The organism is Ruminococcus flavefaciens ATCC 19208 (assembly GCF_000518765.1).
GTDB classification, from domain to species: domain Bacteria; phylum Bacillota; class Clostridia; order Oscillospirales; family Ruminococcaceae; genus Ruminococcus; species Ruminococcus flavefaciens.
Genome location: NZ_KI912489.1, coordinates 177,666 through 293,008, shown reverse-complemented (window position 1 = coordinate 293,008; position 115,343 = coordinate 177,666). Strand labels below are relative to the sequence as shown.

The 115,343-nt window shown below is 42.4% G+C and carries 96 protein-coding genes, 1 tRNA gene and 2 pseudogenes (2 of these 99 cut by a window edge); 45 read left to right on the top strand and 54 right to left on the bottom strand.

All coding sequences use genetic code 11. The annotated features are described in order from the left end of the window. Together L870_RS17105 and L870_RS0108095 are read right to left on the bottom strand one after the other, a co-directional pair. Positions 1–195, bottom strand: a pseudogene (locus L870_RS17105) (NAD-dependent epimerase/dehydratase family protein); it reaches 873 nt to the left of the window's first position. A 3-nt stretch (positions 196–198) separates the two neighbouring features. Beyond that, positions 199–1,689 carry a nucleotide sugar dehydrogenase gene (locus tag L870_RS0108095; protein ID WP_028517714.1) on the bottom strand — a complete coding sequence of 497 codons (1,491 nt, stop codon included), beginning with the start codon at positions 1,687–1,689 and terminating at the stop codon, positions 199–201. Between the two features lie 386 nt (positions 1,690–2,075). Here L870_RS0108095 and L870_RS0108090 point away from each other — a divergent pair, with 386 nt between their 5' ends. Beyond that, the gene (locus tag L870_RS0108090; RefSeq protein WP_028517713.1) at positions 2,076–2,657 is read left to right on the top strand and encodes an NAD(P)H-dependent oxidoreductase; all 582 of its coding nucleotides are present in this window, start codon (positions 2,076–2,078) and stop codon (positions 2,655–2,657) included. A gap of 161 nt (positions 2,658–2,818) precedes the next feature. On the opposite strand, the gene L870_RS0108085 is transcribed toward L870_RS0108090, so the two are convergent. The 6 genes from L870_RS0108085 to L870_RS0108060 form a co-directional block, all read right to left on the bottom strand. After that, positions 2,819–3,064, bottom strand: coding sequence for a hypothetical protein (locus L870_RS0108085; RefSeq protein WP_207637716.1), 246 nt, complete (start codon positions 3,062–3,064; stop codon positions 2,819–2,821). 79 nt (positions 3,065–3,143) lie between these two features. After that, on the bottom strand, positions 3,144–3,668 hold the full coding sequence (locus tag L870_RS17100) for a PglD-related sugar-binding protein (RefSeq protein ID WP_155250164.1): 525 nt from the start codon (positions 3,666–3,668) through the stop codon (positions 3,144–3,146). Positions 3,669–3,777: 109 nt separating this feature from the next. Beyond that, positions 3,778–4,452 (bottom strand): CpsB/CapC family capsule biosynthesis tyrosine phosphatase, encoded by a 675-nt coding sequence (locus tag L870_RS0108075; protein ID WP_242836497.1) that lies wholly within the window; start codon positions 4,450–4,452, stop codon positions 3,778–3,780. Further along, entirely contained in the window at positions 4,452–6,053 is a 1,602-nt protein-coding gene (locus L870_RS19005; RefSeq protein WP_080676394.1) for a tyrosine-protein kinase domain-containing protein, read from the bottom strand. The genes L870_RS0108075 and L870_RS19005 overlap by 1 nt, the downstream gene beginning before the upstream one ends. A 558-nt stretch (positions 6,054–6,611) precedes the next feature. Further along, positions 6,612–7,250, bottom strand: a complete 639-nt coding sequence (locus tag L870_RS0108065; protein WP_028517710.1) for a potassium channel family protein — start codon at positions 7,248–7,250, stop codon at positions 6,612–6,614. Between the two features lie 29 nt (positions 7,251–7,279). Continuing rightward, positions 7,280–8,620 carry a TrkH family potassium uptake protein gene (locus L870_RS0108060; protein WP_028517709.1) on the bottom strand — a complete coding sequence of 447 codons (1,341 nt, stop codon included), beginning with the start codon at positions 8,618–8,620 and terminating at the stop codon, positions 7,280–7,282. A 198-nt stretch (positions 8,621–8,818) separates the two neighbouring features. Between L870_RS0108060 and L870_RS18515 the strand changes: the two genes are divergently transcribed. Next, complete coding sequence (locus L870_RS18515) at positions 8,819–12,493, top strand: glycoside hydrolase family 9 protein (protein ID WP_028517708.1); 3,675 nt, start codon at positions 8,819–8,821, stop codon at positions 12,491–12,493. Positions 12,494–12,570: 77 nt separating this feature from the next. Here the strand turns inward: L870_RS18515 and L870_RS0108050 are convergent, their stop codons facing one another. Further along, positions 12,571–15,210, bottom strand: coding sequence for a CotH kinase family protein (locus L870_RS0108050; RefSeq protein WP_028517707.1), 2,640 nt, complete (start codon positions 15,208–15,210; stop codon positions 12,571–12,573). A gap of 376 nt (positions 15,211–15,586) precedes the next feature. Between L870_RS0108050 and L870_RS0108045 the strand changes: the two genes are divergently transcribed. Genes L870_RS0108045 through L870_RS19270 form a run of 4 tightly spaced genes read left to right on the top strand, consistent with a single transcriptional unit; the run spans position 15,587 to position 17,866 of the window. Beyond that, on the top strand, positions 15,587–16,036 hold the full coding sequence (locus L870_RS0108045) for a MarR family winged helix-turn-helix transcriptional regulator (protein ID WP_028517706.1): 450 nt from the start codon (positions 15,587–15,589) through the stop codon (positions 16,034–16,036). Positions 16,037–16,055: 19 nt separating this feature from the next. Further along, a complete protein-coding gene (locus tag L870_RS0108040; RefSeq protein ID WP_028517705.1) occupies positions 16,056–16,604 on the top strand; it encodes a glutathione peroxidase in 549 nt (182 codons plus the stop codon). Positions 16,605–16,608: 4 nt separating this feature from the next. Further along, the gene (locus L870_RS0108035; protein WP_028517704.1) at positions 16,609–17,700 is read left to right on the top strand and encodes a radical SAM/SPASM domain-containing protein; all 1,092 of its coding nucleotides are present in this window, start codon (positions 16,609–16,611) and stop codon (positions 17,698–17,700) included. A gap of 16 nt (positions 17,701–17,716) precedes the next feature. Further along, entirely contained in the window at positions 17,717–17,866 is a 150-nt protein-coding gene (locus L870_RS19270; RefSeq protein WP_155250163.1) for a hypothetical protein, read from the top strand. Positions 17,867–18,050: 184 nt separating this feature from the next. Here L870_RS19270 and L870_RS17085 read toward each other — a convergent pair whose 3' ends face one another. From L870_RS17085 to L870_RS19265, 3 genes are all read right to left on the bottom strand, one after another. Further along, the gene (locus tag L870_RS17085) at positions 18,051–18,773 is read right to left on the bottom strand and encodes a putative ABC transporter permease (RefSeq protein WP_037271647.1); all 723 of its coding nucleotides are present in this window, start codon (positions 18,771–18,773) and stop codon (positions 18,051–18,053) included. Beyond that, positions 18,770–19,438, bottom strand: a complete 669-nt coding sequence (locus tag L870_RS0108020) for a TVP38/TMEM64 family protein (protein WP_028517703.1) — start codon at positions 19,436–19,438, stop codon at positions 18,770–18,772. The genes L870_RS17085 and L870_RS0108020 overlap by 4 nt, the downstream gene beginning before the upstream one ends. Positions 19,439–19,507: 69 nt before the next feature. Then, the gene (locus tag L870_RS19265) at positions 19,508–19,675 is read right to left on the bottom strand and encodes a hypothetical protein (protein WP_155250162.1); all 168 of its coding nucleotides are present in this window, start codon (positions 19,673–19,675) and stop codon (positions 19,508–19,510) included. Between the two features lie 206 nt (positions 19,676–19,881). Between L870_RS19265 and L870_RS0108010 the strand changes: the two genes are divergently transcribed. Then, entirely contained in the window at positions 19,882–20,457 is a 576-nt protein-coding gene (locus L870_RS0108010) for a TetR/AcrR family transcriptional regulator (RefSeq protein WP_028517702.1), read from the top strand. 446 nt (positions 20,458–20,903) lie between these two features. Here L870_RS0108010 and L870_RS18510 read toward each other — a convergent pair whose 3' ends face one another. Further along, positions 20,904–21,977 (bottom strand): alpha/beta fold hydrolase, encoded by a 1,074-nt coding sequence (locus L870_RS18510; RefSeq protein WP_051411473.1) that lies wholly within the window; start codon positions 21,975–21,977, stop codon positions 20,904–20,906. Between the two features lie 782 nt (positions 21,978–22,759). Between L870_RS18510 and L870_RS20150 the strand changes: the two genes are divergently transcribed. The 5 genes from L870_RS20150 to L870_RS19000 all read left to right on the top strand — a co-directional run bounded on the left by L870_RS20150 (position 22,760) and on the right by L870_RS19000 (position 28,278). Further along, the gene (locus L870_RS20150; RefSeq protein ID WP_028517701.1) at positions 22,760–23,053 is read left to right on the top strand and encodes a transcriptional repressor; all 294 of its coding nucleotides are present in this window, start codon (positions 22,760–22,762) and stop codon (positions 23,051–23,053) included. A 75-nt stretch (positions 23,054–23,128) separates the two neighbouring features. Further along, complete coding sequence (locus tag L870_RS0107995) at positions 23,129–24,694, top strand: metal ABC transporter solute-binding protein, Zn/Mn family (protein ID WP_028517700.1); 1,566 nt, start codon at positions 23,129–23,131, stop codon at positions 24,692–24,694. Between the two features lie 8 nt (positions 24,695–24,702). Then, positions 24,703–25,809 (top strand): GTP-binding protein, encoded by a 1,107-nt coding sequence (locus L870_RS0107990; protein WP_037271645.1) that lies wholly within the window; start codon positions 24,703–24,705, stop codon positions 25,807–25,809. A 138-nt stretch (positions 25,810–25,947) separates the two neighbouring features. Continuing rightward, complete coding sequence (locus L870_RS0107980) at positions 25,948–26,190, top strand: TIGR03943 family putative permease subunit (protein WP_341349471.1); 243 nt, start codon at positions 25,948–25,950, stop codon at positions 26,188–26,190. A 195-nt stretch (positions 26,191–26,385) separates the two neighbouring features. Beyond that, complete coding sequence (locus L870_RS19000; RefSeq protein ID WP_080676392.1) at positions 26,386–28,278, top strand: glycoside hydrolase family 11 protein; 1,893 nt, start codon at positions 26,386–26,388, stop codon at positions 28,276–28,278. 393 nt (positions 28,279–28,671) lie between these two features. Here L870_RS19000 and L870_RS19875 read toward each other — a convergent pair whose 3' ends face one another. Then, on the bottom strand, positions 28,672–31,242 hold the full coding sequence (locus L870_RS19875) for a dockerin type I repeat-containing protein (protein WP_080676391.1): 2,571 nt from the start codon (positions 31,240–31,242) through the stop codon (positions 28,672–28,674). A gap of 535 nt (positions 31,243–31,777) precedes the next feature. Here L870_RS19875 and L870_RS17065 point away from each other — a divergent pair. The 3 genes and pseudogenes from L870_RS17065 to L870_RS18505 all read left to right on the top strand — a co-directional run bounded on the left by L870_RS17065 (position 31,778) and on the right by L870_RS18505 (position 36,689). Next, a pseudogene (locus L870_RS17065) lies at positions 31,778–33,472 on the top strand (putative bifunctional diguanylate cyclase/phosphodiesterase). A gap of 2 nt (positions 33,473–33,474) precedes the next feature. Continuing rightward, positions 33,475–33,810, top strand: a complete 336-nt coding sequence (locus L870_RS17060; RefSeq protein WP_051411471.1) for an Hpt domain-containing protein — start codon at positions 33,475–33,477, stop codon at positions 33,808–33,810. Between the two features lie 86 nt (positions 33,811–33,896). Further along, positions 33,897–36,689, top strand: a complete 2,793-nt coding sequence (locus L870_RS18505) for an amino acid permease (RefSeq protein WP_051411470.1) — start codon at positions 33,897–33,899, stop codon at positions 36,687–36,689. 170 nt (positions 36,690–36,859) lie between these two features. Here L870_RS18505 and L870_RS20145 read toward each other — a convergent pair whose 3' ends face one another. Continuing rightward, positions 36,860–37,030, bottom strand: coding sequence for an ATP-binding protein (locus L870_RS20145; protein WP_423752169.1), 171 nt, complete (start codon positions 37,028–37,030; stop codon positions 36,860–36,862). A gap of 402 nt (positions 37,031–37,432) precedes the next feature. Here L870_RS20145 and L870_RS0107930 point away from each other — a divergent pair, with 402 nt between their 5' ends. From L870_RS0107930 to L870_RS0107905, 5 genes are all read left to right on the top strand, one after another. After that, on the top strand, positions 37,433–38,473 hold the full coding sequence (locus tag L870_RS0107930) for a dockerin type I domain-containing protein (protein ID WP_028517693.1): 1,041 nt from the start codon (positions 37,433–37,435) through the stop codon (positions 38,471–38,473). Between the two features lie 283 nt (positions 38,474–38,756). After that, entirely contained in the window at positions 38,757–39,173 is a 417-nt protein-coding gene (locus L870_RS0107925; protein ID WP_028517692.1) for a sporulation initiation factor Spo0A C-terminal domain-containing protein, read from the top strand. 242 nt (positions 39,174–39,415) lie between these two features. Continuing rightward, complete coding sequence (locus tag L870_RS0107920) at positions 39,416–40,333, top strand: magnesium transporter CorA family protein (protein ID WP_028517691.1); 918 nt, start codon at positions 39,416–39,418, stop codon at positions 40,331–40,333. A 41-nt stretch (positions 40,334–40,374) separates the two neighbouring features. Continuing rightward, positions 40,375–40,860 carry a hypothetical protein gene (locus tag L870_RS0107915; RefSeq protein WP_028517690.1) on the top strand — a complete coding sequence of 162 codons (486 nt, stop codon included), beginning with the start codon at positions 40,375–40,377 and terminating at the stop codon, positions 40,858–40,860. Between the two features lie 238 nt (positions 40,861–41,098). Next, on the top strand, positions 41,099–41,593 hold the full coding sequence (locus L870_RS0107905; RefSeq protein WP_341349470.1) for a DUF4003 family protein: 495 nt from the start codon (positions 41,099–41,101) through the stop codon (positions 41,591–41,593). Here the strand turns inward: L870_RS0107905 and L870_RS0107900 are convergent. The 12 genes from L870_RS0107900 to L870_RS0107845 form a co-directional block, all read right to left on the bottom strand. Further along, positions 41,549–43,618, bottom strand: a complete 2,070-nt coding sequence (locus tag L870_RS0107900) for a heavy metal translocating P-type ATPase (protein WP_028517688.1) — start codon at positions 43,616–43,618, stop codon at positions 41,549–41,551. The two genes, L870_RS0107905 and L870_RS0107900, sit on opposite strands and share 45 nt — an antisense overlap. A 49-nt stretch (positions 43,619–43,667) precedes the next feature. Then, complete coding sequence (locus L870_RS0107895) at positions 43,668–43,964, bottom strand: DUF6110 family protein (protein ID WP_028517687.1); 297 nt, start codon at positions 43,962–43,964, stop codon at positions 43,668–43,670. Between the two features lie 105 nt (positions 43,965–44,069). After that, entirely contained in the window at positions 44,070–44,576 is a 507-nt protein-coding gene (locus L870_RS19490; RefSeq protein ID WP_207637715.1) for a helix-turn-helix domain-containing protein, read from the bottom strand. A 325-nt stretch (positions 44,577–44,901) separates the two neighbouring features. Further along, a complete protein-coding gene (locus L870_RS0107885) occupies positions 44,902–46,257 on the bottom strand; it encodes an FMN-binding protein (protein ID WP_028517685.1) in 1,356 nt (451 codons plus the stop codon). Between the two features lie 71 nt (positions 46,258–46,328). Next, positions 46,329–47,852: a hemoblobin-interacting domain-containing protein gene (locus tag L870_RS0107880; RefSeq protein WP_028517684.1), complete on the bottom strand. Its 1,524-nt coding sequence runs from the start codon at positions 47,850–47,852 to the stop codon at positions 46,329–46,331. Between the two features lie 12 nt (positions 47,853–47,864). Continuing rightward, on the bottom strand, positions 47,865–48,269 hold the full coding sequence (locus L870_RS0107875; protein ID WP_028517683.1) for a flavodoxin: 405 nt from the start codon (positions 48,267–48,269) through the stop codon (positions 47,865–47,867). A gap of 13 nt (positions 48,270–48,282) precedes the next feature. Next, the gene (locus L870_RS0107870) at positions 48,283–48,846 is read right to left on the bottom strand and encodes a DUF3793 family protein (RefSeq protein WP_028517682.1); all 564 of its coding nucleotides are present in this window, start codon (positions 48,844–48,846) and stop codon (positions 48,283–48,285) included. Further along, positions 48,833–49,132, bottom strand: a complete 300-nt coding sequence (locus tag L870_RS0107865) for a DUF2325 domain-containing protein (RefSeq protein WP_019680047.1) — start codon at positions 49,130–49,132, stop codon at positions 48,833–48,835. Before L870_RS0107865 ends, L870_RS0107870 begins: the two co-directional genes overlap by 14 nt. 75 nt (positions 49,133–49,207) lie before the next feature. Beyond that, positions 49,208–49,378 (bottom strand): FeoB-associated Cys-rich membrane protein, encoded by a 171-nt coding sequence (locus L870_RS18985; protein WP_080676388.1) that lies wholly within the window; start codon positions 49,376–49,378, stop codon positions 49,208–49,210. A 12-nt stretch (positions 49,379–49,390) separates the two neighbouring features. Continuing rightward, positions 49,391–51,802: a ferrous iron transport protein B gene (gene feoB, locus L870_RS0107855; protein WP_028517681.1), complete on the bottom strand. Its 2,412-nt coding sequence runs from the start codon at positions 51,800–51,802 to the stop codon at positions 49,391–49,393. Between the two features lie 74 nt (positions 51,803–51,876). Beyond that, positions 51,877–52,098: a FeoA family protein gene (locus tag L870_RS0107850; RefSeq protein WP_028517680.1), complete on the bottom strand. Its 222-nt coding sequence runs from the start codon at positions 52,096–52,098 to the stop codon at positions 51,877–51,879. A 14-nt stretch (positions 52,099–52,112) separates the two neighbouring features. Then, positions 52,113–52,325 carry a FeoA family protein gene (locus tag L870_RS0107845; protein WP_028517679.1) on the bottom strand — a complete coding sequence of 71 codons (213 nt, stop codon included), beginning with the start codon at positions 52,323–52,325 and terminating at the stop codon, positions 52,113–52,115. 441 nt (positions 52,326–52,766) lie between these two features. Here L870_RS0107845 and eno point away from each other — a divergent pair, with 441 nt between their 5' ends. Continuing rightward, complete coding sequence (gene eno, locus L870_RS0107840) at positions 52,767–54,065, top strand: phosphopyruvate hydratase (RefSeq protein WP_028517678.1); 1,299 nt, start codon at positions 52,767–52,769, stop codon at positions 54,063–54,065. 64 nt (positions 54,066–54,129) lie between these two features. Here the strand turns inward: eno and L870_RS0107835 are convergent, their stop codons facing one another. From L870_RS0107835 to L870_RS0107805, 6 genes are all read right to left on the bottom strand, one after another. Further along, positions 54,130–54,912, bottom strand: coding sequence for a ZIP family metal transporter (locus L870_RS0107835; protein ID WP_028517677.1), 783 nt, complete (start codon positions 54,910–54,912; stop codon positions 54,130–54,132). Between the two features lie 70 nt (positions 54,913–54,982). Next, the gene (locus L870_RS0107830; protein WP_028517676.1) at positions 54,983–55,780 is read right to left on the bottom strand and encodes a class I SAM-dependent methyltransferase; all 798 of its coding nucleotides are present in this window, start codon (positions 55,778–55,780) and stop codon (positions 54,983–54,985) included. 63 nt (positions 55,781–55,843) lie between these two features. Continuing rightward, complete coding sequence (locus tag L870_RS0107825) at positions 55,844–56,101, bottom strand: ATP-binding cassette domain-containing protein (protein ID WP_028517675.1); 258 nt, start codon at positions 56,099–56,101, stop codon at positions 55,844–55,846. A 40-nt stretch (positions 56,102–56,141) separates the two neighbouring features. After that, positions 56,142–56,558 (bottom strand): metal-dependent transcriptional regulator, encoded by a 417-nt coding sequence (locus L870_RS17050; RefSeq protein WP_051411469.1) that lies wholly within the window; start codon positions 56,556–56,558, stop codon positions 56,142–56,144. Positions 56,559–57,730: 1,172 nt separating this feature from the next. After that, the gene (locus L870_RS17045; RefSeq protein WP_341349465.1) at positions 57,731–58,099 is read right to left on the bottom strand and encodes a GNAT family N-acetyltransferase; all 369 of its coding nucleotides are present in this window, start codon (positions 58,097–58,099) and stop codon (positions 57,731–57,733) included. After that, positions 58,087–58,842, bottom strand: coding sequence for a tRNA threonylcarbamoyladenosine dehydratase (locus tag L870_RS0107805; RefSeq protein ID WP_028517673.1), 756 nt, complete (start codon positions 58,840–58,842; stop codon positions 58,087–58,089). Before L870_RS0107805 ends, L870_RS17045 begins: the two co-directional genes overlap by 13 nt. Positions 58,843–59,148: 306 nt before the next feature. On the opposite strand from L870_RS0107805, the gene L870_RS0107800 reads away from it, so the two are divergent. Genes L870_RS0107800 through L870_RS0107780 form a run of 5 tightly spaced genes read left to right on the top strand, consistent with a single transcriptional unit; the run spans position 59,149 to position 63,115 of the window. Further along, on the top strand, positions 59,149–60,531 hold the full coding sequence (locus tag L870_RS0107800; protein WP_028517672.1) for a glutamylcysteine synthetase: 1,383 nt from the start codon (positions 59,149–59,151) through the stop codon (positions 60,529–60,531). 9 nt (positions 60,532–60,540) lie between these two features. Continuing rightward, entirely contained in the window at positions 60,541–61,680 is a 1,140-nt protein-coding gene (locus tag L870_RS17040) for a glutathione synthase (RefSeq protein WP_051411468.1), read from the top strand. A gap of 21 nt (positions 61,681–61,701) precedes the next feature. Next, complete coding sequence (locus tag L870_RS0107790) at positions 61,702–62,460, top strand: class II glutamine amidotransferase (RefSeq protein WP_028517671.1); 759 nt, start codon at positions 61,702–61,704, stop codon at positions 62,458–62,460. Between the two features lie 9 nt (positions 62,461–62,469). Beyond that, positions 62,470–62,919, top strand: coding sequence for a YunG family protein (locus L870_RS0107785; protein WP_028517670.1), 450 nt, complete (start codon positions 62,470–62,472; stop codon positions 62,917–62,919). Then, positions 62,906–63,115 carry a hypothetical protein gene (locus tag L870_RS0107780; RefSeq protein ID WP_028517669.1) on the top strand — a complete coding sequence of 70 codons (210 nt, stop codon included), beginning with the start codon at positions 62,906–62,908 and terminating at the stop codon, positions 63,113–63,115. Before L870_RS0107785 ends, L870_RS0107780 begins: the two co-directional genes overlap by 14 nt. 266 nt (positions 63,116–63,381) lie before the next feature. On the opposite strand, the gene L870_RS0107775 is transcribed toward L870_RS0107780, so the two are convergent. Next, on the bottom strand, positions 63,382–64,557 hold the full coding sequence (locus L870_RS0107775) for an ABC transporter substrate-binding protein (protein ID WP_162148436.1): 1,176 nt from the start codon (positions 64,555–64,557) through the stop codon (positions 63,382–63,384). A 264-nt stretch (positions 64,558–64,821) separates the two neighbouring features. On the opposite strand from L870_RS0107775, the gene L870_RS17035 reads away from it, so the two are divergent. The 4 genes from L870_RS17035 (at position 64,822) to L870_RS0107755 (ending at position 69,734) form a co-directional block, all read left to right on the top strand. After that, positions 64,822–65,277, top strand: coding sequence for an RrF2 family transcriptional regulator (locus tag L870_RS17035; RefSeq protein WP_051411467.1), 456 nt, complete (start codon positions 64,822–64,824; stop codon positions 65,275–65,277). 182 nt (positions 65,278–65,459) lie between these two features. After that, a complete protein-coding gene (locus tag L870_RS0107765; RefSeq protein WP_028517667.1) occupies positions 65,460–66,377 on the top strand; it encodes a fibronectin type III domain-containing protein in 918 nt (305 codons plus the stop codon). A 1,090-nt stretch (positions 66,378–67,467) separates the two neighbouring features. Next, entirely contained in the window at positions 67,468–68,601 is a 1,134-nt protein-coding gene (locus L870_RS0107760; protein WP_028517666.1) for a HipA domain-containing protein, read from the top strand. A gap of 32 nt (positions 68,602–68,633) precedes the next feature. After that, positions 68,634–69,734, top strand: coding sequence for a HipA domain-containing protein (locus L870_RS0107755; RefSeq protein ID WP_028517665.1), 1,101 nt, complete (start codon positions 68,634–68,636; stop codon positions 69,732–69,734). 43 nt (positions 69,735–69,777) lie between these two features. Here L870_RS0107755 and L870_RS0107750 read toward each other — a convergent pair whose 3' ends face one another. The 8 genes from L870_RS0107750 to L870_RS0107710 form a co-directional block, all read right to left on the bottom strand. Next, complete coding sequence (locus L870_RS0107750) at positions 69,778–70,488, bottom strand: SDR family NAD(P)-dependent oxidoreductase (protein ID WP_028517664.1); 711 nt, start codon at positions 70,486–70,488, stop codon at positions 69,778–69,780. After that, positions 70,485–70,862: a hypothetical protein gene (locus tag L870_RS0107745; protein WP_028517663.1), complete on the bottom strand. Its 378-nt coding sequence runs from the start codon at positions 70,860–70,862 to the stop codon at positions 70,485–70,487. The genes L870_RS0107750 and L870_RS0107745 overlap by 4 nt, the downstream gene beginning before the upstream one ends. Before the next feature lies 1 nt (position 70,863). Then, on the bottom strand, positions 70,864–71,532 hold the full coding sequence (locus L870_RS0107740) for an alpha/beta hydrolase-fold protein (RefSeq protein WP_028517662.1): 669 nt from the start codon (positions 71,530–71,532) through the stop codon (positions 70,864–70,866). Then, positions 71,519–71,980, bottom strand: coding sequence for a GNAT family N-acetyltransferase (locus tag L870_RS0107735; RefSeq protein WP_028517661.1), 462 nt, complete (start codon positions 71,978–71,980; stop codon positions 71,519–71,521). The genes L870_RS0107740 and L870_RS0107735 overlap by 14 nt, the downstream gene beginning before the upstream one ends. Positions 71,981–72,336: 356 nt before the next feature. After that, entirely contained in the window at positions 72,337–73,965 is a 1,629-nt protein-coding gene (locus L870_RS0107730; protein ID WP_028517660.1) for a recombinase family protein, read from the bottom strand. 120 nt (positions 73,966–74,085) lie between these two features. Next, positions 74,086–74,310, bottom strand: a complete 225-nt coding sequence (locus tag L870_RS0107725) for a hypothetical protein (RefSeq protein ID WP_028517659.1) — start codon at positions 74,308–74,310, stop codon at positions 74,086–74,088. 134 nt (positions 74,311–74,444) lie between these two features. Beyond that, complete coding sequence (locus tag L870_RS0107720) at positions 74,445–74,921, bottom strand: hypothetical protein (RefSeq protein WP_051411466.1); 477 nt, start codon at positions 74,919–74,921, stop codon at positions 74,445–74,447. 525 nt (positions 74,922–75,446) lie between these two features. Continuing rightward, the gene (locus L870_RS0107710; protein WP_028517657.1) at positions 75,447–75,812 is read right to left on the bottom strand and encodes a helix-turn-helix domain-containing protein; all 366 of its coding nucleotides are present in this window, start codon (positions 75,810–75,812) and stop codon (positions 75,447–75,449) included. A 260-nt stretch (positions 75,813–76,072) separates the two neighbouring features. Here L870_RS0107710 and L870_RS0107705 point away from each other — a divergent pair, with 260 nt between their 5' ends. Beyond that, positions 76,073–77,224, top strand: coding sequence for a DUF6076 domain-containing protein (locus tag L870_RS0107705; protein ID WP_028517656.1), 1,152 nt, complete (start codon positions 76,073–76,075; stop codon positions 77,222–77,224). Between the two features lie 29 nt (positions 77,225–77,253). Here L870_RS0107705 and L870_RS18500 read toward each other — a convergent pair whose 3' ends face one another. Continuing rightward, positions 77,254–78,657 (bottom strand): RES domain-containing protein, encoded by a 1,404-nt coding sequence (locus L870_RS18500; protein ID WP_051411465.1) that lies wholly within the window; start codon positions 78,655–78,657, stop codon positions 77,254–77,256. A gap of 174 nt (positions 78,658–78,831) precedes the next feature. After that, positions 78,832–79,197 (bottom strand): helix-turn-helix domain-containing protein, encoded by a 366-nt coding sequence (locus L870_RS18495; protein ID WP_051411464.1) that lies wholly within the window; start codon positions 79,195–79,197, stop codon positions 78,832–78,834. A 127-nt stretch (positions 79,198–79,324) separates the two neighbouring features. Between L870_RS18495 and L870_RS0107690 the strand changes: the two genes are divergently transcribed. The 3 genes from L870_RS0107690 to L870_RS0107680 are packed head-to-tail and all read left to right on the top strand — an operon-like array spanning position 79,325 to position 84,375. After that, complete coding sequence (locus L870_RS0107690; protein WP_028517655.1) at positions 79,325–79,963, top strand: restriction endonuclease subunit M; 639 nt, start codon at positions 79,325–79,327, stop codon at positions 79,961–79,963. Next, positions 79,956–81,485, top strand: coding sequence for an Eco57I restriction-modification methylase domain-containing protein (locus L870_RS0107685; protein WP_028517654.1), 1,530 nt, complete (start codon positions 79,956–79,958; stop codon positions 81,483–81,485). The genes L870_RS0107690 and L870_RS0107685 overlap by 8 nt, the downstream gene beginning before the upstream one ends. A 1-nt stretch (position 81,486) precedes the next feature. After that, positions 81,487–84,375 carry a GIY-YIG nuclease family protein gene (locus tag L870_RS0107680; RefSeq protein WP_037271632.1) on the top strand — a complete coding sequence of 963 codons (2,889 nt, stop codon included), beginning with the start codon at positions 81,487–81,489 and terminating at the stop codon, positions 84,373–84,375. 73 nt (positions 84,376–84,448) lie between these two features. On the opposite strand, the gene L870_RS0107675 is transcribed toward L870_RS0107680, so the two are convergent. The 7 genes from L870_RS0107675 to L870_RS0107645 form a co-directional block, all read right to left on the bottom strand. Continuing rightward, positions 84,449–85,321 carry a macro domain-containing protein gene (locus L870_RS0107675; protein WP_028517652.1) on the bottom strand — a complete coding sequence of 291 codons (873 nt, stop codon included), beginning with the start codon at positions 85,319–85,321 and terminating at the stop codon, positions 84,449–84,451. A gap of 1 nt (position 85,322) precedes the next feature. After that, positions 85,323–85,829, bottom strand: coding sequence for a hypothetical protein (locus tag L870_RS17020; protein ID WP_037271629.1), 507 nt, complete (start codon positions 85,827–85,829; stop codon positions 85,323–85,325). Between the two features lie 221 nt (positions 85,830–86,050). After that, positions 86,051–86,440, bottom strand: a complete 390-nt coding sequence (locus L870_RS0107665) for a hypothetical protein (protein ID WP_028517651.1) — start codon at positions 86,438–86,440, stop codon at positions 86,051–86,053. 45 nt (positions 86,441–86,485) lie between these two features. Then, positions 86,486–88,714: a S8 family peptidase gene (locus L870_RS0107660; RefSeq protein WP_028517650.1), complete on the bottom strand. Its 2,229-nt coding sequence runs from the start codon at positions 88,712–88,714 to the stop codon at positions 86,486–86,488. Between the two features lie 4 nt (positions 88,715–88,718). Beyond that, positions 88,719–89,753 carry an ATP-binding protein gene (locus L870_RS0107655; RefSeq protein ID WP_028517649.1) on the bottom strand — a complete coding sequence of 345 codons (1,035 nt, stop codon included), beginning with the start codon at positions 89,751–89,753 and terminating at the stop codon, positions 88,719–88,721. Between the two features lie 144 nt (positions 89,754–89,897). Then, positions 89,898–89,973, bottom strand: a tRNA-Thr gene (locus L870_RS0107650). A gap of 692 nt (positions 89,974–90,665) precedes the next feature. Then, complete coding sequence (locus L870_RS0107645; RefSeq protein ID WP_028517648.1) at positions 90,666–91,805, bottom strand: substrate-binding domain-containing protein; 1,140 nt, start codon at positions 91,803–91,805, stop codon at positions 90,666–90,668. 391 nt (positions 91,806–92,196) lie between these two features. On the opposite strand from L870_RS0107645, the gene abc-f reads away from it, so the two are divergent. The 5 genes from abc-f (at position 92,197) to L870_RS0107620 (ending at position 101,788) form a co-directional block, all read left to right on the top strand. Further along, a complete protein-coding gene (abc-f, locus tag L870_RS0107640) occupies positions 92,197–93,990 on the top strand; it encodes a ribosomal protection-like ABC-F family protein (RefSeq protein ID WP_028517647.1) in 1,794 nt (597 codons plus the stop codon). A 40-nt stretch (positions 93,991–94,030) separates the two neighbouring features. Then, positions 94,031–95,119 (top strand): MORN repeat-containing protein, encoded by a 1,089-nt coding sequence (locus L870_RS18490; RefSeq protein ID WP_051411463.1) that lies wholly within the window; start codon positions 94,031–94,033, stop codon positions 95,117–95,119. A gap of 129 nt (positions 95,120–95,248) precedes the next feature. Next, positions 95,249–97,312, top strand: coding sequence for a CotH kinase family protein (locus L870_RS0107630; protein WP_028517646.1), 2,064 nt, complete (start codon positions 95,249–95,251; stop codon positions 97,310–97,312). An 81-nt stretch (positions 97,313–97,393) separates the two neighbouring features. After that, on the top strand, positions 97,394–98,047 hold the full coding sequence (locus L870_RS0107625; protein ID WP_028517645.1) for a hypothetical protein: 654 nt from the start codon (positions 97,394–97,396) through the stop codon (positions 98,045–98,047). A gap of 303 nt (positions 98,048–98,350) precedes the next feature. After that, the gene (locus tag L870_RS0107620; protein ID WP_028517644.1) at positions 98,351–101,788 is read left to right on the top strand and encodes a glycosyl hydrolase family 95 catalytic domain-containing protein; all 3,438 of its coding nucleotides are present in this window, start codon (positions 98,351–98,353) and stop codon (positions 101,786–101,788) included. Positions 101,789–101,974: 186 nt separating this feature from the next. Here L870_RS0107620 and L870_RS0107615 read toward each other — a convergent pair whose 3' ends face one another. Further along, positions 101,975–104,878 (bottom strand): leucine-rich repeat protein, encoded by a 2,904-nt coding sequence (locus L870_RS0107615; protein ID WP_028517643.1) that lies wholly within the window; start codon positions 104,876–104,878, stop codon positions 101,975–101,977. Between the two features lie 226 nt (positions 104,879–105,104). Here L870_RS0107615 and L870_RS0107610 point away from each other — a divergent pair, with 226 nt between their 5' ends. The 6 genes from L870_RS0107610 to L870_RS0107585 all read left to right on the top strand — a co-directional run bounded on the left by L870_RS0107610 (position 105,105) and on the right by L870_RS0107585 (position 112,224). Then, a complete protein-coding gene (locus tag L870_RS0107610) occupies positions 105,105–105,689 on the top strand; it encodes an accessory gene regulator B family protein (RefSeq protein WP_028517642.1) in 585 nt (194 codons plus the stop codon). Next, entirely contained in the window at positions 105,686–106,411 is a 726-nt protein-coding gene (locus L870_RS0107605) for a LytR/AlgR family response regulator transcription factor (RefSeq protein WP_028517641.1), read from the top strand. The genes L870_RS0107610 and L870_RS0107605 overlap by 4 nt, the downstream gene beginning before the upstream one ends. An 8-nt stretch (positions 106,412–106,419) precedes the next feature. Continuing rightward, on the top strand, positions 106,420–107,748 hold the full coding sequence (locus tag L870_RS0107600) for a sensor histidine kinase (RefSeq protein WP_028517640.1): 1,329 nt from the start codon (positions 106,420–106,422) through the stop codon (positions 107,746–107,748). 143 nt (positions 107,749–107,891) lie between these two features. After that, positions 107,892–108,047: a cyclic lactone autoinducer peptide gene (locus L870_RS20140; protein ID WP_080676383.1), complete on the top strand. Its 156-nt coding sequence runs from the start codon at positions 107,892–107,894 to the stop codon at positions 108,045–108,047. An 870-nt stretch (positions 108,048–108,917) separates the two neighbouring features. Further along, a complete protein-coding gene (locus L870_RS0107590; protein ID WP_028517639.1) occupies positions 108,918–111,557 on the top strand; it encodes a cation-translocating P-type ATPase in 2,640 nt (879 codons plus the stop codon). A 169-nt stretch (positions 111,558–111,726) separates the two neighbouring features. After that, a complete protein-coding gene (locus L870_RS0107585) occupies positions 111,727–112,224 on the top strand; it encodes a GNAT family N-acetyltransferase (RefSeq protein ID WP_028517638.1) in 498 nt (165 codons plus the stop codon). A 307-nt stretch (positions 112,225–112,531) separates the two neighbouring features. On the opposite strand, the gene L870_RS0107580 is transcribed toward L870_RS0107585, so the two are convergent. Continuing rightward, positions 112,532–115,249: a YhgE/Pip domain-containing protein gene (locus L870_RS0107580; RefSeq protein ID WP_028517637.1), complete on the bottom strand. Its 2,718-nt coding sequence runs from the start codon at positions 115,247–115,249 to the stop codon at positions 112,532–112,534. A 35-nt stretch (positions 115,250–115,284) separates the two neighbouring features. Next, positions 115,285–115,343: the 3' portion of an efflux RND transporter permease subunit gene (locus L870_RS0107575; protein ID WP_028517636.1), read on the bottom strand. 2,041 nt of this gene lie beyond the right edge of the window; 59 of the gene's 2,100 nt are visible here — the last part of the coding sequence; the start codon falls outside the window, past its right edge; the stop codon is at positions 115,285–115,287.

Sequence of the window (115,343 nt, the reverse complement as noted above, 5' to 3'; positions counted from 1 at the left end):
AGCAGCTTCTTTGATTATAGAAAGTCAATATTCTTTCAGTGACGGATCATAATAGTCATTCATATTATCAAGGCTGACTACAGTTCCGCTGTTCATCTCTTTCAACAGTCTCAATACCAGATTTGCCCCTATAAATCCGGGAGAGCCGGTGACAAGGATATTCTTGCTATTCAAGTCGATTCTTTCTTTACTAATATCTTAATCCCTTCTGAACAGATCTCTTGTATAAACCTTTTCTTCAACATCATCAAGAACAGAATCATATCTGTTTGCAATGATACATCCGCACTTCTTCTTGAATTTTTTCAAATCATTCACTACTGTTGAGCCAAAGAAAGTACTTCCGTTTTCAAGAGTTGGCTCATAAATTATAACAGTTGCACCCTTTGCCTTGATACGCTTCATAACGCCCTGAATAGAACTCTGACGGAAGTTATCCGAATTGCTCTTCATAGTCAGACGATATACGCCAACAGTAACATTTTTCTCTTTACTGCTATCAAATTCATTATTGCTTCCATAACTGTAATATTCAGCCATTTCAAGTACACGGTCAGCAATAAAGTCCTTACGTGTTCTATTGGACTCAACGATAGCAGACATCATGTTCTGAGGTACATTCTGGTAGTTTGCAAGAAGCTGCTTTGTGTCCTTTGGCAGACAGTAACCACCGTAGCCGAATGACGGGTTATTATAGTAGTCGCCCACACGTGGATCAAGGCAGATACCCTTTATGATATTTTGAGTTTTAAGTCCCTTAACTTCTGCATATGTATCAAGCTCATTGAAGTAGCTTACACGCAGTGCAAGATATGTATTAGCAAAAAGCTTTACTGCTTCTGCCTCAGTTGTAGCCATGAAAAGAACAGGAATGTTTGTCTTGATAGCCCCCTGCTGCAACATATCAGCAAAAGTCTTTGCAGCCTCCATGTTGGCTTCATCTGACCCTACTATGATACGTGAAGGATAGAGGTTATCATAAAGAGCCTTGGATTCGCGCAGGAACTCAGGACTGAATATGATATTATCCATGCCGACCTTCTCACGAACCTGAGCTGTATAGCCTACAGGAATAGTTGACTTGATAACTATAGTCGGCTTTTTCTTCTTTTTGCCTGTAACCTTCTTGATAAGCTCCAGAACAGTCTCAACAGCGGAACAGTCAAAATAGTTAGTCTTAGGATCATAGTTTGTAGGAGCAGCCACGATAATAAAATCTGCGTCCTTGTAAGCTGATTCGCCGTCTGTTGTAGCTTTGAGAGAAAGCTTACGCTCTTCATGCTCTGCAAGGTACTGCTCAATGAAGTCATCCTGTATAGGAGATATCCAGTTATTCAGCTTTTCTACTTTTTCAGGAACTATGTCAACAGCTGTAACATCGTTATGCTGTGAAAGAAGAACTGCAAGAGAAAGTCCAACATAACCTGTTCCGGCTACAGCGATCTTCTTACGCTCCACAGGCTTTATCTCAACAGTGTCATCCTCAAAGAGGTCTCTGTAATCAAAATCAAGAACCTCAGAAAGACACAATAGCTGATCAACAGAAGGACTGAAATTCTGCTGTTCCAGTCTGGTAAACATTGTACGACTAATGCCTGTTTTTTCAGAAAGTGCAGTCTGTGAAAGACCCATTGCCTTTCTTTTGCTTGTAACTGTCTCAGCCAATAGCTTAAGAGATAAATGCTTCATAGTTAAACCTCCCGATATACAATTGTCACAAATTGCGACATCACACTTGAAATTGTATTAAATATATTATAGCTTAGCAAGCTATCAATGTCAAGTGATTTGCTGTGAATAATTGCAATTTGTTGAAATTGACAGCTCTTTTGTGCGTTGCAGTGTCATTATAAGTGACATTGCAATTTCTTACTCTGTCAGCTTTACACAAAGGCACTATCATTGCATGCTCGTCACTATATGAATGAAAATCAAGTTAAACTTCTTACATACTATTGCTTGTAAAAATCCACCTTGTGTGCTATAATAAGAATATAAAAATACGCATTGTCCGAAGATGAATAATACTGTCTTTCAAAAAAGACTTTAATGATTCTTTACACACATTGATTTTTATGGGGGAGCTGAAATATATGATTTTATTTGTAAACGCATGTGTCCGTGGCGGGCATTCCAGAACATTAAGACTGGCTGATGTATTACTCCAACAATTAAATAAACCGTTCACAGAGCTTGCTCTGTCAGATATCGCGTTTCAGCCTGTGGATTATGCATATATACAGACACGAGATATGTTGCTGTCAGAAGGTGCTTATATGCACCCAATGTTTGAGCTCGCACGGCAGTTTGCAGCCGCAGATACTATCGTGATAGCTGCACCGTTCTGGGATCTGTCTTTCCCTGCAATGCTAAAGCAGTATTTTGAACAGGTAAATGTAGCAGGTATCACCTTCAAATATACCTCTGAAGGCTATCCTGTTGGACTATGCAAAGCAAAAAAGCTGTACTATGTAACCACTGCCGGAGGTATGTTCTTCCCTGAAGAATATGGATTCGGATACATTCGTGCACTTGCAGAAAACTTCTATGGTATCAAAGACTGCACTATGTTCAAGGCAATCGGACTGGATATTGACGGTGCTGACGAAGAACAGATACTGCTGGAATGTGAAAAGAAAATCTGTGAAAGCATATAAATAATAAGAATATATTACTTCGAGTGCTAAACTGTTACAGTTTTTGTCGCTAAAGCAGAGCCCAAATACAATATCCCCAGAATGTTTTCATCCTGGGGATTCTTTTTATTCTGCGGCCTTTTTATGAGTATTGTCAAAGGTATTATTATCATCTAAACACCTTACTTCTCATAAAATGTTGGGAAATGCGTACTATTCTCAACAACTTCAAGATATCCGCACTTGCCGTCTGCATTCATAGGGTCATTCTTATCTTCGACAAAAACGACCTTTCTTCCCTCAACAGGATTTTGTTCCTCAGGCTTATCAGCATAAACCGACTTTGGATACTGTTTCTTTGCAATTCGACGCATCACTAAGTATGTAGCCCCCAGAACTATTCCTGTGGCTTTTGCCGCAGTTTTCAAATTTTTTAGTCTGCTCTTTCATTTTATCATTCCTCACTAACCTGACAATCTGTCAGAATACTTAACCACCCAATTTTAATCACACAGCAACACGAATCTCATGCTTGACTGGGGTATCACATATCTCGTTATACCCTGTTCGTGTTTTTTCATCAATCTCTGCTCTTGCCTTTACAACGCAGCCGCAGTTGATATGACATCCTTTATGGATAGTGCTATTATGATTTATAATAACACCTGCGGAAATAATGCATCCTGTCTCAACTACTACTTCCGTATGCACGACAGCCATAGGCTCAATAAATGAACCCATACCGATCTTGGCAGACGGCGAAACATATGCACGTTCGTGAATCAGACACGGTATATTGTACCCCATATTACGAAGTTCTTCGATGAGCTTTAATCGGAAATCTGAATTGCCTATAGCCACAACCGCAGAATCGTAAACATTGCTTAGATTTTCAAAGTCCCCCAACTTCCCCACTGCGATCGGATTGTTATCATCGAGGAAATCAATATGATCGTATTTCCTCATTGACTCGGCTATTTCCTTAGCCACCATTCCGTACTGTCCAGCGCCTAAAATAAGCAAGTTTTGCATACATATACCCCCTTAAAGAAGATTGTAGATTATTATATTTATGATCAAACTTTCAAGATGTAATAATGAAAAATTGATCATTTAAAGCATGATTGATTATTACGACTTATCAAAGTATATATCTATCTAAAATTTTATCAGAAAGCCCGATTATTTCAGGCTTTACCTTCTTTTTAAGCAAGTCCCAGTTGGGCTTGCGGTCACCGGTATTATGTGCATCGCTTCCGAAAGCAAATCTCTTTTCATCAGCTATGATACGCTTCACAAGCTTTCTCTCTTTCCAGCCTGCAAACGCTTCATTATTTATCTGCATTACAGCTTTTGTTGAAAGCAATTCCTCCATTTCTTCCTTACTGTAGTATTCAAGGTAACGATGAACGTGTGCCAGCATTACCTTTAAGTTAAACTCTGCGCCGATGTTGTATATTTCCTCAGACATCCATTTAGCATAAGCCCTATACGGCAGCTCCAGAAGTATCATTCGTGTGCCCTCAACAGCAAGCTTTTCGATATCGGGAAGTTCGGAAATACCATTTTCGACGGCTACCTCTGCACCGAGTCTAATATCTTTTATCACAGACTTGTCCCTGATCTTTTCAAAAGCAGCCTGTCTCTTTTTCAGAAACTCAGCTACTGATTTTTCGCGGTGTGCATAGAAATGTGAAGTGGCGACTATTCGCTCTACCCCTTGTTCCTTCATCATCTCTATCATCGCAAGTGATGTTTCCACATCTTTAGCCCCATCGTCGATCCCCGGAAGTATATGACAATGATACTCGGTCATTATTTCTTACCTTTCTTTTTCTTTGAATTGCTATTGTTTGTCTTTGCGGAAGAAGTTTCTTTCTTTACTGTTTCTTCTTTCACTTCCTCATCTGTATCTTCATCACCTGTCTCAGGCTTTGAACCATAATATCCATAGCCATAACCGCCGTAGCCGCCATAACCGTAGCCCTTCTTGTAGTAGTACTTGCTCTTGTACTTATACTTTGAATAATAGCCGCTCTTCTTCATCTTGATATCGTTCATGATAAATCCGAGCATATTCATCTTTGAGAATTCTATCTTCTTTATTGCATCTTCAGCATCTTCATTTGTTGTAACACCGTATCTGAGGACAACTACGATACCCGAAATATACTTTGCAAGCTCCATAGCGTCTGTAACTACATTTACAGGCGGAGTATCAATAAGTATCATTGAATATTCCTCGCTGAGCTTTTCAAGGATAACTCCCATATTTTCAGAAGCAAGAAGCTCCGACGGGTTAGGCGGTACAGGACCTGCTGTCATTACATCAAGGTTTTCCATAACATTCTTATGGATACATTCTTCGAGGCTGCACATTTTACTGATTGCAGAAGAAAGTCCCTTTTTGTTTTTAAGACCAAATACCTTATGCTGTACAGCCTTACGCATATCGGCATCTATAAGGAGTATCTTATTGCCGCCTTGTGCAAGAGCAATTGCTATATTAGCAGATGTTGTGGATTTACCTTCTCGCGGATTTGCAGAGGATACTGCAAATATCTTCTTATCCACAGTTGAAAGCGCAAAGCTTATATTTGTACGTATGGACTTGTAGCTTTCAACTACATTGAAGGGAACGGATTTATCCGTGAGCTTTACGTGCTCGTCCTCGTCGCTGTCCTTCTTTTTCTTTTCAACTCCGAAGGCTGCGATCTCACCGATGATAGGCTTCTTGAACTTATCTGCAACTGTATCTGTATCCTTGACTGTATTATCAAAGAAGTCAATAAGGAAGATTATCATACAAGTCAGCGCAAGTGCTGCCATAGCACCAAGTGCTGCGTTCTTCTTCATGTTAGGAGCTACAGGTGAGTTATATACCTTAGCTCTGTCGATAGTATTTATAGAACCTACGCCAACTGCTTCCTCAACGTAGCTCGGAGCAACCTCCGTAAGGTCGTTACACAAAGCTGCAGCTACCTCTGCATTCTTTGTAGTGGAAACGATCTTTACTGCTGATGTATCCTGAACTGAGCTGATAGAATAACAGTCACGAATAGATGAAGGTGATATCTTTCCATCGATCATACCGAAGTTTTTGCTTAAAGTGTCTGCATCGAACTGAGTCAGCAGCTTATCGCCTACAGCGTTCATTACTGCATCATCTTTCAACACTTCCATATATGTATTTACAAGCTGCTTTGAATTGCTTATATTGTTCTGCTGATTGGCATTTTCTGTTATACCTGTATAACTCTGGACATACATCGAAATATGGGAAGAATATTTCAGCGGCATTACAAATTTTGAGTAGCAGAAAGCTGCCGCACCGCCAATTATAGTCACAATAATAAGCAGCCACAATTTGCTTAAAAGTAGTGAAATGATGTCCTTGATAGAGTAGCCATTATCCATTTTTTAAAGTTCCTTTCCGTCGCTGAATTATATTATTATTTCATTTACACAAATCCGAAGTGATTTTATCATTAGTAAAAAGATTATCCGATTATACAAATAGTAGATTTGCCAGACTGTTTATAATTTTTTTATATGATGTGATATGATTAATGATACCACATTTTTGCCAGTTTTACAAGAACTATCGGCAATTTTTGTCAATCATCAACAATTATTTTTTTATTCTGTTCTGTTTATGCACATTTGCTATATCTTTTTCGCGTTTCAATTTAAATTTTCGTATATTTGTTGTATGATAATACAGACGGTAAAGCCACTTTTTCAACACTTCGTTTTGGATATGTTAATGAATTACATATTTGATAAATTTTATTGTCTCTTAAGTGGTAATATCAAACAAATGTTATTATGATTTTCCTCCCATTTGTAAACATGGTTAAATCAATAAAATAATAACCGTTTTTTCCATTTGCTTTTATATGCCATATCGGGCGGTAAAAGCTCCGATAAGATAAAAAAAGGACTTCCTAATTGAAAGTCCCTTTTCTCTGTTTTTCAGAATGCTTTTTGAATGTCCTTCATATTTCCAAGAATAAGCATGGCGTCATCAGCATTCAGCACCATATCAGGCGTCGGCAAAACCAGCTGATCCTTGATTCGCACTGCTATTATATTCAGATTGTGCTTTTTGCGTATGTCAAGCTCGGCTATGGACTTGCTACACCACGCTTTTGGCACACTGACCTCATAGATATAAAGATCACGGTCAAGCTGGAATACATCAAGAATATCGTCTAAGGCTTCCTTTGTCGCAAGTCTTACAGCAGTCTGCTTTTCAGGATATACTGTTTCGTCAGCCCCGTTGCGAAGGAGGAATTTCTCCTGTACATCATTCTGAGCACGGGAAATAACTTTTTTAGCTCCGAGATCTTTCAGTAAAGCAGTAGTTTCAAGTGAATCCTGAAAGCTGTCACTTATCGTTACGATACAAACATCATAATCAGGAATTCCGAGAGAGCGCATAAAATCTGCATTTGTGCTGTCTCCTATCTGAGCATTTGTTACAAACGGCAATATTGTATTTATACGCTCCTCATTGCTGTCGATCGCCATTATCTCACAGCGAAGCTGTGCCATTCGCTTTGCTATATGTATGCCAAACTGACCTGCACCGATTATCAAAACTGATTTCATATTTTTTCTCCTTTATATTTATTATCCTATTATCCGACAGTTACTTTTTCCTGTGGGAGCCTTGAGACGTCATTATTTGAAGCGAATGCGGCATATATCAGCGTCAAGCCGCCCACTCTTCCTGCAAACATAAGTACCATAAGAATAATATGCGAAGGTAAAGAGAGCGATGTGGTTATTCCGACAGTCAGACCTGCTGTTCCCAGTGCAGAACCGGTTTCAAACAAGCAGCTTGTAAGCGGCAGGGATTCTATAAGGCTTAACGCGATACCTGTTGAAAGTGAAAGCGAGATGTACATAAATAGTATAGCACCTGCGGTACGGATAGTGTCAGGGGAAACACGGCGGTTAAAGCATTCCACATCGTTCTTTCGCCTGAAAACGCTCATTGCCGAGAGAAACAGTACCGCTATGGTCGATGTTTTCATTCCTCCCGCAGTTGAACCCGAGCAGCCGCCGATAAGCATAAGTACTGTCATAAATATTGCACTTGTTTCGCGCATAACGGAAAAGTCAGATGTATTGAAGCCTGCTGTTCTTGCCGTTACAGACTGGAATGAAGAGTGAAGTATCCGCAGTTTTAACGGTTCATCTGAGTATTCTGAAAAAAAGAAGAATATGGCAGGCAGAAGCAGCAATACTGCCGTTGCAGAGAGCACGATCTTAGTCTGCAAACGATACTTCCTGAAGTGATGACGATGCTGAATAACATCGTCCCATGTAAGGAATCCGATGCCTCCTATGATTATAAGCAGCATAATAACTGTATTGACATATATATTGCCGCCGTAAGTGGTCAGTGATGAAAAGGGTTCCCTGACTCCCATAAGATCGAATCCCGCATTACAGAATGCGGATACCGAATGGAACAGTGAATACCAGATACCTTTTACGGCTCCGAAATCACGGCAGAATACAGGATATAACAGTGCCGCACCTGTCAGTTCAAATATAGCCGTCATTTTGAGAATGAATTTTGTCAGACTGAGAATGCCTCCGACCTGAGGTGCTGAAATAGAATCCTGCATCATACCGCGGAAGCCCAATCCTATCTTTTTGCCTGATAGCCTTGTTATTATCAGACCTATTGTAATAACGCCCATACCGCCTATCTGTATCATAGTCAGCACTACTGCCTGACCGAATAAAGACCAGTGTGTTGCTGTATCTTTAACTATCAGACCTGTAACACAGGAAGCTGAAACAGCTGTGAACAGCGTATCCTTAAACGGCGTTACTGTACGGCTTCGTGATGATATCGGAAGCATGAGCAAAAGAGCTCCCGTAAGAATAAGTATAACGAAGCCAAGACTTATTACTCTGAATGAATTGTGATTATTACCGGATCTTTTCGTTTTTTCCTTTTTCATATAATATCTCCGAATTATAGCAGTTTATAAATTTCCCGATGTGTATTTTTACAGCTTAAATATTATACCATAGACAACGAATTTTTGCAATTGTATAATGACAAGCTCACTTTGTAGATGTGAACAAATAATCTTGACATATACAGCACAATAATATATAATAATATCACAAATGCAGATAAAAAGGGAGGGAATATCATGCATAAAAAAAATTATAAGAAGATCGTTGCAGGACTAATGGCAGCTGTAATGATCGTACCAACCACTGTCATTATATCACAGCCGCAGGAAGCATATGCTTATGAGCTCCTTGGAGAGACCTCATTTTCTCATAAGATGCTCCCCTGGCATACTGTGGAGACAAGCCCTGCAAGGCAGGAATTTGAACTCGATGACGGAACTGTACACATCAAGATCTTAGTACCGGAAGGTGCCGAAAAGGAAAGATGGGATCTTCAGTTCAGACACAGGAGCCTCGATTTCAAAAAGGGGCATGAGTACAAGGTAAGCTTCAAGGTAAAGGCGAATCGTAAGGGTATAGAAATGTACTCCTTTATCGGTGATCTCAGCGACAGCGAGGAATACTTTGTGCTTGACGGTTCGACAAACGATATGCATATGGGTCCCCATATGGACGGTCAATGGCCGCAGAGCGCTGCAAAGCTTACGACTGAATGGCAGACTTATGAGGGAATATTCAAACCCTCGAATGATGTCGAATCTGCTCAGTGGACCTTCCAGTATGCAAAGGGTATGAAGTATAGCGGAAATGCTAAGGAAGGCGATGAGATCTGGTTCGATGATATGTCCATTGAGGATCTGACAGATGACACAACAAATCCGCCTGTATATAACTACGGCTATACCGCCCGCGGTTTCAGCGGACTTGAGAATAACTTTATATCTGTTAATCAGCTCGGATATTACAAAGGTCTTGAAAAGATCGCTGCCTTTGGCGATAATTACGGAGATTTCACCTACGGTGCGAAGTACTTCAAGCTCGATCAGACCTATGACTATGAGATAGTAAGAGTTTCAGATGATACCGTTGTTTATACAGGCAAAACAGGTGCTCCGAAGAAGGACAAGGATTCGGGCGATAATGTAAGTATTATCGACTTTTCCGAGTTCAACGAGGTCGGTGAGTACTATATCCGCATCAAGGACAAGGAATGGAGATCATTCCCGTTTAAGATAGGTACTGATATTTACAGCGACAGCGAACACAATATGCTGACCAATGCGCTCAATTATTTCTATCAGAACCGTTCAGGTGCAGATATAGAGTCAAAATATATCACATCAGGTGAAAAAGATAAACTCGCACACGCAGGCGTTCATAAGACAGAAATGGGCTATGTTCAGACTAAATGGCAATTTGAATATCTGTCAGATTATGAAGCGACCAATTACTATGCTTCTTCAAAGCTTGATGCAACGGGAGGCTGGTATAAAGCCGACGACCACAGCAAGAATATGACAGAGGGCGGTATTTCGCTATGGACGCTCCAGAATATGTATGAGCGTGCAACCTATTCACAAGACGGGATCAAAAAATTTGCTGACGGCTCGGGCACTGTTGTTGTTCCAGAATCGGGCAATAACTACCCCGATATCCTTGACGAATGCAGATATGAGCTCGATTTTATGTCGCGCATGAAGGTGCAGCCCGATGAGAAAACATGGGGTAAATATTCGGGTATGTATTATCACAGCATAACCGACCACAGGTGGCGCAGTCTTACCAACAGACTTGATTACATCGGTTATGAGGATATCCGTATCATTAAGCCGCCAACATTTGCGGCAACCCTGAATTATGCTGCCTGTGCGGCGCAGGGAGCGAGACTTTGGGCACAATATGACGCTGAATATGCAAATAAGCTCCTTGAAAGTGCTAAAGAGGCATATCAGGCATACAAGTTAAACTGGTATGAGGCAGCATCTGATGAATATTATAACATAGTATCATTCTATGCTCCTCAAAATCTGTGGAAGGGAACGAATGAATCCCCTGAAACTGAGGTCTCAGCTGATGCATACTGGGCAGCCTGTGAGCTTTATATCACTTCAAAGTTAATGGAAGATGAAGATGCCTCTAACTACCTTGCTGAGCTTTCCGAATATAAAGACGCATTCAAGTTCTATCCAAGGATATATGGCGCATCAAATAATAATTATGATGATTCCTTCACATTTTTCAACTGCGAAAGCGGAGCCGCAGCAGGTTCTATGTCACTGCTGATGCATAAGGATCTGCTCACAGTTGAACAGAATGAGATGCTGAAAAAAACACTTCTTGAAACTGCAAATGATTTCATTGATGAAGAAGAAAGCCAGGGCTATGGTATCCCGTATAAGTATGACGGTCCCGGTTATAATGACCCAAGCGCTTTCAGTCCTATAATATATTATAAGGGTTTTGAATATGATTCTAATGGACGCGCTTTGAATAATATGATCGCTATGGCTTATGCATACGACATAACAGGTGATGATAAATACCTGAACGGCGTGGCAAGAGGTATGGACTATCTTCTCGGCAACAATCCTATGTCATACTCATTCATTTCGGGCTATGGTTCTTACTGTACAAAGAATCCTTCACATGAATACTGGCAGCATGAGATAGACAAGTCTCTGCCTCAGGCACCCGACGGAGTTATCGTAAGCGGTCCGACTGCAAAGGCAGTTGACCTATATGTGAAGGCTATGGGAATGGGATATGGACATCCGGATGATCCTTCCGAGAGATTTTATGCTGATTCCGTAGAATCATGGTCTACCAATCAAGCTTCTCTCAGCAACAATGCTTCTCTTGCATGGATAGTATCATTCCTTCAGGACGAAGCCTCCACAGAACCTGCTGCTAAGCCTGCATCGGGAGATGTTGATGCCAGCGGCGAATTCAATATATCCGATGTGGTCATCTTCCAGAAGTGGCTGCTCGGCTATAAGAATTATCCTATTGCCGACTGGAAGGCTGCTGATTTCTGCGCCGACGGTAAGCTTGACATATTTGACCTTACATACATGAAGAAAGAGCTTGTCAAGAATAGCTTCAAAGATTGTGTCATGCCCGATAATGGTCTGTATTATGGTACGCCGCTAATTGTTGTTGAAAACGGACTTGAACTTCGTCTTGGTCCTGATGAAAGCTATGAAGTTATAAATACTATCCCTGCGCAGACACGACTTTATGAGAATGGATACAATAAGGATAACAACGATTGGCTGTTTACTTCATATAAAGGAAGGTATGGCTGGATAAAAACTGTCAAGGAAGATAATACAAGTACTATCCGTTATGATGCTGTTGCCGCCAAGCCTGTAATTTACCTCTACCCCGAAGAGGAGACAGATGTTCATGTTGAGCTTGAGCTTACAGAAGCAGAGCTGTCAACAACTTACCCGAAGTACAATAACGGCTGGGACGTAACAGCTTCTCCCGACGGTACACTTATCAACAAGGCTGACAGCACACATCACAAATATCTCTTCTGGGACGCAGTAAACTGCCGTACAAGATTCGACTTCTCTGAGGGCTTCTGCGTTGCAGGAAAAGATACCGAGAGTTTTCTCAGGGAAAAGCTCACATATATGGGACTTACCGAGGAAGAAATGAACGAATTCATCGTATACTGGCTGCCACTTATGGAGCATAACAAGTATAATCTCATATCCTTCCAGAGTGACGCTTATACAGATTCCGCAAAGCTGAATATTACACCAACTCCAGAAAGTCTGCTCCGCATATTCATGGCTTATGTTCCTCTTGAAGAAGCCGTGGATATCGAGCCTCAGCAGCTTGAGACCTTTGAGAGAAAGGGCTTTACGGTTGTTGAATGGGGCGGCAGTGAGATAAAATCGTAAACATACAAGAAATCTTAATATAAACAAATATCCGCCTGTAAAAAATACAGGCGGATTTCTTTATAATGCTGATAATATTATTTCAACAGTACCTTACGCAAACGAACAAGATCAAATATGTCAGCTTCCTCGTCCTCATTCAGATCTGCAAGTCTGAACTGAGCTTTTGTGATGTTTTCAGCTCCGCGGAGATATTTGCTCATCAGGAGCAGATCGGCTACATTAACTGTCCCGTCCATGTTAATATCACCCTGTTCATACTCGGCTTTTCTGAATGTACATACCAGAGAGACCGCCTTATCAGCGGTAACTGTTATGGTATCGGAATCAGAGCTTACAGCTCCCGACCAGCCTGCAAAAACATATCCCTCGGCAGGCTTTGCCGTGATAGCTACCTTTTTGCCGCTCTCAAAGGAGCCCGTCCAGACATTACCCGAAAATGCAGTGTCTGCATTTTCGACGGAAATCTCACCCATTCCCTGTCTTGTTACGGTAACAGTCGCACCGTTCTTTGAGATACCGAGGTAATTCTGCATGTCCTCAACAGCATACTCTCCGCGCCTGTTGAAGAAAGTCCTCATTTTCTCCATTTCATTGTGATAGTAGCTTTTCTGCTCTGAAAGATAGCTGCTGTAGCCCGAACGTGGCCTGCCGCTGTTCCAGCGCCATGCGGTCAAGGTCATATAGTCCATATATCTGTTCTCCTCGTCATCAAGCTCTGCGATCATTTTTGAGGGTTCAAACACAGAATAGGCATAGGAATAAAACTTGTCTGCAAACTGCTGTTTGAAGTCAGGATTCTGTAAAAGTCCTATAAATATAGATGTAGGGATATCCTCTTTTGCACTGTCCATTTTGCGGAAGCTGTCGTACTGATAGCCCTCAACTCCGCCAAAGCTCTGATAGGTAAGTCCTACAGAATAGTCAAAGTCAAATGAGCCGAAACGCCATTTCCCGTCGCTGTAAGGATTGCCTTCAATTGCTTCGCCGCTGTTTCTCCACATGAGATAGTTGTAGTTCGGCCAGTCCCATGTACCGAGATAGAGCCCCGCACAGTAACAGTCTATCAGACTCTCGATATCTATTTTTGAAGCCACATAGTTATAGTTCTCGGGAGATGACATGATGTGCTTCTGACAAAACTCACCAAGCAGTTCAAGCTCATCAAGGTCTTCGTCTGTGCCCTCCTCTACTTCTCCGTTCTTTATCATAACGACATTTTCAGATGGAACACCATAGTTTGTCTGTATGTAATAGTCCGAGGATTTTTCCATTATCTCATACATTCCCCAGAGCTCACCGTCAATGAACAGCATACATCTGTCACTGTCATAGGCAGCAAGTGCAGGCAGGTCGCGGAGAGATGAATGCACCACACGCTCCCTCATTCTGTCTGCCCAGCTTACAGCTCTGAGGCTGAAAGAATCATAGCGCTTGATGGTCTTGCCGTCAACGGCTGAATAATTATCATCTATCAGCTTGTAATCAAGCTTTGAATCACCGTATTCGCTCCTTGCATAAACATTGAAGCTCTTGGTCTGGCTGTTCCTTGTAGAAGCTCCTTTAATACGTATTCCCATTTTCTGTGTAAAGCCAAGCTCTCCATTCTTAAAATATGTAATGTCAGCTTCCCGCTCCCATTCCTTTCCCTTTGAAAAGAAATTCGCAATATTATCCGTATCCCATTCGCTTTTTCCGCGGTCATACTGTGGACTGTTCTTCCAGTTGATATACTGCTGACCTGCAACATAAATACCTTTATCCTTATCGAAAAGGTTGTCGGGATCTGTAACAAGGGAAACTACGGGAATACCTGAATAGTACGCAATTTTATCATCGCTCATTACAAAGAAAGTTTTTGTGGCAATGCGGCTGAAAGTACCATCAGCAGACTTTGAGACTGCCCTTACTATAGTCGCCTTGTCGAACTTCTCGGTATTTGCGTCGTACCTCTGCTTCAGGGTTATGGAATAAGGACTGTTGTCCTCATGCTGATATTTGCTGTACACGTTATCGTCAGCGCTCCTGTCATACATAGGTATCGCACCGCTGTACAGCTTTGCCGTAGAAGAAGTTGTGGGGTCAGAACCATCAAGAGTGTAATAGACAGCCTCGGACGAGGAGATAGTGAGTTCATTTACATCATTCACACTGTAAAAGCCCGATTCAAGCGAAAAAACAGGCTCGGCAACCGCAGAGCGGTTAGCGGAGGCAGGAGTCGCAGCCATTACCGAATAGCTGCCGCTTCCATCAGGTGAACAGCCGTATGTTTCGTCCTCAGCAAGGGCAGGAACAACAAGCTTCTGCACTACACTTCCGTCGGGAGCTGAAAGTACAAGCGTTTCCCCTGATTTGCTGATACCAAAGCCTGTATTAAGCTCGGTCATACCATCTGCATTTTTATTTGCAACAACAAGCAGATAAAAACCTTTTTTTATCACAGTGCCTGACGGAAAAACATATTTAAACGGAGCGTCTGCACTGTCAGAAAGCCCGAAGCCTGACAGATCAATATCCGAACTGCCGGCGTTATAAAGCTCTATCCAGTCCGAAGCTCTTCCGAGACTGTCGGTAAAGCTGCTCTTATTCTGTGTACAGACCTCGTTTATGCACAGTCCACCCGTGCTCTGCGCCGCTAATGCAGGTTTTGTTACGCAGGGCATTGCGACCAGCAGCAATGCAGTAACAAAGCTCCCTATTTTTTTAAAAATTTTCATAAAAATACCCCTCTCTGTATTTAATGATAAACTTATTATAGCATATTCAACATTGTAATTCAATGTGTTTTGTGCATTTTCAATAGCTAATAATTCAGGAGCATTTTTGGTAAAGGTGTATACTCCCGTCATTTCAATAAGTAATAAAAGCCGATCAAATACATATTTATTGTAAATAAATATTTTATTTTAACTGTATATCTTTTCCTACCCGATGCACATTCAGACATGAGTCATTCTTTTTACAGATGCATCAGAAAGCGAATGTCCTTTATATTTTATAGTTAAATATCAAAAATTGTAAAAAGTACTTGACAAACAGAGATATATTTGATACAATATAATTGCAATCAACATATGAGTAAGGAGCGATAAAATGGGATACGACTACAAGGAAGCAATGAAGCTTGAAAATCAGCTGTGTTTTCCGCTTTATGCGGCAGCAAGGGCTGTAACGGGAGCATACACTCCTTATCTGAAAGCACTTGATCTCACCTACACACAGTATATCGTTCTGTTGGTTCTATGGGAAAAGGACGGCGTTACAGTGGGTGAGATATGCAAAAAGCTTATGCTGGACAGCGGAACTCTTTCTCCGCTGCTGAAAAAGATGAAAACTCTCGGATATATTGAAAAGCAGCACAGTACTGCCGATGAACGCGCAGTTCTCATTTATCTGACCGAGCAGGGCAAGGCATTACAGGAAAAGGCAAAGGATATCCCCTTTAAGGTGGGACAGTGCGTTAAGCTCGCTCCCGAAAAGGCAAAGCAGCTCTATTCGCTGCTTTATGAATTACTTGGTACAAACAGTGACGATCTTGGATAATTTGAAAGGAGCCTTTACTATGAATACAGTGTACGATTTTACAGTTAAAGACCGCATGGGAAATGACGTAAAACTCAGCGATTACAGCGGAAATGTACTGCTGATAGTCAATACTGCCACAGGCTGCGGATTTACTCCACATTATGAGCCGCTTGAAGCTATGTACCGCGACCTGCATGATAAAGGCTTTGAGATACTTGATTTTCCCTGCAATCAGTTCGCAAATCAGGCTCCGGGAAGTGCCGACGAGATACAGTCCTTCTGTAAGCTGAAATATGGTACGGAGTTCCCGCAGTTTGCAAAAATAGACGTAAACGGCGAAAATGCTGATCCGCTTTTTGCGTATCTGGCTGCTGAGAAGCCTTTTGTTGGCTTTGGCAAGGGCATAAAAAACGCCGCACTCAGTAAGTTTACTGAGCTGAATAACAAGAAATTCGGAGATAAAGCGTATATAAAGTGGAATTTCACAAAGTTCCTCATAGACAGAACAGGCAAGGTCATTGCAAGATTTGAGCCTACTGCCGATATGAAAGAGGTAAGAAAGGCTGTAGAAGAATTGTTGAGGTGATATTATGGGCGAAAAATTTGATTTACAGGAATACCTCATCAAAGGTGTTGAAGGAGTTGTATCCGAAGCAATAAAAGCTACACTCAGAAACCCGAAGGAAAGTGCATTTATGCTGAAATTTGCCGCTGCCAGCCGTACAGCTTCAAAGAAGCGTCGAAAGGCTGAGGATAATGGCGAGCATATCCCGCCGTTCCTTATTGCAAGTATCACGAGCAAGTGCAATCTTCACTGTGCAGGCTGTTATTCACGATGCAATCACGCAACAGTAGACACCGAACCTGTAAGGCAGCTCACCGATGAGGAGTGGCAGAAGGTGTTCGATGAAGCCGAGGAGCTTGGTATCAGCTTTATCCTGCTGGCAGGCGGAGAGCCGATGCTGAGACGCGGTGTTATTGAAGCGGCAGGAAAGAAGCCGAATATCCTGTTTCCTATCTTCACAAACGGCACATACCTTGATGAAAAATACTTGGAGCTGTTCGACAAATGCCGCAATCTCATACCCGTAATGAGTATTGAGGGCAGCCGTGAACTGACAGACGAAAGGCGCGGCGAAGGCATTTACGACAGGCTTATCGCCAATATGGACGAGATAAAAAAGCGCGGACTGATTTTCGGTGCGTCTGTGACGGTCACTACAAGGAATTACAGGGAAGTTACCTCACAGGCATTTTTGGACAGTCTTGCAGAAAAAGGCTGTAAATTGATCATATTTGTGGAGTATGTCCCTGTGACTGAAGAAAGCCGCGAGCTTGCTCCCACAGATACCGAGCGCGAATTTATGCAAAGTGAGATAATACGGCTGAGGGAAACACGCCCCGAAATGGTATACATATCGTTCCCGGGCGATGAGAAAAGCTCAGGCGGCTGCGTTGCCGCAGGCAGAGGCTTCTTCCATATCAATTCCCACGGAGGAGCAGAACCCTGTCCGTTCTCACCTTACTCAGACATCAACGTAAGAGACAGCTCTCTGAAAGACGCGATGAATTCGCCGCTGTTCATAAAGCTGAGAGATGAAGGCTATCTGCTGGAAGACCATGAAGGAGGCTGTATCCTCTATGAAAAGCGCGAGCTGGTTCAGCAGATAATCAACGGATAAAAAAGGAGGAAAAACTATGAAAGGTATCATCATTTTATTAGTTATCTGTGCAGTGTGCGTATGCTGCTGTTTTACTCACCGCAGAGTAATAAGAGCACTTATCAAGCATGAACCTATGCCTCCTGCTCCGAAGTGGCATTTCTGGTGCAAAAACAAGCGGAGCTGAATACAGGATCTGAAACTACCAAAAACTTTAAGCGCATATTGAAAGTCCGTGAGCCATAATATCCTTATGATAATAAATAATTACTGTCTTGGGAAATTAAAAAGACAGAAACGAGGGGCTCAACGGACTTTCAATATGCGCCCGTTATATATAATATTTCATAGTAATTGAAAAGCAATATTTTTCAATTACTATTATTTTTTTTGCTGAACACTAATTTGTTTTTATACTGTTCCAGTATCTCCGAAAGCGGCTTTTCAGGCTTCAAAGAAAGGAGAAACCGCGGCTTGCGCTGTTTGAAGCCCTCTTGTATATATTTTTTCAGGGATTCCAGACGTATTACGATCTGATTTTCATCAGCAAAATTGCTTATATAATTCATAATATGGGTTGAGTAGGCTAAGTCAATAACAAATATCCCGTAAAAGAAACCAATCCCAAATGAAAAAGCAAGGTTGTGGGACAGCCATTCTAAGGCATTCAATGTATGAGGGTGTATCAGAAAATAATACACTGCACTTAAAAACATCCAGTAAAATGAATACTGAGGACATATTATCCCATTGATATTCCACTTGCAGTCAAAGTAGTCCCAAAGGCGTATATGGGCAACAGATAGCATGATAGTTCCGATAAGATATTCCAAAGCTGTAATTGCTATGGCCATAAGAGCAAATAGTATTAGTTTTTCGACCCATTCTCGTTTTACAGGTATCGTATGTTCAAGCTGAGTGAGTAAATATAATATGCACAGGCTGAATCCGTAAAGCGGCAGGCAGGGACCTGTAAGAAATCCGGGATTTGCCCATTTCTTCTGCGTCACAAATCTTCTGTAGAGGACCTCAAGTCCCCAGCCAAGCATACTGCCGATAGCAAAGAGAAATGTTAAGGTCAGAAATATATTCAATGCTTATCATCCTTCTTAATATATTTGGCATACCATATAATTGCTATAATTGAGATCAAAACGAATAAAACTACAGATACAAGAAATGCAGGAGATGTTGGCTTAGACAAGTTATCACACATGATCGTGGAGATCACTATATTCGGCAGCATTCCCAATATACTGCCAAGAAGATATTCTTTAAAATTCGCCTTTACTGCGCCGAAATACATACTTACTGCCTCTAATGGCAGAAATAAAAGAGTCCTCAGGAAGAAACTGAAAAAAATAATATTTTTGCTCTGATGTTCAATAAGCAGCGATAGCTTATTGTTTTTTCGTACTATCTTTTTTACAGCTTCGGTACCGTAAAAACGTCCCATGATATAGCCTACGGCAAAGCTTATTGCCGAACCTGCAAGATTGATGAAGAAGGCAGGTATTATCGAAAACTGCATTCCGACAGTTATTTGCAAGACCTTATACGGAAAAATGATCGAAACTGTTTTGAATGCATAGAGCATGAGCATTGCAAAAGCAGAAAGAAGCTGATTTTTCGGAGAATATTCAGCTATTGCCGAAGCTGACATATAATTTCGGTTGCCTATCAGTAAAAGAAATAATACTATCCATATAACAGCTGAAAGTATTTTTGCATATTTTATTATCTGTTCTTTTCTGTTCATACTGTTTTCAGCTGTATCGTTTATAGTTTTCACTTTTCAGGAAAAACAAGTATCGTATTGACAGCAGATTTATTCGGCTGATTCATTTTCATATAAAGCTTTTCTTCTCTTTTTGACCTTATGAGTATGTATCTGTAAAGATGCGATCTCACATAACATATCTCCCCATAAGCCGATACTGATAATTATTATTGCAGCAGCACAAAATATACCCATTTTTCTTACTCTCCTTATCATGTTTTCCTCCGAAAGCTGTTTTAAAGATATTCATATCCCTGAATATTTTTTCGATACTTGACATACACCTCATGTGTATATTATAATACAAGTGAGCAAAAAAGTGAACGGACATTTTTGATATAATATATGGAATTTGCCACACTTTACTTTTAAACCGAGTATTATACCTCATATTGATGATAATTTGTAGAAAGGTGAGCTTGATGAACGAGGATAAAAAAATCGACAGAAGAATACTCAAGACCAAAAGAGCCATTCGCAATTCCTTTGCAGAATTGCTCTCCGAAAAAGATCTTAATTCAATTACGGTAAGTGATGTTGCAAATAAAGCTGATATAAACAGAAAAACATTCTATAACTACTATAGCGGGGTATATCAGGTCATTGATGAGATCGAGAATGAATTGATCTGCCTGTTCGACAATGAAATAAACGACATTGACTTTCAGGAGGCAATGAAAAATCCGCAGCCTATCTTTGAAAAGCTGACGGATATAATAAACAGCGATATTGAGTTTTACGGTTATCTTATGAAATCCAACGGAAGTATCAGTCTTGTCAGCAAAATTTCCGAGCTGCTGAAGAGAAAGGTCAAGAATGTGTTTGCTAAGCAGATAAGCATTTCCGAGCCAAAGCTTGACCTGATAGTTAATTATTCCATAAACGGTATGTTGAGTGCATATCAGGAATGGTTCAATTCGGACAGAAAATATCCTTTGGATAAGTTCTCCAACGATGTCGGCACTATAACATTCAAAGGAATAAATGGTTTGGTTTAATTCTTTGAAGTATACATAATTACAGTTTGATGTAAAAGCAGCATACCAAGCAAAACAGCACCCGCGAGAGAGCTGCTTATTTCATATCGTTATAATACCTTTTTGCAGTATGCAGTTATTTTCATTGATATTAGCAATCGTCTTAATATTTAAAAGTGAGCGGTTGCTGAATAACAGAGACGTTGCCGCAGTTGTAATGATACTTTTTGTCGGCAGGAACAAGTCTTTTTTCTTTTTCAACAAGTTTTTAAGCTCTTTGTTCCCTCAATTTTATGCAAAGTCAGTGATTGTAAATTCAGTCTTTTCCAATATAAAAGATTTCTAATATAAATGTCCCCGCAATTGCGGGGACTTTCTGTATCATTTTTCATAAGTTTTAAATCTATGGCGAAACTAAGCTAAATCAGAATCCATCTTTTAAAGCGCATTCCAATTTTCTATTCCTTTTATTTCTCGATCCTATCAAGAAAATCTACGATAATTTCTGCCACATCGTCCGGACGCTGGTCATAAATGCAGTGTATCCCAGGCAGCAGCACCAGCTCGCAGTTTCCCAGTTTATCAAGATATGGCTGCAATTCAGTATCACGATAATTTTTCAACCATTCCATATCATAGAATATGTCCGGAGCCTTTTTGTATTCTTTTCCCACGAATTCACATTCCTGCTGCTCCCAGGCTTGCCATTCGTCTACTTCTTCTTTGGTCTGAAATCCGTGAGCACAAATATATACCTTTGGGACATCATTTGTTTTGATTTCATTAAAGGCAGTATCGCAGATCTCGTTTGAATGCTCCTCTTCATAGGCAAAAGCATGGTTAAATGTATTGTGCAGATTCAATGCTTCGGAATACTTTCGCTGTTCGTCCGTATAATTCATGCCGGGGGTCACAGACTTTAATACAAATGACTTTGCAAGTCTTACCAGCCCAATTTTATTTGCAGCAACAGCAGCCCGGTTCTCGATAGCACTGCCTTCCGTAAGATCACATTTTCCATCAAGCAATGTACCGTCAAGGAAAACTACGCCTTCTATCTCTTCGGGATATTTGCTTACCCAATATGTGGCATAAGCACCTCCCATTGAATGCGGAAGCAGTATATACGGTGCTTTGATACCGGCATTTTTGAGTGCTGCACGATAGTCGTTAACAACGCTCTCAACTGTCAGCGGTTCCTTTGTATCGTCGCTGAGCCCATAGCCCGGGCGGTCAACAACCACTATCCTATTCTCATCGGTGAAACCGCCCATAAGACGGTTCATTCTGATACTGTAATCAAATGTTCCTCTGCCCGACATTCCAACAAACGTATGCCTGCCGTTTTTATTTCCGAAATCATATACATTCAGGGAATAGTCGCCGACTGACACGGGATTATAGTAGCCTGCTTCTTTGAGCATTTCTGTCTCCTTATTTGTCTTAATGCGGTGAATGATGAATGTGATCAGAGTGAACAACAAAAGAAGAATCAGTAATATCAGCAATATCCTTCCTGTGATCTTTAATGCTTTTTTCATTAGAGTATAACCTCCAAATTTCGATTTATCATAGTAACCTATGTACTATTCATATTATACACTGCACTATCGCCCAAAGTCAAGAAAGCCATATGAACAAGTCCCCACAGCTTCGTAATGCCATTAAGCTTGTGACATTTCTGTTTATCGTCAGATGACGTTCATGATATATCGTGAACAACAAGCATTCTGCGTTTACATCACCACTGCCATTATAAGAAATATGCATCATACGAATCTGCAATTCATGACACTGTCAATAATGACGGTGAGTTTAATATATCCGATATCGTAATATTTCAAAAATGGCTGCTTGGAGTATCAAATGCAGAATTAGCGAACTGGAAAGCTGCTGATCTCTGCGATGACGACAGGCTCGATATTTTCAATCTGTGCCTTATGCGGCGTATGTTGATAGAACTATGATCATATATCAACAATTTTTAAGCTATTTCTGTGCTTTCCTGCTTAAGGAGTTTTTTAACTAAATAAAACTAACAATCCCGAAGGCAGTCATCAGATGAACTGCTTTCGGGATTGCTTTATATTTTTAATGACGACGATATGCACCTTTTTAAATATTATACGGTAGGTTTTTATCAATACGCATCTCTCTCAAAACATTTTCACTTCAGCATTTTAATTTGATAATCATTCTCAATTGTGAAAATCATGTGAAAAATATTGTGAAAGTATTGACATTCACATTGGATATGATATAATAATCAAGGTCAATATGATAATGATAATCATTTTCAAATTAAAAGAACAGAGGTGAAAACATGGGTTCTTACAATACTCCCCAAAAAGAAAGAATATTATCATTTCTTTGCTTGAATATAGACAAGGAATTAACTGTACATGAGATCATAGAAGGTATAACGAATGAATCGCCAAATGAAGATCCGATAGCTGAAAGCACAGCATACCGTATAATGAATAATCTTACTCAGCTCGGATTAACCAGTAAAAAAACAGATAGTAACCGTGAATTCCGATATAGGCTTTGCAGTAACTTTGATATTTGCTGCAAGTACTATGTCAAATATTACAACTCTAATTTCTCTGAAGGTTGAACTTCTGAATTGAATGATAATTATCGTTACAGGACACAAATAATACATATCATTCAATTTGGAGGTTCATATCCTATGTTTAAGAAAAGAACTATAACAGCAATACTCAGTATTGCTGTGGCGGCTGCAAGCTTTACAGGATGCAGCTCAGATAATAACAGATCTTCTGATAGCACTGCCGTTAAGGCAACCGTTTCATCTCCCGATGCTTCAAAGTCATATAACGTAGTTTGTACTATTTTCCCTGAGTATGACTGGGTAAAGGAAATAATCGGCGACAATGCCGACAATGTTGATATTACATATCTTCTCGACAGCGGCATTGATCTTCACAACTATCAGCCAACGGCAGATGACATAATGAAGATAACAAGCTGCGACCTGTTTGTGTATGTGGGCGGTGAGTCTGATGAATGGGTAGAGGATGCACTTGCTAATGCGACTAATCCTGATATGAAGGTCATAAATCTTATGGTAGTTCTCGGTGATTCGGCAAAGCTCGAGGAACTCAAGGAAGGTATGCAGGAAAATGAACATGAACACAAGACGGATTTTGATGATTCGGAAGTAAAAGACAGAACTCTTGCTGAATGGAACGGCAGCTGGCAGTCTACATATCCTCTTCTGCTTGACGGTTCTCTTGATGAGGTGTGGGAGCATAAAGCAGAAGATGACGATACAATGACAGCTGAGGACTATAAAAATAAGTACACAACTGCATATGAAACAGATGCTGTTACTATAAATATCAAAGCTCCGGAGATCGAGTATGTTGCAGCCGATAAAACTATAAAGGCTGATTATGAATACAGCGGTTTCTATATAAGAACAAAAGACGATGGCTCAAAGCAGGCAAGATACAAGTTTGAGAAAAAGTCGGGAGACGATGAGGCTGCAAAGTATATCGTATTCAGCGATCATAATATTGAGCCTTCCGAACCTGAGCATTTCCACCTTTACAGCGGCAATGACGGATTTGATACTCTTGTTGAGGAGGGAACTCATTTCCCCACATATTACCCGACATCGCTGAGTGCAGAGGATATTGTTGAAGAGATGACAGGCGGACATGATCACAGTCATGACCATGAGGAAGATGAAGAGGAATATGACGAGCACGTCTGGCTTTCTCTCAAGTACGCAAAGGTGTTCTGTGCCGAGATAGAACGCAAGGTATCAGAGATAGATCCTGCAAACGCTGACACCTACAAGAGCAACTACGACAAATACATCATGCAGCTCAACTACCTTGATTCTGATTTTGAAACACTCTTTGCAGCTGCCAAGGAAAAAACTCTTGTTTTCGGCGACAGATTCCCGTTCCGTTACTTTGTAGATGATTACGGTCTTGATTATTTTGCTGCATTTATCGGCTGCTCAGCTGAATCCGAAGCAAGCTTTGAGACTATCAAGTTCCTTTCCGATAAAGTCAAGGAACTTAATTGCAATACTGTTTTCACGCTCGAAAACTCAAACAAGGATATCGCAAACGCTATTATCAGCAGCTCAGGCAATAAAAATGTAAAGATCGCAGAGCTCAATTCGCTCCAGTCAGTTTCCAAGAGCGATATAAACAGCGGTGCAAGCTATATATCCCTTATGCAGAAGAACTACGACGTTCTTGCAGGCGTTATGAAATGAGGTACAGAATGAATAATAAAAAAATACCCGTTATACTTATCACAGGCTATCTTGGTTCGGGAAAGACTACTCTCATGCAGAATCTTCTGAAACAGGAGCAGCGCAAGATAGCACTTATCGTAAATGATATGGGCAGCGTCAACATAGACGCTGCTCTCCTGAACAAGAACCGTGACCGAATATCTTCCGTAGAAATGGTCGAGCTCCAGAACGGCTGCATATGCTGCACTCTCAGAGACGAGTTTATTGCTGAAATAGAGCGTATCTCTCAGCTTCCCGATATTGAAGCCGTTTTCGTAGAGGCTTCGGGAATAAGTGAACCCTCAAATATCGCAGCATCATTCGTTGTTTATACAGAGGATAATCCCGATACCAATGTATATCTCAGCTCCGTTGTATCTGTAGTAGATGCCGACCGCATATATAATGAATTCCTGCGTGAGATCTCAATGGAGAACGATACAGAGGAAGGCGACATCATCAATCTTATTATCGACCAGATAGAGTTCTGCAACCTTGTTATCCTCAACAAGACAGACCTGCTCAACGCTGAACAGATCGAAGAAGTTACAAAGGCTATCCGCGATATACAGTCAGAAGCCGAGATAATCCCATGCATAAACAGCGAAGTCGATACCGATAAAATACTCCACGGAAAAGAGTTCGATTATCATGCGGTACTTGCTTCATCATCGGTACAGCGTGCCCTCAATACCAACGAGCCTACAGATAAAGAAGCCTGCATGGACGAGTATGGCATAACTTCTTTTGTATTTGAGGAGGCTCGTCCCTTTGACCGTGACAAATTCATGGACTTGGTCGACGAATATCCAAAGGAGCTTATCCGCACCAAGGGCTATGTGTGGTTCGCAGATGATGACGTACATATTCAGTTGTTTGAGCAGGCTGGCAGAAACGCCAGTGTTACGGAGCTTAACGAGTGGCTTGCAGCTTGTCCGCAGGAGGAGCTTGATGCCATGTTCGAGAATTATCCCGACCTTAAAGACGACTGGCACGAGGTCTACGGCGACCGTATCAATCAGCTGGTATTCATCGGAAAGGGATACAAAAAATCAGATATTCTTGCAAAGCTTGAAAGCTGCCTGACTATATGAGCAGCAAGGCAATACCTGTATATCTTTTTCTTGAAGGGGGAAAAACAAAGTTTATTCAGGAAACGATCTCAAATAAACGTTTCGGACTTGACGAAAACATTCTGATTGTCATTTGTGAAGAAGGGATAGCGGAGTACGATATTTCGCAGTTCAGCAGTAGGACGCTATATAATGACCTGCTGTGAAGCAGATATGAAATTCTGCCGGTTCGTTTCTTTATACAACCAATATTACAACGTTCAGGGCGAGAAATGGGTAACTGTAACGGCTGAAATAACTGTACAGTACCATGAGACTGAAAACATTGATATACCGCTTCTGAGAATTGTCGATCTTTATGAATGCGAACCGCCTGAAAAAGCAATTGCATCATTTCTATAATTATTCGGTGGAAATTATGAAGTATACAAAGCGACTAAGAAATTGGTCGCTTTTCTTTTGCAGTATTTATGGCGGCACTATATTAAACGACAAAAAACGGCTTGCCTTTTTAAAAAATATATGTATAATAAAAGCATAGATATAACATTTCAGCTGAAATGATTTTCTGATTTTTTTTAAGAGGATGTGATTTGATTGAGATCAAGCTGTATCAAAAAGATCATTGGCATTACTGTTTCTTCAGCAATTATCGTCTCATCTGTACCGTTTGTAACTTTTGCAGCCGATAAACACATACGCGGAAATTTAGACGGTTACGAATACGAAATGTGGAATCAGAACGATATTGGTGACGTAAGCTATGAATATGAAGCAGGTTCTTTTACCTGTTCATGGGCAGATGTAGAAAACCTTATTGCCCTTATGGGAAAGTCCTACGACGATCAAAGAAAGAATTACAAAGCTTTTGACGACGTATCATTCAGCTACGACATCGAATTCACACCTCATGGAAATGCTTTTTACGGCGCATACGGCTGGACACGAAATCCGCTTGTGGAATATTACATAGTAGACGGTTGGGGCAGCTGGAGACCATCTCCTTCTTCAAACAGCGAATTACTGGGTACAACTATCGTTAACGGTAATGAATATGAAATATTCAAAACCAATCGTTATAATCAGCCCGGACTTGACGGTCCCAATACATTTTCCCAGTACTGGAGCGTCCGCACAAAAAGTGATTCTAAAAATAATACGACCAATCACATAAACGGCTGTATAGACGTTGCAAAACATTTTGACTCATGGGAGGCAGTTGGACTCGATACATCAGGTACTCTGTATGAAGCATCATTCAATATTGAGGCGTACAGATCAAGCGGCAGTGTCAGACTTAACAGTATAAAAATAGGCGAAGGAAAGGACAGCACTCCCCTTACAGTATACTCCAATAAATACTATAATAATGAACAGTCAATGTATACTGATGCAGGCTATTTCTTCATGTATAATTTTGACTATTATTTAGATGACTGGTCTCCGCGTGATAATGAGTCACTGAAAAGAAGCAGCTATAGCTATGAGGGAGCAAATGCTATGCTCGTAAGCAATAGATCTGCGGCATGGCAGGGTCCAAGTATTTATCTCGGTTCAGAGAAATACACGCCCGGTGAAACATACAGCTTCGGTGCATTTGTAATGCAGGATTCAAAGGAATCTGCCGATTTTGAAATTGTGCTTCAGTATCTAAAAGACGGAAAGTTCCAATATGACACGATTGCAGAAATAAAAGCCGAAAAAGGACAATGGAGCGAACTTTCAAATTACTCCTATACTATCCCGGAGGGTGCAAAACAGCTTACACTGTATATTGATACTCCTGATTACACAGGTGATTTCTCTGTTGATAACGCCTATGCAGGAAAAAAGGATACTCCGCCTTTCTATATCAATGATAACGAAGCCTCCCGCAATCAGCGCGGTGATGTGAACCGCGACGGTGTCGTCGATGTTTATGACCTGATATTGCTCAGAAAAACGGTTATCCAGTTATCAGCAAAAAGCGATATTCCTCCTATGAATTCCGATATAAACAGCGACGGCTCAGTTAATATTGCAGATATTGTAAGCTTGCAAAAATTTCTCCTCGGAGCCGACAAGCCTGATGATCAGGAAACCACGACTACAACTACTGCATCATCAACTTATACTACTTCTTTGACTGCAACTACCGAGGATAACAGTCAGATCACTACAACACAAACCTCAGCAGCAGGCTATAAACATATAACACAGGAAAAAGCCAAGGAAATGATGCAGGCTGACGACGGTCATGTTATCGTCGATGTACGGCGGCAGGACGAGTACGACAGCGGTCATATCCCCGACGCGATACTGATACCGAATGAGTCTATCGGCACTGAGCAGCCGAAAGAATTGCCTGACCCCTATCAGATCATTCTTGTATACTGCCGAAGCGGCCGCCGCAGCATAGAAGCGGCACAGAAGCTTGCAGATATGGGATATACTCATATCTATGAATTCGGCGGTATAATCGACTGGACGGGTGAGGTCGTCACAAGCTGATAATAAAGAAGTGCACAGAACTTAAAGCTGCATGGCTGAAAATAGTTCTCAGCATATTAGAAAAGAACAGGCAGCCAAATCACAATCTATGGCCGCCTGTTCTTTTTCTGTTTAGTTAATGCACGAATGGACAATACACCTCAGCAGGTAAGTATCAACATATCTCCTGCTGTTGTATTCAGTATGTCAAAGCTGTTTGCATCCCTGTCAGCTCATAAGGAAAAGGAGAATATGTTCTTAGCAGGAGGAATAGCTTTGGGTATATCGGCACTTATATATATTTCTGTAAAGCCATACCCGAGAGATATGGCCTGCAATTATGAAGCTGAATACCAAATAGAAAAAAGCGGCTAAGATAATTCTTAGCCGCTTTGCATAAGCTTATAGAACTTTTCAGATCTCGCTGCCGCCCCATTCAACAACTGTAAAGCCTTTTCTCTCAAAAGAATCAAGCTGCTGAGGTTCGATATCCACTGCCTCTTCAAGCGGCACATATGTCATGAATACGCGTAGGAGGCTGTCAGGAGTCGGTGTAATGTTCAGCTTTGCGGAATTCGTATAGGCATCGCTTTGGAAGGAAATGAGATTATACTTGTTATGCTCCATTCTCGGCAGCCAGTATACGATAAATTCATTCATTTCTTCCTCGGTAAGTCCCATATATGTAAGCTTTTCCTTGAGGAAGCTTTCGGTATCACTTCCTGCAACGCAGAATCCCTTTGACATATCAAATCTTGTACGGCAGTTTGCGCTGTCCCAGAAAAGGTACTTATGATGCGTACCGTCAGCCTTGTTAAGAAGAGAACCGTCAGGTGACGCCACAACGTCCCAGCCGTTATTATATCTCGGATAAGTTGTGGAGAGCTCTGATTCAGTCAGTTCAAGCTCAATACGGACTTCGGTCTCCTCTTCGGGATAAAGGTAAATAACAGGCTTATCAACATACTTCTCAAAATAAAGTGTCATAGTCTCGTTATCACCCTCGACTGTTTTCACCCAGCCGTACTTGCCTTTGTACTCTGTGAACAGCCATTCAGAATTATCATTCTGATAGCCAATTTCATAGATCCTTGTTCCCTCAGGAATGTTATCTATTATTTGATAGCCTTCATCAGGACCAAGATACAATTTCAGACCGTCCACCAGAACACGTAATGGTGAAGCATTTGTAAGACGTTTATCAGGCTCAACATATGTCACTGCATTTTTCCTGATAAGTTCTTTTCTCATAAGAATGAGGTCAAAGACTGTCAGCTCATTATCCAGATCAAAGTCGGCTTCTCCCCAGCTGTAGATCTCTTTATCGTATGCATTGAGCAGCCATTTCTGCAATGCTACCATATCGGCGATATTGAATTCACCGTCTCCGTTTATATTTCCAGATACTTTTATCTTGGTTCTTATAACCAGATCCATCGCGCCGTTGTCGTATAGTGTTACTTCGGGCTGATCGTCGCACAGGAATTCGAAATAATCTGCGGATCTGTACAGATTTGCGAGATCGGTCTGATAGACCTGCGGATTGGAGCTAACGACATATATAGGACCTGTCATCATCCAGCCGCCGGGTACATTCGGCTCTTCAAACCGAATATCGGTTCCGAATCCACAGTAATGATTTTCCAGCAGCTCACTCGGGATAAGCTCACCTGTATCCTTGTCATAAACTGTGATGCGTGTTTCTCCCTTTTTAAGGTTGGTGAGATCAGCAGACTTTTCCTCAGGAAGCACTCTTTTGGATTCTTTTTTCAGTCTGAACACAACATCGGCAGAACCGTTTTCATACTCTGTAACGGTCAGATGATCGGATAAAATGCCCCCTTTAGTATAAACTATAAAACCTTTATTGTCAGGCTCAGCATATCCCTCGGGAATACCATAGTCACCCAGACGGAATGCAAAATGATCTGCTTTGGAATAGTTCCATAAATTATCAATAACTGTAGGATTGGGGTTTATTGCGTAGATAGGTCCTGTGACCTTCTCACCTTCAGGTGTATAATGCCGTATATCCGTCCATATGGAAAGCATCGAGTCTTCAGCAATTTTCAGCGGTTCACCTGTGTCATAGTCAACAACGGTGACTTTCATATTGCCGGGAAGCAATACATTCCGAGCATTATTGATTATTGCACAGTCTGCGACTAAGGTCTTTTCAACCTCGTCAGGAAGATACGGCTTTCCGTAGTTTGCAGCATAATCATAGGATATCTTTGCCATACCGTCTTTTTTAGCCTGATACAGTTCTATCCTGTGCTGTTCACCGCCGTCAAGAAACTCAGATGTTTCTTCATTACAGTATTCTGTCATTATATGATTAATGACAGAACTGTCAAAATCGTTACTCGGAGTTGGATACCAGTCAAATGCCGTGCCTGCATTTGAATCAAGACAAAAAACAACATAATTATCCCTGACAGAAACATCACTGTACGTTAGTTCATAAACCCTGTACTCTTCATAACAATCGGGCAGCCAGCTGTAAATGTCTGTTTCAACCGTATTCAGTGAATCATCTATTGAGAATGTGAATATCTTTTCGCCGCATACGTTTACCCATGTATCAGTAAAACTGATCTCAAATTCGCCCTGTTTTACGGGCTTGTAAACTCTGACTTCGTAATTGAAGGCTTTGTCCTTTGAAGCATAGATATCCCGCTTCAGACACTGTGTCATGTCTTTTGTTTCAATGATACCGTAACGCAGTCCCCCCTGTGGTTCATCTTCGGTAACTTTTTCTGCCTGCTCCCAGAATACAGCACAGATGAGTCCGTCCTCTATATGTGTAGCTCCATAGGTATTACGGAATTCAAGTGCAGATTCAAAGTCATCAGGTATCCATTCAGGAAGCTTTTCCATGCTCTTTGCAGCTGCGGGCTGTTCGGCAGCATGGGCAGGCATCAATGTTGCAGGAGCTGTTAACATCACACCTGCTGTCAATAGTGCGATCGGTTTTGCTTTCATATCAATTCCTCCGTCCTGTGTTGGATTTTGTTAGCTGCAAGATCATTGATCTTGCCCCCCTTAATATAAGGAAATAATTTATGTTTTATATACTTATTATACTATTGCTTTTTTCAGGAAGTCAACAAAATATCAGTAAGTTGCTTTTTTTAGGGGGTAAGTTGCATTTTTCAAAGCGGTAAGTTATATTTTTATGTTTCCGAACTGCTGTGTTTGATGTTAAATCAGCCTGAAAGCGGAATTATAAAGCTGAATGTGAACTTGACAAGGCTCTGCATGACATACTTCATTTTCTGTACCATAATACATTCTCAGCTGACATTTAAATTCTTTTGAGCTTCTTCTTAAAAACATATTTCCGATTTTATTGTGGAACTGAGAACAGGAGCAATAAGGAAAATAGGAGAAAAATCAATATTTATTTCTAAATATCAGTTTTAGTCCATTAATTTAGTTTATTTACACATAACAATTGAACATTTGAGAATATTATAGTATAATAAGACCAAATCATCAATTTAGGGGGGGAATAATAATGCAGGAATTGCTTGAGCGGAAGCAAGGTCTTCATAGAACTGTACTTATTGTTGATGACGAATTCATCGAAAGAGAAATGCTCGGAGCTATGCTGAGCGGATTATACGAGATCATTTATGCATCAAACGGAATGACTGCCCTTGAGATCATTAAGAAGAAAAAAAAGACACTATCTCTTATTCTCCTTGATTTTCATATGCCTGTTCTTGACGGATACAGCTTATTGAAAATTTTACGTTCCGACAGCGAACTGAGGAGCATTCCCGTTATCGTTCTAACTTCCGAAAAAAAAGCCGAAGTAAAAAGCTTGCAGCTTGGTGCAGCTGATTTTATTTCAAAGCCATATGAGGCTCCGGAAGTCATACAGGCAAGAGTCAGACATTCGATCGAGCTTTTTGAAGACAGGATCATTATTCATGATACAGAAAGAGATGAACTGACCGGGCTTTTTAATAAAGAATTTTTCTTTGAATACGGGAAAAGACTTAATAACCAGAATGGCAATATGCCTATGGACGCTCTCGTTCTTGATATAAATCGTTTTCATATCATCAATGAGCTTTTTGGAAGATCATACGGCGATAAAGTTTTAAAAATAATCGGTCAGAGCATACACGAACTGGTTCGTCAGACAGGAGGACTTGCCTGCCGCAGCAACAGCAACTGTTTTGGTATTTATATCCCTCATATGGATAATCCGAAAGATCATCTTCCGCGATTTATATCAATGATCGAAGATAATCTGGACGACCGGAAGATCAGTTTCAGAATAGGAATATATTCTGATGACGGTAATGCTCTTGATATGGAACAGCGCTTTGAACACGCTGATCTTGTATGCCGCAAGATAAAAAACAGCTATACGACCTGCTTTGATATTTATAATGCTGAACTGCACAGCAAAGAGCTTCATTCAGAGCGGCTTATAAATGATATGGATACTGCTCTCTCAGAAAAACAATTTAAATTATTTTATCAGCCTAAATACAATATCAGTGACAGCAAGCCTGTACTGGCAAGTGTAGAAGCTCTTGTCCGCTGGTATCACCCCGAATACGGCATAATACCGCCTGCTGAGTTCATTACCCTGTTTGAGGATAATGGTCTTATCCGACAGCTTGACAATTATGTCTGGAATGAAGCAGCAAATCAGATAAAACAATGGAAAGACGCCGGATTCAATGTCCCCATATCTGTTAATGTTTCAAGAGTTGACGTTTTTAATCCGCGGCTGGTCGAGATATTAAGTGATATAACAAGATCGAGAGGTATCGACAGCGAAAACCTCCTTCTTGAAATAACCGAATCTGCATATTCGGATAATGCACAACAGATAATCAGTACAGTGATAAACCTTCGTGAAAAAGGTTTTAAAATTGAAATGGACGATTTTGGCAGCGGGTATTCTTCACTCAATATGCTGTGTTCATTGCCGATTGATGCACTGAAATTAGACATGGAATTCATAAGGAACATATGCGACAACAAAAAGCATCTGCGTTTAGTCGAAATAATGATCTAGATCGCAAGACTTCTCGAGGTACCTGTAATAGCTGAAGGTGTTGAAACCAAGGAACAGCTGGATCTGCTGGAATATCTGGGCTGTGATATAATTCAGGGATTTTATTTTTCAAAGCCGCTTCCGGCAGAAGAGCTGACTGCTCTTTTAATGGCTGAAGTAAGGAGTGTATAAAAATGATCACGCTCGATAAACTAAGCGAGTTCGGTGCTGATGTGAAAGACGGACTTATTCGCTGCATGAACAAAGAGGATTTTTATCTTATGCTGGTAAACAAGGCTCTGAACGATAACAGATTATCCGAACTCGAACAGCAGATATACTATAAAAATTATCATTCAGCATTTGAAACTGCTCATACATTGAAAGGTATGTATTCAAATCTTTCTTTAACACCGTTGACAGTTCCGATCAATGAAATGACCGAACTTCTGCGCAACGGAACAGATACGGATTATACTGCTTTATTGGAAGAAACAAAGACACAGTTTCGCAGGCTGTGTGAGCTGTAATGTAAAAACGGGAACAGTTCTTTGAGTTGCTCCCGTTTTATTGTTTTATTTTGATATGAGAATGTGCGGAAAGGTGGTTAAGAAAAATGGATAAAAAAACAGTGTCCGAAACTCCGAAGCCCTATTTATCAGGACTTGATGTCTGGTCTATGGCTTTCGGCTGTATGGTCGGTTGGGGGGCTTTTGTAATGCCCGGAACTACCTTTCTTCCTATAGCAGGTCCGATCGGTACAATAATAGCTATGTGTATAAGTACGCTTATCATGCTGGTCATAGGTTACAATTTCTCATTTCTGATGAACCGAAGTCCCGGAGCAGGAGGTGTCTATTCTTATACAAAAGAGGTATTCGGAAGAGATCATGCGTTTTTAAGCTCTTGGTTTCTGTGCCTTTCTTATCTGACTATTGTATTCCTGAACGGAACTGCGCTTTTTGTTGTACTGCGAACTGTATTCGGCGACGCTGTACACACAGGATTGCATTACACAATTTCAGGAAATAAGGTGTATTTCGGAGAAATACTTGTTTCCGTCAGCGCACTTGCAGGTGTGGGTATCCTGTTTATCAAAGCAAAAAAGATACTTCATAAAATACATTCGCTTCTTTCTTTAATAATGATCGCAGGAATTCTGACGGTTGCTTTAATATGTATTCCTCATGCTGTTTCGAGCAATTCACTGAGCATAATAGGATTAAAGGATACCAACATTGCATATGGTATCTACAGTATAATTTTTCTTGCTCCGTGGGCATTTGTCGGATTTGATGTTATTTCCTTTGACACATATAACTTTAAATTCAAGATAACGAGATCCAAACGTATTATTTTTACTGCGATCATAGCCGCAGGTATTGCATACACTGCACTGGCAATAGTCAGCATATCCTCTGTTCCCGACGGATATGCCGACTGGACTGAGTATATTACAGATCTCGGCAGTCTTTCAAATGAAAGATCCGTTCCTACATTCTATGCTGCAAAAGCTATAATGGGAACACCTGGACTTATATTGATAAGTATTACAGCTCTGGCAGGTGTCCTTACAGGAATAATCGGCGGATATCGTGCTACTATACGCGTTCTGTCAACTATGGCAGAGGACAAGATCCTTTCCGATATGTTTTCCAAAACTGTATACAGTACATTGTTTATTATGATCTTTTCTGTCTCTCTTGCGCTGTTTGGCAGAAATACTCTCAGCTGGTTCGTCGATCTGACTTCATTCGGGGCTATAGTCGGATTTGGATATACCTCAGCAGCAGCCTATAAGCACGCTAAAACCGAAAACATAAAAAGAGTCAGGATAACAGGCTTGACAGGTACTATTATTTCCGTAATATTTGTAACAGTTCAGCTTGTTCCAAGATTAACAGCAATGGAAGCAATGGGCAGTGAAGCATTTCTGCTTCTTTCCTTCTGGTGTCTGATCGGATTCGTTTTTTACTGGCGAACCATTACACGCAGCACTTTAAGCGAATACAGCGGTATATCCACATCAGGAGTAGTTCTTTTTTCTTTGCTTATATATTCTGCTTTTCTGTGGCTTGCAAAACAAATTGCTTCAAAGGAAAGTGTTAACGCTGTACATTATTCGCTTATATCAGGCGGCATCGTCCTTATGGTGGTCGTTTTCACAGGACTTGTCATAATGATATATATACAGAATCTTGTACGAAAAAAGCACGAAGCTGCCGAACTCGCAAGCATTCGTGCCATAGAAAGGAATCATGCCAAAAGCCGTTTCCTTTTCAATATGTCACATGATATCCGTACTCCAATGAATGCAATAATAGGATATACAGGTCTTGCTCTGAAAGAACCTTCATCTCCTGAACTTCATAACTATCTTGTCAAAATAGACCGTTCCAACAAGCACCTGCTTACGTTGATAAATGATATCCTTGAAATGAGCCGTATAGAAAACGGCAAAATGGAGATCATATGTATTCCTGCCGATATTAACAGGATATTTGATGATGTATATGATCTTTTCGAGGAGCAGATGAAACAGAAAGAAATTGATTTTAATATTGATACTACAGGGATAAAAAACAGGTATATTTACTGCGATGAAAAAAATCTGAATCGTGTTATCCTTAATCTTCTCGGCAACGCCTACAAGTTCACACCAAAAGGAGGAAAAATACACGTATCCGTACTTGAAAAAGACTGTGAAGAAGCGGATTTCGGTTCATATGAGATCAGCATATGTGATAACGGAATAGGTATGTCGGAAGAATTTGCCAAAAAAATGTTTTCTCCCTTTGAACGTGAACGCACTTCAACTGTAAGCGGCATTGAAGGAACAGGTCTCGGACTTTCAATAACCAAAAGCTTAATGGACCTTATGGAGGGAACTATTGACGTAATCACTTCCCCGGGAAACGGAACAGAGATCATTTTGAATCTCAAGTTCAAGACAGCTGACGAGACCGATGTTGTTCAGCAGGACAATAATGAACATTCTCAGGACGATATAATGTCATTTGCAGGCAAGCGCCTGCTGCTTGTTGAGGATAATATGATAAATATGGAGATCGCAAATATGGTTCTTTCACAGGCAGGATTCATAGTTGATACAGCAGAAAACGGTAAGGAAGCTGTTGAGAAAATATCTGCTTCAGAGCCGGAGCATTATTCTGCTGTTCTTATGGATGTACAAATGCCTGTCATGGACGGTTATACCGCAACCAAGAAGATACGCGAACTTGATAACAAAGAACTCGCAGGAATACCGATAATAGCCATGACAGCAAACGCTTTTAAGGAAAATGAAGATGAAGCAATAAAAGCCGGTATGCAGGCACATATCGCAAAGCCAATAGATGTAAAAATACTATTGCAGACCCTGACATCGGTTTTGACGAAAAAAGAATGATATATGACATTAAAAGTTTAGTGCAGTCCCGTTTTGGGACTGCATTTGCTTCTATATCAAGAAAAATTGCCCGTCAGAACATTAATGACAGGCAATTTCATAAAACATAATTTGTATAATGCTTTGATTTTGCGTTTTTCGTTGTGTTTGCTTTAAAAATATGTTGTTATTCAACAGGCAGTGTAAATATAAAAGACGTTTCCTTGCCTACTTCGCTCTCTGCCCGTATCTTTTACGGTAGCTTTTATAAAGTTGTCCTCTTTTTCCGCCTTTACGAGTATCGTACCGTTTTTCGTATGTTTGAGGGCATTTGAGATAAGATTCACGAATACGTGCTGCAAAAGCTGTAGCTGTAGGTACTGCTGCGAGCATTGCAAGAACTGCGAGACAAGAAATCATTTTTTCATACTCTTTGCCCCATTCTAAAAAAGCATTTTCGGACTTGATGTCCTTGGTATGATTATATTATATTACATTTTTCCATCTTCTGTCCAGAATTACAAATCTGTAATCGCATTTATTTAAAATTCTGCAAACATAGTGCCGCCTTGCTTGCTTTTAGACATCTTATATGCTATAAGCAGCGTGACGCTGCACCCTTTTTCGCGTTCAAGCTTATACATAACGGCAATTTGTCACCGCGTATCTTGCTTTTAGACATCTTATATGCTATAATTAAGGCAAATTAAAGATTTAAACCCTGTAACAGGATAATTACACCGTATAAATACAGGAGGTTTGGCATGAAAAAAAGAAATGTAAAGCGCTTTATATCAGCAATTACAAGTTTGGTATTATCGTTTTCGGTCTATCATCATTTTCAGAATAGATTTATAAAAGCAAATTCAATTTCGGTTCCGACAACTATTGCAGCAAACGAGTTTGCGGCTTATGGATCTGAGCCATTAGAAAATCCCTTTAACTATCAGGACGACAAGGAAGTACCATATGACGGCAGACAGTGGAAACAGCCAAAAGAGTGGAATTGCCCCACTATCAAGGCAAAAGATTACAATGGCGGAATAATGCTTTATTTCGACAAGATCGGACTTGAGCCCGAATATGCTAAGGGTAAGGTGCAACGGGTATATTTCAGCATTACAGGCGCAACAGAACCTGTCAGCTATATCAAGTTCCATATCTTTTATGATACCCGACTGAAAGTTAAGGGAAACTCAACCGGTGAAGTCATAACCCCGGGCAGGGGATTAAACTGTTTTACCACAGGTTCAGCAATGATCGAAGAAGGACAGCTCGTATTTTATGCATATTCTGAAGATACTCTGCTGGATAAAAGCTGCTTGTTCACCATTGATTTTGTTGTTCCCGAAAACGCCGAGCAGGGCGAGGTCTATCCCTTTGGCATTTCGTATGTAAATGACGGAATAGCTTATGACACATTTATTAATTCAGAACAGAACGATGCAGGCAAGCTTCAGATGACCTACGTTTTCACTAAGGGTATCAATAATGGTTATATAAAGATCAACGGTGAGAAAAAAACTACGACTCCTGTTGAATATGATCTCGGAGATGTCAATAACGATGGCCGTATAGATGCCGTAGATGCTTCATCAGTTCTGTCATATTATGCGAAGGTCTCTACAAATCAAGATGGCGGCTACACTGAGGCACAAAAGCTTGCTGCCGATATAGATAATGACGGCTTTATAAATGCAATAGATGCATCGGTTATTCTTGCGTACTATGCATATGCTTCTGCCTCAAATGAAGAAGCTATGCCGATCGAAGAGTATCTGAAAAACAAATATCTTGACTGCTGATCTTAACCCGAAAAGCAAAATGTTCCTTTTTTGAGCTATATGCTGCATTTTGTATTTTGCGGTATATTTTTGAGATATTAAAATAACCGCAAAATATCCTCAAATTATACCGAAAAAACCTTGTCATAAAATCAGTCGGTATGTTATAATGCATATATGATAAATAGACCAAAAAAATCGATTATTTCTGTTTTATAGCATTTTCTGTCAATATTCTGATGTCAACCACAGAAGCAATAAACAGAAAAATCAACAAATGAAAGAACAAAAAAGGAGAACCAATATGCTATCAGCTAATACTATCACTAACGAAAAAGAACAGTACCTTTTCCCAACTAATCAGTCTACTGAAAATACAAGGCTGCATACAGATCAGCTTGAAACGGAAGTTGTCAAGTTTGTCCGTAAACTCGGAATACGTCCTAATTTAAACGGATATCATCTTCTTATAAAAGCAATACTTATGGCTATAGAATCACCGAATCTTCTAAAAGCCCTGACAAAGGAGCTCTATCCCCGGATCGCAAAGGATCACGGTAAAAATGTAAAAGCTGTTGAGCGCAATATGAGAAAAGCGATAGAATCTGCGTATGCGTATGATCCGCAGCGTATTCAGTCAGTCTTTTATTATAAAGTGGACAAGCCCTATATTTCCGAAGTCCTTTCAATGGCTGTCGAGTCAATACGTTATGAACTTTAAGCAATAACAGCCTTTTCCATTCCCCTGTGCACTTATGAGTTGTTTGTGAGTTCTGCAAATTTTACCACAGTGCGTACAAAAAGCAAAAGCCATAGTAATCCTGAGCAGACTTTCAGGATTCTATGGCTTTTCAATTGACAATTTCTCTTATTTATGATATCATAATTAATATCTGCTCAACAACTAAAAACCGCAAAGCGATACACAAATCGCTCAAGACTATATTTATATATGTGATGGCTATGTATTATTATATAAAAAACACACTTGAAAAAGCAAAAAAGCTGGACTTCAAAAGCAAAAACGATAAATTCGTTGCTGTACTGACATCTGCTGAATGGCTGGAAAACAGGAATAAATTTGATATGGGTATCGAAATGGATATTGATCTTTCCGTTATTCATTCTACTAAAGCCGAGGTAAACTACGACTCGCTGACAGGCACTTTTTCTATTCCCAACATAGAAAATATCTCAGCGCCAAATACAAACTTTGCATTCGCCCTTGACGAAAAGGGTATCGTATTTATTGACGACAGCGGCTTTGTGAATAAGCTGATAGGCAATATCATCAGCACCAAACGCTGGATAATGCCCAGCCTTGAACGCTTTATATTTGATTTCCTCGAACAGATAGTGGCTAAAGATCAGATAGTTCTCGAAAATCTTGACAAGGAACTTGATACGATCGAATCCAATATTCTCGAAGGCGAAGAAAAGGATCCATCACTGAGAGTCAGCCGTATCAGAAGTGATCTGCGTGATCTCAGAGTTCACTATGAACAGCTTCTTGAGCTCAGTCAGGAACTTGAAGAAAATGAAAACGATTTCTTTAAGGAGGAGAATACCCGCTATTTCCATCTTTTTACACAGCGTGTTTCAAGACTCCATGATTTTACAGCCTCGCTCCGTGAATATTCAATTCAGATACGAGATATATACCAGTCAAAGCTTGATATAAAGCAGAATCGCATTATGGCTTTGCTTACAGTAATAACCTCTATTTTTATGCCGCTGACGCTTATTGCAGGCTGGTACGGTATGAACTTTAAATATATGCCGGAGCTGGAGTACAGAGCAGCTTATCCGATCGTAATTGCAGTAAGTATCATAATAGTTATAATAAGTCTTATATTCTTCAAAAAGAAAAAATGGCTCTGAGTCTTAATAATAGTTCCAGAATCATCAAAGGAGTAAACCCAATGGAAATCAACAAACTAAAACGTGATACAGTCGAGAAACTTCGCAAGGTAAAAAAAGATAATGGTCTTACCAATTCACAGATCATGGATATGCTTGAACAGAATAATTGTTATATTTCCGAAGCAACTATCAAGAAAATATTCTCGGAAAACAATGATCCCGGAAGCTTTAAGTATCAGAGCACCATTGTTCCGCTTGCAGACGTACTTCTTGATATGTTCAGCGATGACAGCGGTTCTGATGATATTAATGCCCTTAAAGCACTGATACATGACAAAAATGAAATGATAAGTATTCTCGTAGTAAAGAATGAAGAGATACGTGCCGACTATGAAAAGCGTTTGAACCATTTGCAGAAACAGATCGGAATGCTTGAAGATCATTTGATATTCAGAGAAAAACAGATAGACAAAAAGGACGAAATAATCACTAAGCTGCTTAATAAGGTGATTGATTGTCCCGGTTCATGTACAATGAAGCCGTAATCTGTCATAATAACCGATAATCATTAAAAAACTCCCCTTTGCATCATTTTGAGATACAATGGGGAGTTTTTGTTGCATCAAGCCGGAATCCTGTATTGACATATTAAGGTATCATATGTACAATAATGATGTATTATTACATTGAAAGTGCAAAAAGAGATGGTTAAAATAATAAGGAGGGACATATGACTGAAAGGTTAAGAAACAAATGTGAGCTTTTTTACGGAATCGCAATGCCATTTCAAAGAAGTTCATATTTGAAAAAGATATTATGAGCATAGCGGCAGGACTGATATTTACAGGTGCTGACAAAGAAGCTGATATTGAAAAACTGACTGAATGCCGCAAGATCCTCAATAAGCATACAGGATTTTTCTCAGAATACAGAGATGCTGTGAAATTAGCTCTGCTCAGTGAAATGGCACTGTCCGAGACTCCCGAACAGTATATCGACGATGTCAAGACAGTCTATAAAAAGCTGCATAAAGGGAAATTCAAGAACAATTCCTACATGGTTCTTGCAGCAATGCTGACCTGTGACCTTGGAAAACAGGAGAACGCTGATGAGATCGTTGAAAAGCATAACGAGATCATAAAGCAAATGAATATGCTGCACCCGATACTCACAGACTCAGAGGATATTTCTTACGTGATACTCCTTGCGCTTTCAGACCTGTTTCATAATATTTTACTTCAGCTCCGTCATACTGCGAAGTCCTATGGCAAGTGTTGATACATTATGCAGCAGTGCAGATGTCGCAGGCGGCAGGACTCCGAGCACACCGAGGCCGATAAGTCCGCCATTGAAACTGATAATTTTTCTGTAATTCCAGTCAATACGTGACATAAGTGCATTGCTCATGCGTTTCAGTTCGACAAGAGAGTAAAGATCATCTGCTGAAATAGTAATATCCGCTATCTCACGTGCAATTGCTGCACCTGTGCTTATGGCTATGCCTGCATCGGCTTCACTCAGCGCAGGAGAATCGTTTACGCCGTCACCTATCATTACCACTTTGCGGCCTGCCTCATGCTCGGCGCATATAAATGCAGCCTTGTCTTCGGGGAGTACCTCAGCGTGATACTCGTCAACTCCAACTTTTTCAGCGACTGCCTTTGCTGTCCGCTCGTTATCGCCTGTCATCATTACTACCCGTGATATGCCGTATTCGTGAAGCTTTTTCACAACGTCAGCAGCTTCCTCACGTAATGGATCTTCTATGCAGATAACGGCTGCAACCTCGCCTCCTATGGCAAGATACAGGTGGGAATACTCCTTTGGTAAATGCCTGAAAATGTGATCATCAGGCGGAGTACAACCCTCGTCCTCGATAATGAAATGGTGACTGCCGATAAGTACACGCTCGTTCTCAACCATACTTGAGATACCGTGTGCCACCACATACTCCACATTTGAGTGGAATTCCTCGTGTTCAAGCCCTTTTTCAGCTGCCGCAGCTACAACAGCGTTAGCGATAGAGTGTGGATAATGCTCTTCAAGGCAGGCTGCCAGACGCAGTATCTCGTCCTCGTCGCGTCCGCCGAAGGTTATGACCTGTGCAACTCGCGGATTTGAATGAGTGAGTGTTCCGGTCTTGTCGAAAACGATCGTATCCGCTTCCGCAACAGCTTCAAGAAAACGTCCGCCCTTGACAGTTATCCCTGCACGGCTGCAATCACGCATAGCAGACAGCACTGATATAGGCATTGCAAGTTTAAGAGCACAGGAAAAGTCCACCATAAGAATAGACAGTGCCTTTGTGACATTCCTTGTAAGCAGATACGTAAGTAAAGTTCCGCCCAAGCTCCACGGTACCAGCTTATCCGCAAGATGCGAAGCCTTGTCCTCGGCTGAAGATTTCAGTTTCTCGGACTCCTCTATCATCTTGACGATACGGTCGTAGCGACCGCCGCCTGCGGTATTCTCAACGCTGACAGTACACTCGCCGTCCTCAACAACCGTCCCGGCATAAACGTAAGCTCCCGCACTCTTGTGGACAGGCACAGACTCGCCTGTCATGGAAGCCTGATTGACCATAGCATCGCCCGATATGACCTTACCGTCCAGAGGTATCATAGAGCCTGTTCTGATTACTATCATATCGCCCTTGCGAACTTCATTCACTGACATGAGAACCTCCTGCCCGTCGGCAGTTTTCGTCCACACCTGTTCAACGCCGAGGGACATAGTCCGCGCGAGGTCATCTATGGACTTCCTGTGTGTCCACTCGTCGAGGATATCTCCCACATTCAGCAGGAACATTACTGAACCTGCGGTCTTGAAATCTCCACGCATAAGCGATACTCCTATAGCTGTTGCATCAAGAACTGACACTTCAAGCTTACCCTTCAGCAGACATTTCAGTCCACGAAATATGTACTTTGCGGCTTTGAAAACAGATATTATCCTGCGTATGGGCTGCGGAACAATAAAATTATTCACCGCTCTCCTGATAACTAAAGCTGCAAGTTTTTCCTCATACTGCTTATTCAGTTTTCTGCCGGTCTGCTCGGGGACAAGAGCTGTATTCTTTTCATCGTTGAATGAGAATTTTGAAAGTTTTTCAACTATCTCATTTCTCGGACAGGTGTATGCAATGACCACATCGCAGGTGCGGTCAAACACCTGTACTCTTGTAACTCCTATTATTGCAGACAGCGCATATTCTGCAATATCAGCCTGCTTCAGCGTCATTCTTTTCATACAGAAACGCACTCGCATACGACCTTTAGATTCATGCATTATTTTACATTTCATATTTATCACCTCTATAAAAACAGGCCGCCTATGCGACCTGTTTCTCTTTTTATTCTTCGCTGGAATCAGCTATCTTCTCACACTTATCTGCAATAACAGCAGCTTCTTCCTCAATTGCTCTCTGCTCGTTTATTTCCTTAGCATCAGCAAGTATATCATTGCAGTTCTCACGGACTTTTGAAGCAGTAGCCATAACGTCTGTCTTAGCGCGAAGCACAGCCGCCGTTGCATGTGTATAGCATTTCTTTGCATCCTTGCTCGAAAGTGCTCTGATACCTGCTGTGCCGAAAAGAACTCCGCCTGCAATAAGGCGTATTTTTTTCCATGGAATATCATTGAATTTCATAATATCACCTCAGTAAAAAATCGAAAGATTTGGTTTCGTTATATTTATAATACCATATATAACGTGCTCTTTCCGCTCCGAACAGAAAAAAGTTGGTATATGATACTAATACGCGTAATTTTCAGATATAAAGTGATTTTTCTGAGCAAAGAGGTTTTTATGCTCCGTTTGGTAATACTTGGGATTAACTCCCATTACTTCGCGGAATGCACCTGAAAATTTGCTTGCATTGCAGTACCCCACTTCCTCTGAAATATCTATTATACGCATATCTGAAGTGCTGATAAGCTCTGCTGCACGGAACATCTTTCTCTTTTTTACATAGGAATAAACAGGACAGCCGAATGTTTGCTTGAACTGCTCTTTCAACGTAGTCTGATTAAGATTGAACATCTCCGAAAGTTCTGAGATAGTATAGTGATCCGATATATTACGACATATAAAAGCACCCACTCTTACTATAAGCTCCTGCTGTTCGCGGCTTACTGATTTATGTTCACTAAGCAGCATAAGCAGTTCAAGTGTTTTTATTCTCAGCATTGAAGCTTTAGGAGCGCTGCTCTCGCTGTATATGTCAGAAAAAAGCTTTTGTATTTTTTCCTCTGATGTCAATACACACCGTTCAGTACATCGTATGCTTTTTATTACATCCGAAATATCCAGTATATCGGCAAAACCTGTACTATTGCAGCGAGAGTCTATAAGTATTGAAATTCCGCAATAATTAGGTGAACAAAAAGTTTGACATTCCGATTTTGTATCATGACGTAAAACTATACAGCTTTTATTTGTCAGGTAATAGTATTCGTTGCCTATCTTATACTCACAGACACCTTTTACGCAATAACTTATTTCAAGAATATTTTTATCCGCAATGTCAGGAATAGTATCATAAATAAGCCTTATATCGGGAAATAGTTGTATCTCACGTTTCATGTCAGTTCATCGCCTGTCCCAATGCTTTTTTTGCCGCCTCAATAATACCGTTTGAACTATAAGTTGCTCCCGAACAAGCATCTATGCCGTCGGCGCTGACCTTTGCACCTATCTGCGGTATGACAGTATTCATTGCATCTCCGAAATACTCGGGATCGTCATCGTCAGCCCATGCGGAAATACTTGTTATGGCGTCGTTTTCTATGGTAAGCTTAACGTGTACCTTTCCTGCGTAGCCCTCAGCTTCTCCCTCATATTCACCGTTTCGGTATCTATAGTTCGACTGCGGCTCGGCAGCAGGAGCTTCTTCATGCTGCTCCTGTGCAGGCTCATCATTATGCTCCTGTTCTTCCTGCTTTTCCTCATGCTTTTCTTCCTCGGCAGATGTGGGCTTTTCGTCCTTTTTATTTGAAGTTACAGGCTCTGTTGCTGTAGTTTTTGAGTCTGTAACTGTTACTGCTGTAGTCTCGGAAGTCTTTTTATCGTCCCTGACAGCAGTTACAGCTGCTTCGGTAACAGCTGTTGTGGTAGGGGCAAATGTAAAGGTCGCCGCATTTTCACTTACATCAGACGACGGCTTCGCAGACTTAGTTCCCGTACCATATGAAAAAGCTCCTACAAGTGCAAACGGCAAGGCAAAAGCGCAGGCACATACTGCATTTGGTAAAAGCTTCTTTTCGGGCTTTTTATTGGCAATATAATACTTTCTGATACGCATTACAGCATAGCCGATGAAAACTGCGCTGTACACAAGTACGCTAAGGAAATAGCCCTCTCTCCCCTTCTGAGCCTTTGGTATGAACAATACAAGGATATGAACGTAGATAAGAGCATAGAAAATATACGCAAGACGCTGTATCTTCTTCCATATTTTGGCGTTCATCTTTTTGCGTATCTTCTTGAACGACATCACAGTGAGAGGCGTCATTATCAGTACCATTGCAAGACATACGATACTCGTTATAACGAAATCTGAGCCTGTTCTGCCCTTGATGAGATTTGTGATGTACGTCATACCGTATGTGATGATGTGCGAGAACGTAAGTATCGCCGCAGTTATGGATAATTCGCCGCGTATGGGCATGAGCTTCTTTATGGGAGCTGAACCGTTGGGCAGCGCTCCTGCCCACATAACAACTGCCCAGAATGCAGTTCCGAGAGCTCCGCGTGAGAATATTCCGAGAGCATAATCGCGGACAAATCTGCTTGAGATCGTCATGTCGGACTGCGTGACAATGACAGAAGCAACTGTGAGTACTGCTGCCGTGATATAGAATACCGCAGGACATTTTTTCAGCGGCTTGTCAAGAATAAACGCGACTATAAGCGCAAAAGCCAATGATATAAGAAATAGCATAAAAATACCTCTTTACAGTATCTGACCTCCGCAGCATAAGCCGCAGAGGTCATGATTTATTGGAGAGTTTGTCAGGATCTCTTTTTTCTGAATGCAAATGCAGATACTCCTGCAATTGCAAGGAATGTAACAGGCAGTGCTGCTCCGCTTACGCCTGTCTTAGGACTGTCCGTCTTTGCAGCTGTTGTTGTCTTTTTAGCTGTAGTAGTTGTTGCTTTTGCTGTTGTCTTTGATGTTGAAGTCGTATTAGCTGATGTTGTGGTAGTAGTTGTTGTTGTTACTGATGCCTGATCATTTATCTCGAATTCATAATTTTTCTCATATCCTGTTGCTTCAACTGTGAGCTTGTACTTGCCGGAGCCATCGAAAACATTTTCTTCTCCTGACTTGGCGTCAAGCTTTACCTCACCTGTCTGTGAGTCGATGACAGTTACACCTCGTCTGCCTGTAGCATACTTCTTTTCGCCAACTGTTACAGATGTGATATTTTTGAGGTAGTTCGCTGCATCTGTCAATGAAGCTCCGTCAGCAGCCACAAGCTTTCCGTCGGAATACTTAACAGGGATAGCGTCAGTTGTAAGTGTGAAGCTTCCTCTTACATCGGAATATTTGCCGTTTTCATCGGAAACAGTAAGCGTATAACTACCCGGCTGTGCGTTACTGTAGCTTACAGTATTTCCTGATACTGTAAATCCGTCAGCCACTTCTCCCTTTACCTTATAATCAGCAGGAACGGCAGAGTTGTCAAATGTAACAGAACCCTTGCCCGACTTGCCGCTCTCGACTGTAAGGCTGTCGGCGAATTTTATGGGAAGATATCCGTTCTGTCCCGAAAGAGTGCTGTAGCCGTTAAGTGTGATGAATGTTACGTCAGTGATAGTCTGTCCCTGAGATGTCTTGTAGTGTTCCGATGACAAAGTATTGCCGTGAGGCTCTTTCTCCTTTATGCCTGTGCCCCATGCTATCTGTCCGTTGCGCCAGATGTTTTCAAGAGCTCGCATACCGTAGTCAGTACCCTCTTTTGTCTTTACGATGACACCGTAAATATCACAGTTGGCAGGTATGCCCTTAACGTTTATCTGATAATCGCCCCAGCTTGTAAGACTTGATACTGTCATCTCACCGCTGAGAGTTTCAGCTCCGTCTGCATCCACAAGCTTTCCAAAAGAAGCCTTGCCGCTTTCTACTGTAACAGGCTTGTATGCCTTTGGCTTCTCTGAAAGCTCCGTAAATCCCATTTTATCGCTGAGCTTGTCAAGATCTGACTTGGCTATCTCAACAGGATAAATGACACCAAGTATCTTTCCGCCGCCGTTTTCAGTCTCGGTATTGAAAGTGCCTGCTGCAAGTCCGCCGCTTTGCCACTTTCCGTCCTCACCCATACTTCCTGTAGTATTGCCCTTCCACTTGTTTGTGGTCGCGGAAGAAACTGCGTCAACAGGAACGCTGTTGTTCAGCTCTGCTGCATAGAAATCAGCGTATGGGATATTCATTGTGCCGTATACCTTGTCACCGTCAGCAGCGTTTGCTGTAAAGGGAACTGCGGCAGCTGCAAAGCAGGCTGCGGCACATAAAATTGATGTAAATTTCTTCATTTCAGTATCTCCTTACGCAAGCTGTGAAGCAAGCTCTTTCAGCTTTGCAAGGTCATCGTCGGAAGCTGCTTCGTTAACAATGAAGCCCTCGTCGCCAATAAGCTCCGCGCCTGCTGCCTTTGTACGGTCGTACCAGTTACGCATCCACTCGCCGTCGCCCCAACCGTATGATCCGAAAAGAAGTACCTTCTTGCCGCTGAGTGATGTCTCGATATCCGTGAAGAACGGCTCAAACTCATCCTCTTCGAGCACCTCTGCGCCCATTGCAGGGCATCCGAAAGCGAATGCGTCATAGTCAGCGACATTGCCCTTGAACTCCGATACTGCGAAAAGCTCTGCATTTGCACCCTCGGCTGCCGCTTTTGCCATAGCCTCGGTATTGCCTGTGCCGCTCCAATAAATTACTGCTGTTTTCATAAAAGACCTCCTATTATTTTATGGCTTGATATAAACTCATGCCGTGATTTAATCTATCGAACAGGGTTTCCCTGCAGCGATCATAGTTTTTGAATGTCTGTTGTGCCTTTTCGGCGTTTTCATATACCTTCCAGTAGCCGCACAGCAGACAGTTTTTTCCGTGGTTACCTATAAATCCTCTGACATCTTCAATGGGATAGCCGAGAAATACACCTATCTCATGCGGGAAATTGTCGCAGCTTATACGGCATGATAGCCTGCGGAGCTTTTGTTCAATGCTCATATCGCAGGTATAGCCGTACTCTGAAAGGAATTGCCGGACCTGCGGCATACTCAGCCATGCGGTCAGCATTTTCGGGTTGTATATGTATACAAGTGTGCGTTCACGGCACTTGCAGAGCTGTACTGCGCTCAGTCCGCTTTCGGACAGTCTGTACCTGAACTCATGCAGATACTCCGCAATAGTTTCCTCGCACATATCGAAAGAAATAAGGTTGGCACATTTTACTCCCAGAAGCGTAGGAGCGCCGTGAAAGGCAAAATCTTTATCAAACTTTAAGCGTTCAACTTCGGACATATTTTCTACCCTTGATATCAGTAAGAAGCTGTTTCAGTGCACTCACGCTGGAGCTGTGAACGTGCTCAACGGGCACTCCGTTTTTCTCGGAGCTCTTCTTTACAGCTCCAAGCATTTTATGGGAACAGGTCCCTGTGAAAACCACCATAAGATCAGGAGTACCAAGCTTGTTCTCGAAGTCCGCAGGCATTTGTGTGAAGACCTTGGACTTGTGATTGAATGATTTGCAGATATCCTGATAACGTGTTGCCATGCGGTCATTGCCGCCAACGATAACTATGCTCATAATTCCTCCTTTTTATTAGCTTATGCTAACTCATTTGTTTTTGTATGGGGCGATGACAGCACCGCCCCGTTACTGTTATTTTGTATGGCATTTTCCGTGCATTGCACAGTGCTCGCAGCCGCAGCCGCAAGACCCCTTGCCGCTTTTCTTATCCTTTACCATCTTTACGATGACAATTGAAACTATTGCAATGAGTATCAGCGATACGATGATAGTTCCGAGATTTTCAGCCAACCATGCGAGCATATTACCACTCCTTTACGCCTTTACCTTTACATCGCCCTTGAACTTTGAAGCTTCGTGATACTTCTTAACAAAGAGCATATAGCACATGAATGCAAGTATCATAGCTGCTGCGATAACTCCTATAATATTCGACTCGCCTGTGAAGAGTCCGCCGAACTGAGTTATCATAAGAGCGATAGCATAAGCAAATCCGCACTGATAAATGATAGCAAATGCAGTCCATTTCGCGTTGTTCATCTCACGCTTGATAGCTCCGATAGCTGCGAAGCACGGTGCGCAAAGAAGATTGAACACAAGGAACGAGAAGCCTGTGATAGCTGTGAACTTTGAAGCAAGAGTCTGCCATACAGTACCGTCTCCGCCGCCGTAGAGAACGCCCATTGTTCCGACGATATTTTCCTTAGCCACAAGACCTGTGATAGAAGCAACGGCTGCCTGCCAGTTGCCCCAGCCCAGAGGCGAGAATATCCAAGCGATAAGTGAGCCGAAGCCTGCAAGGAGCGAGCTGTCAAGCTGATCCTCGTCAAGCATCGTGAAGCTGCCGTCCACTGTTCCGAAGCGTGACAGGAACCACACAACGATAGTGGAAATAAGTATGATAGAGCCAGCCTTTTTGATGAATGACCAGCCACGCTCCCACATTGAACGGAGAACATTGCTGAGTGTTGGCATATGGTATGCAGGGAGCTCCATAACGAACGGTGCAGGCTCTCCTGAGAACATTGCGGTCTTTTTCAGCATGATACCCGATATGATTATAGCAGCCATACCGATGAAGTAAGCTGATACCGAGATAAGCGGTGAACCGCCGAAAATAGCACCTGCTATCATTGCAATAAACGGTACCTTAGCACCGCAGGGAATGAAAGTTGTAGTGATGATCGTCATACGTCTGTCGCGCTCGTTTTCGATAGTTCTTGAAGCCATGATGCCGGGAACGCCGCAGCCTACGCCAACAAGCATAGGAATGAAGGACTTGCCCGAAAGGCCGAACTTTCTGAACACACGGTCAAGCACGAATGCAATACGTGCCATATAGCCGCAGGCCTCAAGGAAAGCAAGCAGGAAGAACAGCACTAACATCTGCGGTACAAATCCGAGAACAGCACCCACACCTGCAACGATACCGTCAAGGATAAGACCTTTCAGCCAGTCGGCTGCGCCAACCTTGTCAAGACCGCTTTCTATTATAGCCGGGATACTTGGTACGAACACACCGTAATCAGCAGGATCGGGTTCTTCACCGATACGCTCTACTGTTGCAAGAGCTTCGTTGTAATCCTCGATAGTTGCTGTTTCGTCTGTTGTTTCAAGAGTTTCTTCATCCTCAACAGAGTAAGTGAACTCGCCAACGGGAGCTGTGCCGTTTTCCTCAACGTAAGCATCATAGCCGTCGATTATCTGCTGTGCGCCTGCGTATTCGTCAGCAATTTCGTTGTAATCCGACGAGCCGATACCAAGCAGATGGAAGCCGTCACCGAAGAGATTATCGTTAGTCCAGTCGGTAGCCCATGCTCCCGGACCTTTCATAGCAATGAGATATACAAGTGTCATAATGACCGCAAAGATAGGAAGTCCCAGCCAACGGTTAGTGACTACCTTGTCTATCTTATCGGAAGCAGTAAGGCTGCCTGCATTTTTCTTCCTGTAGCAAGCCTTGATAACATCAGCTATGTAGATGTAGCGCTCATTTGTGATGATAGACTCAGCGTCGTCGTCAAGCTCCTTTTCCGCTGCTGCTATATCTTCTTCGATATGCTTCATTGTACTCTCGGAGATATTCAGCTTTTCAAGGACTTTTTCGTCACGCTCGAATACCTTTATAGCATACCAGCGCTGCTGCTCCTCCGGCATATCGTGAAGCACAGCTTCTTCGATGTGAGCAATAGCATGTTCGACAGGTCCGCTGAATGTATGCTGTGGTATAGTTTTCGAGTTTCTCGCAGCATTTATAGCTGCCTCCGCAGCTTCATCAACTCCGGTGCCTTTCAACGCGGATATTTCGACTATCTGACATCCCAGCTGCTTTGATAGCTGAGGAATGTTTATCTTGTCGCCGTTTTTCTTCACCACGTCCATCATATTTATCGCAAGGACAACAGGTATTCCAAGCTCAACGAGCTGCGTTGTGAGGTAGAGATTTCTTTCAAGGTTTGTGCCGTCTATGATATTGAGTATAGCGTCAGGTCTGGTTTCGATAAGGTAGTTTCTTGCAACGACTTCTTCAAGAGTGTAGGGCGATAATGAGTATATTCCGGGCAGGTCGGTGATGATGACATCACTGTGCTTTTTCAGCTTTCCCTCCTTCTTCTCAACAGTAACTCCGGGCCAGTTGCCAACGAACTGGTTTGAACCCGTCAGTGCATTGAACAGGGTGGTCTTACCTGCATTCGGGTTGCCTGCAAGTGCTATTCGCAGTTCCATTTATATCTTCCTTTCAAGTTATTTATGGCCAACATTATATCAAAAACATAAGGACCGAAAAGTCCTTTCCCTTATCATTCGACCTCGATAAGCTCGGCGTCTGCCTTACGCAATGAAAGCTCATAGCCGCGAACCTTTATTTCAATCGGATCGCCGAGAGGTGCTACCTTACGGATAAATACCTCCGTACCCTTTGTAAGTCCCATATCCATTATACGGCGCTTTATAGCGCCCTCTCCGTGGAGCTTCTTCACCTTTGCTGTTGAACCTACAGCTGTTTCTCTAAGCGTTTTCATTATACTCACTCCTATCAGACCATTATTCTTCGCGCCATATCCGCACCAATGGCGACACGTGACTCCTTTACCTTAACGATGACATTTTCGCCCAGCACATTTATGAGCGTTACTGTTCCGCCCACGGTAAATCCGAGATTTTCAAGGTGCTGACGTATCTCGGGACTTCCTCCCAGTTTCTTGATAGTCAGTTCCTTTTCAGGCTCTGCTAAACTAAGCGGCATCATTTTCTCACCCTTCCAATTCATATATTTTTATGATAATGTATTAGTGTGATATTAAAGTTATTTCGTTAGCTCTTTATAACATATAAATAATATCACCTCAAATTTGATTTGTCAATGATTTGAAATGATAAATCATTGAAGTTTGTATACAATAACATATTGTTATCACATACTAATATATCATTTTGTTAGTAGACACAAATTTCATTCAAGATAATTGACATCAAATCCGAGCAATGTTATAATTTTATTGTTAGTTGCTTCTAACACAATAAATCATTATAGCAGGCTCCTTTCAGGGTTAAAGTGATAATGTGCGAATATCACCGTATGCAAAGAGCCTGCACCGTCAATAATGTTGATGCTCACCTTTACTGCAATCTATCAATATATTTAAAGGCAAGCATACCACATTAAATATATCAAAACAGGAGAAATAATATGGACTATTTAGAAATTGAAAAGGTCGTTGGACGCGAGATACTGGACTCACGAGGAAATCCTACCGTTGAAGCCGAGATAACTCTCGCTGACGGAACCATTGCAAGAGGAACTGCTCCAAGCGGCGCATCAACAGGTGAATTTGAAGCTCTTGAGCTTCGTGACGGCGGTGAGCGTTACCTCGGAAAGGGCGTAACAAAGGCAGTTGAAAACATCAACACTGTTATTGCCGAGACTATCACAGGTATGGACGCTTCCGACATTTACGCTATTGACGCGGCTATGATAAAGGCTGACGGCACTAAAGACAAGTCAAAGCTGGGCGCAAACGCTATCCTTGCTGTTTCTATTGCCTGTGCAAGAGCAGCTGCAACTTCTCTTGACATTCCACTTTATCGTTTCCTCGGCGGTATTCAGGGCACTAAGCTCCCCGTACCGATGATGAATATTCTCAACGGCGGAGCTCACGCTGACAGCGCTGTTGATACTCAGGAATTCATGATAATGCCTGTTGGAGCTCCCACATTCAAGGAGGCTCTCCGTTGGTGCGCCGAAGTATTCCATGCGCTGAAAAAGCTGCTCAAGGATATGGGAGACGTTACCGCTGTAGGCGACGAGGGCGGCTTTGCTCCCAACAAGCTCACAAGTGACGAGGAAGCTATCGAAAAGATACTCGAAGCTGTAAAAACAGCAGGCTTTGAGCCGGGTAAGGACTTCATGATAGCTATGGACGCTGCTTCCTCCGAGTGGAAGAGCGAAAAAGGCAAGGGCTTCTACAAGCAGCCAAAGTCGGGAAAAGAATTCACTTCAGATGAGCTTATCGCTCACTGGGAAGCACTTGTTGACAAGTACCCAATAATCTCCATTGAGGACGGTCTCGACGAGGAGGACTGGGAAGGCTGGCAGAAGATGACCGCTAAGATCGGTCACAAGGTTCAGCTTGTTGGTGATGACCTTTTTGTTACAAACACCGAGCGTCTTGCAAAGGGTATCTCTCTCGGCGCAGGCAACTCCATACTCATCAAGCTCAATCAGATCGGCTCTGTTTCCGAGACTCTTGAAGCTATAAAAATGGCTCATAAGGCAGGATACACAGCTATATCCTCACACCGTTCCGGCGAGACTGCCGACACCACTATCGCCGATCTTGCAGTTGCACTTAACACTTGTCAGATAAAGACAGGAGCTCCATCACGTTCAGAGCGTGTTGCAAAATACAATCAGCTTCTCCGCATAGAGGAGCAGTTAGGCGCTTCCGCCTGCTATCCGCAAATGGGAGCATTCAACGTTAAAAAGTAATCCGGATGAACCTTTCTTTTACCAAAAACTCGCCTGTACTTTTAGGTACAGGCGAGTTTATTTTTTATCCGAGTGCAACATCGAGTATCATCATCAGTGTAAATCCGACTGAAAACAAGATAACTCCAATGTTTGAATGTTCACCCTCTGACATTTCGGGTATCATCTCTTCAACGACCACGTAGATCATAGCCCCTGCTGCAAAGCTCAGTAAATATGGCATTGCAGGCAGAAACAGTCCTGCGAACAGTATCGTAAGAGCTGCACCTATGGGTTCAACTACTCCTGAAGAAACGCCGCCTGCAAATGCTTTACTCTTGGTTTTTCCCTCCGCATAAAGCGGCATGGAAATTATAGCTCCCTCCGGAAAATTCTGTATAGCTATTCCCAGTGCCAGTGCAAAAGCGTCACCTGCCGACATCTCGGCTGATCCTGACAGAAATCCTGCATATACTATGCCCACTGCCATTCCTTCGGGAATATTATGGAGAGTTACCGCAAGAACCATCATTGTGGTTCTCGCCAGACTTGACTGAACGCCCTCTGCTTTTTCTGCATTCATGTGCAGATGTGGTATTACGGTATCGAGCAACAACAAAAACAGGATACCGCACCAGAATCCTATAACCGCAGGTATAAAAGCAAGCTTTCCCTTATCGTCAGACATATCCATTGCAGGTATGATAAGGCTCCATATTGAGGCAGCGGTCATAACTCCTGCTGCAAAACCTGTCAATGCACGCTGTATTTGTTTGCTCAGGCTGTGCTTCATAAAAAACACACAGGCTGAGCCTGCAGCTGTACCTATAAACGGCAGCTGCAATCCTGTTATGATTTCTTTTTGCATATACAATTCCTTTCTGCAAACGCTTTGCCTGAATCAAGATATGCAGTATTATAACGATTTCAGAATAAAATTACCATCTGATAGTCGCCCAGCGATCGTTCATTTTCGGCAGCAGCAATGCAAATATCTTCGCACGGATACTGTACTTTTTCATCTCTTCATTGAAGCTGTGTTCTTCCACAAGCCGAAAACCGTCCACCAGATCGGCAATTTCCTGTCCCGAATCCGTCCCCGACATAAAGTGTGCATTGGTATTTTTCACGGTATCATGATGCTTTTCGTTCTTCTGCATCATCTTGCAGTTCTGTTCTGCAATAAGAGTACCGCCGTCAGGGAAGTTGTTTTTCAGCACTTCCAGAAATGTGCGTATCTGATCAAGGGTCAGATACATGAACAGTCCCTCAGCGATGAATACAGGCTTCGCTTTTCTTCCTATGAGTGCTTCCTTCACCTGTCCGCACCAGTTATCCTCCAAGGCACTGCCTTCGATCATGGTTACACGGTCACGTTCGGGAAATGCCTTTTTTCTTGCGGCAATGGCATCTGGCAGATCAAGATCGAACCATAGAATTTTGCCATTATCCATTCTGGAAAAGCGATCATCAAAGCCTGCGCCCACATTTACAATTACCGTATCAGGAGCGTTCTGAATTATCCCTTTTAGCTGACGGTCAAGCATGATCGTTCTTGCAACAACGCCCTCGTGGGACATGAATTTGTCATACTGTGATGTATCTATTTTCAACTCTCTGATTATTTCGACAGCCTTTTTATCCTTGATGCGGGCATTTTTCCGAAGTGTCTCATTTGCCTTGACTGCAAGGGGAATAAGTGCAGTCGTCTGTACATCGCCTAATTTAAGTTCCATAATAAATACTCCTTTTTTAAGTTTATTCCATGCCTTTCAGCACTTCAACCATATCTATCCTCTTTATTCTGCGCGATACTCCGAAAGCCGTCTGACATTATAAGATGATATTTCCTTACCGCCAACAATGACCTTGCCCTCTGTTGGAACGTCAATACCGCCAAGCATATTCAGCACGGTTGATCTCCCTTCACCTGACTGTCCGAGTATGACCACAAATTCTCCTTTTTCTATAGTAAAGCTCACATGGTCAACTGCAACCTGTTTTCCTTCGCCTTTACCATAGATCTTTACTGCATCTTTAAATTCTGCTGTATTCATAATTTATCCCCTCATTTAGTTAGGTTACACAAACTTTGCGTCAAAAAAATAATTCCTTTAACCCGCTATTCTCTTGTGATACTATCTCAGGGTGATTATGAAGAAAGAAATCCAAAAGCGCTTCGTATGACTCATCACCCATACTGTGCTCCATTTTACAAGCATCGGTTTTAGCGTTTTCTTCTCTGACTCCCAGATATCGGAGCATCATAAGGAAAAAATAATACCTTCCTTTTATTTTTTTAGCCAGCTCTAAACCTTTTCTTGTAAGAATTATATTATAGCTATTGATACATTCGATATATCCTTCTTTTTCAAGCTCATGCACAGCAATACTTACTGTTGGTTTTGAAACCCCAAGTTCCCCGACGATATCAATGCCTCTTGCACTGCCGTACGCTTCCTGAATTTTCAGAATAGTTCTGAGATAATTTTCAGTTTTTTCTTTTCCGAGCATTCAAGCACTTCCTTTGAACAATTTGTATTACATTTAAAAATCATTTGTTAGTACACGATAACGTTTATGTTTAATTATATCATAGATAAACCATTTTGTCAATATTCATTATAAAAAACTTATGAAGTAATGTCGAAGACTTTTCACAGATAGATGATGCTCTCTGATTGCTGCCGATTTTTTATTGCATAAGAACCAAAGTGACATTTTTCAGAAAAACTATCATATAAAAATAACCACACAGTCAATAAACTGCGTGATTAAACTATTTGTTTGTGTATGTGTTACGATTCAGATACCGCTTCATGCGCGGAAAAAAATTCACGTCCCGGATTTACCGAGACGCGAATATGCCTGCGGGGGCTCCCCGCTGGAGCTTATGACGGGACTCGAACGGACGACCTGCTCATTATGAACAGGCACACCTCCATTCTGTGGTTTTACCAAATCCAAATAATCTGCGATATTATGGGGGATTTAGCAATTTTGATTCATCATTGTCTTCATTAATACACATCGTTATAGTCATAAAAGCCCGCCCAAACCTAATTAAAAGTTCGGACGGGGTTCATTAATTTTCCTTTTCGACATCAGTTACGATACTTTCATCAGAAACTGTTTGGGGATCAAATACCACTTTCCCTGTTTCTGTACTAATGGAATACATATTACTTTCAAACGCTTTTCTGAAAAAGCTGATGGAACTTTTCAATATCATAACTAACACCTTTTTATATTTTTTATGGCACATATTTTTTGTACAAAAACAGCTTCTCCGTTACCGAAGAAGCTGCAGGTCATTCATTTAAATGCATTTTTTAGGAGGTTATACACTTAATGGTTTTCAGCAAATTCTTGTTTGTCAATGTAACATCGTCCTGTGCTGCGCATTCGGTCTGTCCCCCTGACGATAGAGCGAAGCATTACCAGCACATAGGATATTCTGTTGTCCATTCTTCCCGCTCCTTTCGTTTGGTATGACTTTATTATAGCACTGAAAAAGCCGGTTGTCCAATCCCAAAAACTCATTGCAGGTAATAGCCGTAGGCTATATCAGAATTTAAGCCGCATCTGATACCATACAGCGTTTCCGTGTACTGAATCCGAAATGCCCTCATTTACATATCCGAACTTCTCATAAAACTGGATAAGTTCTTCTTTGCAGGTGAGAACTATACCGCAGCGCTTCTGTTTTTTGTCTCTTCAATAACATATTCCATAAGCTGTGAAGCAAGACCTTTATGCTGATATTCAGGAATTACTGCAACTCCGAAAAGCATCAGCCATTTCCCGTCGGGAGCATACGATTCGGTACCTTCATACATTTCATCACACAGGTCTATTCTATCGGTAGTCATTCCGTTTATCATGCATATTATCTGTCTGTCCTTTTCTGTTACCCAGAAGCATTCAGGATAATTCCGCAGTCTGAGTTCAAAAGCTCTTCTGTCTGCGGCTTCCGATACGGGAAAGCAACGGCTCTCTAATTCTGTTACAGCATCAAGATCGTTTATGTTTGCGTGTCTTATCATACCCTGCATATATCCCTCACTACTTCTCCTGCGATAAGCAGACCTGCTACAGCAGGAACAAAAGCAGTACTTCCGGGAATATCACGGCGCTCCGTACATTTATGCTGTGCTCCGGGAGGACAGATGCAGTGACTGCGGCAGCTTATGGACATATCTTCAAGAGGACGTATAGGCTGCTCGTCGGAGTAAACCACTTTCAGCTTCTTAACACCACGTTTTCTAAGCTCATGACGCATTACACGGGCAAGGGGACAAACCTGTGTCTCGTAAATATCCGCTATTTTCATACGTCCTGCGTCAAGTTTATTGCCTGCGCCCATTGCGCTTATCACAGGTACATTCTTTTCTTTACAGCGCATAATGAGCTCCAGCTTTGCCGTTACCGTATCAACTGCGTCGATGACATAATCGTATTTGTCAAAGGGGAAATCATCAGCATTTTCAGGCAGAAAGAAGCATTTGTGTATGCGTATATCCGCTTCGGGATTTATCTCCTGCATACGTTCAGCCATGACCTCAGCCTTGTATTTCCCGACAGTTTTTCTTGTAGCAAGTATCTGGCGGTTAAGATTAGTCAAACAGACCTTGTCGTCGTCGATAAGGTCGAAATGACCTATGCCGCTCCTGACAAGAGCTTCACATACATAACCGCCTACGCCGCCTATACCAAATACCGCAACTCTCGACTCCGAGAGCTTTTTTATAGCATCAGCTCCTATAAGAAGCTGTGTCCTTGAAAACTGATTAAGCATTATATTCCTCTCTTTTCATATTATAACAATATATAGTATGATTATATATCATGCTATCATACTTGTCAATAATAAATTCATATAAATCCTATTGACAAAATATGTATATCATGATATATTATATATAGTCATTCAGTATGTATTATTTGGAGGTGTTTGTTATGCTATATCGTTTTGACATGATCAATATATGTAAATGTATGACATTTCTCTCCATGCTTGCTGAATCATAGTCTTTTTCCATACCTATGAATATCTTAGCAGGAGAGACAGGTATGTCTCTATTTTTATTATCGGAGGTATGATATGAAAGATACAATTCGCAATGCGATATATGAGAAATACATCGCGCCCACAAAAAAGAAGCGTCCCGACTATATAGGCGTTGAAATAGAAATGCCTGTGATAAATCTGAATGGCAAGCCTGTTGATGAGGCAGTTTCGATAAGCGTTGCAGAAAAATTCACTGAGCATTTCGGCTTTACTCCCGAAGGACATGATTCAAACGGGAGCCTTACGTCTTCAAAACACTCTCCCACAGGTGATATTCTTTCCTTTGACTGCTGCTATTCAAATCTTGAGCTTTCATTCGGCAAGGCAGTAAGTCTCTTTGAAGTCAAAGAGCGTTTTGAGAAATACGGCAAATTCCTCAACTTGGAATTCGCAAAGCATAACTATACACTAACAGGTATGGGCGTAAATCCCAATGCTGATATAAACCACAATAAGCCTATACAAAACGAACGCTACCGTATGCTTTACCACTATCTCCACTCTTATCCTCAGCATATGAATGAGGTGGAAATTCGTTTTCATGAGCGCCCTGATTTCGGCACTTTCACCAGTGCTTCTCAGGTGCAGCTTGATGTTAGATATGACGATCTCACTGACGTTATCAATGTTTTCGGACTGCTCGAACCGTATAAGGCGCTGCTTTTTGCCAACTCCTATCTTCCCGATTATCCCCAGTTCCTGTGCGTGAGAAATATGCTCTGGGAGCACAGTATGCAGGGCTACAATCCTCATAATGTGGGAATGTTCGCACAGAAGATATCAAGCGTTGACGAGCTTATCGACTACATAGGAACACAATCTATTTACTGCACTATGCGTGACGGTAAATATGTGGATTTCACTCCCGTGACCATTGATGAATACTTCTCAAAAAACAATATCGAAGGCGAATACTTTGACGGTGAATGCTACCGCAAAATGTTGTTTTCTCCTGAGAGTACGGATATAGACCATCTTCGCACATTCAAGTTCGAGGACCTTACTTTCAGAGGTACTATCGAATACCGCAGCTCATGCTGCCAGCCCTTGTCGGAAGCACTTACCGTTGCGGCTTTCCATACAGGTCTGAAAGAAAAACTGTATGAACTGAAAGAACTGCTCGAAAATGACCACGTTATATATTCTCATGGTTTCAGTGCTCTTGAATTGCAAAAGCTGCTTTCAAAACGTAAACTGCCTGATTTTCTTGACGCAGGAGCTGTCGAGCAGCAGCTTATCAATATACTCGACATTGCAGCCCTCGGACTGAAAAAACGCAGCCTCGGCGAAGAAGTTCTCCTTTCGCCGCTGTATGAAAGAGCAGAAAGACACACAAATCCTGCAAAAACAATGCTTGACGGAATTTCAAAAGGTACACCCATAACAAATTATATTGAGCGGTACGCTGCGATATGAGGTAAAAAAATGAGTGAAAATTATTACAGCGGGAAATTCGGCATAGAGCGCGAAACACTCCGCGTTGACAGTCAGGGCAGACTTGCCCTGACTCCTCACCCTTTTGGCAATGATGCGCACATAACCCGTGACTTCTGCGAAAATCAGGTGGAGCTTGTAACTCCCGTAGCAGGCAGTATCGAAGAGACTCTCGGCTATCTTAAAGTACTTGATGATATTACAAGAAAAAAGCTTGCCGAAAACGGCGAGAGTATATGGCTCTACAGCAATCCTCCCCACTTTGACAGCGAGGACGATATCCCTATAGCTGACTTCACAGGCGACCATTCTTCAAAACGTGCATACCGTGAAGTGCTCAAACAGAAATACGGTAAAAAGCTCATGCTTTTTTCGGGGATACACTTCAATTTTTCCTTTGCTGAGGAGTTCATCAATGAGATGAATACTGAGGGAGAAGACTTCCGCACATTCAAAGATGAGCTTTATCTCCGCCTTTACAAGCAGCTCATGGTGCACAGCTACCTGCTTGTGCTTCTCACAACGGCAAGTCCATATTATGACGCTTCACTTGACAAAGACGGAAGATGCGGTATAATTATGAGTGAATATTCCTCTCTGAGGAACAGCAAGCGCGGCTACTGGAACAAGTTCCTGCCTATCCTCGACCACAAAAGTTTAAAGACGTTCACAGGCAGTATCAAGAAGCATATCGTCACAGGCTCATTGTATTCCGCAAGCGAGCTGTATCTGCCCATACGTCTTAAACCCAAGGGTGTGAACAGCCTTGAAAATCTTGCGGCAAATGGTGTTGACCATATAGAGCTGAGAATGTTCGACCTCAACCCTTCAGCACCTCTCGGCATTGACGGCAGAGATCTCGAATTTGCACATCTGCTCATACTGTACCTGACATCACAGCCCGATTTTGACTTCACTCCCGAATTGCAGGAAAAGGCAGTCAGCGACCATAAAAATGCAGCACTGCTCAGCCCCGACGCTGAACTGTTAGAACGCGGTGAAAGCGTTATCAAGGAGATGGAAAGATATTTCAGCAGCAATAAAAAGGCACTTGAAATAATAAGATTTGAAGAGAACAAAATTACAGGCAATGCTTGCTACAAAAAAGCAGCTATGAATTGTGCATTATAAATTGAAATGGCGGTGACATAAATGTGCGAGCTTCTCGGCTTCACTTCGGCAAGAAATACGGATATATCAGACTATCTGCGTACATTCTTTTCTCATAGCAACAAGAATCCTCACGGCTGGGGAATGATGTACGAAACTGACAGGCGCGAAATTCTGAAAGAAGCTGTCAGTGCTGAAAAAAGCACTTATCTGTCTGATATTATCGACTATTTGCCGCCGCAGAAGGCAGCTCTCGCACATATAAGATTTGCCACCGTTGGCAATATCAATGAACGTAACTGCCACCCATTTACAGATTCAGATATATCAGGCAGGGAATGGACTCTGATCCACAATGGAACTATCTTCAACAGCAGGCATAATCACCGCTATTCTGCCGTACAAACGGGAGATACGGACTCCGAGCGCTTCTTCCTTTCTCTCCTTGACAATATGAATGAGCATATTGCAAGAAGTGTTCCCAACGAGCGTGAGCGCTTCGAAATAGTGAATAAATTCATCGTTGAAAATGCTCCGAGGAACAAGCTGAACCTGATGATATACGACGGAGAGCTTTTGTACGTCCATAAAAATCTGAAAAACACCCTCTGCTTCAAAAGGCTTGAAGACGGCATTATTTTCTCTACCAAGCCCCTGGATGACGGAGTGTGGATACCCTTTCCAATGGCGCAGGTAATTGCTTACAAGAACGGTTATGAAGTCCACCGCGGCGACCGACATAAGGGCACTTTTGTGCCGACGCTTGAATACATCACAGCTATGGACGCAATGTATATTTAAGGAGATAATATGGGATATAATTTTTACGGCTGGGAAAACGCTATAGTTCCACCAATAAACAGTGATTTTAAGGGCATAGCTTCTCCGCAGGAGCTCTATGACGCTCTTACAGAAATATGGTGCGAATATACCTGCGCTCCGAGACTACGTGATAAATGGAGCAAGGATAATATCACTCTCGGGCAGTGTTCGATAACCGCATTTCTGGCGCAGGACATTTTCGGCGGAAAGGTTTACGGTGTGCTTCGTCCCAAGGGAAATTATCACTGCTACAACGTTGTTGGAGATGTGGTATTTGACCTTACCAGTGAGCAGTTCGGCGATGAAAAACTGGACTATACCGATAATCCCGAGCAGCTTCGTGAGGTGCATTTCGCAAAGGCTGAAAAGCGTGAGCGGTATGAGTACCTAAAAGCTGAACTATTAAGATTTCTGGAGAAAAAACATGAGCGTAAATGAACTGAAACAGGCTGTTATAACTGAAAACGAAATTGCTTTTTCACATAACGGCAATGAATATTTACTCTATGGCTGGGATCAGTGCGACGGGTATGTACTGAGCCTTGAATGCAACGGTGAGCTTGTATGGCAGTCCGCACCGCAGCCGAAAAAATCCTGTATAGAGGAGTTTATCAGCTATTATTCCGAACTGTAACTGACTATAGATTTCCAAAATCGGACAGTTGCTGCATTATACAGTATAATAATAACGTCAAACAGAAAGGAGTTGTTTCACGATGAAAAAGATATGTTGTTGTTTCTCGCTTAGCAATAAAATATCAGATTATCGGAGAAACAGCACTTTTGTATTCTAATAAAAAAGCTTCTTCAGTTACGAAGAAGCTTTTTCATTTTTGTGATTTAGCGTAACCAGAACCGCACCGCAAGCGATATGCCTGCGGTGCTGTCCAACAAAGAGTGTTATTCAAATTCGTTGAAATGATCTTCCAGTGACTTGTATATATCATCAGAACCTTCGGCTAAAATACTGTCGAGCGCCTGTTTGTATATATCGGTATTGTAGTGAAGTTCAATATCGTAGTCTTCCGTGTAGCCGAGATCAACGATAGTATCTTTAAGTGTGAGTGTACCCTTCTTGTCAGGATCGGGGCTTGATACGCTGTATCCGCCATAAACCTCAGTGTCAATGAAATCATCTTCGATGTCGATGTACTTCTTGACGTCCTTGATAGTTTTAGCATGGTCGGACTGTGTGAAGTGGTACGCCTTAATAAATGCACGTTCGATCGCTATGAAAGTATTGGGAGTACTGCTGAGTGCAGAGGTCTTTGCGACCTGACGGCAGCAGGGCTGATTCTCCAAAGCCTTTTCGTGAGCGCAGTAGTATACTACCTTATAGCCCTGAGACTTAGCCAGCGAAGCATACGGCGAGTATACCGAAGCTGCGTCGATAGAGCTGTTGAGAAGTGCTGCATAAGCGTCCTTCTGGCTGTCGAAGTAAACGATATTTACCTTGTCAGCACCCTCACCGATCTCGATATTTGCATTTTTCAGAAGTATCTGGAGCTCTGCGTCCTGAACGCTGTTCTTGACTGAAGCGACATTCCTGCCCTTGAGGACTTCCACGCCTGCCTCGTCCTTGTCAGCAAATTCAGACTTGATAACATAGCCGTGACCGTTTGTCATCGCACCGCCGAAAATCGAGACCTCATGTCCCTGACTCTGGAAAGTAAGTGTAGGAACAGAACCGATGAAAGCAACATCGAGCTTATCGGATTCGATACCGTTTATGAGCTCGGAAGCGCTTGAAAACTGGGTAAGTGTGACTTTAAGTCCCTCTTCCTTGAAGTATCCCTCTTCTGCTGCAACAAATGCGAGAAGATGTGCTGTTGAGTTCAGATAGCCGATATTGATGTCAGTCTTTTCGGGAGCTCCTATTTTGACCTTAGCTGCTTCTGTTGCAGCTTCCGAAGTGCTCTTTGATGCTGCACTCTCAGTTGTATTCTCAGCTGTCGTGGTGCTTGCAGTAGTGGTCTCGCCCTTCTCTGCGGAGCTGGATTCATTAAGCCCCGAGCAGCCTGTAAGCAGTGCCGCAGCTGCAATTACGGATATAAACTTTAATCTGTTATTTTTCATTTTCTTTACCTTTTCTTTCTTTTTATTCATCATCTCATTATTATTCGGTGCAACATCGCATTCGCACTGTGCTTAAAATGAATAGTGTATCTCTCATTATCATCACCTCTTGTCTTTTCTCTGCATTTATCATATCATACGAAAGCTTCGGTGTCCAATACATGAAATGCATAAGCGCCAATAGAAAAAACGTATATACGGAAAGCTTGAAAAAACAATGATGATATGATAAACTGATACTATCATATTAAACGAGGTGAAAAAATGAGAATATCCACCAAAGTCGAATTCGGCATCATAGCATTGCTTGATATAGCCTTAAACACAAACAATGAAAGTACAGTAAAAGTCAATGCCATATCAAAAAGAAATAATATCTCCGCCAAATATCTTGAACAGATACTTCCGCTTCTGAAGCAGTCCAACCTTATAAGCAGCGTAAAGGGATCAAGCGGCGGATACAGGATACAGCGAGAACTTGGTGATATTACTCTTTATGAGATAGTGAACGCCCTTGACAGGTCAATTCTCGCATCTTCGGAATTCAGCAAGGAGCTTGAACAAAATGCTACCGACGCAATAGAAAAATGCCTGTGGGAACCCATGACCAGTTACCTTTGTAAATACACGCAAAAGATGACCTTGAAGGACCTAACGGATATGTACTACGAGCGAAAAAACTACAATGATGATATTTCATTTTTAAGCGCACGTATATAATAATAATGAAAGCGCCGGAACTTTTTTCAGTTCGGGCGCTTTTATATCAAGTTCGTTTATTATCAGAAAATTTGATAACAGGTCATCAATTATTTGAATTGGACAACTATGAAAATATATGAGATAATATTTCATATCGACCCGATACGTCGATAAACTTGAAAGAAATGAAGGAAATAAATATGAATATTATCAAAAAAACTTTATCCGCAATTTTAGGCTTTGCATTGGTCTATACTGTATCAGGTCATTATTACCTCAGTGCAAAAGCCGATGATACAACGGCTCTCGTTACCGAATACTCTGACCTGTGGAGCGGTAACATTACAGTCAAATCAGGCAGCAGTGTAAAATGGTATGTAAACGTTCCCGAGGGAACCGAGCCTAAGGGCTGCGGCGCAACTATAAAGATACCCGATCTTGGCTTCGGAACTGATACAAATAATAAAGACGAAGGACTCATTACCCTTGTACAGGGTGAGAATTTCATATATGAGTTTACTCCCGAAACGGAAAGGGATATCCTTTTCACCTGCCGTATGGGGTCTTCTTGCCATCATAATTATATCCACGTTACCTCTGACGGTACATATCAAGCGGCAAAACCCTCTGACGTCACCAATATTTCCGCTGAGCGAAACGGCAATAACGTTACGGTAAGCTTTACAGCTCCCGAATCACCAAACGGAGCTGCGATCACAGGCTACAAGGTAACTGCAACAGATGAAAGCGGTAAACGGAAAAAGCTGACCGTAAATGGAAGTCCCGCTGTATTTGAGGGACTTGAAGCCGACCAGTCCTACACATTTAAGGTCATAACACTGGCAACTTCGGGAGACAGCGCAGGCGATAATGAGTTCGTACTGGCAGACACTGGCAATAAAACCGAGGATAACACTACAGAGACACCCGAAAGCAGTACTGCTGTTACAACTTCTGTAACAACTACTTCTTCAAAGCCAGCCACAACAACGATAGCTTCAGCAAAAAGCAGCAGTCCCAAAACAGGCGTTGCTGGTGTCGGAGCTGCTGAATCTGTACTCGGCATTTCGACACTTCTCCTCTTGTTTTCAAGCCGTTCCAAAAGGAAAAGCAAATAAAAATATCCATACATTATATTAAGGATATAATTCATTTCGCTACAGATTTGCAATGCTATAAGTCTGATAATGTGTTTCCAATCCTTTGAACAATTCAATATACAGATAGCCTCCGAGCGTTGTGAAAGCATAGTGCTGACACAGTTCGGAGGTCTTTCTTTTTCTATATATTTTTTCAAAAAGAGATTCTAAAAATACTCTGTAAAAACAATGCCCAATTTCAATTTGGACTTTATTCTGAAATACAAAAAAATAACTACGCAGTCGTTAAACTACGTAGTTACGAGATTTTTGAGAGCTTGTGACGGGACTCGAACGGACGACTACGTGTTACCAGCTCAGACTTTTTGAGCATCCCTTGCGAGGCCTACTCGGTTTTTTATCACTCCTCTCATATTGGCTATTTTGCTGCGTAGACGCCTGCCAAATATCCCTAATCATAGCCAATATCTGGGATATTTCCGAAAAAGGCGCCTGCTTTTTGTGAACTTGGCAAGAAAGACGTCTGCTCTCACGTTGCAACAAACGCCGAATATTCGGCGGGCTTTGCCCGTCCGAGGTGAATTGGCTGGCGGTTTGACGCCAGCCTTTAACCTGCAAACTGGAAAGGGGCACGGGTTCTCCCGTTTTCAGCGGCAGGCGGAATGCCGTCTGCGATGCTTGCCGGTCTTGCGGACCGACTTCCGTACCTCCAACTCTTTTGTTTTTTCGATACCACTATTATCCCCACACTCGCTCCACGTTGCGCGACAACCGCTTTCAACGGGAGCAGTGGGGCAGCTATACCATTTTCACTCTGAGGACGGCAAACTTTGGGCTTTCTGTGTGCGTTTCGGATATTGCTCCTTTACCGGTTACTGCCATAGCTATCCGCGCAAAAAAGTCAATAAGAACCGATGCCGAATTTTATAAGCTATAACTGACAAAGATCTGAAAATTTAATTGTTTATCAGTTATAGCTGTGATTAGTGCTCTGGAACAGCTACCCGATAACTCTCCGAGATATTGCACACAATTGTTTTAACAAAGCTCTTGATTAAATCGCTCTGTTGTGGTATAATAACTACACTAAACGAAAGGAGGCGGTAACATGACATATGAACTGCGGCACTTTGATACTACGCTAATGAGGTTCACAGCGACTGAGGATACAAGCACGCCCGAGATAGAAATACTCTGGGTGAACGAAGAAAAGAAGGCGTTACTGCCTCTTGACATGGATATTGACGGCGACAGCGTTTCGCGTTGGCTGAGGCACAGGACTATTCCGAAAAATCGTGCATATGTACACAGTTTCCTAAGCAAATGCGGACTGAATCTCAACCGTCCAATGAGCATTCTCAGCGTATCGAAGGGACTGTCTCTGAACGATTGCTACTGGGTAGTTGAGGAAGGCTTCAATGGCAGCTTTGCTGAGTATAACCTTTACGATAACAGGTTCAGCAGAGTGCTGGGACTTATCGCGTTCACAGGCTACGGAAGTTCTGTTAGGACTTCTCTGGCTTCGTGTCCTGAGTTCACTACAAATGGTATGCTGCCCAAGTGCTGGCGCAGAGAAAGCGGTGCTATCAGGCTCTACAAGGACGGAACGAGCGGAGCTTCCAATACAGGCAACGAGCCCTATTCGGAGTTCTACGCTGCTCAGATAGCGGAAGTCCTCGGCGTAAACGCTATCACATACAATCTTTCAAAATGGCAGAGCGAGCTGTGCTCTACCTGCGAGCTGTTCACAAGCAAAGACTATTCATTTATGCCCATAGGCAGACTTGTCACCAAAGGCGGTATGAAAGCTGTCCGTGAATATTATGCATCGCTGGGTGAGGAGTTTATTAACGCTCTTGACGATATGCTGGTGCTTGACGCGATAATATGCAACGTTGACAGGCACTTCGGAAACTTTGGATTCTTAGTCGATAACCGCACGAACAAGATAGCTGTTCCTGCACCGCTGTTCGACCACGGCAATTCGCTGTTCAATCTTGCAGGCAGAGACGATCTTGCTTCAGATAAGACCCTCAGCGATTATGCGGATACGCTTGTCCCCTGCGTGTACGACGACTTCATCGGCACTGCTAAACAGGTGCTTACCAACAGGCACAAAGACGGTCTCCGCAGGCTGCTCGACTTCCGCTTCAAACGCCATTCAAGATATAATCTCGACAGCAAGCGGTTAAAACTCATTGAGGAACAGGTACACAAAAGGGCAAAGAAATTACTGAAATAAAGCAAATCATCAAATCGAAGGGAGGCTTCGCCGTGTATTATATAATGAATAAAGACCGTATCATCGCGGAATTTGATTATACTAAAAACGAGCTCGGCACAGCTGTCCCAAAGCTTATCTCAGGCAGTCTCCCCGAGATATACGGTGATATGAAGCTTAAAAGCTGGCTCGAAACTCGCCGCAGTGCCAAGCACCGCGCGGAGATAGCAAAGCTGCTGCGAAGCCTCGGAATGACCGACATCAAGAGCTTTATTGACGTATCCCTCGGACTGACTCTCACGGATACGCTGTGGGTAAAGGAAGAGCACTCTGACAGCAAGTGGAACGATGTCAACCTTTACGACAACGAGTTCAGCGAAATTGTGTCACAGACCGCATTCATGGGCGGTATATCTGATCTGAGCTTCAAGACAACATCTCCTGAGTACGGAACTGACGGTATGCTTCCTAAGTGCTGGGTTCGGCGTCTCGACGGAGTTTATCTTCTCAAAGGCGGTACAAAGGGATTTGACGGGGCAGGCTTCGAGCCTTACTCCGAATACTTCGTCTCACAGCTCGAAAATGCACTCGGCATTGAGCATATTGAATACGACCTCGACAGCTATCACGACAGGATCGTCAGCACCTGCAAGCTGATAACTTCCAAGGAAGTCAGCATGATACCTTCGGCGTATTATTTCAGAAACTGCTCTGAATTGCCTGAATATCTTGATATTGCGGACAAACTGGGTGCAGGTGATAAACTGCGCGATATGCTCGTGCTTGACGCTCTTACCTGCAACTACGACAGGCATCTGAACAACATTCAGTTCCTCGTTGATTCGGATACTTACGAGATAATAAGCCTTGCTCCTGTATTTGACAACGGTATGGGACTTTGCAGTCATTACAAAAACGAAACTGCCGAAGACTTTATCGAATACGGCAGCAACCACGTTCCTTTTGCGTATTACAGCTTCGACGATCATATTCCGACCCTTATGAGCGAGGATATGCACCGCCGACTGGATTATATAAAGGATTTCAGCTTTGTGAACCACAAGGACTTCCCTGTTTCTGATGAAAGACTTTCTGCTCTGAATGGCTTTATTAAGCACAGGATAGACAGACTGCTTGAACTGTATAATGCGTAAAATAGCCGCAGGAAAAATCTCCTGCGGCTTTATTCTTTATATGCTACTTCAGCACCCAACCGTTATCGCCGTGATATATCATCTGCTTGGTCATACCGCCGTCGATGCAGATATTCTCGCCTGTAATGAAGCCTGCCTTGTCGGAGCATAGAAACAGCACCATATTAGCAATGTCAAGCGGATTCCCTACACGTCCGCAGGGCTGCTGATAGGCGTCTGGACCTTCGTACACCTTGTAGGACGTATCTATCCAGCCCGGAGATATGGAGTTCACACGCACTTTTCCTGCGAGGCTTACTGCCAGAGCATGAGTGAGGGCAGCAATTCCGCCCTTTGCCGCGGTGTAGCTCTCGGTCTGCGGCTGACTCATGCGGTCACGGGAGGACGAGATATTGATGATACTGCCGCCCTTATTAAAGTGCGGAGCAAACAGCTTCGACAGGTAAAACGGCGCAGTCACTCCCACGGAAAGTGCATATTGAAACTCCTCATAGCTGCACTCGTCGATACCTTTCATCAACGGCAGAGCGTTGTTGATAAGGTAGTCGATGTGTCCGTGCTTGGCTATGACCTGCTGTGCAAACTTTTCAAGCACGGTCTTGTCGGAAATATCTCCCACGAAATGATCGCTCTCAGCTTTGTCTATCACGCACACCGCCGCTCCGTTTTTGCGAAACTCCTCAGCTATGCACTTTCCGATACCATTTGCGCCGCCTGTTATTACAGCTACTTTGTTTTTGAACGAGTCCTTCATACTTTCTCCTTTTTATAAACAGCTATCACATAAAGTTCAAGGCTATCGTTTCGCCTGTCATAAATCACATTATCCACAACAGGTATCAAGTGAAAAAAGCCTTTATGATTTGTACTGTAAACACAGTAAGAACCGTCATTCAGTTCAAGCTCTCCTACAGTTGCATTCTCGTATTCCGTCGTTTTATAAAAGCCATGTTTCGCCATATATTGCCCGAACACAGTTTCGTTATTATATGTTTCATATCCAAGTTCTTGTGCAAGGGCAGTAAGCTCTGCCTTGACAGTACTGTATTCCTTACCTGTTAGCTTAGTCATTGTTCTCACAACGCAGCTCCTGCTTTCATCGTTTGGATTATAGTATTCAAATTCCATATCAAACCTCTCCAGTTGTCCATTTTACGCCTTTAGCAATACGCTTCTCAGGCTCGTTGAAGTGTCCGCCGTCGTTCCATTCAAGGATATGACGGGACACATTTTTATCGCCGCACACAAGCTCATACTGCCTGCGAGTGCAGTCTCCCACAGTCGCCATAATGCGGTCGCGAGCCCTTTCCTCACGGTCACCGAGGCTGAGATATACGGAGCTGTTTTGCGGAGTGGTATGGCTCTCGGCGTAGCTTACCCAGTTGCCGAACCACAGCGAGCCCGAGCAGCTTATAACTGCGCTGAACGCCTGACTTTCATAGAACGCCCATAGGTTGAAAAGCCCCGCCAGCGAGTATCCGCAGAGGATACGCTCTCCCGCCAGACCGTACTTCTTCTCGCAGCTGGGAATACAGTCGTTCAGAAGCCAGTCCAGAGTTTTCCGTCCTCCGCCAGAGAATGACATCTTCTTGTTGAGGGTGAACTCCCACGGCGAAAAGTCGGCGTTCCAGTCCTCGACCTCATAAATGATATAGTTGCACTTCACGTCCTCGCACAGCTCGAGGACTTTTTCAATTGTCTCGGAGCTGTTCTTCATCTCGCCCCAGTATATCGTGGGCAAGTCAGCACCGTTTATTATGATATGGCAGGTTTTGCCGCTGATCTCAATAGTTTTCATTTTTTTCCATATACACAAATTCGAGTTCATCATTTACGGCTTTTCGTGCGAATATAGAATAGCCCAGTTTCTGATACAGGCGAATATTATCCAGACTTCGGGTACTTGTGAAAAGCTCATATCGCTTATCTGGAAAGCATTTCTCTATCTCGGACAGAAGTCTTGTTCCGTAGCCTTTGTGTCGGCGGTCGGGATGTACCATGAGCTTGCCGATATAAACTGTTCCGTCACGTTCCTGTGCCCGAACTGAACCGATAATAGTATTATTGTCATCGACCATTTTTAGTATCACTCCGCTTTTGAACTCCTCAACGACTTCATCAAGAGTCTGTTTCAGCGGAGGAATGTCCCTGCTGCCGAACAACTCCGCCTCGCTTTGATACGCAAGGTATTGAAGCTGTAATATCTCTTGCAGGTCGCTGTGTTCGACTTTTTTTATTACGCACATAACATATCCACCTCGAATTTTTCGTTTACAGAATTATACCATATTTCGCACAATTATTCAATGGATATGGCTGAATAAATGTGAAATTTATCAATGAGTGATATTGGAATAGTATCAAGTATCGCAACACATAACGTGACAACCCAAACCCGCTTAGAAGCCTATTCTAAGCGGGTTTTCAATGTGCATGTGTTACAAAATTGATACCACTTCATGCGCGGAAAAAAATTCGAGTCCCAATTATACTGAGACGCGAACTTGCCTGCGGGGGCTCCCCGCTGGAGCTTGTGACGGGACTCGAACCTGCGACTACCGGTTGTCACATAGAGGAAACGGTTGTTTCCTCTATGCTTATTTTACGCTGCTTTCTTTGTAGTCTGATTCAAATTTCCCACGAATTTATAATATATCTCGACCTGCTGAAAGGTCTTTCCGTCAATTTCTTCTTTATGATGGACAAATATCTTATCAATGAACTCATTTATGATAATATCATCAAGCTCTTTGATGTCAGTGTACTTATCAATGACACTCGTAAACTTTTCTGTCTCGTCAGTTGTAAGCTTGTATTTTGCAAGCTCTGATGACATTTCATTTACCGACTCCTTCAGTTTGGACTGTTCATCTTCAAATCTATTTGACATCTGAACATAACGGTTATCAGGAATCTTGCCAAGAGCGTTATCCTCATAAAGCTTATTCAGAAGGTGGTCAAGCTCGGCTACTCTTTCCTGTGCCTTATCGAGCTCATGTTTCAGCATTACTATTCTTTTACTGCTGATACCGCTGCATCTGTTTTCAAGGAAGGCTCTGAAACCGTCTTTGTTTTTACGGTAAGATCTCAGCAGCCGCCTTATGTCCTTAAGCACAAGGTCATAGATAACATCGTAGTTGATGTAATGCGATGCACAGTATTCCTTGCCATGAGTTTTGTACAGCCAGCAAGAGTATGCTCCATGATATGTGCCATCTCTGCGCTGCTTCTGAGAGTAGGTGAGTGCATGACCGCAGTCGGCGCAGTAGAGCAGACCTGCGAACATCTGAACCTCACCTGTCTGCGTTGGACGCCTCTTGGTACTCATCATTCTGTGTGCTTCGTCCCACAGCTCCTGGGAGATTATCGGCTCATGACAGTTCTCAACTATTATCCAGTCCTCCCTCGGGACCTTGACCTTCTCCTTGCTTTTCATTGACTTGCACCGCTGCTTTCCGTAGATCAGTTTGCCGAGGTAGACCTCGTTTTCGAGAATCACTCGGATAGAAGTAACGTGCCAGTCGAATTCCTTTCTCCAGTAATCCGACTTGAAGTAATCGGGATTATGGAGATTGAAGTATGCGATAGGAGTGAGAACTTTTTCCTCGCGGAAGATTTTTGTTGTCCTATTGAAGCCGATACCCTGCGCCGCCATTCTGAATATCCTTCGTACCGTCTCCGCAGCAGGCTCATCTATCACAAGGTGATGTCTGTCATTGGGGTCCAGCTTGTAGCCGAAGGGAGGCTTTGAACCGATGTACTGTCCGGCTTTCGCTTTTGCCTTCTTCGCCGTTCTTGTTTTGAGCGAAGCCTCGCGTGCGAAGTAATCGTTCAGCACATTTCTCATCGGGAACATCATATCGTTTTCGTTTTTCATGGAGTCGTAGTTGTCGCTCACAGCAATGAAACGAACTCCGAGCTCCTTGAACTTTTCAACGTACATTCCTACTTCGATATACGACCTTCCGAATCGTGACTGGTCTTTTACCAGGACGGTATCTATCAGCCCGTTCTGGATGTCCTCATACATTCTCTGGAACGCAGGACGGTCAAAGTTAGTGCCGCTGTATCCGTCATCATCGTACACTTCATAATTATCTATTGCATGATCCTTGCAGTACTGCTCCAATAATAATTTCTGCGAGCCAATGCTTACGCTTTCACCCATTCGCCCGTCATCGACCGAGAGCCTGCAATACAGAGCTGCTTTTTTAGGCTGTTTGTTTTTCATTATAACTCCTTTCACAGCCGTGCAGCAGATCCTTACACGGACAGTATACCACATATCCGCTTCGGAATCCAGTGTGCACAGCTGATTTCGTAGGACTGCACAAAAAACATTTTCCGACTTTTACATCGACTCGCTCTCGGTCTGCTTTGCATCAAAGGCAGGCTTTTCATCCCCCCTTTCGAGCTGTCGGAGCATTAATTCTCCGAGCGACTCTTCAGCTCTTTTCCTGCCAAGGAAAGCAGACCAAACACGATAGGTGACACCGTCAACAGTACAGTCGTGATGCAATACGGACTGTACCTCGGGATCTTCACTGCAATGAGTCTTTTCAAGGTTTATGCTCATACATCCGCCTCCTCTAAAACTATTCAATTCAAATTCACAGGTACAAAATCAAATCGTACCGTCTTTGCTGAGCCTGCGTGTTTCAAACCCAGACTTTTTTGAGCTCCCTTTCGGGTTGGCTCAGTGTATCTATATCAATCCTCCCTCTGAAATCTTACAGCACTCTCAAAATTTATAATTCCGTTTATCCGCCTGACCTCATCGGTAACCATCTCGCGGAGTTTAAAGAGTGTTGTATCTTCAATATCATTTATCGCCGCAAGAATATGAGTTTGTGCTCCTACTTCAACGGCGAGTTTGAATATCGCACGCGACAAATGCTGCTCCGAGCCTTTGATATATCCGTCGATTATTGTTGCAAGCTGCGGTGCTAAATATTCTATTGCTGTATGATCCTGTGTGTTAAGATAACCACAGTAGAAACGGATAGCTTTTTCAATAAAAGCAGACCTCGAAGTGCAACAGTCCTTCCTATATGCCGCATCAACCATATCAAGTGTTTCGGGATACAACTTCATCCCGAATCGTATCTTTTCGGACGAATATGCGACTTGATTATTATCGGATTCATCGCTGTTTTTCTGATTATTGTCTGTTATATGCGACCTCATTTTCAAAAACCTCCGTTCTATGCGACTTTCTGGCACAGTTTATTATTGCCGAAACTTCGGCGGGCTTTGCCCGTCCGATGTGAGCATTCGGGCGCTCATGCGACCGAATTTTAACCTGCAAACTGGAAAGGGGCACGGGTTCTCCCGTTTCAGCGGCAGGCGGAATGCCAACCGCTATGCTTGCCGGTCTTGCGGACCGACTTCCGTACCTCCAACTCTTTCGTTTTTTCGATACCACTATTATCCCCACACTCGCTCCACGTTGCGCGACAATCGCGTTCAACGCGAGCGGTGGGGTAACTATACTATTTCCCTTTTGAGGACGGCAAACTCGAGGCTTTCTGCGCGTGTTTCAGATAAACGCTCCTTATATGCTGTTGTCACAGATGTTATAGCTGAAGAAAAAGCGCTTACTTGATTTATAATTATCATGTAATATATATCTTCCTTCTTAGCTATAATAATATATTATCTTGTATACTTAATATATAAGCCTATGACATCATGACACAGCCCCTATGACAATTAACTTTTAAATTTCAATGCCAACTCTGCGTCGCGGAGCTTGTCCTCGTCCATGTCATAATTCAGGAATGCGACCTCGTAAGAGTTCTGGACCTGACGACCGTTGCCTGCATAGTTGTGACGGATACGAATGATATCCTTCTGTGCAAGAGTTTTCAGTGCACGCTCAACATTGCTCACCGACATCGCTGTATCTCTTGCGATACCTGTGTGGCTTATTGACGCACTTTTCTTTTCATCGTCATAGTGACAGAGTAATTCCATCACCACCTTGAACTCGGCAGGCGTAGTGATGTTGAGATACTCAAGCGGAGAGTTGATTCCGTTAGAGTATGCTGTGCAGTTGATAACGTTCAAATCTTTCATCTACATCTTCCTTTCGCGTTTCGAGTTTTTACTTGTGATGTCAAGAGTGTCCGGACGCCTTAACTGTGTTCAGTATACACGCTCTCTTGACAAAAGTCAATAGATATAGTATACTATCTCTACCGAGTTCAATCTATAATCTATTTTTATGAATAAATTGTAAACTTTTGGCTTCTGGCTATTTATATAGCTGTTTTCAAAGCAAAACGCAGTGTTATGCGCTCTGATGAAATAGAACACTATTTCTGAAAGGAGTTATTATGTTTGAGATAGAAGCACACTACCATGACAGAAAAATATATCTTTCCGACGGCAGAGTTTATCCGCTCGGAGAGATACTTCTGCGCTATTTTTCAATGAATTTTTATGACTTAGGTGAACTGTTTGACGTATGTGAACGTGCAAAGTCTGAACTGAACATCAGTTCCTTATTTTGCCCTGCTGACATAGGCAAGTGCGCACAGGAAATAGAATTTACATACGACAACATCATGGATATTGCGAAGTCACTTCCGCCCTACGACACAAAACATTTCAGACACGGTCTGCTGAGAAATCTGTTCGCGTACTACAACGACATTTTTGATGAGCCATTTTATGAGGACTCGGAGTTTGAAGTCGATGACTACAACGAACACTTTGTCAACGCAGAGAGTACTCCTGTGTCCTATGAGGAAATGTATATCACGGAAGAACTGCACGAGCTGAGAGCGTTATCTGATTACGAATTTGACAGCAAGAAAGTTTTCAGCAACTACGAGAACAGAAAAGACGCTGCTGACTTTACAACTTGTATCGAGCAGATGACAAATGAATTCTCAACTTTTATCGAGGACATTATCCGCGTCAAGAAAATCTTTATGCCGTTCGTTGACGAGCTTTGTGACCACAACAGTTACCCGACAACTCAAAAAGTAATTGATACTTTTCAGCGTTATACAAGTATTGTTTCAAGCGGCAGTATGTGCATGGGGCACACGGTTATCGAAACAAAAAAAGGTCCCATACTCTGTGAGACATACCGTTTCACATCGCTGGGAGCCTTTCTGTATTTTGAGTTGTTCAAGTGCATCGAAGAAAAGTTCATGCCTGTCAAGTGCCGCAACTGCGGACGCTGGTTCATCATGAAGCACACCACTTTCTCACACTACTGCAAGCGTCTTGTCAGTAGCAATCCTCCGAAAACTTGTCGTGATAATGCAATGAGCCATAACTTCAAGGAGAAGATAAAGAGTGATCCTGTGTGGGAAATATACAACCGCGCATACAAGCAGCACTACGCTCGCTATATGAAAAAGAAAATGAGCAAATCACAGTTTGCAGAGTGGGGCGACTATGCTATTCAACTGCGAACTAAAGCTGCCGATGGCGAGTTGGATATCGAGGAGTATCAGAGGCTGATTAAGTTATAACGTTTATTAATTACTCGCATATTCCGCTTTTATGACAACGGAGACATGGCTGAGTTATAATCAACATCTGCTCTTATACGAATTCTCAATTTGGAGAATAATGGCATAATATCTTCTCTAAAGACAGCAATTGCTTTGTCATACGACTCATTAATTTTTCCTTTTTTGTAATCAGGATATAAATCTATCTGCTTACTAATGAATTTCTCTTTTTCAGCATCTAGATTATCATTAAAGAAATCAGTCATAAGAATCAATGTCTCAACTGAATGATAAACACCTTCGGGATTAACATAATTATTTGATGCTAAAATACTATACAAATTGATGAAGTCCTGACATAAGGCTTTAATCTCATTAAAAGGTGAGATGGTATGACTTAAGCTATCATTTTGAATTAAGCCTGTAATATAATCATTCACTTTTTCAATATCTTCTTTTTTAACATTCTCCTGAGTAATTTTGCGAACAGTCTGCTTTACGGGTTGAGTCATTTTAAACACGTTATTTAATCGCATAGAATAATTATTCTCAAGATCTTTGGCTGGCATCACTACATTAACGGCATTTAGGTTATGAGCAGTTTTAATAATTGAAGAAGACCTATAAATAATGCCGTCAAAATTCTCATTTTCTCTTATCCATAACAAAAGAAGTTGTGGAAATATATATTCTTCAACAAAACTGACATTGCGATTCTCTACCATCAATGAACAAGCGACTCTAAGCGGAAATAAAACTAAGTATTTCATTATATAACGATCAATATCATCAGAATTATTAGGATGATTCAGATACCAAAGTTTTACCGATGAAATCAATTCTGCCGGAATAGTTGAAAAATCAATAAAGTGTAAGCTCTCATTTTCTTTCAAATCTATGGAGAAAAAAGAATAGCTAAACTCTTTGGGCATACCGCACTCATACCAACATAACTCCAGATCGCTTGCAAGGTATAAACAGGGATAGCCCGAAATACTGTATCTATATGATTTTATATTTTGTCTCTTATCCATTGGTATGTGAAATAGTTCTTTTCGTTCATAGTTTTCACTTCCCTGCCGTATGCGCCATAACGATTTATACCAATCAAACCGCTTATCACAGATACTTCTCGCTGTAATAAATTTCTCAACTTTTTGCATCATGTTATAAAAATGAACATGAAGTTCTGACATTTTTCCATTGTCATAATAATGAAATGTGAGGATTATATCATCACATAGATTTTTGATTATATGCAAATTATTTTTTAGTAGTTCATAACACTCGGAACGCAGTTCACGATTGGCAGTTTGCTGTAAAGCAATTGTCAAATCAGTAAAAAATTCATCGTAATATGAGCACAAGTATCCAGCTACTGGCTTTTCTCCACGTGCAACAGGAAGCTTATGTGAAAATATAAAATTATAAATTGGATCATTTGATTTCATTGTGTTTCTCCTTTTAATTGTTATATCTGCTTTATCAGAGTGTTTATTCCAAACAAAGAATGTATGATATATCGATAACGCTTTTTTATTATAACTTAAAAAGCACAAGTTTTCAATATAAAAATGTAAATATAAACAGCCGCAAGAGACTTAAAATCCCTTGCGGCTTTTGCTTTACTTAGACAACTCCTCAACGATCTTTCCCAGAAGCTGACAGCTTTCGGGGGAGAGTTTTTTATTTTTGGACGAATTATTTCGGAACGAAGCAATGAGCTTTCTGACTATATCAGTCTGCTCTTCACTCAGCCCTGTGGTTGAGAGTTTGCCTCGCTGCTCAGTTCCCAACAGTTCATCAATAGAAACATTGAAGATATTTGAAATGGCACGAAGTGTTTCGAGAGGCGGAGATGACTGATTTATCTCATATTTACTGACTGCTGTAACGGACAGACCAAGCATATCTGCAAGGCGCTTTTGCGTATAACCTTTACTTTTTCTAAGATCTCTCAGTATTATTCCAAAATCATACGGTTCATGCATAGAATTTTCCTCACATTAAAATTTTACAGTGTGAAACTTGAATTTAATTCTATATTATGATATAATTGTAGAATAATAGATGAAATTTATTCAAATAAATAGATAAAAATTCTATAAAGGAATAATTATGAACAAACAAGTAAAATCCAGGCAGCGTGTAGCCGACCACGGAGAAGTATTTACGGCTGAGCGTGAAGTCAAAGCCATGTGCGACCTTGTATTGCCTGAAACACAGCGTATTGACAGCCGATTTCTCGAACCTGCCTGCGGTGACGGAAACTTCCTTGCAGAGGTGTTGAGCCGCAAATTAGCTGTTGTGCGGAAGAAGTACAGGCGGAGCACCATTGACTATGAAATGAACTCCCTGCTGGCTGTGAGCAGTCTCTACGGAGTCGATATACTGGCGGATAACGTTGCCGCCTGCCGTGAGCGACTCTATAAGCTGTGGGCAAAGCAGTACAAGTCGGTGTGCAAGAGCGAGTGCAGTGATGATATGCACCGTTCTATCCGCTTTATACTGGAGCGCAACATTGTCTGCGGAAACGCTCTCACGCTGTGCTGTGTTGATGAAAACTGCAACGATACCGATGAGCCTATCGTCTTTTCGGAGTGGGCATTCATCACAGGAGCAAACATTCAGCGGAGCGACTATACCTTTGCGGAGCTGCTAAGTCAGGACGAGGCTCAGCTCAGTATCAGCGGAAGTGAGGGAACGTTCCTGCAAAAATATATTTGTCATTACAGGAGGTTAGGTGAAAATGGCTGAAGGACTATTTGAAAACGTTTACAATCCCGATGTACTGTCGTGTCTGGCGAATCTCTCCAACGATGAAGTTTTCACGCCTCCAGAGGTTGTCAACCAGATGCTTGATATGCTGCCGCAGGAGCTTTTCTCTGATCCCGACACTACATTTCTCGATCCTGCCTGTAAAACAGGAGTATTTCTCCGTGAGACAGCCAAGCGGCTCATCAAGGGACTTGAACCGCAGTTCCCCGATTTGCAGGAGCGTATCGACCACATCTTTCATAAGCAGCTTTTCGGTATCGCTATCACGGAGCTGACGAGCCTGCTGTCACGGCGCGGACTTTATTGCAGCAAGTATCCCAACAGCAATTATTCCGTCAGCCGATTTGACGATGCACAGGGCAATATCCGTTTCAAGCGAATCAGCCACAAATGGGGAAAGGGCAAGTGCGTTTACTGCGGAGCGTCCGAGAGCCAGTACGAGCGTGGTGACGAGCTTGAAACTCATGCCTATGAGTGGATACATACTATAAAACCAGAGGAAATTTTTAATATGAAGTTCGATGTTATTATATCAAATCCGCCGTATGCACTCGATACTGACGGTGCCGGAAAGCAGGCAAAACCCTTATACAATATTTTCATTGAAAGTGCAAAGAAAATGAAACCAAGGTATATGTCTATGATAATTCCATCACGCTGGTTTTCAGGTGGTATGGGACTTGATTCATTCCGTGATAATATGATAAACGACAGACATATAACAAAACTTGTTGATTACACCAATTCAAAGGATTGTTTCCAAGGGTTAAGCGTAAGCGGCGGTGTTTGTTATTTCTTATGGGAGAAGGACAGAGAGAGCGACTGTGAATTCACAAATATCAAAAATGATGAAACCGATACAATGGTCAGACCTCTGAATGAGTTTCCTGTCTTGGTAAGGTATAACCGTGCAGTCGCTATCGTACATAAAATACAAAGTTTTAAAGAAGAAAAATTTGAAAATATTATCAGTTCATTGATGCCCTATGGATTATCAACCAGTTACAGAGGAGCAGATAAACCGCAATCTGACGATGATTTGATTCTTCATGCAAGTAACGGTATAAGCTATATTAGCAGAAGCGTCATAACAAAAGGCTTTGATACAATTGATAAATATAAAGTCCTTGTAAGTAAAACAAGTGCTGAACACGCTGGAGAACCGGGAAAGGACGGCAAATTTAGAATAATACCAGCATCAATGAAAGTATTATCTCCTAAAGAAGTATGCACACACTCATATTTTATAATCGGCGGATATGACGATAGAATATACGCAGATAATGTATTATCATACTTGAAAACAAATTTTGTAAGATTCCTTATGTTGTTATGTATAAGTGGATTTGGTTTATCAAAGATAGTTTTTCCTTTCGTCCCAATGCAAGATTTTTCCAAGCCGTGGACAGATGAAGAATTATATGCAAAATACGGCTTGACACAGGAAGAAATAGACTTTATAGAATCAATGATAAAGCCAATGGAATTAGGCGGTGAATAATATGATCGAACAGGAATTTTTCCCTCAGCGCCCCTCGGCAGCACCTTCCATATATGCTTTTCGGCTCAATGATGTTGCCAGTCACAACGGCTACATAAAGGTCGGCTACACCGACCGTGACGTAAAAACCCGTATCCGTGAGATAATGCACACAAGCGGCGTTCCGTACACGATCCTGTGGTCGGATTCGGCGATGCGTCCCGACGGTTCGTGCTTTACAGACCACGACATTCACGCTATACTCCGCCGAAACGGCTTTCACAGGCTCTATGAAGGCGAGGACGATAACGAGTGGTACGGCTGCTCCGTTGACGACGTAAAGGCGGCAGTCCGAGAGCTTAGAACAGGCGAGATAGCTGATACTCAGCGTACTCTTGATTTCAAAATGCGTCCCGAACAGCACATCGCCGTAAAGCGTACAATGGAGTATTTCCGAAAGGCGAAAGCTGATGAACCGGACCGTGCACCGAAGTTCCTGTGGAACGCTAAAATGCGCTTTGGCAAGACCTTTGCCGCATATCAGCTCTGCCGCAAAATGGGATTCAAGCGGATACTTGTACTAACATTCAAGCCTGCGGTGGAGTCCGCATGGCACGAAGATCTTGTGACTCATGTTGACTTTGAAGGCTGGCAGTTCATCTCCAACAAGGACGCTCACAACAATAAGATCGACATGGACACCGCCTACCGCAAGGCTGATAAGTCGAAGCCTATCGTTGTTTTCGGCTCGTTCCAGGACTTGCTCGGCACTAACGAGAACGGCGGTATCAAGGCGAAAAATGAGTTTATACATACCGATAACTGGGATATTATTATCTTCGACGAGTACCACTTCGGTGCATGGCGTGAGAATGCCAAGAAGCTGTTTGAAAATCCCGACGACGAGGCTGATGCTGACTTCGACATGGAGAAGTACCAGCAGGAGGAAGCAGGCAATGCCTACAACGAGAGCTTTCTCCCCATAACTACGGGACATTACCTGTTCCTGTCGGGTACGCCGTTCCGTGCAATAAACAGCGGCGAGTTCATCGAGGATCAGATCTATAACTGGACATACTCCGATGAACAGCGTGCAAAGCATGAGTGGAAAGGTTCGGGCAATCCCTATCTTGCGCTGCCGAGAATGGTTCTTATGACCTATAAGATTCCAGAGAGTATCCGCCAGATCGCACAGCAGGGAGAGTTCAACGAGTTCGACCTCAATGTATTTTTCTCCGCAAAAGGCAAGGGTGCGGAAGCACATTTTGTATATGAAAACGAGGTCCAGAAGTGGCTTGATCTGGTGCGAGGTGCATATCTTCCCTCCAGTATCGACGACTTGAAGCTCGGACAGGATAAGCGTCCGCCTATGCCGTATTCCGACACAAGACTGCTGAATGTATTGTCGCATACGCTGTGGTTCCTGCCTAATGTTGCATCATGCGAGGCTATGTATAATCTCTTGCAGCAAAAGCAGAACGCCTTCTATCACGATTATAAGATTAACCTCTGTGCAGGTTCAAAAGCAGGAATAGGACTGGACGCCGTTGCTCCTGTTATAAGTTCCATGAAAAATCCGCTTGAAACAAAAACAATAACGCTTTCATGCGGCAAGCTGACCACCGGTGTTACTGTAAAACCGTGGACAGGCATATTCATGCTGCGCAACCTTAAAAGTCCCGAAACTTACTTCCAGGCGGCATTCAGAGTTCAGTCGCCCTGGGTGATAACTGCCGAAAACGGCGAGGCTGAGATAATGAAACGCGAGTGTTATGTTTTCGATTTCGCCCTTGACCGTGCACTGCGTCAGATCTCAGACTACTCCTGCCGACTGAACGTGGACGAGTCAAATCCCGAGAAGAAGGTAGCGGAGTTCATCAGCTTTCTTCCTGTCCTTGCCTATGACGGCTCGACGATGAAAGCTATCAATGCACAGGATGTACTTGATATCGCCATGGCTGGTACATCAGCAACACTTCTCGCCAAGCGTTGGGAGTCGGCTCTGCTTGTAAATGTTGATAATGATACGCTGCAAAGACTTATCAATAATAAAGATGCCCTCGATGCACTTATGCGTATCGAGGGATTCAGAAGCCTTAATCAGGATATTGAAACAATCATAAACAAATCCGAAGCTGTCAAAAAAGCCAAGAAGGAAGGTACGGACAAGCTCACTCCCAAGGAGAAAAAAGAGCTTACCGACGAGGAAAAGGAATACAAGTCACTTCGCAAGCAGATACAGGAGAAGCTCATCAAGTTTGCTACCCGTGTTCCTGTATTTATGTACCTTACCGACTATCGTGAGCGCTCGCTGAAAGATGTTATCACTCAACTGGAACCGGGACTTTTCAAAAAAGTCACAGGACTTGATGTCAAGGACTTTGAGCTGTTGTGCTCCATAGGCGTATTCAACGCAAGTCTCATGAATGATGCAATATTCAAGTTCAAGCGTTATGAGGACGCAAGCCTTGTTTATACAGGCATCGATAAGCACGAAAGCGACGAGATCGGTGGTTGGGATACTGTCATCCGCCGAGAGGAATACGAGAAACTGTTCTATAATCAGCAGGCAACTATGGACGCTCCTGAAAGCAATGAGTCTCCAGCAGACACTATTGCCGCTGCCGTTACTGTAACTCCACCAAAACAGGAGCTTGTTACTGCACAGTACGGCATACATACTCCTGACAGTAAGCCTAAGAAGCCTTCTGCTCCTGTGAAAACTGAAGCCGAATCCTTCGATGTTTCAAAAGTCAAAGTCGGTATCAAGGTGTCACATAAGATGTTCGGTGTCGGCACTGTTGTAAAAAAGTATAAGTCCAATAAATATGTTATAGTTCACTTCAAGGACGGCGAGAAACAGTTCTTGCTTCCTGATGCCTTTACTAAGGGATTTCTTGATTTTGTATGACGAATAAAAGCTGCTATATACATAATCGTATATGGCAGCTTTTTCAAACAAATGACAATATAAACAATAAGAATCACTTGCTACAACTTGGTATCATTCGATATACATTCTTAAACTCATATAATGGAATATCGTTTTTGTCACCATAGATAACAATCTTGATGTTTGAATTTAATGTCACACCACTACTATTCAACGTACAGAGCATACATCTAAGTAATGACGTTGCATCTTTCGGACCATCTTCAAAACGAGTTATTCCTGTTCCTAAAATCGGTAATACGATGTCATTTGCAGCATAGGTAGCGTCAATTCCACTCCACATTTTCATGAGCATATTTTCATAATCTGCCATAGATGTAGTTGCTTTGTATTGCCCAGCTTCCTCTATATTATTAATCATTGCTATCATCAAATAAGTTTGTCTATCTCTTTGACTATCATATCGAATAATAGTTCCAATAGGGAAATCATATAAGCCTTTCTCGTTTGCTGGAATTTCTAATACTTTAGCTTTTTGCTCAACAACTTTATTTATATCTTTGATTATACCGTGGTTAAGAAATAGCTGACCGTGAAGTGAAGATTTTGTAATAACAATATCATCCACTCTCGTATCAAAATGTGAATCACATCCTATTATTTTATAACCATTTTCTTTAAAAATATCACCGTGTTTTATAGTTACTGAGTTTCCTCTTATCGAAAGCTCTATAGAATCCTTGAATAGTCGTCCTATTACTATATATGCAGCAATTGTTATGATAAGAATTGCTACCATTACAAGAATGCTATTAATAATTATGTTTGTACATGGGATATCGGCAAGTGATATACCTATAATTGACAAAAATGTGGAAATACATCCAACAAGTGAAACTGAAATAACAAAACTATCTTTTAACCGCTTTGATAAATTTGTATACCACTTATAAATTCTTTTCATATTAACCACCTATAGCTTGAGCAATACGATTATAGTCCCAATAATATTTTCCGTCAGCACCGAGATACCACATTTTACAATGAGTTCCTATATACCGTACAGCTTCAGGACATAAGGTTCTATCAACTTTAAAACTATTGTATAATACAACGATTTTTATTCCTGCTTTTACAGCCATATCACATTCATACTTTATAAAGGAACGATAGTCAACAGAATATCCTCTTGCACAAGAAGACGTATAGCTATTATAGCTTGAACACAGTTGGCATCCACCTTTTGATACAGTATCAGTATGATTTCCTACGACCAATACAAACTTGCAGGAAGCATCCATTCTCATTTTAAGCGATTTTTTTATTGAACAGGCTAAACTGCTATCGTTGCTCTGCTGAAGCTGATGAGCATCTTTTAAAACAATATAGCCTTTGCTTTTCATTTGATATATTACATTAACTGCCTCTTTATCATGATCAAAATCCGCTGCAATATATGTACAATCTCTCATATATATTTACCTCCTATGTATAATCATTTTTTATTATGTAATTTTTAATTATATGTCTCGCCAAGCAGTGCATTATCGTAAAATGGCTCGTTTTCAGCATGATGTTTTTGTCAGGTGCTTATTATACTTGTCCCACATTTCTATAGCGATTAATATTTTCAAAAAGATTGAATCCTTGACCCTTCAAATAACTATTTATGCTCAAATGATCTATCTACAGTTCAACAAGAAGGTGTTTTTCCTTTACGATTTATTATAAATCTCACAGTGAAAACACCTATTATGCCAAGTGTAAATAAGCCAACAATGCTACCACCAATCAAAAGAAGTTTTTGCCAATTTAAAACAATCCAAAAGTATGCTTGAACAATACAATACACAGCAAACCACAGCAAAACAAACAAGCCCCCTCTAAGAAGCCAGTGACAAAGAGAACCTGCTGTTTTGCCGCGAATCAAGCCATTATGATAAAAATCTCCGACTTTTATAAACGAAACACCATATGCAAGCAATCCAATAATGCCAAGAATAATATACTCATAAGAGGCGTTAATTGGCAAACCGAGAGGGTCAGTTATTCGTTCAAATATAAATTTAAAAATAATATTCACTTTTCTCTCCTTTCATATCACATTTTACAACGGGAATCACACAAATCATTCAAATTCTACATCTTCCTCAGCAACGTTATAAATATCAATCCTATTATCGATATCGATACGATTGACTATCCATCCATTAAGCTGACACATTTGAATAAAATCATTTATTCTGTTTTTTCCATGCATTTCCTTTAATGTTACTACTACACCAAATGGCATAGGAGCGTCATGCTTTGATTTCAGCCGTTCCTTAGTTTTTATACTAAGTCCCCACATACCTGCTTCATATTTTTTCTTTGGAATCGCTCTGCTTTTTATTTGATCGCTAATATGTTTGATATTGTCCCATTTGCGATAAAGAGTTCTTGCGACACCTTCATATAGACCAGCTCCGGACGAATCACCTTGCGTATTATTGTTCAACGACTTTATTGAAACCTTGCCTTTACTTAAATGAATTCTTCCAAAATGAATATCCATTTCTGTGTCAGTATAATCTACACCTTGATTTCTCGAACAAGTCGGGTAATAGCATAAAGTTGCTCGTGCATAATATGGATGAGCATCGTTTTCATATGGCACTGGTAATCTATAGGTATAGGTTTCATATGATTCTGTTAATCCAGTCATTATAAATCGAATTTCATCGTCAGGTGTATTAACAATATCCTCAATTCTAACCGGAACAACTCCAAATCCTATAGAGTGTGTAGTATCATCTCGACGATTCCATCCAGCTGCGGAATCAACTATCAATGCCTTAGCAATTTCTCTGCTGAAACCCATTTTATAAATTAAAAAAGCAAGCTTGCGTGCTATCCATGGAGCTGCAAATGATGTGCCTATCTTTTTTCCTTCACCATTTGGTAAACAGACTGTGATACATTCTCCTTTATCACCGCCATAATAGCTTACATCTGGTTTGTTGAAAAAAGACAGAACAGGACCTACTCGATGATATGAAGCGGGGTTATTCTTAAAGTCAACCGCATTAACCACTAAAGAATTAAGTGAATCAGCAGGGGCACCAATTTTCATTGTTTCCTTTGTTCTGCTGCCTTTATTTGTTCCCGCTACAACAAAAACTATATCATATAAGCTTTGTAATTCATCAAGAATTGCAGCTTCAGGAGACATGTAATTAGGATTGATCTCCAATGCGGAACCAAGAGATAAATTCCAGACTTTTATATCAGGGTTTGCCTTAACTATCTCTCGAATGCTACGCATTATTGTAAATGAACTGAATCTTCCGTGAGTTGCAACACCAAAATGCTTAACTCTAAATCTTCCACAACCATCATCCAAGTTTTTATTAAATGAAGGCCCATCAACAATGATTGAAGAAACCGCAGTTCCATGTTCATAATCAATACTATCAACTTCTATATCATCGGAAATCATTCTTTTGTATGTAACCCATTTGCCAAAATAAACACTATCATCAAAGAGAGTATCAATAACGCCTACAAAAGGCTCGTTTGATGGATCTGGTATGGATAATGGTTCAAAATCATCATATCCTAATATATCTTCTTTTGCAATCTCTCTCATATCCACAACTTTCATAGATATTAGATAAGGCACGTTCATCTTGAGTTTTGCAAAATCCTCTGGTGATACTCTTAAAGTTTGATCATCTATCATTTTAGTTTCGGCCATATCAATACCGATTCTATCTAAAAGATCACGTGTAGAGATATTGGTCTTATACAGAGATATTATTACAGCCTCTTCTACATCCTCAACTTTTGTATCAACTGCAAATTTACTAACATAATAAGCATCAACCAGTGTATTTACAAATACACTTCTTTTGATATCTTCACACTCATAAACTTTTTCGTTATTGTTAATAGTATCAATTATATCGTGAGTAATACAACCATTATACTTATTTTTTATATACGAATTTACGATAGATAATTTGCGTATAGCTTCATATAATACTTCTTCGCTTATGAAGTGAATAAACACATGCTTTTGAGGAGTTCCTTCAAAACGTGAGCCTCTGATTGTATCGTTAGATGATATTTTCCCTTTTTTAAACAATGAATTGATCCTATTGCTTTTGGCTATTACATCAATATAATATACACTGAGCAGGATTCCGCCTATAGTTCTGTCTTTTTGCCAATATGCAGCAATAGCTTTTAATTGCTCTATAAGTTCAGACAAATGCTTTGAATCAACCTTTCTTCCTTTTGGAATATTTCTGGCTCCAGGTTTATTGGGATTAGGTTTATGCTCGAATTTTCCTTTTAACTGCAATGTAGGATTCATGTACTCACTCCTTTAATTCCCTTGCAACTTGACTTTTAGAAATACCTGTGAGAATTTCTATTTCTCTAACAGTAAGCCCCTGACTATTTAAGGTTTTAACATCTAATTCTGAGTTATTAGTTATGTTTTGGTATATTCTTTTGAGATAATTATACTCTTCGCCTGGATTACTAAAGGCTATTGAGGTTTTAATGACATTCTTCAATTCTCCTGGCATCAACAATGGATTCATCAAAGAAATAATCTTTTTAAATAAACGGATATTCCTTCCCGCAAATCTGAATTTATTAAGGTAATCATTTAGCAATATTTCCGCAATATCAACTAAATCTTCTTTTGTGTATCTATCAAAACTTATTATAGAATCAAAACGTCTGGTCAACGCTCTGTCGAAATGCCCATAAAGGTTTGTGGTTGCAATTATTACTATACGTTCATCAAGATTATCTAAGCCTTTCAATATTGCTGAAGTAGCTCTTCCCATTTCTCTTAAATCATTAGAATTAGTCCGATCTAATGCTATTGAATCAATCTCATCAAAAAGAATAATAACCGCATCTGGATTAGAGAAGTTATTAATCTCACTAAACAGTTCAGAAATGTTCTTTTGCGTTTGGCCAAGTTTGCTATCGACAATTAATGAAAAATCAACCATATATAATTCTCGTTCAAGTATTCTTGCAATCTGCTTTACTGTTTCTGTCTTTCCTGTTCCCGGCATCCCTTCAAACAGGAACTTATTAACGCCAACTCGATGATTAATGGCGTTAATAATTCCAATTACATCTTGTTGAATCTGCTCTGGAAGAGGAAGAGGCTCATTATTTATAGCTACTTTCTCTAAAAATCCTGTTTCCATTTCGTTCATTTGCGGAACAAAAGTATTTGCATTTGATAGAAGTGCCATAATATATTCTGCTAATTGATAGTCTCCACTTGCATCAAAATCTTTAGCGATTTCATACGCCTCATTTCTAAAACCAACATCATTTTTATCAGAATAATACTTTATGAGGTTCAATATATTCTTCTTCTTCATAACAACAACCTCCAATTCAATTATATTATATATCACCTTGGGACAAATGTCAATAGTTTTGGGACAAAAATTATCAGGCATATGATTTTATCCTAATCAGTCAAACAACAAAGAACCGCTTAGGAGTAATCCTAAGCGGTTCTTTGGAGCTAGTGACCCGGCTCGAACGGGCGACCTGCGCATTACGAATGCGCTGCACTACCAACTGTGCTACACTAGCATTATTAAATTTTTAAATTTGTAAGGCGCTGCACGGTTGTCGCTTTATAATCAGTCCGAGACCTGCGCATTACGAATGCGCTGCACTACCAACTGTGCTACACTAGCATATTAAATTTTTAAATTTGTAAGGTGCTGCACGGCTGTCGCTTTATATTCAGTCCGAGACCTGCGCATTACGAATGCGCTGCACTACCAACTGTGCTACACTAGCATATTAAATTTTTGAATTTTGTAAGGTGCTGCACGGCTGTCGCTTTATTTTCAGTCCGAGACCTGCTCATTACGAATGAGCTGCACTACCAACTGTGCTACACAAGCATATTCTATTATTTTTTATGCAGGTCTGTGCGACCTGCTCATTGTCGGTCAGAAATAAGTCGTACTGCTCGCATACACTCGCATTTCTCCATATTTCTTCCCTTCACAAACTCCCTTCATCTGCCACAGGCAGCGGTCGTTTGTTCAGCAAATGAGCTGCACTACCAACTGTGCTACACAAGCATATCAAATTTGACAACAATATAATTATATAATATCATTGAAAAAAAGTCAAGAGCAACGCAAATAAAAATCTGAATATGTGGGAGCAGTCCACTGAACTCCCCAAAATATCCGATAAAAATACAGAAATCAGGCATCTCCGAACATAACACGGAGATGCCTGATACAATAAACATATTTATACTGTCTTTAAGTTGCTGATTCAAGGTACTTATTATTACTGTCCCATTTGTAAAGTCCTGCGTTTACCAGAAGCTGAAGATTATCCTCATCTATAAGCTGAGGTGCAAGAATATATGACTGTACGTACTTAACATTGTTGTTGTAAGCATCGGAATCATATTTTACATCTACGGGAAGAGTCTTAACAAAATCAGCAGCAGGTATTCCTCCGTCGAGCAGAGTCTTACATACCTCATAAGCAACACCTGCTTCGTCTTTAACATTCTTGAAAACAGTCATTGCCTGTGTACCGTCAACGATCGCTTTAAGATTAGCAACATCGCCGTCCTGACCAACTATAACAGGAGCCTTGCCGTTATATCCCGACTCAAGAGCCTGGATCACGCCGAGAGCAGTTGAATCGTTAGCGCATATTACAGCATCGAGCTGTTCGCCGTCTGAATAATAATCTTTAATGATAGTTTTCATATGCTTTTCAGCATTTTCCGTACTCCAGCCAGGAGTTGTGACCATTTCAAACTTCTTTTTGCCTGAAAGAATATTCAGCTTGCCGCTTTCAATATAGTCTTCAAGAGCCTCATATTCGCCCTTAAAGAATACTTTTGCGTTATTGTCATTAGCATCGCCTGCTATAAATTCGATATTATAAGGACCGTCTGTCGTATCAAGAGAAAGTGCGTCCCTTACATACTCACCCTGCATCTTGCCAACGCTCTCATTATCGAATGTAATATAATAGGTAACAGCATTTGTATCCATTATAAGACGATCATAGGCGATAACAGGAATATTCTTTTCCTTAGCCGCATCAAGAGTCTTTGAGAGTCTGCTGCCGTCAACAGCCGCAACAAGAAGAAGATCAACGCCATTGTCTATCATGCCTATAATGTCATTATTCTGCTTTGTAGCATCGCCGCTTGAGAAAGTGAGTTCGACCTTATAGCCTGCCGACTCAAACTTCTGTTTAAGGTATTCACCGTCACTGTTCCAACGGTCAAGGTTCTGATTAGGCATAGCAATGCCTATGGTTTTTCCTGCATTGCTTGAATTATTTTCTGACTCCTTGCTTTCATTTTTAGAGTTTCCGCAGGATACAAGAGTGCCTAACATTGCAGCAGAGAGGATAGCTGCCATTGCTTTTTTCATAATATTACCCCCTTGGAATTTTAATATCCTTTTTACTTATTTGCATAATAAGCCAATTATTATTTACATTTTAATTGTACACATATCGTCCGGCGATGTCAAGATGTTTGCGGATTATTCGGCGGATTGTATAAGATAGATTTGCAAAATACAGCAAATTTATATACTAATTTAACTTATTTTGAACAATAATAAATTTATGACATTCCGACAAAAGACATTTATATTGATTTCGTTTTTTTGTTATGATATAATTAATGTGTACTCTTTAACCGCCGTCAGGCGGTTATTGCCCTGAACTCTGTTCAGGGAGCGCAAATTCTTTAAAAAACAGTGAATTTGAGCATACGTTGATTATAAAAACTCTCAAAAAAGCTAAGGAGCGAGATCTGTGATACTATTAACAGCTCAGAACATATCAAAAACATACATGGAAAGAAAGGTGCTCGATGACATCTCATTCTTCCTTAACGAAGGGGATAAAGTGGGCATTATCGGCATAAACGGTACGGGCAAATCCACCCTGCTGAAGATACTTGCAGGTGCAGAGGAAGCCGACAGCGGCGAAGTCATCAGGACTAACGGCATAAGACTTTCCTATCTTCCTCAGATACCCCAGTTCGATGATCACGGAAGCATACTACAGCAGGTACTTTCGCATCTTCCCGATGATCTGCGCTCCTCAAAGGAATACGAGGCAAGATCAATACTTGACAAGATGGGACTTTCCGACTGCGAAAGGGATATCAGCACACTTTCGGGCGGCGAAAAACGCCGTGCAGGCATTGCAGCCGCTCTCATTCAGCCCAGCGATGTACTGCTTCTTGACGAGCCTACCAACCATATCGACAACGAGACAGCACAGATGCTTGAGGACCTGCTGATGAAATACCGCGGAGCTATCGTAATGGTAACCCATGACAGATACTTCCTTAATAAGATATGCCGCAGCATAGCTGAAATAGACCGCGGAAAGCTCTATACCTGCAGCGGCAGCTACAGCGAATATCTTCTTGTAAAGGCTCAGCGTGAAGCCGATGCGGAGGCTGCCGAGCGCAAAAACAAGTCCCTGTACAGGCGTGAGCTTGAATGGATAAACCGCGGTGCAAGAGCAAGAGGTACAAAATCAAAGGATCGTATCGAACGCTTTGAGGCTCTGAAAAACAGAGAGATACCCGTGGAGGCTGAAAAGCTGAAATTACAGTCCGTGTCCTCACGACTGGGCAAAAAGACCATCGAAATAGAGAATATCAGCAAATCCATAGACGGCAAACCGCTTATTACGGACTTTTCGTACATCATCTCCCGTGATGCAAGAATAGGCATAGTGGGTCACAACGGCGCAGGAAAGAGTACATTCCTGAAAATGCTCACAGGAGAGACTGCTCCCGACAAGGGAAGCATAGTTCTGGGAGATACCGTAAATATCGGCTATTTCTCGCAGGAATGCGAGTCTATGGACGAGAGTATGCGCGTTATCGAATACATACGTGAGACCGCCGACATAGTACAGACTCCCGACGGTACCGTTACAGCTGCGCAAATGCTTGAACGCTTCCTCTTTACCCCCGAGCTCCAATGGAACAGGATAGAAAAGCTCTCGGGCGGAGAAAGAAAAAGGCTGTATCTGCTAAAAATACTTATGACCGCGCCGAATATCCTGCTCCTTGACGAGCCAACCAATGACCTTGATATAACGACCCTCACCATACTTGAGGATTACCTTGAAAGCTTCAGCGGTGCCGTTATCGCGGTATCCCACGACAGATATTTCCTCGACAAAATGGCAAATGAGATACTTGAATTCAAGGACGGTCAGTGTACTCGATATAACGGCAATTACAGCGACTACGCCGAAAAGGCTCTGCAAAACAATACAGTCACCGACTCTAAGCCGAAGAAAAAAGGCGAAAAGAAAGAGCGCACATTCATCGGCAAGACAAAGCTCCGTTTTTCATTCAAGGAGCAGCGTGAGTACGAGACTATCGACGACGATATCGCAAAGCTGGAACATGCTATTGCTGATACAGAAAAGGAAATTGCAAAGAATTCCTCGGATTACGTCCGCTTGCAGGAGCTTTCGGACGAAAAGGACAGACTCGAAACAGAGCTTTCCGAGAAAATGGACCGATGGGTGTACCTTAACGACCTTGCCGAAAGAATAGAAAAAGGGGAAATGGTTTAAGCGTAATTTGTGTATTTCTGAAAAATTAAGGGGGGATATGATGAGTAAGCTCAATGAATTCATAAGATATGATGACGGAAGCACATATTATGGAGAAACAGAAAAAGGAATACCATTCGGATATGGAACTATGAATTTTTCAAACGGTTCAAAATACTATGGCAACTGGAAAAATGGGAAATATAATGGTCATGGGGTTCTGAGGGATTATAACGGAAGTACTTATGACGGCGAATGGGAAAACGGTAAACGAAATGGACAAGGCGTTTTTACTACGTCCGACAATTCTAAAATTGACGGAGAATGGAAAGATGACCAATTAAATGGTTATGCAGTTCTGATCGCATCAAATGGAAACAGATATAAAGGTATGTGGAAAGACAATAAGGAAAATGGTTATGGAATACTGACGACATCAAACGGAACGCGATATGAAGGTGAATGGAAAGATGGCGAGTATAACGGCTATGGCGTTTTATCGGCTCCAAACGGATTAAGATATGAGGGTGGATTCAAAGGTATAAAATTTCATGGTCATGGCATTCTCATAACATCTGACAGAAGAAAATATGATGGTGAATGGAAAAATAATAAGAAAGATGGTATAGGAACTATTATAGAACCCGATGGTACGATCTATGAAGGAGAATGGAAAAATGACAAGAAAGACGGCTGCGGAATAGTCACATTCTCAAATGGAGAAAAATACAAGTCATACTGGGTCGAAGACAGACTTGTCGATGCTGTCCTGATAAGTAAGCCTGTCAATGCCGCCCCTCCGCAGAGTGCCGCACCGACTGCTTCTTCTCCCCGAACGAATGTAGGTTATGATCCTGAATTACTGGTGATAATCAAGGATATTACTATGAGATACGGCTGTGAATGTTTTATGAAAGGCGGAATAGCTGTTAATCTCCTTTCTGATCTTTTACCCGGAAGCAAACATTTCAAGCAGCGCAGACGAATAAAAGCTGCCATAGAGTCGGGAGCTTGCGATTTTTTGATACAAAGCACTCAGAACTGTGATTTAAGAATCAAAAATGCCATAGTACTTTTGATAGAGCACAGCGATATGTCAGATGAGATCGCTGCCGAGATAATCAACACTCTTGCACAGGCTTTGATGTGATGCAGTAGTTTTACATTTTGGGCGGAATACTTCTGCGTAAATTTTCTGTTATTTTTGAAAAAGGGTGAGATTTTTTCCGTTTTCAAACGACTAATATATAGAAACGTTTATTTTAGGGGGGAAGTTTTTATGTATTTCAAGACTATAGCAAGATCTATCATATCTTTCATTACATCCGCAGTTTGTCTCAGTACGGGAGCTATGTCCGCTTTTGCCGCATGGGAGCTGTCTTTTTCCCGTGATATTGACGTAATAGGTATAAACGAAAGCATAACCGCCGCCGATGAGGAAAAGGAACTGAAATACGAAGAAACTCCCATACACAGCCTTATTGTTTCAGATCTGTCACCTCAAATCGAGTCGGATATCGACCATGCAGAATGGTCATTCAGTGAGTGGGAGAACTGCCATTATATCTTCCTGCCTGCAACTGCTGACAGTAAAAAGCTGCATATAGACTATGTTTGCGATGAGGGAGAGGTATTCCTCAACGGCGAGAAGGTAATGTCCGGAGAGGATACGGATATACTTTCCAAAAGCGACGAATTCAAGGTGACAACAGCAAAGAGTACAGACTGCGGAATACTGAAAATATTGCAGTCCGACCGCGGAAGCATCTTCATGCAAAGTGAAGATACAAGCTTCGATGACCTTTACAACAACCGCTGGCTGACTGTCTCAGCACAGGCACTTATGCTCGATGCTGAGGGAAATACAGTATACGACGGCAATGTAGAAAAGGTGACCTCTCACGGCAATTCCTCATGGGATTACAGCAAGAAAAAACCATATAATATAAAGCTCCCGAAAAAAGCCGACCTGTTCGGAATGGGCAAGGCTAAAAAATGGGTACTCCTATCAAACTACCTTGACCACTCCATGCTCCGCAATAAGATCACTGAGGAGATGTGCAGAGCCGCAGGCATGGAATACACTATGGATTCCGTATTCATTGACCTTTACGCAGACGGAGCTTACTGCGGAACATATCAGCTCTGCGAAAAGGTACAGATACAGAAAAACCGCGTAAATATCACCGATCTTGAAGAAGAGACCGAAAAACTTAACGAAAACGACCTGAAAAACTATATCCGTAAGGTCGCGGGCGCAGATACGGCTCTTGACTATATGGAAAACAGCTATAAATACTTCGATATTCCCAACGATCCCGAGGATATCACAGGCGGCTATCTTTTGCAGCTTATACAGTGGAACAGATACGGCGTAAAAGCAGACAGCGGCTTTGTTACCTCACGGGGACAGGCTGTGTCCATTGAAGGACCTGAGTACGCCTCAAAGGCGCAGGTGGAGTATATCCGCGGCTTCGTTCAGGACATTGAGGACGCAATATACTCCGATACGGGCTATAACAGCAAGGGAAAGCACTACACCGATTATATCGACCTTGATTCCCTTGTAAGGGCTTATCTTGTGCAGGAAATATCCGTGAATATAGACGCTACCTTCAACAGCTTCTACTTCTGGAAGGACTCCGACCTTAAAGGCGACGGCAAGCTTCATTTTTCACCTGCATGGGATTTCGACCTCAGCTATAACAACTTCAATACTTCAAGGACAAATTCCGACGGAAATACAGGCTGGTCATCATCATTCAGCAACCTCTTTGCCGCATATTTTCCCATACACGGTTCATCGCTCACAACTCCCGACAGCGGCAGACCTGCCGAGGGCTTGAGCTGGATAGGCAGGCTCTTCAAAAACAATGATTTCCATTACAGAGTTGCAGATATCTATTTCAAGGACTTCGAGCCCTTCCTGAAAAAGCTTACAGGCGGCGACTCACCTTACCTTACGGAAATGGCAAATGAGCTCAGCAAGTCCGCAGAAATGAATAATATGCTCTGGCACACCTACGGTGGCGCGAAATACTGCGTATTCGGTTCATCAAGCGGTGAAACTTACCTCGAGTCTGTGGATATAGTCCGCAAATTCATAGAAAAGCGCACAAACTGGCTCAGCTCTCTCTGGAAGAACGACAGGTCGAAAATGGGAGATATAAACTACGACTCGGAGATAAATGTGGCAGACCTTCTTATGCTGCAAAAATGGCTGCACGGAAGCGGAAAAACAGTATATCTTGAAAATGCCGACGAAAACGGCGACGGCGTAATAGATGTGTTCGACCTGTGTCGTTTAAGAACGGAAATACTGGAAATACAGAAGGATAAATAACAGCTTTTGCTTGACAGAAAGCCCGTGAGCGTGATATACTTACTTATACTGCTATTTACTACTAAGAAATGAGGAATGTCAATGCTCAACCAGCTTCTCGGCAAGCTCGAACGGAAATTCGGAAAGTTCGCCATACAAAACCTGATGCTGTATATCATAATCGGAATGGGTGTATTTTACATAGCCGATATGATACTCTCAACCAACCCCGATAACAATATTTTCCTGCTGGATATGATATACTTCGACCGCGCAAAGATACTTGCAGGCGAGGTCTGGCGAGTCCTTTCATTCCTGCTGATGCCTCCCGATTATCGGCTGATACTCATGGTATTCATTCTGTATTTCTACTGGCTCATGGGTACCCAGCTTGAAGCCAAATGGGGAAGCTTCAAATTCAACGTCTATTACTTCACGGGAGTCATAGGCTGTATAATAGCAGGCTTCATAACAGGCTTCTCAACAAACGCCTACCTCAATCTCAGCGTATTCCTCGCATTCGCGGTGCTCTTCCCCGAAGAAGAGATATACGCATTCTTCGTACTTCCCGTAAAAGTAAAGTGGCTGGGTCTCATAGACGCTGCCCTGCTTGTTTACAAGTTTATCAACGGCGGCTATTACGTCCGCATATTCATCGTACTTTCAATAGCGAATTTCTTCCTGTTCTTCGGCAAGGACTTCGTACAGCTCATGTACTATACAGGCAGACGCTATTATCACAAATTAAAAAAATAACATAAAGCACCAAAGCTCTCTTGAAAAATCAAGGGGGCTTTTCTTCATATTTTTTACAAAGTTAAATTAACATACCACCATTTCTTTTATTTAAGCTGCACAAATAAAATTATGACTTTTTTTATTCTCTTTTTGCAAAATAAGCACTCTAATTGTGGATATTACGTAGAATTTCAGCTATTTTCATTGACACTTTTAGTGCTCCGTGATAGAATTTAATAAAAAGATAAAGATGCACAAATATTATTGTGCAAAATATAGAAGGAATTGTATAAAAATACGCAAAAAAGGAGTTGGGATTGAATGAAACCAAAGAAAAACAAAAGGCTCGTATCCGTCCTTGTTTCAGCCTGTATGGCGCTGCCGTTCCTCACCGACAGTCTGCCCGTACTATCGCCGAACATCGCTGCTGTCAAAGCAGAAGCCGCCTACGGTCACGACGATGATCTTGTGCTTCGCTACAACAGCATGGCAGGGTATGTCAACACCGACAATGCATTCAACAACGACGAATCATTCTACAAGGCTCTCCCTCTCGGAAACGGCCGTATCGGTGCAATGGCTTACGGAAATTACCCCGACGAGCTGTTCGACCTGAATGAATGCACTGTCTGGAGCTCGGGCCCCGGCAATAACAACAAGGAAGGCGCAGCATCGCATCTTTCAGAGGTGCAGAACCTTATCAAAAGCGGAAAGTACAACGACGCCAATTCCATAGTTGCCCGTCAGATGATAGGCGGAGGTGAGGCTAAATACCAGAAGGTAGGCGCACTGAAGCTCAGCTTCGGACACGATAAGGTGTCGGAATATTCCCGTGAGTTGGATATGAATGACGCAGTTGCAAGATGCTCCTACACCTTCAATGGCAAGAGGTATACCCGTGAGACCTTCGTAAGCTATCCCGATCAGGTCATGGTAACTCGCATAACCTGCGACAGCAAGGGCTCTGTATCGTTTTCGGCAGGCTATGACGGTCTGCTCAACGGCACTGTAGCTACCGAAGGCAATGACACTATCGTTGCTAACGGTCACGCCGACGAGGATCTCTGGATAAGAGGTGCAGTTTATTACTCCACGCGGAGCAAGGTCATACCTGAGGGCGGAAGTATCAGCGCAGGCAATGGAAAAGTGTCCGTCTCGGGCGCGGATTCCGTAGTTATAATCACGTCTGTACGTACAAACTACGTAGACTACAAGACCTGCAACGGCGATGAAAAAGGCGATGCAAAAGCCGATATCGCAAAAGCTGAGTCAAAGGCCTATGATACCCTCTATCAGAACCACGTACAGGACTATCAGGAGCTTTTCAAGCGCGTTGATATAGAGCTGGGCGGCGATACCGAAAACGCCAAGAAGATGACCACTCCTCAGCGCATCTCCGACTTCGGACGCTCCAACGACCCGAAAATGGTCGAGACTCTCTTCCAGTACGGAAGGTATATGATGATAAGTGCGTCACGTGACGCACAGCCTATGAACCTACAGGGCATATGGAATAAATACTCCGCTCCTGCATGGGGCTGCAAATACACAACGAATATAAATTACGAAATGAATTACTGGCCTGCATTCACCACCAACCTTGCGGAATGCTTTGAACCATTTGCGGAAAAGGCGAAGGGACTGGCTGCTGCGGGAAATGAGACTGCAAGGGTGAATTACGGCATAACAGAGGGCTGGGTGCTCCACCATAACACCGACCTCTGGAACAGGACAGGTCCTATAGACGGTGCGTGGGGACAGTGGCCCACAGGCGGCGCATGGGTATCAAATATGCTCTATGACGCTTACCGCTTCACTCAGGACAAGGACTACCTCAGCGACATCTACCCTGTTATCAAGGGCAGTGCCCAGTTCCTCAACAAGCTTATGATACCTGCCACCATTAACGGTCAGGAGTATATGGTAATAAGCCCGAGTACATCGCCTGAGATAAATCTCCCTGCATATCCCGATGACAGCGTTGACCAGAGCCTTACTATGGACAACGGCATCGCCCGTGAGCTTTTCAAGGACGTTGCAGAAGCCTCAGAGATACTTGGCTGCGATTCAGAGCTGAGAGAACAGCTCAACTCAAAGCTCACCCTTATCAGACCCGAAACTATCGGCAAATGGGGACAGATACAGGAATGGGCACAGGATTGGGATAATCAGAACGAAAAGCACCGTCATATCTCCCATATGTACGCACTTTATCCCGGATTTGAGATAACTCCCGAGGATAATCCAACTACTGCAAAGGGTGCTTCCACATCACTCAATGCGCGAGGCGACGACGGTACAGGCTGGTCGGAAGCATGGAAGCTCAACTGCTGGGCAAGACTTGAGGACGGTGCTCATGCATACAACCTTATAAAGCTCCTTATCACTCCCGTAAACAACTACGGCAGACTTTACGATAACCTCTGGGACGCACACCCGCCTTTCCAGATAGACGGCAATTTCGGCTTTACATCGGGCGTTGCGGAGATGCTCCTGCAAAGTCAGAATGACGTTATAACACTTCTCCCTGCTCTTCCCAAGCAGTGGTCAACAGGTCACGCAAACGGACTCTGCGCGCGCGGAAACTTTGAAGTAACAGAGATGAACTGGAAGAACGGCAGACTTGAAAATGCGACTATACTCTCAAAATCAGGCGGCGTTTGTACCGTAAGATACAGCGGCGCGATGATAAGCTTTGAAACAGAGGCAGGCAAGGAGTACAGCCTTAACGGTGAATTGCAGTTTGACGGCGAAGAGCTGCAAAACCTTGCTCTCGGCAAAAAGGTGACAGCTTCGGGCAGCGATAACGGAGAGACTCCCGAAATGGCAGTTGACGGTGATGCTTCCACAAAGTGGTATCACGCTGACGGCATCGGCGGCGAATGGATACAGGTAGACCTTGAAGAGGAATGCAATATTCAGCGCTGGAGCGCGAAATTCGCAGGTCTCAACGAAAAAAGCACCTTCGACCCGCGAGATTTCGTACTGAAAGCAAGCTCAGACGGCGAGAGCTGGACTGATATCACCGAGGTATTCGGCAATACAAAGAGCTCCTGCGGCAGAAATCTCAGCGGAATCAATGCAAGATACGTGCGGCTGGAAATGCGCACCTCAACTCAGGACAACAGCGGCGGCGCAAGAGTTTATGAGCTTGAGATATGGGGCAATAACGGCAAACCGCCTGTCCCGAAAACTGCGTATAAGAACTACGGCTGCAGCAGCTATAACTTCATGCGCGGCGAGATACGCAAGGACGACAGCGGAAATACCGCTATAGGATATATCACCGACGGCTCTTATATAGTCTTCCGCAAGCTTGATTTTGAAAGCGGAGCAGAGGGCTTCAAGGTACGTGCGGCAAGTGCAACAGACGGCGGCACTATCGAGATACGCTTAGGCTCTGCCGACGGCGATATCATAGGAAAATGCGATGTTCCCACCACAGACGGATGGGACGAATACATTGACCTTGAATGTGCAACATCTCAGTGTACGGGCGAGCATGACGTTTATCTCGTATTCCGCGGCGGCGACGGATATCTTTTCAATGTGAATAATTTCAGTTTTTACGGTCTTTCAGGGGATGTAAACGGCGATAGGGAAGTGGACATATTCGATGTCCTCCGTTTCAGAAAGGCACTTATCAAACAGACAGAGCTCAGCGGTCTCGGACTGTCCAACTCTGATCTGAACAGCGACAGCGAATCAAATGTAGCAGACTTGCTGCTATTACAGAAATTCATGTTGGGAAAGGGTTGAATATATGATCAGGGGCGCACAATTGTGCGCCCCTAAAGCGCAGAGCCTGCGCACCCTTGCTCGTTCGTATCTAATCAAAAAGGTAGTTGTTTCTCGACACGGGGAGTATCATCGTAAACGACATCAATTATGAATTAAAAAAGCCGCTTCTGACATGGTTATCGGAAGCGGCTCTTATTTTATTTATCAGTCTGCCAGTATCTTCTTGCGGAATTCTATCACATCAAATACATCAGCATTTCCGTCACCGTTAAGGTCAGCGGACTTATACTGCTTTTCATTGAATGTATAGGTACCGTGGATATATCTGTTCATAAGAACGAGATCGCCGACGTTGAACTGTCCGTCGCCGTTGAGGTCGCCGTCCTTGTATATTGCCGTATTGTCCAGTGCCTCAAACTTGATGCCGTACATCTGAGCATAAGCCTCAGCAGTAGAGCCCTTGTAGCCGTGGATAACGGTGTCGCCCAGCTTCTCGCCGTCGCCTGCTTTAAGCTCATACGCGTATGTTCTTGCATTCAGGCTCTTTATGTCGGGAACCAATTCATCAAACTTTTTTATTACTCTGTTATCCGTGTCGATATACTTTGCAGGGATAGTCTGATCGCCTGCGCAAATCTCGCACTCGGGGTCGTAGATGTATATATCCTTCAGGTATCTGGCGTTCTTGAATGCATCATAGTCGATAACGTGAGAATAAACGTCAGCTCTTGTGATACTGTTATAAAGACCAAGAACTTCCCAGCCCATCTTTGTAACGCTCTTGGGAATGACCAGCGAATCCTTAGCGCATACTCTCGCCATTCCGGTGATGCCCTCTTTTGGGACTATCATATTCGGTTTGTCATCAGCTTCTGCCTCTACTAACCAGTTGTCGAGATACCCAAGACCGCCCTCATAATTGACAGCAGGAACATCATAAAAAGCATACAGACCGATACCCTTTACACTTTCGGGTATCTTTATATCTTCAAGAGAAATGCAGTAATTGAATGCACGATCACCGATAAAATCCAGATTCTCAGGGAGATTTATGCTCTTCAGCTTTGTTGCATCTAAAAAAGCACCGTATTTTATCTCCTCAAGGCTGTCAGGCAGCTCAATGCTCTCAACGTTTCTAAGGTTAAGCATAGCAAAGTCCTCAATGCTCTTTACTCCGTCAGGAACGACTATCTTCTTTCCTTCGTATCTTGACGGCACTTTTATGAGCTTTGTCATGTCTTTACTGTAGATGATTCCGTCAACTGATGTGAGATAAGGATTATCCTTGTCTATATCGTAAGAGCAGTTATAGCTGGTAGCCACGTCCACAGAATAAAGAATGGTGCTTACAGTTTTCGGGAGATGAATTATATCTGCGTCGCCGCCTCCCAGACGGTATGCTGTTACAGGAACACCATTTATCTCCTCAGCTATAGTTATTTCCTTTTTGCGATTAGAACCGTCGGGGTGATATCCGTCCCTGAGCGATGCAATAGCATAGCTGTTGCCGTATACTCTGTATTCAATATCACTGTTTTCGTGATCGGTAACACTCTCAGGTCCTACAACAGTGCTTGCAGGCTCAAAAGTATCAAATACCCTTCTGTATTTGAGAGCATACTCCTCTGCAGTAGAGCGTTCAAATCCGCGGATAATGGTATCATACTTTGCAGGATTGCCTATCTTTATAGGTGATTTGTATACCTTTTCTACAGGCTGTGCAACTGCAACACCTGAGTTGTCCTCAGTATTCTGAGAAAGTTTTTCCCTATATTTCTCCATGTATGCTTCAACTTTTTCTTTGAATTTTGAATCAGTGCTCGAAGTGTTGACAGAATGAGTTATGGTAGTTATTTCACCTGCATCATCATCTTCTTCATCAATTTCGGTAAGTGAAGTATTTATAACTTTTGCAATTGAGTTAGCACCGCTGCTTGAAGAAGCAGTAACCCGAGTATGTCTGATAATATAGTCATTCTCTTCGGTGGTTTCTTCTTCCTCAGGAGCTTCCTTCGGCTCTCTCCAGTATGTAGGAAGCGATGATGCATCGTCCTCTATCTTACAGTTGCGGTCATATATCCATACTTCCTTTACACTAAGGCAGCCAAGTACTCTTGCAGGGATAGCAGGACAGTGGAACTCTACCAGTTCGACAGGTGTATACAGTCCGAAAACAAGGTAGCTTCCCAGATGTATAACAGAATCAGGTACTGTAACTACTCTCAGCTTATTTTTTGATACGAAGAGTCCTTCCATAGTACCTACTGTGCCCATACGTATATCAGCACGTTCTATATCATTATCAGCTCCTACAGCCCACTTGTCAACGTAGTGTATGCCGCCCTCGTTTTCGATAGCTCCCGAATCCTTGAAAGCGTCATTGTACATATAATCAACAGAGCCGGGTATCCTTACGCCTTTCAGAGCCTTTGTGCCTGCGAAAGTGTACGTGTTTATAGCTTTTACACCGTCAGGTATATTTATGGAGGTGAGAGATGTACAGCCTACGAAAGCTCCTTCACCTATTTCTCCTACGTTATTGCTTACCTCTATCTTTGTAAGCTTCTGGCAGCTTACAAAAGCGTATGGAGCTATATTCTCTGCTTCGTCGGCTATCTTTACCTCAGCGGCACTGTTTGAAGGCGGAAAAGCAACGACTGTTTTCATGTCCTTGCTGTAAAGTACGCCGTCAACAACTGTAAACGACTCGTTATCCTCGGTAACAGCTATTTCTTCCATGCTGAATTCTGCAATATCACCCCAGTTTATAACGCTGACATTTTTTGTAAGAGTCAGCTTTTTGATGTTTTTGCAGTTTCTGAAAGCACCCCATTCTATACCTACAACAGGAACGTCATTTATTGTTTCGGGAACTGTGAATTCTTCGATGTTTTCATCATTGACGTAATGAACAGCCGCATATCCTTTGAAGATACTATAGCTTACACCGTCCTTTTCTACAGTTGACGAAACGCCGCTGAAATCATACTCTGCGGCGATCTCAGTTTCTGAAACTACCTCAGCAGATGCGCTGAACGGTACAGCTGCCACAGAACTTGTTATAACAGTAAGTGCGGCAAGAAGTGAAATAAATCCCTTGATTTTCATATTATTTTTACCTCCTATATCATTATATCATAATATCATACGATATATATATAATATTATATCAACAGTTTTTCCATATGTCAACAATTTTCAGTCTGAAACGACTTGACTTTTTATCGCTATTTGATATATAATTAATCTGATAACAGAAAGAACATAATTTAGTAATTTTATCGCAACAAGATTCGCAAGCATCACTTTGAAAAGGAGTATAGGGATATTAAGAATGGATAGGATACTCGATGCTATAATGGAAAAGCTCCTTAGCAGCGGATATGCAAAAGAAGAAGATGCAGAAATTGTTCGATACGGACTTGAACTCACCATAATGACGACACTCACTACCGCTTTTATGATAATTACGGCGATCCTGATGAAAAGCTTTATTGCCGTGATAGTATTTCTGGCATTGTATATGCCGATGAGGAATTGCTGCGGGGGGTATCACTCAGCCTCAAGGTTAGGCTGCTTTATGATATCCGTAGTAATGCTTGCCGCAGTTATAGCTGCGTCAAAGCTCATACATGACCCTGAAAGGCTGTATGTTTCGGCGGCATTTTTATTTTCTGGAATAGTGGTGATCCTTTTTGCTGCACCGACAGAAACGCCGACCAAGCCCTTTGATGATACCGAACGCAGGGTATTCCGCAGACGGTCACTGATGATCACTGCTTTAGGAACAGCACTTGCCGTTATCTCAGCTGTGTTCAGGCTGTACATACTTACGCTTTCGTTATCATTGGCAGTATTCGTTACCGCCTTCCTGCTTGTTGCAGGTCGTATAAGTAACAGAAAAGGAGTGGAAAAATGATTAATATTGCTATCTGTGACGATGACAATGACATGATACAGGCTTTGAAATCCGCTATTTCGAGCTACAGCAAAACTCATGCCATCGAATTTGAGGTACACAGCTTCCAGAGCGGTGAAAAGCTGCTCGACTGCAAACTGGATTTTGATCTTATATTCCTCGATATTGAAATGGGCGGCATGGACGGTCTGAAAACAGCTCAGCTCTACAGACAGATAGACAGACGCGCAAGAATAGTCTATGTCACAAATCACTCGGAATTAGCTCTGCAAAGCTATGCCGTACACCCATTCGATTTCGTTGTAAAGCCCTTTGAAAGCAGCCGTATTTTCAGCGTTCTTGGTGAGCTTACAAAGTATCTGTCGGAAAATTCCGCAAAGGATACCGTGATACAGCTGAAGGGCGAGGACGGTCCTCTTCTGCTTAACCTTAAAAATATCTATGTATTTGAATATACAGGCAACCGCAGGATAACTGTATACACAGAATCCGAAAAATACCAGATAAAAGGCAGCCTTTCCGATGTTTTCAGTATTATCAACTCTGAAAGCTTCGTTTCACCCCATAAAAGCTTTATAGTTAATATGGAACACATAGACAAGCTCAACAACTTTACATTATATACTACCAACGGTATCGAAGTTCCCGTGGCGCAGAAAAAGCTCAAGGAATTTCACAATGAATTCAGCCGTTTCATTAAAAACTATATAAGGCAGGGGTGATACAGATCATGATGTTTTTGATCGAACTGGCAACACTTATCGCATTTTACGTTTTTACCTATGTTCTTTATGAAAAAATATATCCGTTAAAAAAGATCAATATTTTTTTCCGTATTCTTTTTATCATTGCAGCTGCATTGATAATGGCATACATTAAAACATTCAAGATAAATATATTGAATTTCTCATTCTCGTTCTTATCGGTGATACTGTTCAATGTAATATTCTTCAAGCCCACCAGTAAGAGCTTTCTTATTTACGATGCGATCATCTTCGTCATAATGCTGATCGTTGAAATGATAACAGCCTTTATCATTGCACTGATAATCAATGTTCCCGTTGAGAGAATAACGGATAAGCCCTATTCTTTTGCTGCCACCGCACTCATGAACTGGATAATCATGCTTGCGCTTGCAAAGGTCTTTGTAAATATCAATTCCGAAAAAGGCATGAATAATGTACGCACACAGGAAGTCATAATGTTCGTCGGTCTTATTATAGGCGAAATAATACTTTTTAATTTCCTGACGGATATTATTTCCGAATCAAAGAACAGATATGAGGTAGTAATAATACTGCTTATATTCCTGCTCTTGGATCTTTACCTTACTTATCTTATAAACCGTATGTCAAAGGCTTACAAGACCGAAAAGAAGCTGGAGCTCCTTACCCAGCAGTCCACCTTGCAGCTGAATGCATATAATAAGCTTAACGAAAAATACATAGCTTCAAGAAAGGTAATACACGACGTAAGAAAGCATCTCGCCTCACTTGAAGGTCTTATAACCGCAAACAAAGCAGACGAAGCAGGTAAATACAGAGATATGCTGAACTATGAGCTCAACAAGCTCATGCCACGCTTTGAGTGTGACAACTCTATTCTTACCGTTGTTATAAACAACAAGCTCGAGGCTGCGGACAATATGAAGGTGGATTTCAGGGTAAATGCTGAGTTTACCGAGATAAATTTCATATCCAACCTCGATATTACAGCTATTTTCTCAAATCTGCTGGACAATGCTTTTGAAGCCTGTGCCGAGCTTCCTGAAGAAAAACGTCATGTAACGCTCTCCATCGCAAGACGTAATTACTTCGTATTCATATATGTGGAAAATACTTTTGCAGAAGTTAATCAGGACGTTAAAAAAGTTTTCAGGAGCACCAAGAAAGGTCATCAGGGCATCGGTTTGTCAAATATCAAAAGTGCCTGCGAAAAATACAACGGCAACTTCAATGCACATACAGAAAACGATATGTTTATAACCGAAATTCTTATCCCTATCCCCGAAACTTCGGACAGTAAGGATATGTTACAAAAAGTGCACACAAACATATAATATTTTAATGATTTGATACTAAAAATGCAAATAAACGGCGTTTAGTGCAAAGCCCTTGACTTTTTCGAGGATATAAATATAATATACTTAAGGCGTCACCCCGAAGGTGTCCGCACAATCATTGAACAGGAGGTATTTCTGAAATGAAGTTTTCTTGTGACTCTGTCAAAGCAAAAATAATGAAAACTATCGTTACAAAATCTATCAAGGCTGCAGAACAAAATGTAAATTCAGCATGTATTTATTTATGTAATCAGCCTACTCCCCCAAAAGATCTCAAAAAGTTCAGAAAATTCTAACCGATAAAAAACACAAAACAGCTAATCGATTCTCTATTACATTATTCACTGCAATATCTACATACAATTACAGTATTTGAAGCGTATTTTTCATTATCTGATGCGCCGAGCAGCAATTGATTTACCACAACTATATTATAGTAACCAACACCAAATGTCCCAATAAAGGTTTTAACATCATTACCGCAACGATCTCAGAAAAATCAATCGACAGGGTCAGATGATCGTGCAGTCACTCTTCGGGAAGACGAACCTAAAAAATGGGCATTAAGTCATATTAATTTTTGTGGCTGCATCTTTTATGATGCCTGTACTATTGATCACGCCAACAGCTTTTATAATACATCATATCCCCTAACGGAATTGAGATCTGCCGAGCAATCGGCAGATACACTCTTCCGCCTAACACAAGGTTGATGATCATTCGTATGTCATCTCACTCGGAACAAACAGTGAACCCCCCATTACGCTTTCAGATCTCTCTAAAAAACCATCTCTATAAATAAAAAAACCGTTGAAAGTACAATAGCAAATCAGAATTTCCATTCATTTGCTTGTTTCGAAGTAAATCATACAGTGATTTTTCATACAGGAAGCTCCGCTTCAGCTTCCAGACAAAAGAGTCTGTTTCTGCTCTGAGGAACGGGCTCTTTTGTTATATAAAGAGCATCTCTAAATACAGTTTATACGATTTCGCAATCTTATCACTGTACTTTCACTATTCAAACACTTTTATATCTTGACTTTTTTATCAGTAAATGATAAAATTTTATCTGTTTAGTACTGCATTCAAGGCTATATCTAAACTGTATATGCCTTGACCGCAGTTTTTATTATATCACAAACCAAACAATTATTAGGGGAGGAAAAATGAAACATTATCTTGAATCCACTGACTCCGTACTCAAGGAAGTCGACAGCTCGGTATCAGGTCTTACAAAAGAAGAGGCAGCAAAGCGCCTTGAAACCAACGGAAAGAACAAACTCGATGAACCGCCTAAGCCGACTATGCTTGCTCGTTTTATCGAACAGTTCAAAAATCCGATGATAATCGTCCTTATCGCAGCTGCTGTTATATCTGCAATAACAGGCATCATATCAGAGGGCAAGCTTGACGCGGACGTATTTATAATACTCTTCGTTGTTATCGCAAATGCGGTGCTTGGAGTATATCAGGAAAATAAGGCAGAATCTGCCATCGAGGCATTACAGGCTATGAGTGCCGCACAGAGCAAGGTGTTCCGTTCGGGCGAGCTTGTAGTTATACCAAGCTCAGAGCTTGTACCCGGTGATGTCATCGCCCTCGAAGCAGGCGACAACGTACCTGCTGACTGCCGTATACTTGAAGCCGCTGCACTGAAGGCTGAGGAATCAGCCCTCACAGGTGAGAGCGTACCTTCAGATAAGGACAGCGAAGTCCTCACAGGCGAGGAAGTACCTCTCGGCGACAGAAAGAATATGCTCTACATGGGCAGCAGCATCGCTTATGGCCGTGCAGAAGCTGTTGTAGTAGCTACAGGCATGAAGACAGAAATGGGTAAGATAGCAGGTGCTATCGCTAATGCCGACGATGATGAGACTCCTCTCCAGAAGAGCCTCGATCAGCTCAGCAAGATACTCTCTATAGCTGTACTTGTTATATGCATTATTATCCTCGGACTCAATATAGTCCGTATGCTCATTGCAGATGGCTCTATCACACTTCCTAAGTTCCTTGAATCCTTTATGATCGCTGTCAGCCTTGCTGTTGCAGCTATCCCTGAGGGTCTTGCAGCCGTTGTTACTGTAGTACTCTCTATCGGCGTTACCAATATGTCAAAGCGCGGAGCTATCATACGCAGACTTACAGCCGTTGAAGCTCTCGGCTGCGCACAGGTAATATGCTCGGACAAGACAGGTACTCTTACACAGAATAAGATGACTGTAGTTCAGGAAAATACAGACGATAAGGAATTCCTCGCAAAGGCTATGGCTCTTTGCTGTGACGCTCAGCTCAACTCCGACGATACCGTAGCAGGTGAGCCTACAGAGGCTGCTCTCGTAGCTTACGCACACAGATGCGGGCTTAAAAAATACGAGCTTGAAGCTGCGACACCCCGTGTTGCGGAAGCTCCTTTCGATTCAATGAGAAAGATGATGTCCACAGTCCACAAGACTGACAAGGGCTATATCCAGTACACAAAGGGCGCACCAGATGAAGTGCTGAAAAACTGTACACATATGTTCAAGGAGGGCGGAGTCCGTATAATGACCGAGTCCGACAGACTTGAGATACTCCGCAGAAACAAGGAAATGGCAGACAATGCTCTCAGAGTACTGCTTGCTGCTTACCGCGAATACGATGAGCTCCCCGCTGATACAGCTCCCGAAGCTCTTGAGCACGACCTTATATACATAGGCATGACAGGTATGATAGATCCTGTTCGTCCCGAAGTCAAGGACGCTATCGGTCTCTGCCGCACAGCAGGCATACGTCCTGTTATGATAACAGGCGACCACAGAGATACTGCCGTTGCTATCGCTAAGGAGCTCGGTATCCTCGAAAAGGGTCAGCAGGCTCTCACAGGTGCAGAGCTTTCAAAGATACCCGATGAAGAATTCAACGAGCACGTTGGCGACTACAGCGTTTATGCACGTGTACAGCCCGAGCATAAGGTACGTATAGTAAATGCTTGGCGCAAAAAGGGCATGACCACTGCTATGACAGGTGACGGCGTTAACGACGCACCTTCTATCAAGAGCGCAGACATCGGCGTTGGTATGGGTATCACAGGTACAGACGTTACAAAGAACGTTGCTGATATGGTACTCACAGACGATAACTTCGCAACTATCGTAGGAGCTGTTGAAGAGGGCAGACGTATCTACGACAATATCCGCAAGGCTATACAGTTCCTGCTTTCAAGCAACCTCAGTGAGGTGCTCTGCATACTTATCGCTACAATAGGTCTCGGAAGCCTTACAGACGGTTCATTCGTACTCTTCAACCCTGTACACCTGCTCTGGATAAACCTTATATCCGACTGTTTCCCTGCTATTGCACTGGGCATGGAGCCTGCCGAAAACGGCATCATGTCACGTAAACCTCGAAGCAGCAATTCTCACATCTTCTCGGACGGTCTGGGTATAAATCTTCTCTGGCAGGGTACTGTTATCGCAATACTCACACTTATTTCCTACGTTATCGGCTTTAACAGCGAAGGTCACGAAGCAGGCATGACAATGGCATTCATCACTCTCTGCGTATGTGAGATGCTCCACGCATGGAATATGAGAAGCCTTAAAGACTCCATCTTCACCATGAAGAAGCACAATAAGGTCCTTATCGGAGCTATCGCACTTTCAGCTGTACTTACAATACCGATACTCTTTATACCTTCACTCAGAGATATGTTCTCACTTTCAGAGCTTTTTGCTGAAAACTACCTCTGCGCATTCATAATGGGTGCATTTATAGTACCTGTCGTGGAAGCAGTAAAGTATTTCCAGAGAAAAGCAGATAATAAGTAACTGTAGGGAACGCCGCCCTCGGCGTTCCGTGTATGGGCGCACATTGTGCGCCATCAGGAAAAAAATATCTAAAACGGGCTGCCAAAGGCAGCCCCTGCATTTTTATCAGCGAACACATATAATTCCTAATTCAGCATTCCGAATTCCTAATTAACATAGGGGTGTTACCATGAGACTGAGACCATACATACCAAGCCATGATTTTGACGCAATAAAGGACTGGATAACCGACGAACGCACTCACGCAATGTGGAGCGCGAAACATGCTCCCTATCCACTTGAAAAGAACGCCTTTGACCAGTTTCTTGCAGATATGTACACGAAGCACGGAGACTGCCCCTTTGTGGCAACTACAGATGACGGAAAAGTCGTGGGATTTCTATGCTGCGGCATAAACACCGAAAGCAATGAAGCTATGCTGGCTTTCGTTATCGTAGACCCTGCACAGCGCGGTAAGGGCTATGGCAGAGAAATGATACAGCTTGCCGCAAAATACTGCACAGAGATACTGAAAGCGGACGCTGTACAGCTAAACGTGTTTACTGTCAACGAAAAAGCGCGGAAGTGCTACGAAAGCGCAGGCTTTACCGAAAGGCACACAACTCCTGATGCGTTCGCCTACGGCGATGAAATGTGGGGCAGATGCAACATGGTGTTCAAGAAATAGAATAACAACAAAAAAGCCATAGTATACAGAAATACTATGGCTTATGTTTTTATGTTAAATACATAGGAATAGGGTTACATGGGCGCAGAGCCTGCGCCCCCTTGCTCGTCCGCATATCATCAAAAGAGGCGTTGCTTCTCGACACGGGAAGTATCATCGGGATTAACGGGCGCGCGGAACACGCCCCTACGCGCAGAGCCTGCGCACCCTTACTCGTCCGCATATCATCAAAAGGGCAGCTGCTTCTCGACACGGGGAGTTAGCATCGGGGTTACACGGGCGCGCGGAACTCGCCCCTACTAATCACTCATTTAGTTCCGTCAACGAGGTAGATGAACTTAACACTGCCGTCCATTTTATCGGATATGCCCGAGAAGCTGTTATATTCACGCGATGCATCTCTCAGAGCCTTGAAATTCTCGATGATATCAGGGAGATTTTCATTCACAGCACCTGTAAGCACTGATATGCCCTCATTGTTGAACTTTATCATGCCGTCGTTGAGCTCCTTAGCTCCGCTTTCAAGCTGACTTACTCCGTCTGAGAGAGTCTTGCTGCCGATCTTGAGCTTGTCCACGCCGCTGTAAAGCTCTCCCGAGCCGCTGCTGAGCTTAGCTGCGCCTGTGCTGAGAAGCTTTATTGAGTCGTAAAGAGTCTTTGCACCGCCGCTGAGCTGCTTGCTGCCGCCGAAAAGCTGTGCAAGTCCGTCATCAAGAGTTACCGCACCTGTGCTTAACTGACCAAAACCGCCGTTAAGTGTAAGTGTACCCTGTGAGAGCTGTGCAAGACCGCTGTCAAGAGCCGATGCACCGTCGGAAAGCTGACCGATACCGCCGCTGAGATCAACTGCGCCTGTACTGAGCTTGCCAAGTCCTGCATTAAGTGAAGCATTGCCGCTGCTGAGCTGACCGATACCGTCGATGAGCGAATCAAGTCCGCCGATAAGCTGACTGCTGCCGCCTGCAAGAGTACCTATACCGCTGTCAAGAGCTGCTGCACCTGTGCTCAGATCTGATGCGCCCTTTGAGAGCTGTGCTGTAGAGCCTGAAAGTGTAGAAGCTCCTGCTGCTAAAGCCTTGCCGCCATCATCCAGTGCTGCAAGACCGCCCTTTAATGTCTCAGAGCCGCTCTTTGCAGCTTCAAGACCTGTACTGAGCTGACCGATACCGCCGTTAAGCTGTGCTGCACCGTTCTTCACGGAAGCTGCACCTGCTCCGAGAGCACCGCTCTCAGCCATAGATGCTGATATCTGCTTCTGTCCTTCAATAGTCTGCTGAAGAGTTCCTATTGCCACAGCAAGCTCCTGTGAAGGAGACTGCTGATATAATGCCTGTAAAGCTGCAAGAGCCTGCTCGTTTGCAGCGATAGTGGTATCAAGTGATGAACCTGCTGCTGCGATGCCGTCGCTGAGCTTTGCTGCGCCCTCACTGAGAGCTGATGCGCCGCCCGAAAGCTGATCTGCACCTGTTTTCGCGCTTGCTATGCCCTCTGCAAGAGAATCTGCACCGCTTTTTGCGCTTGTGATGCCTGCTGACATCTGTCCTGCGGACTCGCTGAGCTTTGCAGCTCCGTCGTTGAGTGCAGATGCACCTGCTGCCAACTGTGCAGAACCGTCCTTTACCTGTGTGCTGCCGTCCTTTATAGCACCTACGCCGCTTGTAAGAGTGCCTGCTCCGTCCTTGAGAGCAGCTGCACCCTCGTTTACCTTTGTAAAGCCTGCTGTAAGAGCATCGGAGCCGTCCTTTGCGTCCTTGAGACCGCTGCTGAGAGCGTCTGCACCTGCGCTTACCTTGCCGAAGCCGTCGACCAGTGCCGCAGAGCCTGCCTTTGCACTGCCTGCGCCGTCACTGAGCTGTGATGCTCCGCCGCTAAGCTGTTCTATACCTGCCACCAGCTTTGAAGAGCCGTCCTTTGCACTTCCCAGACCTGCCTCAAATGTACCTGTAGAGTCTGAGAGAGTCTTTGCGCCGTCTGCTAACTTCTTAGCACCGCTGTCAAGCTCCGAAGCACCGTTTTTCAGCTCCAAAGAGCCGCTGAGAAGCTTATCTATGCCGCTTGACAGCTCTCCTGCACCGCCATTTAGCTTCTTTATACCGTCATAAAGTGCAGCCGTACCGTCTGTGAGCTTTTCTGCGCCGTCGCTGAGCTCCTTGAGCTTATCCTTCAAGTCGCCGAGATCGGCAGCATTATCTATATCAAGCTGTGAGAATATCTCATTTGAAACTACTGTAACAGAGGTATTCATCTCAAAATTGGTAACGTCAGCGGAAATCTCGAAGCTGTCGGGAATTTCTATGTTCATTCCCTCTATCTTACTGAGGTCGAGGCTTTCGCCAAGTCCCGGAAATGCCATACCCACAACGATAAGTCTGTCGCCGTCTGAGATGACCTTGCCGTTTTTGACCTCAACGTTAAGGTAATTGTCTGTGCTGAGCACAGCGGCACTTGCTGCCATGAAAGGCACATAAAGCTCCTTTGTCTTGCCGTTTACGGTCTTTGTGACCTTCTGATTGTTCTTGTATGTCCAGCGGATAACAAGGTGTCCGCTCTTGCCCTTGATGCTTTCGGGAGTTACCTTCTTGCCGTCGAGAGTATACTCAATATCCACATCAACGGGAAGGTCTTTATCTGTATTGCCCTTGTAGTAGATATCGCTGCCGTCAGCCTGCCAGCTGATATTCTCGCCGTTTAATGAGAACTCCTCATCGCCCTTGACATTGACGATATCGCTCAGCTCCGAGATATCGGAGATACTTCCCAGTGCGGGAGCATTTTTCAGCCAGTCGCTTACTACTACGTTCTTTATGCTTGAATCGCTGTTGCAGAGGACGTAAACCGTCTCGTCCTTGTATGCGTTTTCGCCGTTGTCTTTTCTTGAAGAGGCTTCCGCACTGTCTGTTTCCTTTGTCTTTTCAGCGGTCTCCTGTACCTTTCCGCTGCTCTTTGCGTATGCGATAGAGCCTGTTGCGCCTGCGGATACTGCGGTTGCAATCAGGGCTGCCATAACTTTACTTACCTTTTTCATATCTATCTCTCCTTTATATGAAACCTTCGGCTATTTTATGCGTTTTTGTATCTGTATTCAAACTTGTTTTTCTTTGGAAGTAATCCTGCACTGG

Bases quoted from the DNA above. Each gene is read 5' to 3' on its own strand.
- L870_RS0108095 (WP_028517714.1), bottom strand. From the start codon at position 1,689: ATGAAGCATTTATCTCTTAAGCTATTGGCTGAGACAGTTACAAGCAAA.
- L870_RS0108090 (WP_028517713.1), top strand. From the start codon at position 2,076: ATGGGGGAGCTGAAATATATGATTTTATTTGTAAACGCATGTGTCCGT.
- L870_RS17100 (WP_155250164.1), bottom strand. From the start codon at position 3,668: ATGCAAAACTTGCTTATTTTAGGCGCTGGACAGTACGGAATGGTGGCT.
- L870_RS0108075 (WP_242836497.1), bottom strand. From the start codon at position 4,452: ATGACCGAGTATCATTGTCATATACTTCCGGGGATCGACGATGGGGCT.
- L870_RS19005 (WP_080676394.1), bottom strand. From the start codon at position 6,053: ATGGATAATGGCTACTCTATCAAGGACATCATTTCACTACTTTTAAGC.
- L870_RS0108065 (WP_028517710.1), bottom strand. From the start codon at position 7,250: ATGAAATCAGTTTTGATAATCGGTGCAGGTCAGTTTGGCATACATATA.
- L870_RS0108060 (WP_028517709.1), bottom strand. From the start codon at position 8,620: ATGAAAAAGGAAAAAACGAAAAGATCCGGTAATAATCACAATTCATTC.
- L870_RS18515 (WP_028517708.1), top strand. From the start codon at position 8,819: ATGCATAAAAAAAATTATAAGAAGATCGTTGCAGGACTAATGGCAGCT.
- L870_RS0108050 (WP_028517707.1), bottom strand. From the start codon at position 15,210: ATGAAAATTTTTAAAAAAATAGGGAGCTTTGTTACTGCATTGCTGCTG.
- L870_RS0108045 (WP_028517706.1), top strand. From the start codon at position 15,587: ATGGGATACGACTACAAGGAAGCAATGAAGCTTGAAAATCAGCTGTGT.
- L870_RS0108040 (WP_028517705.1), top strand. From the start codon at position 16,056: ATGAATACAGTGTACGATTTTACAGTTAAAGACCGCATGGGAAATGAC.
- L870_RS0108035 (WP_028517704.1), top strand. From the start codon at position 16,609: ATGGGCGAAAAATTTGATTTACAGGAATACCTCATCAAAGGTGTTGAA.
- L870_RS19270 (WP_155250163.1), top strand. From the start codon at position 17,717: ATGAAAGGTATCATCATTTTATTAGTTATCTGTGCAGTGTGCGTATGC.
- L870_RS0108020 (WP_028517703.1), bottom strand. From the start codon at position 19,438: ATGAACAGAAAAGAACAGATAATAAAATATGCAAAAATACTTTCAGCT.
- L870_RS19265 (WP_155250162.1), bottom strand. From the start codon at position 19,675: ATGATAAGGAGAGTAAGAAAAATGGGTATATTTTGTGCTGCTGCAATA.
- L870_RS0108010 (WP_028517702.1), top strand. From the start codon at position 19,882: ATGAACGAGGATAAAAAAATCGACAGAAGAATACTCAAGACCAAAAGA.
- L870_RS18510 (WP_051411473.1), bottom strand. From the start codon at position 21,977: ATGAAAAAAGCATTAAAGATCACAGGAAGGATATTGCTGATATTACTG.
- L870_RS20150 (WP_028517701.1), top strand. From the start codon at position 22,760: ATGGGTTCTTACAATACTCCCCAAAAAGAAAGAATATTATCATTTCTT.
- L870_RS0107995 (WP_028517700.1), top strand. From the start codon at position 23,129: ATGTTTAAGAAAAGAACTATAACAGCAATACTCAGTATTGCTGTGGCG.
- L870_RS0107990 (WP_037271645.1), top strand. From the start codon at position 24,703: ATGAATAATAAAAAAATACCCGTTATACTTATCACAGGCTATCTTGGT.
- L870_RS19875 (WP_080676391.1), bottom strand. From the start codon at position 31,242: ATGAAAGCAAAACCGATCGCACTATTGACAGCAGGTGTGATGTTAACA.
- L870_RS17060 (WP_051411471.1), top strand. From the start codon at position 33,475: ATGATCACGCTCGATAAACTAAGCGAGTTCGGTGCTGATGTGAAAGAC.
- L870_RS18505 (WP_051411470.1), top strand. From the start codon at position 33,897: ATGGATAAAAAAACAGTGTCCGAAACTCCGAAGCCCTATTTATCAGGA.
- L870_RS0107930 (WP_028517693.1), top strand. From the start codon at position 37,433: ATGAAAAAAAGAAATGTAAAGCGCTTTATATCAGCAATTACAAGTTTG.
- L870_RS0107925 (WP_028517692.1), top strand. From the start codon at position 38,757: ATGCTATCAGCTAATACTATCACTAACGAAAAAGAACAGTACCTTTTC.
- L870_RS0107920 (WP_028517691.1), top strand. From the start codon at position 39,416: ATGTATTATTATATAAAAAACACACTTGAAAAAGCAAAAAAGCTGGAC.
- L870_RS0107915 (WP_028517690.1), top strand. From the start codon at position 40,375: ATGGAAATCAACAAACTAAAACGTGATACAGTCGAGAAACTTCGCAAG.
- L870_RS0107900 (WP_028517688.1), bottom strand. From the start codon at position 43,618: ATGAAATGTAAAATAATGCATGAATCTAAAGGTCGTATGCGAGTGCGT.
- L870_RS0107895 (WP_028517687.1), bottom strand. From the start codon at position 43,964: ATGAAATTCAATGATATTCCATGGAAAAAAATACGCCTTATTGCAGGC.
- L870_RS0107885 (WP_028517685.1), bottom strand. From the start codon at position 46,257: ATGCTATTTCTTATATCATTGGCTTTTGCGCTTATAGTCGCGTTTATT.
- L870_RS0107880 (WP_028517684.1), bottom strand. From the start codon at position 47,852: ATGAAGAAATTTACATCAATTTTATGTGCCGCAGCCTGCTTTGCAGCT.
- L870_RS0107875 (WP_028517683.1), bottom strand. From the start codon at position 48,269: ATGAAAACAGCAGTAATTTATTGGAGCGGCACAGGCAATACCGAGGCT.
- L870_RS0107870 (WP_028517682.1), bottom strand. From the start codon at position 48,846: ATGTCCGAAGTTGAACGCTTAAAGTTTGATAAAGATTTTGCCTTTCAC.
- L870_RS0107865 (WP_019680047.1), bottom strand. From the start codon at position 49,132: ATGAGCATAGTTATCGTTGGCGGCAATGACCGCATGGCAACACGTTAT.
- L870_RS18985 (WP_080676388.1), bottom strand. From the start codon at position 49,378: ATGCTCGCATGGTTGGCTGAAAATCTCGGAACTATCATCGTATCGCTG.
- feoB (WP_028517681.1), bottom strand. From the start codon at position 51,802: ATGGAACTGCGAATAGCACTTGCAGGCAACCCGAATGCAGGTAAGACC.
- L870_RS0107850 (WP_028517680.1), bottom strand. From the start codon at position 52,098: ATGAAAACGCTTAGAGAAACAGCTGTAGGTTCAACAGCAAAGGTGAAG.
- L870_RS0107845 (WP_028517679.1), bottom strand. From the start codon at position 52,325: ATGATGCCGCTTAGTTTAGCAGAGCCTGAAAAGGAACTGACTATCAAG.
- eno (WP_028517678.1), top strand. From the start codon at position 52,767: ATGGACTATTTAGAAATTGAAAAGGTCGTTGGACGCGAGATACTGGAC.
- L870_RS0107835 (WP_028517677.1), bottom strand. From the start codon at position 54,912: ATGCAAAAAGAAATCATAACAGGATTGCAGCTGCCGTTTATAGGTACA.
- L870_RS0107830 (WP_028517676.1), bottom strand. From the start codon at position 55,780: ATGGAACTTAAATTAGGCGATGTACAGACGACTGCACTTATTCCCCTT.
- L870_RS0107825 (WP_028517675.1), bottom strand. From the start codon at position 56,101: ATGAATACAGCAGAATTTAAAGATGCAGTAAAGATCTATGGTAAAGGC.
- L870_RS17050 (WP_051411469.1), bottom strand. From the start codon at position 56,558: ATGCTCGGAAAAGAAAAAACTGAAAATTATCTCAGAACTATTCTGAAA.
- L870_RS17045 (WP_341349465.1), bottom strand. From the start codon at position 58,099: ATGCAGGGTATGATAAGACACGCAAACATAAACGATCTTGATGCTGTA.
- L870_RS0107805 (WP_028517673.1), bottom strand. From the start codon at position 58,842: ATGCTTAATCAGTTTTCAAGGACACAGCTTCTTATAGGAGCTGATGCT.
- L870_RS0107800 (WP_028517672.1), top strand. From the start codon at position 59,149: ATGAAAGATACAATTCGCAATGCGATATATGAGAAATACATCGCGCCC.
- L870_RS17040 (WP_051411468.1), top strand. From the start codon at position 60,541: ATGAGTGAAAATTATTACAGCGGGAAATTCGGCATAGAGCGCGAAACA.
- L870_RS0107790 (WP_028517671.1), top strand. From the start codon at position 61,702: ATGTGCGAGCTTCTCGGCTTCACTTCGGCAAGAAATACGGATATATCA.
- L870_RS0107785 (WP_028517670.1), top strand. From the start codon at position 62,470: ATGGGATATAATTTTTACGGCTGGGAAAACGCTATAGTTCCACCAATA.
- L870_RS0107780 (WP_028517669.1), top strand. From the start codon at position 62,906: ATGAGCGTAAATGAACTGAAACAGGCTGTTATAACTGAAAACGAAATT.
- L870_RS0107775 (WP_162148436.1), bottom strand. From the start codon at position 64,557: ATGAAAAATAACAGATTAAAGTTTATATCCGTAATTGCAGCTGCGGCA.
- L870_RS17035 (WP_051411467.1), top strand. From the start codon at position 64,822: ATGAGAATATCCACCAAAGTCGAATTCGGCATCATAGCATTGCTTGAT.
- L870_RS0107765 (WP_028517667.1), top strand. From the start codon at position 65,460: ATGAATATTATCAAAAAAACTTTATCCGCAATTTTAGGCTTTGCATTG.
- L870_RS0107760 (WP_028517666.1), top strand. From the start codon at position 67,468: ATGACATATGAACTGCGGCACTTTGATACTACGCTAATGAGGTTCACA.
- L870_RS0107750 (WP_028517664.1), bottom strand. From the start codon at position 70,488: ATGAAGGACTCGTTCAAAAACAAAGTAGCTGTAATAACAGGCGGCGCA.
- L870_RS0107745 (WP_028517663.1), bottom strand. From the start codon at position 70,862: ATGGAATTTGAATACTATAATCCAAACGATGAAAGCAGGAGCTGCGTT.
- L870_RS0107740 (WP_028517662.1), bottom strand. From the start codon at position 71,532: ATGAAAACTATTGAGATCAGCGGCAAAACCTGCCATATCATAATAAAC.
- L870_RS0107735 (WP_028517661.1), bottom strand. From the start codon at position 71,980: ATGTGCGTAATAAAAAAAGTCGAACACAGCGACCTGCAAGAGATATTA.
- L870_RS0107730 (WP_028517660.1), bottom strand. From the start codon at position 73,965: ATGAAAAACAAACAGCCTAAAAAAGCAGCTCTGTATTGCAGGCTCTCG.
- L870_RS0107725 (WP_028517659.1), bottom strand. From the start codon at position 74,310: ATGAGCATAAACCTTGAAAAGACTCATTGCAGTGAAGATCCCGAGGTA.
- L870_RS0107720 (WP_051411466.1), bottom strand. From the start codon at position 74,921: ATGAGGTCGCATATAACAGACAATAATCAGAAAAACAGCGATGAATCC.
- L870_RS0107710 (WP_028517657.1), bottom strand. From the start codon at position 75,812: ATGAAAGATTTGAACGTTATCAACTGCACAGCATACTCTAACGGAATC.
- L870_RS0107705 (WP_028517656.1), top strand. From the start codon at position 76,073: ATGTTTGAGATAGAAGCACACTACCATGACAGAAAAATATATCTTTCC.
- L870_RS18500 (WP_051411465.1), bottom strand. From the start codon at position 78,657: ATGAAATCAAATGATCCAATTTATAATTTTATATTTTCACATAAGCTT.
- L870_RS18495 (WP_051411464.1), bottom strand. From the start codon at position 79,197: ATGCATGAACCGTATGATTTTGGAATAATACTGAGAGATCTTAGAAAA.
- L870_RS0107690 (WP_028517655.1), top strand. From the start codon at position 79,325: ATGAACAAACAAGTAAAATCCAGGCAGCGTGTAGCCGACCACGGAGAA.
- L870_RS0107685 (WP_028517654.1), top strand. From the start codon at position 79,956: ATGGCTGAAGGACTATTTGAAAACGTTTACAATCCCGATGTACTGTCG.
- L870_RS0107680 (WP_037271632.1), top strand. From the start codon at position 81,487: ATGATCGAACAGGAATTTTTCCCTCAGCGCCCCTCGGCAGCACCTTCC.
- L870_RS0107675 (WP_028517652.1), bottom strand. From the start codon at position 85,321: ATGAAAAGAATTTATAAGTGGTATACAAATTTATCAAAGCGGTTAAAA.
- L870_RS17020 (WP_037271629.1), bottom strand. From the start codon at position 85,829: ATGAGAGATTGTACATATATTGCAGCGGATTTTGATCATGATAAAGAG.
- L870_RS0107660 (WP_028517650.1), bottom strand. From the start codon at position 88,714: ATGAATCCTACATTGCAGTTAAAAGGAAAATTCGAGCATAAACCTAAT.
- L870_RS0107655 (WP_028517649.1), bottom strand. From the start codon at position 89,753: ATGAAGAAGAAGAATATATTGAACCTCATAAAGTATTATTCTGATAAA.
- L870_RS0107645 (WP_028517648.1), bottom strand. From the start codon at position 91,805: ATGAAAAAAGCAATGGCAGCTATCCTCTCTGCTGCAATGTTAGGCACT.
- L870_RS18490 (WP_051411463.1), top strand. From the start codon at position 94,031: ATGAGTAAGCTCAATGAATTCATAAGATATGATGACGGAAGCACATAT.
- L870_RS0107630 (WP_028517646.1), top strand. From the start codon at position 95,249: ATGTATTTCAAGACTATAGCAAGATCTATCATATCTTTCATTACATCC.
- L870_RS0107625 (WP_028517645.1), top strand. From the start codon at position 97,394: ATGCTCAACCAGCTTCTCGGCAAGCTCGAACGGAAATTCGGAAAGTTC.
- L870_RS0107620 (WP_028517644.1), top strand. From the start codon at position 98,351: ATGAAACCAAAGAAAAACAAAAGGCTCGTATCCGTCCTTGTTTCAGCC.
- L870_RS0107615 (WP_028517643.1), bottom strand. From the start codon at position 104,878: ATGAAAATCAAGGGATTTATTTCACTTCTTGCCGCACTTACTGTTATA.
- L870_RS0107610 (WP_028517642.1), top strand. From the start codon at position 105,105: ATGGATAGGATACTCGATGCTATAATGGAAAAGCTCCTTAGCAGCGGA.
- L870_RS0107605 (WP_028517641.1), top strand. From the start codon at position 105,686: ATGATTAATATTGCTATCTGTGACGATGACAATGACATGATACAGGCT.
- L870_RS0107600 (WP_028517640.1), top strand. From the start codon at position 106,420: ATGATGTTTTTGATCGAACTGGCAACACTTATCGCATTTTACGTTTTT.
- L870_RS20140 (WP_080676383.1), top strand. From the start codon at position 107,892: ATGAAGTTTTCTTGTGACTCTGTCAAAGCAAAAATAATGAAAACTATC.
- L870_RS0107590 (WP_028517639.1), top strand. From the start codon at position 108,918: ATGAAACATTATCTTGAATCCACTGACTCCGTACTCAAGGAAGTCGAC.
- L870_RS0107585 (WP_028517638.1), top strand. From the start codon at position 111,727: ATGAGACTGAGACCATACATACCAAGCCATGATTTTGACGCAATAAAG.
- L870_RS0107580 (WP_028517637.1), bottom strand. From the start codon at position 115,249: ATGAAAAAGGTAAGTAAAGTTATGGCAGCCCTGATTGCAACCGCAGTA.